General features: G+C 71.1%; 97 protein-coding genes and 3 rRNA genes (2 of these 100 running past the window's edge). 29 read left to right on the forward strand and 71 right to left on the reverse strand.

Features of this window, described 5'->3' with window-relative positions; genetic code table 11:
• From HDA43_RS07520 to HDA43_RS07560, 9 genes are all read right to left on the reverse strand, one after another.
• Nucleotides 1–1307, reverse strand: the 5' portion of a protein-coding gene (locus HDA43_RS07520) for an ABC transporter family substrate-binding protein (protein WP_179819026.1). The gene continues 397 nt to the left of window position 1, outside the view; 1307 of the gene's 1704 nt are visible here — the first part of the coding sequence; it begins with the start codon at nucleotides 1305–1307; its stop codon lies beyond the left edge, outside the window.
• A gap of 22 nt (nucleotides 1308–1329) precedes the next feature.
• On the reverse strand, nucleotides 1330–3390 hold the full coding sequence (locus HDA43_RS07525; protein ID WP_179819027.1) for an ABC transporter ATP-binding protein: 2061 nt from the start codon (nucleotides 3388–3390) through the stop codon (nucleotides 1330–1332).
• Entirely contained in the window at nucleotides 3387–4226 is an 840-nt protein-coding gene (locus HDA43_RS07530; RefSeq protein ID WP_179819028.1) for an ABC transporter permease, read from the reverse strand. Before HDA43_RS07530 ends, HDA43_RS07525 begins: the two co-directional genes overlap by 4 nt.
• Before the next feature lies 1 nt (nucleotide 4227).
• Entirely contained in the window at nucleotides 4228–5202 is a 975-nt protein-coding gene (locus tag HDA43_RS07535; RefSeq protein WP_179819029.1) for an ABC transporter permease, read from the reverse strand.
• 439 nt (nucleotides 5203–5641) lie between these two features.
• Entirely contained in the window at nucleotides 5642–6868 is a 1227-nt protein-coding gene (locus HDA43_RS07540; RefSeq protein WP_179819030.1) for a saccharopine dehydrogenase family protein, read from the reverse strand.
• 283 nt (nucleotides 6869–7151) lie between these two features.
• A complete protein-coding gene (locus tag HDA43_RS07545) occupies nucleotides 7152–8450 on the reverse strand; it encodes an extracellular solute-binding protein (RefSeq protein ID WP_179819031.1) in 1299 nt (432 codons plus the stop codon).
• Nucleotides 8451–8576: 126 nt separating this feature from the next.
• The gene (locus tag HDA43_RS07550) at nucleotides 8577–10082 is read right to left on the reverse strand and encodes a CoA-acylating methylmalonate-semialdehyde dehydrogenase (RefSeq protein ID WP_179819032.1); all 1506 of its coding nucleotides are present in this window, start codon (nucleotides 10080–10082) and stop codon (nucleotides 8577–8579) included.
• Nucleotides 10079–11380, reverse strand: a complete 1302-nt coding sequence (locus HDA43_RS07555) for an aspartate aminotransferase family protein (protein ID WP_179819033.1) — start codon at nucleotides 11378–11380, stop codon at nucleotides 10079–10081. Before HDA43_RS07555 ends, HDA43_RS07550 begins: the two co-directional genes overlap by 4 nt.
• A 187-nt stretch (nucleotides 11381–11567) precedes the next feature.
• Nucleotides 11568–13079 carry an MFS transporter gene (locus tag HDA43_RS07560; protein WP_179819034.1) on the reverse strand — a complete coding sequence of 504 codons (1512 nt, stop codon included), beginning with the start codon at nucleotides 13077–13079 and terminating at the stop codon, nucleotides 11568–11570.
• A gap of 54 nt (nucleotides 13080–13133) precedes the next feature.
• Between HDA43_RS07560 and HDA43_RS35835 the strand changes: the two genes are divergently transcribed.
• Both HDA43_RS35835 and HDA43_RS07570 read left to right on the forward strand, forming a co-directional pair.
• The gene (locus HDA43_RS35835) at nucleotides 13134–13862 is read left to right on the forward strand and encodes a TetR/AcrR family transcriptional regulator C-terminal domain-containing protein (RefSeq protein ID WP_179819035.1); all 729 of its coding nucleotides are present in this window, start codon (nucleotides 13134–13136) and stop codon (nucleotides 13860–13862) included.
• A gap of 308 nt (nucleotides 13863–14170) precedes the next feature.
• A complete protein-coding gene (locus HDA43_RS07570) occupies nucleotides 14171–14755 on the forward strand; it encodes a hemerythrin domain-containing protein (RefSeq protein ID WP_312873082.1) in 585 nt (194 codons plus the stop codon).
• Nucleotides 14756–14833: 78 nt separating this feature from the next.
• Here the strand turns inward: HDA43_RS07570 and HDA43_RS07575 are convergent, their stop codons facing one another.
• Complete coding sequence (locus HDA43_RS07575; protein ID WP_246424211.1) at nucleotides 14834–19369, reverse strand: HAMP domain-containing protein; 4536 nt, start codon at nucleotides 19367–19369, stop codon at nucleotides 14834–14836.
• A 223-nt stretch (nucleotides 19370–19592) separates the two neighbouring features.
• Between HDA43_RS07575 and HDA43_RS07580 the strand changes: the two genes are divergently transcribed.
• Entirely contained in the window at nucleotides 19593–21218 is a 1626-nt protein-coding gene (locus HDA43_RS07580) for a PucR family transcriptional regulator (protein ID WP_179819038.1), read from the forward strand.
• 140 nt (nucleotides 21219–21358) lie between these two features.
• Here HDA43_RS07580 and HDA43_RS07585 read toward each other — a convergent pair whose 3' ends face one another.
• Nucleotides 21359–21508, reverse strand: a complete 150-nt coding sequence (locus HDA43_RS07585) for a hypothetical protein (protein WP_179819039.1) — start codon at nucleotides 21506–21508, stop codon at nucleotides 21359–21361.
• A 304-nt stretch (nucleotides 21509–21812) separates the two neighbouring features.
• Here HDA43_RS07585 and HDA43_RS07590 point away from each other — a divergent pair, with 304 nt between their 5' ends.
• Complete coding sequence (locus tag HDA43_RS07590; RefSeq protein ID WP_179819040.1) at nucleotides 21813–23279, forward strand: phosphodiester glycosidase family protein; 1467 nt, start codon at nucleotides 21813–21815, stop codon at nucleotides 23277–23279.
• Between the two features lie 521 nt (nucleotides 23280–23800).
• Here the strand turns inward: HDA43_RS07590 and rrf are convergent.
• The 3 genes from rrf to HDA43_RS07605 form a co-directional block, all read right to left on the reverse strand.
• Nucleotides 23801–23917: ribosomal RNA gene (gene rrf / locus HDA43_RS07595) — 5S ribosomal RNA — on the reverse strand.
• Between the two features lie 172 nt (nucleotides 23918–24089).
• Nucleotides 24090–27215 (reverse strand): 23S ribosomal RNA (locus HDA43_RS07600).
• Between the two features lie 406 nt (nucleotides 27216–27621).
• A 16S ribosomal RNA gene (locus HDA43_RS07605) occupies nucleotides 27622–29141 on the reverse strand.
• The 16S, 23S and 5S rRNA genes sit together here, the layout of an rRNA operon.
• Nucleotides 29142–29682: 541 nt before the next feature.
• On the opposite strand from HDA43_RS07605, the gene HDA43_RS07610 reads away from it, so the two are divergent.
• Entirely contained in the window at nucleotides 29683–30744 is a 1062-nt protein-coding gene (locus HDA43_RS07610; protein WP_179819041.1) for an AI-2E family transporter, read from the forward strand.
• A gap of 93 nt (nucleotides 30745–30837) precedes the next feature.
• Here HDA43_RS07610 and HDA43_RS07615 read toward each other — a convergent pair whose 3' ends face one another.
• The 5 genes from HDA43_RS07615 to HDA43_RS07635 all read right to left on the reverse strand — a co-directional run bounded on the left by HDA43_RS07615 (nucleotide 30838) and on the right by HDA43_RS07635 (nucleotide 37999).
• The gene (locus HDA43_RS07615) at nucleotides 30838–31698 is read right to left on the reverse strand and encodes a PhzF family protein (protein WP_179819042.1); all 861 of its coding nucleotides are present in this window, start codon (nucleotides 31696–31698) and stop codon (nucleotides 30838–30840) included.
• A 36-nt stretch (nucleotides 31699–31734) separates the two neighbouring features.
• Entirely contained in the window at nucleotides 31735–33123 is a 1389-nt protein-coding gene (locus HDA43_RS07620) for a putative hexosyltransferase (protein ID WP_179819043.1), read from the reverse strand.
• Between the two features lie 224 nt (nucleotides 33124–33347).
• Nucleotides 33348–35018, reverse strand: coding sequence for a carbohydrate binding domain-containing protein (locus HDA43_RS07625; protein WP_179819044.1), 1671 nt, complete (start codon nucleotides 35016–35018; stop codon nucleotides 33348–33350).
• 212 nt (nucleotides 35019–35230) lie between these two features.
• The gene (locus HDA43_RS07630) at nucleotides 35231–36793 is read right to left on the reverse strand and encodes a cellulose binding domain-containing protein (RefSeq protein ID WP_179819045.1); all 1563 of its coding nucleotides are present in this window, start codon (nucleotides 36791–36793) and stop codon (nucleotides 35231–35233) included.
• Between the two features lie 534 nt (nucleotides 36794–37327).
• Entirely contained in the window at nucleotides 37328–37999 is a 672-nt protein-coding gene (locus tag HDA43_RS07635) for a nitroreductase family protein (RefSeq protein WP_312873084.1), read from the reverse strand.
• 127 nt (nucleotides 38000–38126) lie between these two features.
• Here HDA43_RS07635 and HDA43_RS07640 point away from each other — a divergent pair, with 127 nt between their 5' ends.
• Together HDA43_RS07640 and leuE are read left to right on the forward strand one after the other, a co-directional pair.
• On the forward strand, nucleotides 38127–38606 hold the full coding sequence (locus tag HDA43_RS07640) for an Lrp/AsnC family transcriptional regulator (RefSeq protein WP_179819046.1): 480 nt from the start codon (nucleotides 38127–38129) through the stop codon (nucleotides 38604–38606).
• Between the two features lie 209 nt (nucleotides 38607–38815).
• On the forward strand, nucleotides 38816–39484 hold the full coding sequence (gene leuE / locus HDA43_RS07645; RefSeq protein ID WP_179819047.1) for a leucine efflux protein LeuE: 669 nt from the start codon (nucleotides 38816–38818) through the stop codon (nucleotides 39482–39484).
• A gap of 12 nt (nucleotides 39485–39496) precedes the next feature.
• Here the strand turns inward: leuE and HDA43_RS07650 are convergent, their stop codons facing one another.
• On the reverse strand, nucleotides 39497–39850 hold the full coding sequence (locus HDA43_RS07650; RefSeq protein WP_179819048.1) for a luciferase domain-containing protein: 354 nt from the start codon (nucleotides 39848–39850) through the stop codon (nucleotides 39497–39499).
• A gap of 277 nt (nucleotides 39851–40127) precedes the next feature.
• On the opposite strand from HDA43_RS07650, the gene HDA43_RS07655 reads away from it, so the two are divergent.
• Nucleotides 40128–40778 (forward strand): VC0807 family protein, encoded by a 651-nt coding sequence (locus HDA43_RS07655; protein WP_179819049.1) that lies wholly within the window; start codon nucleotides 40128–40130, stop codon nucleotides 40776–40778.
• 20 nt (nucleotides 40779–40798) lie between these two features.
• Here the strand turns inward: HDA43_RS07655 and HDA43_RS07660 are convergent, their stop codons facing one another.
• Together HDA43_RS07660 and HDA43_RS07665 are read right to left on the reverse strand one after the other, a co-directional pair.
• Nucleotides 40799–41467 carry a response regulator gene (locus HDA43_RS07660; RefSeq protein ID WP_179819050.1) on the reverse strand — a complete coding sequence of 223 codons (669 nt, stop codon included), beginning with the start codon at nucleotides 41465–41467 and terminating at the stop codon, nucleotides 40799–40801.
• Nucleotides 41464–42870 carry a sensor histidine kinase gene (locus HDA43_RS07665; RefSeq protein WP_179819051.1) on the reverse strand — a complete coding sequence of 469 codons (1407 nt, stop codon included), beginning with the start codon at nucleotides 42868–42870 and terminating at the stop codon, nucleotides 41464–41466. Before HDA43_RS07665 ends, HDA43_RS07660 begins: the two co-directional genes overlap by 4 nt.
• A gap of 312 nt (nucleotides 42871–43182) precedes the next feature.
• Between HDA43_RS07665 and HDA43_RS07670 the strand changes: the two genes are divergently transcribed.
• The 5 genes from HDA43_RS07670 (at nucleotide 43183) to HDA43_RS07690 (ending at nucleotide 48267) form a co-directional block, all read left to right on the forward strand.
• Nucleotides 43183–43818, forward strand: coding sequence for a DedA family protein (locus HDA43_RS07670; protein WP_179819052.1), 636 nt, complete (start codon nucleotides 43183–43185; stop codon nucleotides 43816–43818).
• Nucleotides 43819–44076: 258 nt separating this feature from the next.
• A complete protein-coding gene (locus HDA43_RS07675; RefSeq protein WP_179819053.1) occupies nucleotides 44077–44904 on the forward strand; it encodes a DMT family transporter in 828 nt (275 codons plus the stop codon).
• A gap of 160 nt (nucleotides 44905–45064) precedes the next feature.
• Nucleotides 45065–46324, forward strand: a complete 1260-nt coding sequence (locus HDA43_RS07680; protein WP_179819054.1) for a glycosyltransferase — start codon at nucleotides 45065–45067, stop codon at nucleotides 46322–46324.
• A 189-nt stretch (nucleotides 46325–46513) separates the two neighbouring features.
• Complete coding sequence (locus HDA43_RS07685) at nucleotides 46514–47248, forward strand: DUF998 domain-containing protein (RefSeq protein ID WP_179819055.1); 735 nt, start codon at nucleotides 46514–46516, stop codon at nucleotides 47246–47248.
• An 86-nt stretch (nucleotides 47249–47334) separates the two neighbouring features.
• A complete protein-coding gene (locus HDA43_RS07690; RefSeq protein WP_179819056.1) occupies nucleotides 47335–48267 on the forward strand; it encodes an acyl-ACP desaturase in 933 nt (310 codons plus the stop codon).
• Nucleotides 48268–48528: 261 nt separating this feature from the next.
• On the opposite strand, the gene HDA43_RS07695 is transcribed toward HDA43_RS07690, so the two are convergent.
• Both HDA43_RS07695 and HDA43_RS07700 read right to left on the reverse strand, forming a co-directional pair.
• Nucleotides 48529–49746 carry an MFS transporter gene (locus tag HDA43_RS07695; RefSeq protein WP_218911644.1) on the reverse strand — a complete coding sequence of 406 codons (1218 nt, stop codon included), beginning with the start codon at nucleotides 49744–49746 and terminating at the stop codon, nucleotides 48529–48531.
• A gap of 157 nt (nucleotides 49747–49903) precedes the next feature.
• Nucleotides 49904–51202: an MFS transporter gene (locus HDA43_RS07700; RefSeq protein WP_179819058.1), complete on the reverse strand. Its 1299-nt coding sequence runs from the start codon at nucleotides 51200–51202 to the stop codon at nucleotides 49904–49906.
• 52 nt (nucleotides 51203–51254) lie between these two features.
• Here HDA43_RS07700 and HDA43_RS07705 point away from each other — a divergent pair, with 52 nt between their 5' ends.
• A complete protein-coding gene (locus tag HDA43_RS07705) occupies nucleotides 51255–52316 on the forward strand; it encodes a LacI family DNA-binding transcriptional regulator (protein WP_218911645.1) in 1062 nt (353 codons plus the stop codon).
• Between the two features lie 155 nt (nucleotides 52317–52471).
• Here HDA43_RS07705 and HDA43_RS07710 read toward each other — a convergent pair whose 3' ends face one another.
• Nucleotides 52472–53746 carry a cation:proton antiporter gene (locus tag HDA43_RS07710; protein ID WP_179819059.1) on the reverse strand — a complete coding sequence of 425 codons (1275 nt, stop codon included), beginning with the start codon at nucleotides 53744–53746 and terminating at the stop codon, nucleotides 52472–52474.
• A 629-nt stretch (nucleotides 53747–54375) separates the two neighbouring features.
• Between HDA43_RS07710 and HDA43_RS07715 the strand changes: the two genes are divergently transcribed.
• Nucleotides 54376–54978 carry a DUF5709 domain-containing protein gene (locus HDA43_RS07715; RefSeq protein ID WP_179819060.1) on the forward strand — a complete coding sequence of 201 codons (603 nt, stop codon included), beginning with the start codon at nucleotides 54376–54378 and terminating at the stop codon, nucleotides 54976–54978.
• Nucleotides 54979–55078: 100 nt separating this feature from the next.
• Here HDA43_RS07715 and HDA43_RS07720 read toward each other — a convergent pair whose 3' ends face one another.
• From HDA43_RS07720 to HDA43_RS07775, 12 genes are all read right to left on the reverse strand, one after another.
• Complete coding sequence (locus tag HDA43_RS07720) at nucleotides 55079–56239, reverse strand: DUF418 domain-containing protein (RefSeq protein WP_312873085.1); 1161 nt, start codon at nucleotides 56237–56239, stop codon at nucleotides 55079–55081.
• 162 nt (nucleotides 56240–56401) lie between these two features.
• Nucleotides 56402–57289, reverse strand: a complete 888-nt coding sequence (locus HDA43_RS07725) for an alpha/beta hydrolase (RefSeq protein WP_179819061.1) — start codon at nucleotides 57287–57289, stop codon at nucleotides 56402–56404.
• Between the two features lie 116 nt (nucleotides 57290–57405).
• Nucleotides 57406–57828: a type II toxin-antitoxin system VapC family toxin gene (locus HDA43_RS07730; protein WP_179819062.1), complete on the reverse strand. Its 423-nt coding sequence runs from the start codon at nucleotides 57826–57828 to the stop codon at nucleotides 57406–57408.
• A complete protein-coding gene (locus HDA43_RS07735; protein ID WP_179819063.1) occupies nucleotides 57825–58052 on the reverse strand; it encodes a hypothetical protein in 228 nt (75 codons plus the stop codon). The genes HDA43_RS07730 and HDA43_RS07735 overlap by 4 nt, the downstream gene beginning before the upstream one ends.
• Before the next feature lie 147 nt (nucleotides 58053–58199).
• The gene (locus tag HDA43_RS07740; RefSeq protein ID WP_179819064.1) at nucleotides 58200–58385 is read right to left on the reverse strand and encodes a hypothetical protein; all 186 of its coding nucleotides are present in this window, start codon (nucleotides 58383–58385) and stop codon (nucleotides 58200–58202) included.
• A 161-nt stretch (nucleotides 58386–58546) separates the two neighbouring features.
• Nucleotides 58547–59077 carry a GNAT family N-acetyltransferase gene (locus HDA43_RS07745; RefSeq protein WP_179819065.1) on the reverse strand — a complete coding sequence of 177 codons (531 nt, stop codon included), beginning with the start codon at nucleotides 59075–59077 and terminating at the stop codon, nucleotides 58547–58549.
• 150 nt (nucleotides 59078–59227) lie between these two features.
• Nucleotides 59228–60622 carry an NAD(P)/FAD-dependent oxidoreductase gene (locus HDA43_RS07750; RefSeq protein WP_179822931.1) on the reverse strand — a complete coding sequence of 465 codons (1395 nt, stop codon included), beginning with the start codon at nucleotides 60620–60622 and terminating at the stop codon, nucleotides 59228–59230.
• 183 nt (nucleotides 60623–60805) lie between these two features.
• Entirely contained in the window at nucleotides 60806–61654 is an 849-nt protein-coding gene (locus HDA43_RS07755) for an ABC transporter permease (protein WP_179819066.1), read from the reverse strand.
• Nucleotides 61651–62502 carry an ABC transporter permease gene (locus HDA43_RS07760; RefSeq protein WP_179819067.1) on the reverse strand — a complete coding sequence of 284 codons (852 nt, stop codon included), beginning with the start codon at nucleotides 62500–62502 and terminating at the stop codon, nucleotides 61651–61653. Before HDA43_RS07760 ends, HDA43_RS07755 begins: the two co-directional genes overlap by 4 nt.
• Nucleotides 62503–62509: 7 nt before the next feature.
• Nucleotides 62510–63757 carry a polyamine ABC transporter substrate-binding protein gene (locus HDA43_RS07765; RefSeq protein ID WP_179822933.1) on the reverse strand — a complete coding sequence of 416 codons (1248 nt, stop codon included), beginning with the start codon at nucleotides 63755–63757 and terminating at the stop codon, nucleotides 62510–62512.
• Between the two features lie 8 nt (nucleotides 63758–63765).
• Nucleotides 63766–64914, reverse strand: a complete 1149-nt coding sequence (locus HDA43_RS07770; protein ID WP_179819068.1) for an ABC transporter ATP-binding protein — start codon at nucleotides 64912–64914, stop codon at nucleotides 63766–63768.
• Nucleotides 64915–64939: 25 nt separating this feature from the next.
• Complete coding sequence (locus HDA43_RS07775) at nucleotides 64940–66373, reverse strand: gamma-aminobutyraldehyde dehydrogenase (RefSeq protein ID WP_179819069.1); 1434 nt, start codon at nucleotides 66371–66373, stop codon at nucleotides 64940–64942.
• Between the two features lie 221 nt (nucleotides 66374–66594).
• On the opposite strand from HDA43_RS07775, the gene HDA43_RS07780 reads away from it, so the two are divergent.
• Complete coding sequence (locus tag HDA43_RS07780; RefSeq protein WP_179819070.1) at nucleotides 66595–67089, forward strand: Lrp/AsnC family transcriptional regulator; 495 nt, start codon at nucleotides 66595–66597, stop codon at nucleotides 67087–67089.
• A gap of 113 nt (nucleotides 67090–67202) precedes the next feature.
• Here HDA43_RS07780 and HDA43_RS07785 read toward each other — a convergent pair whose 3' ends face one another.
• Both HDA43_RS07785 and speB read right to left on the reverse strand, forming a co-directional pair.
• Nucleotides 67203–68783 carry a purine-cytosine permease family protein gene (locus HDA43_RS07785; protein ID WP_179819071.1) on the reverse strand — a complete coding sequence of 527 codons (1581 nt, stop codon included), beginning with the start codon at nucleotides 68781–68783 and terminating at the stop codon, nucleotides 67203–67205.
• A complete protein-coding gene (gene speB / locus HDA43_RS07790) occupies nucleotides 68780–69739 on the reverse strand; it encodes an agmatinase (RefSeq protein ID WP_179819072.1) in 960 nt (319 codons plus the stop codon). The genes HDA43_RS07785 and speB overlap by 4 nt, the downstream gene beginning before the upstream one ends.
• Before the next feature lie 142 nt (nucleotides 69740–69881).
• Between speB and HDA43_RS07795 the strand changes: the two genes are divergently transcribed.
• From HDA43_RS07795 to HDA43_RS07805, 3 genes are all read left to right on the forward strand, one after another.
• Entirely contained in the window at nucleotides 69882–71516 is a 1635-nt protein-coding gene (locus HDA43_RS07795; RefSeq protein WP_312873089.1) for a PucR family transcriptional regulator, read from the forward strand.
• A gap of 166 nt (nucleotides 71517–71682) precedes the next feature.
• Nucleotides 71683–72495: an ABC transporter ATP-binding protein gene (locus HDA43_RS07800; protein ID WP_246423926.1), complete on the forward strand. Its 813-nt coding sequence runs from the start codon at nucleotides 71683–71685 to the stop codon at nucleotides 72493–72495.
• 34 nt (nucleotides 72496–72529) lie between these two features.
• Nucleotides 72530–73201, forward strand: coding sequence for a hypothetical protein (locus HDA43_RS07805; RefSeq protein ID WP_179819073.1), 672 nt, complete (start codon nucleotides 72530–72532; stop codon nucleotides 73199–73201).
• Between the two features lie 160 nt (nucleotides 73202–73361).
• On the opposite strand, the gene rlmN is transcribed toward HDA43_RS07805, so the two are convergent.
• Complete coding sequence (gene rlmN, locus HDA43_RS07810) at nucleotides 73362–74483, reverse strand: dual-specificity RNA methyltransferase RlmN (protein WP_179819074.1); 1122 nt, start codon at nucleotides 74481–74483, stop codon at nucleotides 73362–73364.
• A 64-nt stretch (nucleotides 74484–74547) separates the two neighbouring features.
• On the opposite strand from rlmN, the gene HDA43_RS07815 reads away from it, so the two are divergent.
• Nucleotides 74548–75630 (forward strand): suppressor of fused domain protein, encoded by a 1083-nt coding sequence (locus HDA43_RS07815; protein ID WP_179819075.1) that lies wholly within the window; start codon nucleotides 74548–74550, stop codon nucleotides 75628–75630.
• A gap of 48 nt (nucleotides 75631–75678) precedes the next feature.
• Here HDA43_RS07815 and HDA43_RS07820 read toward each other — a convergent pair whose 3' ends face one another.
• From HDA43_RS07820 to HDA43_RS07845, 6 genes are all read right to left on the reverse strand, one after another.
• Nucleotides 75679–76503: a phosphatidate cytidylyltransferase gene (locus HDA43_RS07820; protein ID WP_218911648.1), complete on the reverse strand. Its 825-nt coding sequence runs from the start codon at nucleotides 76501–76503 to the stop codon at nucleotides 75679–75681.
• A gap of 68 nt (nucleotides 76504–76571) precedes the next feature.
• Nucleotides 76572–77129 (reverse strand): ribosome recycling factor, encoded by a 558-nt coding sequence (gene frr / locus HDA43_RS07825; protein ID WP_312873091.1) that lies wholly within the window; start codon nucleotides 77127–77129, stop codon nucleotides 76572–76574.
• Between the two features lie 182 nt (nucleotides 77130–77311).
• Complete coding sequence (gene pyrH, locus HDA43_RS07830; protein ID WP_218911649.1) at nucleotides 77312–78010, reverse strand: UMP kinase; 699 nt, start codon at nucleotides 78008–78010, stop codon at nucleotides 77312–77314.
• Between the two features lie 123 nt (nucleotides 78011–78133).
• Complete coding sequence (gene tsf / locus HDA43_RS07835; RefSeq protein ID WP_179819078.1) at nucleotides 78134–78967, reverse strand: translation elongation factor Ts; 834 nt, start codon at nucleotides 78965–78967, stop codon at nucleotides 78134–78136.
• 113 nt (nucleotides 78968–79080) lie between these two features.
• Nucleotides 79081–80025: a 30S ribosomal protein S2 gene (gene rpsB / locus HDA43_RS07840; protein ID WP_179819079.1), complete on the reverse strand. Its 945-nt coding sequence runs from the start codon at nucleotides 80023–80025 to the stop codon at nucleotides 79081–79083.
• Nucleotides 80026–80348: 323 nt separating this feature from the next.
• Nucleotides 80349–80978 carry an ArsR/SmtB family transcription factor gene (locus tag HDA43_RS07845; protein WP_179819080.1) on the reverse strand — a complete coding sequence of 210 codons (630 nt, stop codon included), beginning with the start codon at nucleotides 80976–80978 and terminating at the stop codon, nucleotides 80349–80351.
• A gap of 67 nt (nucleotides 80979–81045) precedes the next feature.
• Here HDA43_RS07845 and HDA43_RS07850 point away from each other — a divergent pair, with 67 nt between their 5' ends.
• From HDA43_RS07850 to HDA43_RS07860, 3 genes are all read left to right on the forward strand, one after another.
• A complete protein-coding gene (locus HDA43_RS07850; protein WP_179819081.1) occupies nucleotides 81046–82323 on the forward strand; it encodes an MFS transporter in 1278 nt (425 codons plus the stop codon).
• Between the two features lie 442 nt (nucleotides 82324–82765).
• On the forward strand, nucleotides 82766–83155 hold the full coding sequence (locus HDA43_RS36340; RefSeq protein WP_312873092.1) for a M23 family metallopeptidase: 390 nt from the start codon (nucleotides 82766–82768) through the stop codon (nucleotides 83153–83155).
• Nucleotides 83156–83243: 88 nt separating this feature from the next.
• A complete protein-coding gene (locus tag HDA43_RS07860; RefSeq protein ID WP_179819082.1) occupies nucleotides 83244–83816 on the forward strand; it encodes a Rossmann-fold NAD(P)-binding domain-containing protein in 573 nt (190 codons plus the stop codon).
• Between the two features lie 5 nt (nucleotides 83817–83821).
• Here HDA43_RS07860 and dprA read toward each other — a convergent pair whose 3' ends face one another.
• The 12 genes from dprA to rpsP form a co-directional block, all read right to left on the reverse strand.
• Nucleotides 83822–85123 carry a DNA-processing protein DprA gene (gene dprA, locus HDA43_RS07865; protein WP_312873093.1) on the reverse strand — a complete coding sequence of 434 codons (1302 nt, stop codon included), beginning with the start codon at nucleotides 85121–85123 and terminating at the stop codon, nucleotides 83822–83824.
• Nucleotides 85120–86829 (reverse strand): YifB family Mg chelatase-like AAA ATPase, encoded by a 1710-nt coding sequence (locus tag HDA43_RS34825; protein WP_179819083.1) that lies wholly within the window; start codon nucleotides 86827–86829, stop codon nucleotides 85120–85122. Before HDA43_RS34825 ends, dprA begins: the two co-directional genes overlap by 4 nt.
• 48 nt (nucleotides 86830–86877) lie before the next feature.
• Nucleotides 86878–87231 (reverse strand): YraN family protein, encoded by a 354-nt coding sequence (locus HDA43_RS07875; RefSeq protein ID WP_179819084.1) that lies wholly within the window; start codon nucleotides 87229–87231, stop codon nucleotides 86878–86880.
• 343 nt (nucleotides 87232–87574) lie between these two features.
• Nucleotides 87575–87898 (reverse strand): DUF2469 domain-containing protein, encoded by a 324-nt coding sequence (locus HDA43_RS07880; RefSeq protein WP_179819085.1) that lies wholly within the window; start codon nucleotides 87896–87898, stop codon nucleotides 87575–87577.
• Between the two features lie 39 nt (nucleotides 87899–87937).
• Nucleotides 87938–88624 (reverse strand): ribonuclease HII, encoded by a 687-nt coding sequence (locus tag HDA43_RS07885; protein WP_179819086.1) that lies wholly within the window; start codon nucleotides 88622–88624, stop codon nucleotides 87938–87940.
• Nucleotides 88625–88688: 64 nt separating this feature from the next.
• Nucleotides 88689–89423 carry a signal peptidase I gene (lepB, locus tag HDA43_RS07890; RefSeq protein ID WP_312873094.1) on the reverse strand — a complete coding sequence of 245 codons (735 nt, stop codon included), beginning with the start codon at nucleotides 89421–89423 and terminating at the stop codon, nucleotides 88689–88691.
• Nucleotides 89424–89563: 140 nt separating this feature from the next.
• Nucleotides 89564–90436: a signal peptidase I gene (lepB, locus tag HDA43_RS07895; RefSeq protein WP_179819087.1), complete on the reverse strand. Its 873-nt coding sequence runs from the start codon at nucleotides 90434–90436 to the stop codon at nucleotides 89564–89566.
• A 157-nt stretch (nucleotides 90437–90593) separates the two neighbouring features.
• Complete coding sequence (rplS, locus tag HDA43_RS07900) at nucleotides 90594–90947, reverse strand: 50S ribosomal protein L19 (protein ID WP_179819088.1); 354 nt, start codon at nucleotides 90945–90947, stop codon at nucleotides 90594–90596.
• A 345-nt stretch (nucleotides 90948–91292) separates the two neighbouring features.
• Nucleotides 91293–92060, reverse strand: a complete 768-nt coding sequence (trmD, locus tag HDA43_RS07905; RefSeq protein ID WP_179819089.1) for a tRNA (guanosine(37)-N1)-methyltransferase TrmD — start codon at nucleotides 92058–92060, stop codon at nucleotides 91293–91295.
• Between the two features lie 13 nt (nucleotides 92061–92073).
• Nucleotides 92074–92589: a ribosome maturation factor RimM gene (gene rimM, locus HDA43_RS07910; RefSeq protein ID WP_179819090.1), complete on the reverse strand. Its 516-nt coding sequence runs from the start codon at nucleotides 92587–92589 to the stop codon at nucleotides 92074–92076.
• Between the two features lie 120 nt (nucleotides 92590–92709).
• Nucleotides 92710–92952, reverse strand: a complete 243-nt coding sequence (locus tag HDA43_RS07915) for an RNA-binding protein (protein ID WP_179819091.1) — start codon at nucleotides 92950–92952, stop codon at nucleotides 92710–92712.
• 1 nt (nucleotide 92953) lies between these two features.
• Nucleotides 92954–93421 carry a 30S ribosomal protein S16 gene (gene rpsP / locus HDA43_RS07920; protein WP_179819092.1) on the reverse strand — a complete coding sequence of 156 codons (468 nt, stop codon included), beginning with the start codon at nucleotides 93419–93421 and terminating at the stop codon, nucleotides 92954–92956.
• A 267-nt stretch (nucleotides 93422–93688) separates the two neighbouring features.
• Here rpsP and HDA43_RS07925 point away from each other — a divergent pair, with 267 nt between their 5' ends.
• Nucleotides 93689–94027 carry a hypothetical protein gene (locus tag HDA43_RS07925; protein ID WP_179819093.1) on the forward strand — a complete coding sequence of 113 codons (339 nt, stop codon included), beginning with the start codon at nucleotides 93689–93691 and terminating at the stop codon, nucleotides 94025–94027.
• Nucleotides 94028–94247: 220 nt separating this feature from the next.
• Here HDA43_RS07925 and ffh read toward each other — a convergent pair whose 3' ends face one another.
• From ffh to HDA43_RS07950, 5 genes are all read right to left on the reverse strand, one after another.
• A complete protein-coding gene (gene ffh, locus HDA43_RS07930; RefSeq protein ID WP_179819094.1) occupies nucleotides 94248–95801 on the reverse strand; it encodes a signal recognition particle protein in 1554 nt (517 codons plus the stop codon).
• 83 nt (nucleotides 95802–95884) lie between these two features.
• Nucleotides 95885–96445 (reverse strand): GTP-binding protein, encoded by a 561-nt coding sequence (locus HDA43_RS07935; RefSeq protein WP_179822947.1) that lies wholly within the window; start codon nucleotides 96443–96445, stop codon nucleotides 95885–95887.
• Between the two features lie 10 nt (nucleotides 96446–96455).
• A complete protein-coding gene (locus tag HDA43_RS07940) occupies nucleotides 96456–96983 on the reverse strand; it encodes a DUF742 domain-containing protein (protein WP_376770461.1) in 528 nt (175 codons plus the stop codon).
• 24 nt (nucleotides 96984–97007) lie between these two features.
• Complete coding sequence (locus HDA43_RS07945; protein WP_218912001.1) at nucleotides 97008–97421, reverse strand: roadblock/LC7 domain-containing protein; 414 nt, start codon at nucleotides 97419–97421, stop codon at nucleotides 97008–97010.
• Between the two features lie 43 nt (nucleotides 97422–97464).
• Entirely contained in the window at nucleotides 97465–100557 is a 3093-nt protein-coding gene (locus tag HDA43_RS07950; protein WP_179819096.1) for a sensor histidine kinase, read from the reverse strand.
• A gap of 360 nt (nucleotides 100558–100917) precedes the next feature.
• On the opposite strand from HDA43_RS07950, the gene HDA43_RS07955 reads away from it, so the two are divergent.
• The 4 genes from HDA43_RS07955 to HDA43_RS07970 are packed head-to-tail and all read left to right on the forward strand — an operon-like array spanning nucleotide 100918 to nucleotide 104319.
• Nucleotides 100918–101907 carry an ABC transporter substrate-binding protein gene (locus HDA43_RS07955; RefSeq protein WP_179819097.1) on the forward strand — a complete coding sequence of 330 codons (990 nt, stop codon included), beginning with the start codon at nucleotides 100918–100920 and terminating at the stop codon, nucleotides 101905–101907.
• On the forward strand, nucleotides 101904–102680 hold the full coding sequence (locus tag HDA43_RS07960) for an ABC transporter permease (RefSeq protein ID WP_312873097.1): 777 nt from the start codon (nucleotides 101904–101906) through the stop codon (nucleotides 102678–102680). Before HDA43_RS07955 ends, HDA43_RS07960 begins: the two co-directional genes overlap by 4 nt.
• Entirely contained in the window at nucleotides 102677–103468 is a 792-nt protein-coding gene (locus HDA43_RS07965) for an ABC transporter permease (protein ID WP_179819098.1), read from the forward strand. Before HDA43_RS07960 ends, HDA43_RS07965 begins: the two co-directional genes overlap by 4 nt.
• A gap of 23 nt (nucleotides 103469–103491) precedes the next feature.
• Entirely contained in the window at nucleotides 103492–104319 is an 828-nt protein-coding gene (locus HDA43_RS07970) for an ABC transporter ATP-binding protein (RefSeq protein ID WP_179819099.1), read from the forward strand.
• Between the two features lie 345 nt (nucleotides 104320–104664).
• Here the strand turns inward: HDA43_RS07970 and HDA43_RS07975 are convergent, their stop codons facing one another.
• From HDA43_RS07975 to HDA43_RS08005, 7 genes are all read right to left on the reverse strand, one after another.
• Complete coding sequence (locus HDA43_RS07975) at nucleotides 104665–105921, reverse strand: flavin-dependent oxidoreductase (RefSeq protein WP_179819100.1); 1257 nt, start codon at nucleotides 105919–105921, stop codon at nucleotides 104665–104667.
• A 136-nt stretch (nucleotides 105922–106057) separates the two neighbouring features.
• Entirely contained in the window at nucleotides 106058–106597 is a 540-nt protein-coding gene (locus HDA43_RS07980) for a GTP-binding protein (protein ID WP_179819101.1), read from the reverse strand.
• Nucleotides 106598–106604: 7 nt separating this feature from the next.
• Entirely contained in the window at nucleotides 106605–107006 is a 402-nt protein-coding gene (locus HDA43_RS07985) for a DUF742 domain-containing protein (protein ID WP_179819102.1), read from the reverse strand.
• A gap of 9 nt (nucleotides 107007–107015) precedes the next feature.
• The gene (locus HDA43_RS07990) at nucleotides 107016–107438 is read right to left on the reverse strand and encodes a roadblock/LC7 domain-containing protein (RefSeq protein WP_179819103.1); all 423 of its coding nucleotides are present in this window, start codon (nucleotides 107436–107438) and stop codon (nucleotides 107016–107018) included.
• Nucleotides 107435–110560: a nitrate- and nitrite sensing domain-containing protein gene (locus tag HDA43_RS07995; RefSeq protein ID WP_179819104.1), complete on the reverse strand. Its 3126-nt coding sequence runs from the start codon at nucleotides 110558–110560 to the stop codon at nucleotides 107435–107437. Before HDA43_RS07995 ends, HDA43_RS07990 begins: the two co-directional genes overlap by 4 nt.
• Before the next feature lie 122 nt (nucleotides 110561–110682).
• Nucleotides 110683–112089 carry an aminobutyraldehyde dehydrogenase gene (locus HDA43_RS08000; protein ID WP_179819105.1) on the reverse strand — a complete coding sequence of 469 codons (1407 nt, stop codon included), beginning with the start codon at nucleotides 112087–112089 and terminating at the stop codon, nucleotides 110683–110685.
• Between the two features lie 83 nt (nucleotides 112090–112172).
• A complete protein-coding gene (locus HDA43_RS08005; RefSeq protein WP_179819106.1) occupies nucleotides 112173–113444 on the reverse strand; it encodes a glycosyltransferase in 1272 nt (423 codons plus the stop codon).
• Between the two features lie 127 nt (nucleotides 113445–113571).
• On the opposite strand from HDA43_RS08005, the gene HDA43_RS08010 reads away from it, so the two are divergent.
• Nucleotides 113572–114180: a TetR/AcrR family transcriptional regulator gene (locus HDA43_RS08010; protein WP_179819107.1), complete on the forward strand. Its 609-nt coding sequence runs from the start codon at nucleotides 113572–113574 to the stop codon at nucleotides 114178–114180.
• Here the strand turns inward: HDA43_RS08010 and HDA43_RS36345 are convergent.
• Nucleotides 114174–115343: the 3' portion of a polyamine ABC transporter ATP-binding protein gene (locus HDA43_RS36345; protein ID WP_312873098.1), read on the reverse strand. The gene runs 300 nt beyond the window's last position; the window shows 1170 of its 1470 coding nt (coding positions 301–1470); its start codon lies beyond the right edge, outside the window; its stop codon occupies nucleotides 114174–114176. The two genes, HDA43_RS08010 and HDA43_RS36345, sit on opposite strands and share 7 nt — an antisense overlap.

A 115343-nucleotide genomic window follows, 5' to 3' on the forward strand; every position in this document is an offset into this window, starting at 1 on the left:
ACCTTGACGCCGACCTCCTTCAGCATCGCCTGGGTGAGCTCACCCTCCTGCTTGGACAGCGCCAGGTCGGCCGGGACGATGAAGCGGAGGTTGAGCTCCTTGCCGTCCTTCTTGCGGTACTCGCCCTCCTGCTTCCAGCCGGCGGCGTCCAGCAGCTGCTTGGCCTTCTCCGGGTTGTACTTGCCGAGGTCCCCGGAGTTGTCCACATAACCCTTCTGGGTGTTCATGTAGACGTGGTTGTTGAGGAGCTGGATCGGCCAGTCCATGTCCTTGAGGTCGGACTGGGCGATGGCCTCGCGGTTGATGCCCAGCACGATGGCCTGGCGGACCGACTTGTCCTTCAGCTGCTCCGAGGAGCCGTTGATGGTGAAGTGGCGCCAGTTCGGGGCCGCCGCCTTGCGGATGTCGACGTTCGGCACCTCCTTGGCCCGCTTGAGGTCCGCGGCGTTCGCCGGGATCTCCACCGCGTCGATCTCGCCGTTGGCGAAGGCGCCGATCATGGCGGTCTGGTCGATGGCCCGGAAGATGACCTTGTCGAGCTTGGGCTTCTGGCCCCACCACTTGTCGTCACGGACGAGGGTGGCGGTCTTGGCGGTCTGGTCCATGGACTCGACCTTGAACGGGCCGGCGGTGACCGGGATCTTGTCGATCCAGCCCTTGTTGAAGTGCTCGGGCGTGTCGTTCGTCGAGGCCGGGTAGAGCGGCGAGAACATGCCCTTCCAGTCGGGGAAGTTCTTGGCGAAGGTGACCACCACCTCCTTGTCGGAGGCGCCCTTCTCCACCGACTCGACGCGCTCGTAACCCTCGGTCGAGGAGACCTGGTACTTCTTGTTCTCGCCGTTCAGCGCCTTCCACTGGGCGACGAAGTCCTTGTAGGTGATCGGCGTGCCGTCCGACCAGGTCGCCTTCTCGTTGATCTTGTAGGTGACGACCTGCTTGCCGCTACCGAGGTCCATCTTCCACTCGGTGACGTAGTTCGGGTTGTTGGTGACCTCGGCCTTGTCGTCGGCGATGCCGATCAGCGGCATCAGCGGCTCGATCACGTCGTCGGTGCTGGCGTTGGTGCCGTTCACCTGGTTGTAGTTCCACTGCTCCTGCCACTGGCTGAGGCCGAGCTTCACCACGCCGCCGTCGGCGACCTGCTCGTAGGAGACCGGGTTGATCGTGCTGCCGGGCAGCGCGGCGGCCTGCTCCTGAGCGGCCTGGCTCGACTCGGCCTTCGGCTTGTCGCCGCTGCCGCCGCCGCAGGCGGTGAGGGCCATGGCCAGGAGCGCGGCTCCGGCTGCGGCCTTGTAACCAACCTTCACGTGTTCCTCCATCGGGGATTCTTCAGGAGACCGCGGTCTCGGGTACCTCGGTCACCTCGGGGTAGTGGCAGGCGGCGCCGTGATCGGCGGCGGGCGCGAGCCGGGTGACAATGGGCTCTTCGGTGTCGCACCGGCGCGCGTCCTCGGCGCTCAGCCGGGCGCGCTTGGGGCAGCGGGTGCGGAACCGGCAGGCCGACGGCGGCGATGCCGGGCTGGGCAGGTCGCCCTCCAGCAGGATCCGCTCGCGCGAGCGCTCCAGGTTCGGGTCGGGCAGCGGGATGGCCGACAGCAGCGCCCGCGTGTAGGGGTGGGCGGGCCTGGCGTAGACCTCCTCGACCGCTCCGATCTCGGCGATCTTGCCGAGGTACATCACGGCCACCCGGTCGGCGATGTGCCGGACCACCGACAGGTCGTGGGCGACGAAGAGGTAGGACAGGCCGAGCTTGACCTTCAGGTCCTCCAGCAGGTTGATCACACCCGCCTGGATGGACACGTCCAGTGCCGACACCGGCTCGTCCAGCACGATCAGCTTCGGCTCCAGCGCCAGGGCGCGGGCGATGCCGATGCGCTGGCGCTGGCCGCCGGAGAAGTTCTGCGGGTAGCGCTCGGCGTGGGACGGCTCCAGGCCGACCAGGGTGAGCAGCTCGGCGACCCGGGCCGGCACGTCCTTGCGGCCGTGCGCGCGCAGCGGCTCGGCGAGGATGTCGCCGACCGGCATCCTGGGGTCGAGCGCGGCCATCGGGTCCTGGAAGACGATCTGCAGGTCCCGGCGGAGCGCGGTGCGCTCGCCCCGGCCCAGCTTGGCGCTGTCCTTGCCCAGCACGACGACCGTGCCGTCCTGGGGCGCCTCCAGCTGCATGATCTGCTGCAGGGTGGTGGTCTTGCCGCAGCCCGACTCGCCGACCAGGCCCAGCGTCTCGCCCTCGGCGATGTCGAAGCTGATGCCGTCCACCGCGTGCACGGTGCCGACCCGGCGCTTGAACACCGCGCCCTTCATGAGCGGGTAGTGCCGGATCAGGTCCTCGACCTTGAGCACGGTCTCCCGCTCGGCACGCGGCCGGGAGGCCTCCGTCTCGGCGGGAGGCTCGGGAACGGGGTAGATCGTGGCGCCGTCGAGGTTCTTCAGCTCGATCTCGTGCGCGCGGATGCATGCCGCCCGGCGGCTGCCGGGGCCCACCGGCTCCAGCTCGGGCTCGCCGTCGTCGCAGGCGTCCACCTTCATCGGGCAGCGCGGCGCGAACGGGCAGCCCGGCGGCAGCGCGGCCGGCGAGGGCGGGTTGCCCTCGATCGGGATCAGCCGCGCCGACGGGCGGTCCATCCGCGGGATCGAGGCGAGCAGCCCCATCGTGTACGGCATGCGCGGGCGGTAGTAGATCTCGTCCACGCCGCCCAGCTCGACCGGCCGGCCGGCGTACATGACCAGCACCCGGTCGGCCAGGCCCGCGACGACCCCCAGGTCATGGGTGATCATCACGATGCCCGCGCCGGTCTCCCGCTGCGCGGTCTTGAGCACCTCCAGCACCTGGGCCTGGATGGTGACGTCGAGCGCGGTGGTCGGCTCGTCGCAGATCAGCACGTCGGGGTCGTTGGCGATGGCCATGGCGATCATCGCGCGCTGACGCATGCCGCCGGAGAACTCGTGCGGGAACGCCTTGGCCCGGACGTCCGGGTGCGGGATGCCGACCAGGTCCAGCAGCTCGACGGCCCGCTTGGCGGCCTTGTCCTTGCCGACCTTCTGGTGGATCCGCACCGCCTCGGCGATCTGGGCGCCGATGGTGTAGACGGGGGTGAAGGCCGACAGCGGGTCCTGGAAGATCATGCCGATGGACTTGCCACGGAGCCGGGTGAGCTCCTCCTCCGGCATGCCGATCAGCTCCTGGCCGTGGAGCTTGACCGAGCCGCTGATCTCGGCGCCCTCGGGCAGCAGGCCCATCACGGCCAGCGAGGTCACCGACTTTCCGGAACCCGACTCGCCGACGATGCCGAGCACTTCGCCCCGGGCGAGCTGGTAGCTCACGCCCCGGACGGCCTTGATACCGCCGCGGAAGGTGACGTTGAGGTCGTTCACCTCGAGAATCGTCATGAGTTGCTCCCCGGGTCGAGCGCGTCGCGCAGGCCGTCGCCGATGAGGTTGACGCTGAGCACCAGCAGCACGAGCAGGCCGGACGGGAAGAGGAAGAGCCAGGAGTAACCCGGGACCTTGTCACTTCCCGCCGCGATCAGCGTGCCGAGCGAGACGTCGGGCGGCTGGACGCCGAACCCGAAGAACGACAGCCCGGCCTCGCCGATGATCGCGGCGCTCACGTTCAGCGTGGCGTCGATGATCAGCAGGGAGGAGAGGTTCGGCACGACGTGCCGGATGATGATCTTCCAGCCGGGGATGCCCATGTAGCGGGCGGCCAGGATGTACTCCCGCTCCCGCAGGGAGAGCGTCATGCTCCGCACCACCCGGGAGGTGATCATCCAGGAGAACGCGGCCAGCAGGAGCACGAACCAGAGCCAGGAGCCGCCCCTGAGGTTCGGCGAGACGATCGCGATGATCAGGAAGCTGGGCAGCACGAGCAGCAGGTCCGCGCCCCACATCAGCGCCTTGTCCAGCCAGCCGCCGAAGTAGCCGGCCGAGGCGCCGACGAGCGCGGCGAGACCGGTGGAGATGAGGGCGACGAGGAAGCCGATGACGATCGACTTCTGCATGCCGTGCAGGGCCACCGCGTAGACGTCCTGGCCGATCTGGGTGGTGCCCCACCAGTGGTCGGCCGAGGGCGGCTCCATGAACGCCGCGAAGTCCTTCTCCAGCCAGTCGTGCGGGCCGAAGAACGGGCCGACGTAGGCCAGGAGCAGGAGCACCAGCAACGCGATCAGGCCGTAGCGGGTCTGCCGGTTGCGCAGCATGCGGGCGAAAACGACCTTGGAACGCATCTCAGCTCACCCGCACCCGGGGGTCGAGGGCCGCCACGATGAAGTCCGACAGCAGTCCCGCGAAGAGCACGCACACGGCGGCGAACAGGTTCACCGCGGCGACCGCGTTGGTGTCGTTCTGCTGGATCGAGTCCACCAGCCAGGCGCCCATGCCGTTCCAGCCGAAGATCTTCTCGGTGAAGATCGCGCCGGTCAGCAGCGTGCCGAAGGTGAAGGCGAAGTAGGTCGCGGCCGGCACCAGCGCGGTCCGCAGCGCGTGCTTGAGCAGCGCCGCCTTGCGGCTGAGGCCCTTGGCCCGGGCGGTGCGGACGAAGTCCTGGCCCAGCACGTCCAGCATCATGTTGCGCTGGATGCGGCTGTAGAAGGCGATCTGCCCGAGGCACAGGGAGATGGTCGGCAGGATCAGGTGGTTGAGCCGGCTGAGCGTCTGGTCCCAGCCGCTCAGCCCCGGGGTGTACTCGCCGGTGTACTCCAGCTTGGTGCCCAGCAGCTCGTTCATCCCGACCGCTCCGATGGTGAGCATCTTCGCCATCACGAAGACCGGGACCGCCATGATGACGAAGGCCGCCACACCGATGACCCGGTCGCTGACCCGGTACTGTCTGATCGCCGCGAAGGCCCCGACGGCCACGCCTATCCCCGAGCCGAGGACCGTGCCGATGAGCAGCAGCCGCAGGCTGACGCCGATCCGGCGGCCCATCTCATCGTTGACCGACTTGCCCTGCCAGGTCTTGCCGAGATCGCCGGTGACGACCCCTGAGACCCAGGTGACATAGCGCTCGAAGACGGGCTTCTTGTCGTTGAGGTTGTAGTCGTCCAGCGTCGAGTCGATGACGGCTTCCGCCACCGGTGGCTGACGGCCTTCGTACTTCGCCCTGGGGTTGAGACTGGTCGCGGCGAGGAAGTACGCCATGCTCGCGGCGATCGCCACCAGCAGGACGTTGCTGACCAGCCGCTTCAGCAGGTAGGCGCCCATCGTCCTCCCCTCATATATCGCCCGGGAACGCGAGGGACGGCGGCGGTTCACCGCGCGGTGGACAGCACCTGATCCCACTTAGCGCATGGTTGATCCCGCTATGTCTCTTTTAATGCGGGATGAGCGAAACCATACCTGGGGGTAGTGATTAGAACCGACGGCGGGGGGTAACGATCCGGATTCGAGATGTCCAGATCCTGTGACACTTAGTCGTCACCGCAGGTCAGAGCCTCGCCGTCACCGCCTCCGAGCGCCGCCCGGCCCCGGGCACGCAGAAGAGGCGGCCCCGGAGACCGGGACCGCCTCGGTGCGCGGAAGCCGTACGGCAGAACCATCACGGCTCGGGCGAGCCGTACGGCGGGACCATCGCGGCCCGCACCAGCCGTGCGGCGGAGCCGCCTCCGCCCGCGCGAGCCGTACGGCGGGACCGCCGGATGGCTCAGGCGGGCTGGAGCGCCGCCGCGAGCTGGTCGCGCATGCCCCACGGGGAGCCGTAATCTCCCAGCAGGTCCAGGAACGGCACCGCGTCGAACGCCTCGGGGCCCAGCACCCCGGAGCCGGTCCAGACGCCGGTGGCCAGCAGCTCCAGCGCGACCACCGGGTGCAGGGCGGTCTGCCAGACCACGGCCTGGCAGCCGTACTCCCGCATCGACCACTCGTTGTCGACCACGTGGTACAGGTAGACCTCGCGCGGCTCGCCGTCCTTGCCGACACCCTTCACCCACGTGCCCGCGCAGGTCTTGCCGCGCATCCGGTCGCCGAGGGTGGCCGGGTCGGGGAGGCTGGCGGCGACCACGTCGCGGGGCGAGGTCTCGACGCCGCCGACGCGGATCTTGCCGGCGTTGTCCAGGCCGAGCTTGTGCAGGGTCTTCAGCACCCCGATGAACTCCTCGCCCAGGCCGTACTTGAACGTCACACGCCTGGCGTCGACCCAGCGCGGGACGAGCAGCACCTCCTCGTGCTCGACGTTCACGCACTCCACCGGGCCGATGCCCTCGGGGAAGTCGAACACCTCCGGCTCACTGAACGGCTCGGTGGTGCGCCAGCCGCCGTCCTCCCAGATGACCGGCGGGTTGAGGCACTCCTCGATGGTGGTCCAGATCGAGAAGGTCGGCGCGAAGTCGTAGCCGTCCACCACCAGGTTGGCCCCGTCGCGGATCCCGATCTCGTCGATGCTCTCGAAGAGGTGGTCGGCGGCGTAGCGGGCGAACACGTCGGCCAGGCCCGGCTCGACCCCCATGCCGACCAGGGCCAGCAGGCCCCGGTCGCGCCAGGCGCCGTCCAGCGCGAACTGCTCGTCGCCGAGCTTCACCCCGGGCAGCTCGTACGGCCGCTGGGGGTGGGGGCGCGACAGCGACATGGCCATGTCCAGGTAGTGCGCGCCGGCGTTCAGCGCGGCCCGGAAGAGGGGCATGGTGAAACGGGGATCCACGGCGTTGAAGAGCACGTCGCAGCGGTGCTCGGCCAGGGCCGCCTCCACCGCGGCCTGGTCGGAGGCGTCCAGCGTGATGGCGCTGAACCGCGGATCGGCGACCTTGGCCACCGCGGCGGCGGCCCGGCTCTGTTGGGAGTCGGCCACCACGATGTGTTCGAAGAAATGTCGGCGCGCGGCGATCGGGACGACGGCGGACCCGACGCCGCCGGCTCCCACAAGGAGGATTCTCATGGCCCGATCCTACTCACTGACTGGTCAACCAGCCAATAACGAAGACATAAATTCGCCACTGAATCCATCGTTGATCACGAGCAGAACCACGGAAACCGTGGCGATCCGACTCCATGGCAGACATGCCTGGGGACCCGCCTGATGAGCGCGCCCGGGGACGAGGCGGGCGCTCCGGGGGTCGGGGGAAACGCCCGGAGCGCCCCTGACGGGCCACACCCGGCGGGGGACGGGCGCGCCCGCGGCTCGTCAGGCGCGGGTCACCGGCGGGTCACGGGGAAGCCGGTCATTCCACCAGGTCCTTCCACCGCTTCGTCCAGTCGGTGTAGTCAGTGCATTCCCCGCCCGCGCCGCCGCAATCCTTCGACGGGCGAACGGCAAAGAAGACGCGCTTCAGCCACGCCGCGTCCCCGGCGTGGTGGGCGTCGCAGACGCGCCGCGCCTCGCCGCCGCACGCCTTGGAGTTCGCCGGGGCGAGGCCGGTCCAGGCCGCGGCCGCGCGCTGCGCCTTCGGCGAGGTGATCCAGTCGAGCCACCGATAGGCGCAGTTCGGGCTGGCGGCGCCGGAGGAGAGCATCCAGGAGTCGGCCCACCCGGTCATCGGCGCGTCATCGAGCGCCTTCACCGGGCGGCCCGCCCGCGCGAAGAGGTCGGCGTGGTACGGCAGGGCCCCGCCGAGCCGTACCCGATCCGTCGCGAAGGCCCGGATCACGTCCAGGGAGTCGCGCCAGTAGACCCGGCCGGGTCCGTCGTGCCGGGAGACCAGCTCCACGGCCGCGTCGAGCTGCTCCGGCGTGAGCTGGAACGGATCGTCGATCTTCAGGTCCGGCCGCGTCTCCCTCAGCGCGAGCGCGGCCCCGGCGAGGCTCATCGGGGTGTCCTTGATCGCCACCCGCTCGTCGTCGTAGAGGTCCTGCGGCCCCTTCGGCCGCTCGCCCCGGTAGAGGACCTCGTCGGCGCTCCACAGGTACGGCACGCCGAAGACCTCCTTCCCCCGCCGCGTCGAGGGCAGCTCGCGCAGCCGCTCCGGAACGTCCTTGTAGGAGGTGAGGAGGCCGGTGTCGATCGGCGCGACCTTCCCCTCGGCGACCAGTTGCCCGGCCAGCTCGGGCGGGGGCGAGACGACGTCGTAGGACCCCGGCCGGAACTTCGCCGCCATCTCCTCCGCCGACCGCACCCGGTCCAGCCGGACGACCCGGCAACCGGTGCCGTTCTCGAAGGATGAGACCCAGTCGACCCCGGTCAGGGTCGTGCCGTACTCGACGTGGCCCTGGAAGGTGAGCACCCGCAGGACGCCCTCGCCCTTGCCGATCGAGGCCGAGGGCTTCGGCGACGGGCTCCGGTCGTCCGGGCCGCCGGTCGCCCCGGGGCCCGGGGTGACATCGCGGCCCGGTGTCGCGGTGGACGCCGGGGAGGGCGAGCCGGTGGACGCGGGCGCGGCGTTCCGGGCGGGGGCCGCGCCCGCGGTCCCGGCGGAGGTCATGCTCCCGGCGGAGGTCACGGTGCCCGCCGCCACGCACGCGGCCAGCGCCAGGCCGCCCGCCAGCGCGCCCCGGCGTGTACGGCGCGGCCCGTCACTGCCCACGAATAAGTCCCCTTACCGACGCGTCGACATCTGTGCGGAGCCTACCCGCCCGCGCCCGGCCCGGCGGGGACTCGCGGGCGAGTCCCCGCCGGTGCCCCGGGCCGGGTCTCCGGCCCGGACGGGGTTTCAGGCGTTGGTGGGGAAGCCGAGGTTGACGCCGCCGTGGCTGGGATCGAGCCAGCGGGAGGTGACGACCTTGCCCCGGGTGTAGAAGTGCACGCCCTCGGTGCCGTGGACGTGGGTGTCACCGAACAGGGACGCCTTCCAGCCGCCGAAGCTGTAGAAGGCCATCGGCACCGGGATCGGCACGTTGATGCCGATCATGCCGACCTCGACCTCGTTCTGGAAACGGCGGGCCGCGCCGCCGTCGTTGGTGAAGATCGCGGTGCCGTTGCCGTACTCGCCGTCGTTGATCAGCTTCAGCCCCTCCTCATAGGAGGAGACCCGCACGATCGCCAGGACCGGCCCGAAGATCTCCTCGGTGTGCACCCGCGAGCCGGCCGGCACGTGGTCCAGCAGCGTGGGCCCGAGCCAGAAGCCGGGGGTGTCGGCGGCGGCGCCGCCGCCCAGGATCGGGGTGCGGCGGCCGTCGATGACGAGCTTGGCGCCCTCGGCCACGCCCGTCTCCAGGTAGGAGGCGACCTTGTCGCGGTGCACCTGGGTGACCAGCGGGCCCATCTGCGAGGCGGGGTCGTCGCCGGGGCCGACGGTCAGCTCCGCCACCCGGGAGACGATCTTGTCGACCAGTTCGTCACCGACCGGGTCGACGGCCAGCACGACGGAGATCGCCATGCACCGCTCACCGGCCGAGCCGAAGCCCGCCGACACCGCCGCGTCCGCCACCAGGTCGAGGTCGGCGTCGGGCAGCACCAGCATGTGGTTCTTGGCGCCGCCGAGCGCCTGGACCCGCTTGCCGTGCGCGGTGCCGGCCTCGTAGACGTACCGGGCGATGGGCGTGGAGCCGACGAAGGAGACCGCGCGCACGTCCGGGTGCTCCAGCAGCCGGTCCACCGCCGCCTTGTCGCCCTGCACGACGTTGAAGACGCCGTCGGGCAGGCCCGCCTCCTTCCACAGCCGGGCCATCAGCAGCGACGCCGACGGGTCGCGCTCCGACGGCTTGAGGACGAAGGCGTTGCCGCAGGCGATCGCGATGGGGAACATCCACATCGGCACCATGGCCGGGAAGTTGAACGGGGTGATCCCCGCGACCACGCCCAGCGGCTGGCGGATCGAGTAGGAGTCGACCCGGGTGGAGACGCCCTCGGAGAAGCCGCCCTTGAGCAGGTGCGGGATGCCGCAGGCGAACTCCACGACCTCCAGGCCGCGGGCCACCTCGCCCAGCGCGTCGGAGTGGACCTTGCCGTGCTCGGCGGAGATGAGCCGGGCGAGTTCGTCGCGGTTGGCGTGCATCAGCTCGCGGAAGCGGAACAGCACCCGCGACCGCTTGACCAGCGAGGCGTCCCGCCACGCCGGGTAAACCGCCGCCGCGGCGGCCACGGCGGCGTCGACCTCGGCGACCGACGCCAGGTGGACCCGTCCGCTGACCTCGCCCGTCGCCGGGTCGAAGACGTCGGCGGTACGGCCGCCGCCCTCGACCTCGGCTCCGCCGATCCAGTGGGTGATGTTCTTCACGACGAGACGACCTCTGCGTTGATGACTTCGAGTGCGTTGACGATGATCCCGAGGCCCTCGGCGGCCTCGTCCATGGTCAGGGTGAGCGGCGGGGCCATGCGCAGCACGTTGCCGTGCAGGCCGCCCTTGCCGGCGAGGAGGCCGGCCTTCTTGGTCTCCTCCATGAACCGGGCCGCCAGCGCCGGGGAGGGCTCGCCGGTGGCCGGGTCGACCAGCTCGACGGCGAACATCAGGCCCTTGCCGCGGATGTCGCCGACGACCGGCAGCCGCGGCGCGGCCTCGCGGAGCCCGTCGATGATCAGGGTGCCGGTGCGGGCGGCGTTGGCCTGCAGGTCATGGTCGAGGACGTAGTCGAGGGTCGCGTTGGCGGCGGCCATGGAGATCGGGTTGCCGCCGAAGGTGGCCAGGCCGACCGCGTGCAGGCCGTCCATGAGGTCGCCGCGGGCCACGACGCCGCCGACCGCGAAGCCGTTCCCCAGCCCCTTGGCGAACGTCATCATGTCGGGCGTGACACCGTGGTTGGCGATGCCGAAGAACGCCGATCCGGTACGGCCCCAGCCGGTCTGCACCTCGTCGGAGATGAACAGGATGCCCTCGGCGTCGAGGACCTCCTTGTAGGCGGCGAACAGCCCGTCGGGCGCCATGGTGAAGCCGCCCACGCCCTGGATCGGCTCGGCGATCAGCGCGGCCACGTCGCCGCCGACTGACGTGGCGAGCACGTGGCGCAGGTCCTCGACGCACGCGGCGATGTAGTCGGCGTCCGACATCCCGCGGAACTGGGCCAGGTGCCGGTCGGCGCCGTGCAGGAAGTGGACGTTCAGCGGCGACAGCGAGCTGTTCTTCCAGGAGCGGTTGCTGGTGACGCTGACCGCGCCGAAGGAGCGGCCGTGGTAGCTCTGCCGCATGGCGAGCACCTGGTCCGACCGGCGGGCGTAGGTCGCCAGCAGCAGCGCGGTCTCGTTGGCCTCGGTACCGGAGTTGGTGAAGAAGACCTTGGCGTTCTCGATGCCGGACAGCCGGGCGATCTTCTCGGCGAGCTCGACCTGACCGCGCAGCAGGTACACCGTCGAGGTGTGCACGACGCCGGTCGCGAGCTGGCGTTCCACGGCCTCCCGCACCTCGGCCACGTCGTAGCCGATCATGTTGGTGAGGATGCCCGCGAAGAAGTCGAGGTAGCTCTTGCCCGAGGCGTCGACGACCCGGTTGCCCTTGCCGCCGACGATCTCGATGGGCTCGTTGTAGTAAAGGGACAGCCAGTTGGGCATTACCGCCCGATGGCGCGCGAGAAGGTCCGACATACGTCGAGTATCCCTGTTTCCGAACCCCTCTCCCACGGGCAACCTGTCGGGACATTCCGACCTGACCCGTCACTGTGTAAAACCCGCCACCCCGGGCCCCTCCGTCCCGGCCGCCCACGCCCGCCTCCGGAGGCGGGTGGGGAGGTCCGGGGTGGCCAGGGCGGTCCGGGGTGGGCGGTGTCCGGCGTCAGCCGCCCGCCTCCACGAGGCCGGGCCGCTCGGCCGACGCCGCCGGGATCGCCGGGCGCAGCATCACGAACGCCAGGACGGCGGCGGCGAGGGTGAAGGCGACCCCCACCCAGGAGCCGAAGGTCATCGCCGACACGAAGGACTCCCGGGCGGTCCGCGCCAGCCCGGGGTCACCGAGTCGCAGCGCCACGGCCACGGAGTCGCGGGCCGCGGCGGGCGCCGACTCCGGCATGGACGAGCGGTAGACCCCGGCCAGCACACTGCCGAGCGCGGCCACGCTCAGCGCCATGCCGACCTGCTGGACGGTGTCGTTGAGCGCCGACCCGACGCCGGCGTGCTGGGGCGGAACGGCGCCCATCAGCGTCGCGTAGACGGCGGGCCCGGCGACGCCGGCGCCGACGCCCATGAGCATCAGGCCCGTGATCAGCAGGCCGTATCCGGTGTCGGCGGTCATGAAGGCGAGGACGCCGAACCCGAGGGCCATCACGGCCAGGCCCACCGCCGCCAGCGTGCGGCTGCTGACCTTCTGGCCGAGCCCCGCGCCCAGGATGTTGAAGACCGCGGCGGCCACGGCGTACGGCAGCAGCGCCAGCCCGGCCTTCATCGCCCCGTATCCCAGCACGAACTGGAGGTACTGGGTGAGCATCAGCAGCAGGGCGCCCGTGCCGAACGACATCAGCACGATGGAGAACGACGAGCCGCTGAAGTTCCGGTCGCGGAACAGCTCCAGCGGCAGCATCGGATGAGCGCTGCGGCGCTCCCAGAGCACGAACCCGCCCAGCGCCAGCACGGCCAGGACGGCGGCGGTGAGCACCTCGGGTGAGGTCCAGCCCCTGGACGGCGAGGAGATGACGGCGTAGACCAGCGCGGTCATGCCGGTGGCCGACAGCAGCACGCCGGGAGGGTCGAGCCGGCGGGCGGGGCCGCGCGACTCGGGCATCAGCAGCGCGGCGGCGACGACGGCGAGCACCGCGACCGGCACGTTGATCAGGAAGATCGATCCCCACCAGTAGTGCTCCAGCAGGAAGCCGCCCAGCGTGGGACCGGCGATGACGCCGACCATCGCCACCGCGCTCCAGGCGGCGATGGCCTTGCGGCGCTCGGCGTCGTCGAAGACGGTGATCAGGATCGACAGGGTGCTCGGCATCAGGATCGAGCCCCCGACACCCATCAGCGCGCGGGCCGCGACCAGCTGCCAGGGCTCGGTGACCAGCACCGCCACCAGGGACGCGCCGCCGAACAGCAGCAGGCCGATGATCAGGAAGCGCCTGCGGCCGTAGCGGTCGGACAGGCTGCCCGCGGTGAGCAGCAGCCCGGCGAAGACCAGGACGTAGGCGTCGATGATCCACTGGATGTCGGCGGGGGTGGCCCCCAGGTCTCTCATCAGGGACGGGATGGCGAGGTTCAGCACCGTGTTGTCGACGACGAGGACGAGGAGGCTCAGGCAGAGCACGCCCAGGATCCACCAGCGACGGGGGTGCGGCTCGGCTCGTACGGTGTGCGATTCCACTCGCACACCGTACGACAAAATCGAACGGTGTGCGATTCCTTTTATGCTGGAGGGGTGAACCAGCCCTTCAGCTCCGTCTGGACCCGCGAGCCGCGGCCCGCCAGGAGCGCGACCCTCAGCCGGGCCCAGATCGTCCGGGCGGCCATAGAGCTGCTCGACGCCGAGGGCCTCGACGCGCTCAGCATGCGCCGTCTGGGCGCCAAGCTCGGGTCCGGGGCCACGAGCATCTACTGGCACGTCGCCAACAAGGACGAGCTGCTGGAGCTCGCCGTGGACGAGGTCTACGGCAGGATCACCCTCCCCGGCGAGGACACGGCCTGGCGCGAGGCCGTCTCTGCCTTCGCCCACAGCATGCGCGCCGTCCTCCTGGAACACCCCTGGGCGGCCGTCCTCCTGGGGTCCAGGCCCTCTCTCGGCCCCAACGCCGTCGCGCTGGTGGACGGGCTGATGAAGGTGGGCCGGCGGGCCGGGTTCGCGGGCATGGCGGTGGACCACGCCTGGTCCACGCTGCTGGCCTTCGTGCTCGGCGCCACCACACCCGAGATCGCCTGGCGCGCCGCCCTCGGCTCCACCCGGGTGAGCGACACGGAGCTGATGAAGGCGACGCACAGCGTGGCGGAGGACGCCGTCCGCGACCACCCCGACCTGGCCGCGCACTACGCCCAGTACAAGGACATGGACGTCGAGGCCGGCCGCGCCGCCGCCTTCGACTTCGGCCTGACCTGCGTGCTCGACGGCCTCCAGGCCCGCCTGGACCGCGGGGACGCGCCGCCGTCCGGCTGAGGACCGCCGAAGCATTACCCACGCCGTACCCGGGCCGCAGCGTGGCGCCGTGACACCCGGGAAGAAACCCGACCACGCCCCGGGTGGGTGGCGGCACGGCGATCGATCACGGCGAGGCGGTGACGGCAGGAATGGACGTCGTTGGAGATTCCCCGTCCCCGGCGGTGCGCCGCCGTGACCTCCTCGGTCTGCCCGTCCTGGCGCTCGGAGCCGCGGCCGGTCCGCGAACGGCGGCCCGGGCGGACGGAGCGGACCCGTCCCCCACGCCGGGAGGGCCCTCCGGGGAGGGGGCCGGAAGCCCGAAGGAGGTGCCGGTCACACCGCCGGAGGACCTGATGCGCGAGCACGGCGTCCTCAAGCGCGTCCTGCTGGTCTACCGCGAGGGGATGCGGCGGATCGGCCGCGGCGAACGCGTGCCGTCCCGGGAGCTGCACGAGGGGGCCCGCGTCATCCGCGAGTTCATCGAGCAGTACCACGAGGAGAACGAGGAGAAGCACGTCTTCCCCCGGCTGCGGCAGGCCGGCCGGCTCACCGGCACCGTGGACACGCTCCAGCTCCAGCACCAGCGGGGCCGCGTCCTGACCGGCCGGATCCTGAAGGCCACCGGCCCGTCCGGGGCGCCGGGCGCATGGGCCCGCCGCCGCCTGGTCGCCGACATGGCGGCGTTCGTCCGGATGTACGAACCGCACGAGGCCCGCGAGGACACCGTCGTCTTCCCCGCCTTCCGCGATCTTCTTCCGCCCCGGGAGCTGCTCGAGCTGAGCGAGGTCTTCGAGGAGGACGAGCACCGCCGCTTCGGCCCCAACGGTTTCGCCGACATGGTGAACCGGGTCGCCGGCATCGAGAAGAACCTCGGCATCCACGACCTGGCCCGGTTCACCCCCCGGGTGTGAGCGGCCTGCGGATCCTCCCGTCCCGGCCGTGCGCACGGGCAGCCGTACGGCGGGACGGGGAGTCCGCGGAAGCGGAACCTACAGGCCCATCCACTGCTGGATGCGGAAGATCAGCTCCTGGGCGTCGACCGGCTTGGTGACGTAGTCGCTGGCTCCCGCCGCCAGGGTCTTCTCCCGGTCGCCGTGCATGGCCTTGGCGGTCACCGCGATGATCGGCAGGCCGGCGAAGCGCGGCATCTTCCGGATGGCCGCGGTGGCGGCGTAGCCGTCCATCTCCGGCATCATGATGTCCATCAGGACCAGGTCGACGTCCTCGTTGCGTGAGAGCACCTCGATGCCCCTGCGGCCGTTCTCGGCGTAGAGCACCTGCATGCCGTGCAGCTCCAGGATGTTGGTCAGCGCGAAGACGTTGCGCACGTCGTCGTCGATGACCAGGACCTTGCGGTTCACCAGCATGGCGTCCGCGCCGTCCATCGCCTGGGGGGGCTCCTCCGGGCTGGGCTGCACCAGCGGCAGCACGTCGCCGGGCGCGTGCGCCGACAGGTGCAGGGCGATGCGCTCGCGCAGCTCGTCGAGGCTGGGGATGCGCTCCAGCGGCTGGGTGCTGGAGCGCCCCTTGAGGAGGTTCTCCTGCGGCCTGGTGAGGGTGCGGGTGTGGTGGGCGAGCACCGGCAGCTCCCGCAGGGCCGGGTCCTCGTCGAGCAACCGCAGGAACTCCGCCGCCCCGTCCTGCCGCATGCCCAGGTCGAGCACGATGCAGTGGTGGCCGGCGCCCTTCAGGATGTCGATCGCGGCGGCCGGGTCGCCGGCGGTGGAGACCACGACCGGTCCATGGGTGGCGCTCAGGTCGGCGACGACGCTCTCGGCCAGCTGGGAGAGCAGGCCGTTGGGCCTGGACTCCACCACCAGCAGCCGGCGCCCCTCCGTCCCCTGCGCCGCGCCGGCCACCGGCGCGGAACCGGCCTCGGCCGTCTCCAGGGCGGGCCGGTCGCCGGGTGCGGGAAGGGAGGCGGTCCGGGCGGCCTCGACGGCGGCCGGCCCGGCCGTGCCGGGCGCGACACCGGCGATCGGCAGCAGGAGGCTGAAGGTGCTGCCCTCGCCGAGGGCGCTGACCGCCCGGATCTCACCGTTGAACAGCGCGGCGATCTCCCGGCTGATCGACAAACCCAGCCCGGTGCCGCCGTACTTGCGGCTGGTGGTGCCATCGGCCTGCTGGAAGGCGTCGAAGATCTGCGAGAGATTTTCCTCGGCGATGCCGATGCCGGTGTCGGCGACGTGGAAGGCGAGCACGTCCTGCCCCGGGACCCCCAGGATCTCGGTGTCGGCCAGCCGTTCGATGCGCAGCCCGACCGACCCCGCCTCGGTGAACTTCACCGCGTTGGACAGCAGGTTGCGCAGCACCTGCCGGAGCCTCTGCTCGTCCACCAGCAGCTCCTCCGGCACGTCCGGGGCGACGGTCACGTCGAACCTGAGGCCCTTCTCCGTGGTCAGCGGGCGGAAGGTCGCCTCGACGTAGTCGAGGAGCTGGCGCAGGTCCAGCGGCTCCAGCGTGATGTTCATCTTCCCGGCCTCGATCTTGGACAGGTCGAGGATGTCGTTGATGAGCTGGAGCAGGTCGGTGCCCGCCGAGTGGATGACGTTGGCGTACTCCACCTGCTTGGCGGTCAGGTTGCGGGCCGGGTTCTGGGCCAGGAGCTGCGCGAGGATGAGCAGCGAGTTGAGCGGGGTGCGCAGCTCGTGGCTCATGTTGGCCAGGAACTCGCTCTTGTACTTCGAGGCCAGCGCGAGCTGCTTGGCGCGGTCCTCCAGTTCCTGGCGGGCCTGCTCGATCTCCTTGTTCTTCGTCTCGATGTCGCGGTTCTGCCGGGCCAGCAGCTCGGCCTTCTCCTCCAGCTCGGCGTTGGAGCGCTGCAGCTCCTCCTGGCCGATCCGGAGCTCGATCGCGAGCCGCTGCGACTCGGCCAGCAGGGAGTCGGTCCGGGCGTTGGCGACGATCGTGCTGACGTTGACGCCGATGGTCCCGGCGAGCTGCTCCAGGAAGGCCCGGTGCACCTTCGTGAAGCGGTTGAGGCTCGCCAGCTCTATCACGCCGAGCACCTGGTCCTCGACGACGATCGGCAGCATGATGAGGCCGACCGGGGTGGCCGCGCCGAGGCTGGAGGCGATGGTGAGATACCCCGGCGCGACGTCCTCCACCAGGACGGGCCGCCTGGACAGCGCGGCCTGCCCGACGAGCGAGTCGCCGAAACGGTGCCGGCGATCGGTCTCCCGGTGCCCGTAGCCGCCGACCACCCGCAGCTCGGGGCCGTCGGGCGTCTCCTCGGCCAGCAGGAACGTGCCGTACTGGGCCGAGACCAGCGGGGCCAGCTCGTTCATCACCAGCTCGGCCACGACGGCGAGGTCGCGGTGGCCCTGCATGAGACCGGAGATGCGGGCCAGATTCGACTTCAGCCAGTCCTGCTCTTGGTTGGCCAGGGTGGTCTCCCGCAGGGACTTCACCATGGAGTTGATGTTGTCCTTGAGCTCTGCCACCTCGCCGGAGGCGTCCACGGTGATCGAGCGGGTCAGGTCGCCCGAGGTCACCGCGCTGGTCACCTCGGCGATGGCGCGGACCTGGCGGGTCAGGTTGCCGGCCAGCTCGTTGACGTTCTCGGTCAGCCGCTTCCAGGTGCCGGAGACTCCCTCCACCTCGGCCTGGCCGCCCAGCCGCCCCTCGCTCCCCACCTCACGCGCCACCCGCGTCACCTCGGCCGCGAACGACGACAGCTGGTCCACCATCGTGTTGATCGTCGTCTTCAGCTCCAGGATCTCGCCCCGGGCGTCGACGTCGATCTTCTTGGTCAGGTCGCCCTGGGCGACCGCCGTGGTGACCTGCGCGATGTTGCGGACCTGGTTGGTCAGGTTGTTGGCCATCGAGTTGACGTTGTCGGTGAGGTCCTTCCAGGTGCCGGCCACGTTGGGCACCCGGGCCTGGCCGCCCAGCTGCCCCTCGGTACCCACCTCGCGGGCCACCCGCGTCACCTCGTCGGCGAAGGCGCTCAGCGTGTCGACCATGGTGTTGATGGTCTGCGCGAGCGCGGCGACCTCGCCCTTCGCCTCCACCGTGATCCTCTGCGACAGGTCGCCGCGGGCCACCGCCGTGGCCACCTGGGCGATCGAACGCACCTGGCCGGTGAGGTTGCTCGCCATGACGTTGACGTTGTCGGTGAGGTCCTTCCAGGTGCCGGAGACGCCCCGGACCGTGGCCTGCCCGCCGAGGTTGCCCTCGGTGCCCACCTCGCGGGCCACCCGCGTCACCTCGTCGGCGAAGGCCGAGAGCTGGTCCACCATCGTGTTGATGGTCTCCTTCAGCTCCAGGATCTCGCCCCGGGCGTCCACCCGGATCTTCTGTGACAGGTCGCCGCGGGCCACCGCCGTGGTGACCTCGGCGATCGAGCGGACCTGCGCGGTGAGGTTGTCGGCCATGACGTTGACCGACTCGGTGAGCGCCTTCCAGGTGCCGGAGACGCCCTTGACGTCGGCCTGCCCGCCCAGCCGCCCCTCGGTGCCCACCTCACGGGCCACCCTCGTCACCTCGTCGGCGAACGACGACAGCTGATCCACCATCGTGTTGATGGTGCTCTTCAGCTCCAGGATCTCGCCGCGCGCCGAGACCGTGATCTTCTGTGACAGGTCGCCGCGGGCGACCGCCGTGGCCACCTGCGAGATGTTGCGGACCTGGTCGGTGAGGTTGCCCGCCATGTAGTTCACCGAGTCGGTGAGGTCGCGCCAGGTGCCGGAGACGCCCTTGACGTCGGCCTGCCCGCCCAGCCGCCCCTCGGTGCCCACCTCACGGGCCACCCTCGTCACCTCGTCGGCGAACGACGACAGCTGATCCACCATCGTGTTGATGGTGCTCTTCAGCTCCAGGATCTCGCCGCGGGCGTCCACGGTGATCTTCTGAGACAGGTCTCCTCGCGCCACCGCGGTGGTGACCTGGGCGATCGAGCGGACCTGGTCGGTGAGGTTGCCCGCCATGAAGTTCACCGAGTCGGTGAGGTCGCGCCAGGTGCCCGCGACGCCCTTGACGTCGGCCTGCCCGCCCAGCCGCCCCTCGGTGCCCACCTCGCGCGCCACCCTCGTCACCTCGTCGGCGAACGACGACAGCTGGTCCACCATCGTGTTGAGGGTGTTCTTCAGCTCCAGGATCTCGCCCCGGACGTCCACGGTGATCTTCTGCGACAGGTCGCCGTTGGCCACGGCGGTCGCGACCTGGGCAATGTCGCGGACCTGGTCGGTGAGGTTGCCCGCCATGGCGTTGACCGAGTCGGTGAGGTCCTTCCAGGTGCCGGAGACGCCCGGCACCTCGGCCTGGCCGCCCAGCTGACCCTCGGTGCCCACCTCGCGGGCCACCCGCGTCACCTCCGAGGTGAACAGGGAGAGCTGGTCCACCATGCCGTTGAACACGGTGGCGATCTCCTTGAGCAGCCCGTCGCCGTCGTCCGGCAGCCGCGTCCCGAAGTCGCCGTCACGCACCGCCGTGAGACCGGCGAGCAGCTGGCGGAGGTCCGGATCCTCCACGCCGGAGGCGCCCCGGGCCGCTCCGCGGCCGTCGGCGCCGGGGGTCTCAACCATGTTCACCATCGCCTCTTCTGCCAGTTCCGCCGGGGGGTCGAGCGACCTCAGGCCCTATGGGTACCACACCGCCGTATCCCGGATACGGGTACGGTCTCGCCTGCCCGAAGACCCAGGTGAGATACGGTCGATGCCAGGAAAGCGGTTAACCTCACAATGTCGCGAAACATCCTGTAAAGCACCGGCAATCCGTATTTACACGCTGATCGGATACCCTCGGTGAGTGCTCCCTACGATCGCCGACGTGCTCGCCCTCGACACCGTCCGTCGGGGCAACCCCCGTGTCGTCGCGGGAGCCGACCGACTGGACACCCGCGTGCGATGGGTGCACGTGGGGGAGGTCACCGACATCGCCCAGCTGCTGCGCGGCGGGGAACTGGTGCTCACCACCGGCATCGCGCTCCCCGACGACCCCGACCGGCTCGCCGACTACATCGCCGAGCTCGCCGCCGTCGGCGCCTCCGGGCTGATCGTGGAGCTGGGCCGCAAGTTCGTCAGGGAACTGCCCAGGAGCGTGGTCAACGCCGCCGAGAAGCACGGCCTGCCGCTGATCACGCTCGGCCGCGAGACACCGTTCGTGCAGATCACCGAGTCGGTGCACGCCCGGATCATCGACATCCAGTTGGAGGAGCTGCGCGCCTCCGAGCAGCTCCACGAGGTGTTCACCGAGCTCTCGGTCGAGGGCGCCTCCCCCGCCGAGGTCCTCCGCCAGGTCGCGCGGCTGTCCGGGCGGCCCGTCCTCCTGGAGAACCTCGCCCACCAGGTCCTCGCCTGCGACACCGCCGGACGTGACACCGGGACGCTGCTGGCGAACTGGGAGACGCGGTCCCGGGCGGTCGCCCCCGGCCAGCGCACCGCCTACGACGACGCCGCCGGCTGGCTCGTCACGATGGTCGGGGCGCGGGGCCAGGACTGGGGACGGCTGATCATGCTGTGCGACGCCGAGCCCAACCCCCGCGACATCGTGCTCGCCGAACGCGCCGCCACCACCCTCGCCCTGGGCCGCCTGCTGGAACGCCACCAGGAGTCGCTGGAGCGCCAGGCGCACGGCACGATCATCGCCGGGATCCTCTCCCACGCCTACGCCGACCCCGACGAGGCGGCGGCCCGCGCCCGGGCGGTCGGGGTGCCGCTGACCGGCCGCAAACTGGTCAGCGTGGTCCTGCGGCTGGCCGAGGCGTCGGAGAAACCCCTCGACGGCCAGGAGCAGCTCGCCAGGCTCGGCGATCTCGCGGAGGCCGCCGCGGCCGCCTGCCGCGAGGCCCGGCTGCCCGCCCTGGTCGGCGCCCTCGACCAGAACCGCGTCGGAGTCCTGCTCCCCCTGCCGCCCCGCACCCCGGTCGAGTCGGCGCTGGCCACGCTCGCCGACCGCCTGCGCACGATGTTCGCCACGCCGTTCGTCCTCGCCGCCGGCTCGGCCGTCGAATCCCTCCGCGACGTACGGCGAAGCTTCCTGGAGGCCGAGCAGGTCGCCGACGTCGCCTTCCGCCAGCCCGACGGCCGCCCCTTCTACCGCCTCCCCGACCTGCGGCTGCGCGGCCTGCTGCACCTGCTCAGAGACGACGCCCGGCTGCAGACCTTCGCCGAGCGCGAGCTCGGCCCCCTGCTGGCCCACGACGCCCAGCGCGGCGGCGACCTGACCGGAATCCTGCGGATCTACCTCGACTCCGGCCGCAACAAGGCCGTCGCCGCCCAGAAGGCCCATCTGTCCCGACCCGCCTTCTACGACCGGCTCCACCGCCTGGAACGCATCCTCGACACCGACCTGGACGACGTCGAGTCCTGCCTCTCCCTCCACGTCGCCCTGCTGGCGCTGGAGTCCTTCCGGAGGGACAACCCCCGCGGCTGAAACGCCCACGACCGGAAGCGCGGGGCACGTCCGGGACCGCGGGGGATGTCCGGGACCGCGGGCATCGTGCCCTTCCGGTCGCCGCCTCGGAGGACGGCGCGAACCGTACGGGACCCGGACTCCGCGCGGCTCGCACCCGCCTATGACGGCCCGTCGGACCCGGTGTCGGCGTGAACGGTGTCGTCGGCGCAGACGTACAGATCCCAGCGCCGCGGCCGCGCCATGACGACGCCGAGGATGAAACCAAGGACCATGCTCGCGATGATCACAGTGAGAATGTTCAGCCCCATGACGGCTGCCTCTCGCAACTTGTGCCGCCCGGTCTTGAGGGAATGCGGCTACTGCACCGTAACGCCACGCCCCCGCCCTCGCAGCGAAACCGCGGGGACTAACCCCTATTGACCAGCACGGCCGGTTCCTCCGGCGGGGTCATACCGGATCCCCGGCCGTTCCCCGCGACGGCGCGGCGGATATCCCAATGCTTTCTCGGACTTTCTCGTGGCTTTTTGTGCGTTTCGCTCCCCCGACGGTGTGGATCTTCGGCACGATGGTGCACCGAAGACCGATCATCAACGGGGAGAGAGAAACACGCACATGTCGCGACGTATCACCGTCGGGCTTTCCGCCATCGCACTGGCCGCCACGGCGGTTCCGGCTCACGCGGACCAGACGAACCTGACGCTCCCCACGTCGGCCTTCCCCCTGGGACAGGAACAGAGCCGCCCCCTGGTCAAGAACCAGCGAGAGGTGACCCGGGGCGTCCGGCTCTTCGACCTGGCGCACGGCAGGTCCACGCAGGGCTGGACCGTGTCGCTGCTGATGCCCAACGGGCACGACGACGGAACTTTGCAGGCCGCGCAGCTCAAGGCCGACGAAGCCTCCGCCGCGGGGTTCACTCCCGCCGTGGTACGGATCGTCCAGCCGGCCGCAGCCGACGCCCCGGCGGTGGAACGGTACATGGTCCGCATCGGGCAGTGGACGCTCAAGCAGCGCGCCGAAGCCGACAAGATGGTCAAGGACCTCAAGGAAGCCGGCATCAAGGCCAAGGCCGACTACCTCGCCGACGACGGAGCCGAGACCACCGGCCCATGGAAGATGCACGTGCTGATGGTCGACCCCAGGCTCTTCAGGGGGTCCTTCAAGACCAGCGTCGGCGTGAGCGTCGCCAAGCGTGAGACGACCAGCTCGATGGCCAAGCATCTCGGCGCCATCGCCGGGGTCAACGGCGGCTTCTTCAACATCCACACACCGAAGCAGCTCCAGGGTGACCCCGTGGGCGTCTCCGTGGTGGGCGGCAGACTGCTCAGCGAGGCCGTCGCCGGCCGGAGCGGGCTGGTGCTCAACGGGCGCAGGGCCCGGATCACCGAGCTGAAGTCGGTGACCACGGCCGCCTCCTCGGACGGCTCCAGAGTCGAGATCAAGGGCATCAACCGGGCCGCCGGCCCCGACGATCTGGTCCTCTACACCCCGGAGTTCGGCGCCAAGACCGCGGCCGACGGCGGTGCCGAAGTCGTGATCGACGCCCAGGGCAGGGTCGTCACCCGCGAGGCCGGCGGCGCCGTCCCCCGCGAATCCTCCGTCCTCCACGGAACCGGGAGCATGGCGGAGTGGCTGCTGTCGCACGCCCTCGACGGCTCCACGATGAGGATCGACAACAAGGTCATCGACCTGCGGACCGGGAAGGGCGTCCCCCTCACCCCCGAGACCTACATCATGGGCGGAGGTGTCGGCCTCGTCAGGAACGGCCGGGTGCAGATCACCGCCAAGGCCGACGGGCAGGCATCGGTCAACATGATGCTCCGCCGCCATCCGCGCACGCTGGTGGGCGTCGGCAGATCCGGAGGGCTGATCGTGGCGACGGTCGACGGCCGCGATCCCGGCGTGAGCGTCGGCGCCTCGATGGTGGAGGCGGCCCAGCTGATGCGCTGGCTGGGCGCCAAGCAGGCCCTCAACCTCGACGGCGGCGGCTCGTCCGCGATGGTCGTCGGCCGCAAGGTCGTCAACCGCCCGTCCGACGGCGCGGAACGCACCGTGGGCGACGCCCTCTTCATCACGCCGTGATTCGTACGGGGCCCGTCTTCTGATGGCCTTCCAGGCTTGGTTCGTCCGGGGGCTGGGTCCCGGGGCTTGACCGCCCAGGAGCCGGCCCACGGCCCGATGAGGGCCCCAGGCCCGGAGCCGGGCCCCCACCGGGCTCCCGGGATCCGGTAGGGATTCGCAGGCGAGGCTGAGGCCCCGCTCCCCGAGAGGGGGCGGGGCCTTCCGCGCGTATGGGGGCCGGCTCCGGTGCTGAGGGCAGGCACGAAAAAAGCGGGGTTTCCGGCTTGCGCCGAAGACCCCGCCGGAAAACACAGAAGCCAGAAAACCCGGAAACCGGAAACCACGGAGGCCCGGAAGGCCCGGAAGGCCGGGAACCACGGAGGCCCGGAAGGCCCGGAAGGCCGGGAACCACGGAGGCCCGGAAGGCCCGGAAGGCCGGGAACCGCGGAGACCGGGAGGCCCGGGAGGCCGGGAAAAGTCTGGGAAATGCGGAAAGGGCCGCTCCCCCGGTGAAACCAGGGGGCGGCCCTCTCCAAAAGATTGTCCGGCGGCGACCTACTCTCCCACACCGTCCCCGGTGCAGTACCATCGGCGCTGAAGAGCTTAACTTCCGGGTTCGGAATGTAACCGGGTGTTTCCCCTTCGCCATAACCGCCGTAACACTATGAAACACACAAACACACGCACCCAACCCGGAACCGACATCCCGGGGGTGCAGACGGTGCCTGCTGCCTCAGAATCACACAGTGGACGCGAGCAAAACCAGTGATCACGCGCTGCTCCGGACCCGGCGAAGAGTACAGAGCGCTGCAGAAACCACACGAATGCTTTATGGTCAAGTCCTCGGCCTATTAGTACCGGTCAGCTCCACACATTACTGCGCTTCCACCTCCGGCCTATCAACCCAATCGTCTATTGGGAGCCTTACCCCCTCACGGGGTGGGAGACCTCATCTCAAGGCAAGCTTCCCGCTTAGATGCTTTCAGCGGTTATCCCTCCCGAACGTAGCCAACCAGCCGTGCTCCTGGCGGAACAACTGGCACACCAGAGGTTCGTCCGTCCCGGTCCTCTCGTACTAGGGACAGCCCCTTTCAAGTCTCCTGCGCGCGCAGCGGATAGGGACCGAACTGTCTCGCGACGTTCTAAACCCAGCTCGCGTACCGCTTTAATGGGCGAACAGCCCAACCCTTGGGACCTACTCCAGCCCCAGGATGCGACGAGCCGACATCGAGGTGCCAAACCATCCCGTCGATATGGACTCTTGGGGAAGATCAGCCTGTTATCCCCGGGGTACCTTTTAGCCGTTGAGCGACGGCGCTTCCACATGCCACCGCCGGATCACTAGTCCCAGCTTTCGCTCCTGCTCGACCCGCCGGTCTCACAGTCAAGCTCCCTTGTGCACTTACACTCGACACCTGATTGCCAACCAGGCTGAGGGAACCTTTGGGCGCCTCCGTTACCCTTTAGGAGGCAACCGCCCCAGTTAAACTACCCACCAGACACTGTCCCTGATCCGGATCACGGACCCAAGTTAGACGTCCAAAACGACCAGAGTGGTATTTCACCAATGACTCCACCGGAACTAGCGTCCCAGCTTCACCGTCTCCCACCTATCCTACACAAACCGTTCCAAACGCCAATGTCAAGCTGTAGTGAAGGTCCCGGGGTCTTTCCGTCCTGCTGCGCGTAACGAGCATCTTTACTCGTAGTGCAATTTCGCCGGGTCTGCGGTTGAGACAGCGGGGAAGTCGTTACGCCATTCGTGCAGGTCGGAACTTACCCGACAAGGAATTTCGCTACCTTAGGATGGTTATAGTTACCACCGCCGTTTACTGGCGCTTAAGTTCTCACCTTCGCCGCGTTGCCGCGGCTAAGCGGTCCCCTTAACGTTCCAGCACCGGGCAGGCGTCAGTCCGTATACATCGTCTTACGACTTCGCACGGACCTGTGTTTTTAGTAAACAGTCGCTTCCCCCTGGCCTCTGCGGCCCCCACCAGCTCCGAGTGCAAGACTCATCACCAGCGAAGGCCCCCCTTCTCCCGAAGTTACGGGGGCAATTTGCCGAGTTCCTTAACCGCAGTTCACCCGATCGCCTTGGTATTCTCTACCTGACCACCTGAGTCGGTTTCGGGTACGGGCCGCCATGACACTCACTAGAGGCTTTTCTCGGCAGCATAGGATCACCCACTTCGCCACAATCGGCTCGGCATCACGTCTCAGGATATACAGACCGCGGATTTACCTACGGTCCTCCCTACACGCTTACCCCAGGAACAACCATCGCCTGGGATGGGCTACCTTCCTGCGTCACCCCATCGCTTACCTACTACCAGATCAGGCCAGGCGTTCACCCTGACGCCCGCTCCGAAGAGCAGACCGGGTTAAGGACCCTTAGTATCACTGGGTTCAGTATGGGCGCATCACAGCGGGTACGGGAATATCAACCCGTTGTCCATCGACTACGCCTGTCGGCCTCGCCTTAGGTCCCGACTTACCCTGGGCGGATTAGCCTGGCCCAGGAACCCTTGGTCATCCGGCGCAGAAGTTTCTCACTTCTGATTCGCTACTCATGCCTGCATTCTCACTCGCACGGCCTCCACAACTGGATCACTCCGCTGCTTCGCCGGCCGCACGACGCTCCCCTACCCATCCACACCCCTCGACAAAAGCCAGGGTTAATGCGTGAATGCCACGACTTCGGCGGTGTACTTGAGCCCCGCTACATTGTCGGCGCAGAATCACTTGACCAGTGAGCTATTACGCACTCTTTCAAGGGTGGCTGCTTCTAAGCCAACCTCCTGGTTGTCACTGCGACTCCACATCCTTTCCCACTTAGCACACGCTTAGGGGCCTTAGTCGGTGGTCTGGGCTGTTTCCCTCTCGACTACGGAGCTTATCCCCCGCAGTCTCACTGCCACGCTCTCACTTACCGGCATTCGGAGTTTGGCTGACGTCAGTAACCTTGTCGGGCCCATCGGCCATCCAGTGCTCTACCTCCGGCAAGAAACACGCGACGCTGCACCTAAATGCATTTCGGGGAGAACCAGCTATCACGGAGTTTGATTGGCCTTTCACCCCTAAACACAGGTCATCCCCCAGGTTTTCAACCCTGGTGGGTTCGGTCCTCCACGCGGTCTTACCCGCGCTTCAACCTGCCCATGCCTAGATCACTCCGCTTCGGGTCTGCAGCATGCGACTCAAACGCCCTATTCAGACTCGCTTTCGCTACGGCTACCCCACACGGGTTAACCTCGCCACACACCGCAACTCGCAGGCTCATTCTTCAAAAGGCACGCAGTCACATCACGAGCAGGGCGAACCCCGCTCACGCTCCTACGGCTTGTAGGCACACGGTTTCAGGTACTCTTTCACGACCCCTCACCGGGGCACTTTTCACCTTTCCCTCACGGTACTAGTGCACTATCGGTCATCAGGGAGTATTTAGGCTTACCAGGTGGTCCTGGCAGATTCACACAGGATTTCTCGGGCCCCGTGCTACTTGGGATCCCCTCCAGCAGTCGACAGGATTTCGCCTACCCGGCTCTCACGGTCTCCGGCGCCCCTTCCCAGAAGCTTCGGCTACCCCATCGATTTCTCACTGCTTGTGGCTCCGGCAGAAACCACAAGAGGGTCCCACAACCCCGAACACGCAACGCCCGCCGGCTTTAACACGCGCCCGGTTTAGCCTCTTCCGCTTTCGCTCACCACTACTCACGGAATCACTATTTGTTTTCTCTTCCTACGGGTACTGAGATGTTTCACTTCCCCGCGTTACCACCAACCGCCCTATACATTCAGGCGGAGGCAACACCACATGACTGGTGCTAGGTTTCCCCATTCGGACATCCCCGGATCAACGTCTGGTTGGCGACTCCCCGGGGCTTAACGCAGCCTCCCACGTCCTTCATCGGCTCCTGATGCCAAGGCATCCACCGTGTGCCCTAAAAAAACTTGGCCACAAAGATGCTCGCGTCCACTATGCAAATCTCAAACAACACGCAGCGACCACCACGACCCCACCACCAGACACCCACCCCCACAAGAGATGAGCCGGTATGACAGGCGGACGGTCCCGCAGAGGGAAAACCAAACCAGCGAGCCCGCCCGAACAGCGGGCCCGCCTGGTCCGTTTCCTCAGGACCCAACAGTGTGTCCGGACCAGCGAAACCCCTCGCAACCGCCGTTCCCACTCCCCCAGAGCGAACCCCGGAGGCGGTACTAGCCGGCCAGCGACTCCGCTGAACCGAATAGCCAGTGCTCCACTAATGAGCGCACCGTGCGCGAGACGTTCGCTCGCGGCCACGGCATGGACCGATCAGCCCCCACCCCAGCGGGTGGCGTGCTGCCGGCCGGTGCTCCTTAGAAAGGAGGTGATCCAGCCGCACCTTCCGGTACGGCTACCTTGTTACGACTTCGTCCCAATCGCCAGCCCCACCTTCGACCGCTCCCCCCCCAAAGGGTTGGGCCACGGGCTTCGGGTGTTGCCGACTTTCGTGACGTGACGGGCGGTGTGTACAAGGCCCGGGAACGTATTCACCGCAGCGTTGCTGATCTGCGATTACTAGCGACTCCGACTTCATGGGGTCGAGTTGCAGACCCCAATCCGAACTGAGACCGGCTTTTAGGGATTCGCTCCACCTTGCGGTATCGCAACCCTCTGTACCGGCCATTGTAGCATGTTTGCAGCCCAAGACATAAGGGGCATGATGACTTGACGTCATCCCCACCTTCCTCCGAGTTGACCCCGGCAGTCCCCCATGAGTCCCCACCACCCCGAAGGGCGTGCTGGCAACATGGAGCAAGGGTTGCGCTCGTTGCGGGACTTAACCCAACATCTCACGACACGAGCTGACGACAGCCATGCACCACCTGTCACCCAGTCCGAAGAGGGCTCTGTCTCCAGAGCTTTCCGGGCGATGTCAAGCCTTGGTAAGGTTCTTCGCGTTGCGTCGAATTAAGCAACATGCTCCGCCGCTTGTGCGGGCCCCCGTCAATTCCTTTGAGTTTTAGCCTTGCGGCCGTACTCCCCAGGCGGGGCGCTTAATGCGTTAGCTACGGCGCGGAAACCGTGGAAGGTCCCCACACCTAGCGCCCAACGTTTACGGCGTGGACTACCAGGGTATCTAATCCTGTTCGCTCCCCACGCTTTCGCTCCTCAGCGTCAGGTAAGGCCCAGAGAACCGCCTTCGCCACCGGTGTTCCTCCTGATATCTGCGCATTTCACCGCTACACCAGGAATTCCGTTCTCCCCTGCCTACCTCTAGCCAGCCCGTATCGAATGCAGACCTGGAGTTAAGCCCCAAGCTTTCACATCCGACGCGACAAGCCACCTACGAGCTCTTTACGCCCAATAATTCCGGACAACGCTTGCGCCCTACGTATTACCGCGGCTGCTGGCACGTAGTTAGCCGGCGCTTCTTCTGCAGGTACACGTCAACTTCGTCCCTGCTGAAAGAGGTTTACAACCCGAAGGCCGTCATCCCCCACGCGGCGTCGCTGCGTCAGGCTTCCGCCCATTGCGCAATATTCCCCACTGCTGCCTCCCGTAGGAGTCTGGGCCGTGTCTCAGTCCCAGTGTGGCCGGTCGCCCTCTCAGGCCGGCTACCCGTCGTCGCCTTGGTAGGCCGTTACCCCACCAACAAGCTGATAGGCCGCGAGTCCATCCCCAACCGAAAAGACTTTCCACACGCATCCCATGCGGAAGCGTGTCGTATCCGGTATTAGACCCAGTTTCCCGGGCTTATCCCAGAGTCAGGGGCAGGTTACTCACGTGTTACTCACCCGTTCGCCGCTCGAGTACCCCGAAGGGCCTTTCCGCTCGACTTGCATGTGTTAAGCACGCCGCCAGCGTTCGTCCTGAGCCAGGATCAAACTCTCCAAACAATGTCTACAGAGTTTCTCCCGGCTGAAAGCATCCCCATCCCCAGCGAAGGAGACGAGGTGCATCAACCAAAGGAATCCGTCCTCCCACCGAGGCGGGTGGGACGGGGTTGTGCATCATGCACTGGCTTTTAACACACTGTTGAGTTCTCAAGAAACGGACGCGTTCACCGTCGGTCCGGATCGTCGATCCGCCCTCCGGGGCATTCGTTTCGCGTCTCAATCCTAGCAGTTCCGCCTGGTTTGTGTCAAACTGTCGCTTTCGCGTCAGCCGACCCGCACCCGCCGGATCCACAGCGGATCTCGACCGCCCCGTCTCCAGGGCAACCCCTCTAACTTACTCCAGCATCCGGTCTTCGTCAAACCGAATCCCACCAGGACACAAAGATCCCAGCAGGAGGATGGTCATCAGGGGAGGTCCCGAGCTCCCGGTGATCTCCACCGGCGCTCTCGGGCTTGTGAACTCTATGTAGGGCCGCCCCTTCCGTCAAATCGACGCCCTCCCCCGAGGAAACCTTTCTCTTCTGCGGGTAGTGGTGGCGGTATGACGGACCAAAGGCTCCTCCCCAGGGCGCTCATCATGCTGCTCTGCGCCGCAAGCGCCGTGATCACACTGGCCGGTGTACGGGAGGTCGGCTCGATCGTCGGACCGGTGCTCCTCGCCCTGGTTCTCGTCCTCGCGGTCTCCCCGGTCCGCGGCATGCTCCAGAGGCGCGGCGCGCCCGGATGGACGCTGGTGGCGGTCCCGCTGGCCCTGGTGCTGCTCCTGCTGCTCGGCATGGTCGCGATCCTGACGCTCTCGGTCGCGCAGCTGGCCACCCTCGCCACCACCTACAGCGGCCAGTTCGAACAGCTCGTCGTGGACGCCCAGCAACTGGCTGCGCGGCTCGGCATCGGCACCGACCAGGTGAACCAGGCGATCCGGTCGCTCGATCCCGGGAAGATCTTCCAGCTGCTCCAGGGATTCGCCGCCGGTCTTCTCAGCGTCTTCTCGGGCCTGGTCCTCATCGTCGTGCTCTTGCTGGCCATGTGTCTCGACGCCCCGGGCTTCTCCCGGTTGCTCCGGAAGGGAGCCGCGCGGCGCCCCCTGCTCATCAGCGCCCTCACCGGCTTCGCCCGCAAGACCCGCCGTTACCTCGTCGTCTCCACGGTGTTCGGGCTGATCTGCTCGGCGCTGGACGCGACCGCGCTCTGGCTGCTCGGCGTGCCGCTTCCGCTGCTGTGGGGCGTGCTGGCGCTGATCACGAACTACATTCCCAACATCGGGTTCGTCATCGGCCTGATACCGCCGGCGCTGCTCGGCCTCCTCGTGGGCGGACCCAAGACCCTGCTCCTGGTGGTCCTCTCCTACATCCTGATCAACTTCGTCGTGCAGTCGCTGATCCAGCCCAAGTTCCTCGGCGACGCCGTCGGCCTGTCCACGACCATGACGCTCCTGTCCCTGCTGCTGTGGGCGTTCGTACTGGGTCCGCTGGGCGCGCTGCTGGCCATCCCGCTCAGCCTGCTGGTCCGGGCACTGCTGATCGACAGCGACCCCGAAGGCGAGTGGGCGGCGGCCCTGGTCTCCGGGCACGACCCCGGCGAGGACCGGCCCGCGACGCCGTGAGGCCGCACGGGAAACGGCGCCGTAAGCACCGCGAATGAGCGTACGACCGCCGTTCCCGCGGAACCGGAGCACGTCGTGGGGACGCGCCGGAGGTCAGGCCGGGGACGGCGCGGGCAGTTCCACGGCTCCCCCGCTCACCCGGCTGCGGCCGTCCGGGGAGGCGATCGACACCCTCAGGATGCTCGGTCGTCCCATGTCCACCCCCTGGAGGATGGTGAACTCGTCGGACCCGGTGCCCAGCACCCGGAGGTAGCCGCCGAACGCGGCCGCCGCGGCCCCCGTCGCGGCATCCTCCACGACCCCGCCCACCGGGAAGGGGTCACGCGCGTGGAACCGCAGGTCGCTCTCACGCCAGAAGAGGTGCACCGTCGTCCAGCCGTTGCGGGTCATGACCGACCGCAGCGCGTCGAAGTCGTAGTCGAGGTCCGCCAGGCGCTCACGGGTCGCGGCGGCGAGCATGAGGTGGTCGTTCCCGCCGAAGGCGACGTGCGGCGGGAAGGCCGGGTCGAGGTCGTCGCGGGACCAGCGGAGCGCGGTGAGGGTCGCGTCGAGCGTCTCCTCCTCCACGGGCCGGGATCGGGTGGGGACGCTGGTGAGCGTGGCGCGGAGTACGCCGTCCTCGATCCCGGTGTCCACGGCGATCTCACCGGCCGGGGTGTGGAAGACCAGCGGACCGGCGCCGAGCCGTTGGGCCATCACCACCGCGGTGGCGATCGTGACGTGCCCGCAGAAGGCGACCTCCGCGGAGGGGGCGAAGTAGCGGAGCTGAAAGGTGCGGCTCTCGGCGTCGCCGCCGGTCACGAAGGCCGTCTCGGAGTAGCCGACCTCGGCGGCGATGGCGAGCATCTCGGCGTCGGAGAGGTCGCCGGCGTCCAGGACGATTCCGGCGGGGTTGCCCCCTTCGGGGTCGTGCGTGAAGGCGGTGTAGCGCAGAATCTCCAGATCTTCTCTCATGCCCACCGGAGCCTATCCTCCGCCCTTCCGGAGAGATCAGATGGCCGCCGGGGCGGTCTTCTGCGGCGCCGTACGCGGTGCGGGGACCTGCGCCTCGGAGACGCGGCGGCTCCAGGGCATCGCCGCGATGAGGACCGGCAGGAGCATGATGGAGCACTGCGCCCAGACCGAGTGCAGCGCGCCCCACTCCAGGCCGCGGTACTGCGTCATGTAGAGGTAGCCGTACGCCGCCCAGAAGGAGACGCCGAGGATCGCGGGCCACGCGAAGCGGGTGGGACGGGCGACCAGGAACGGCATGAACCACAGCAGGTACTGCGCGCCGAGCCGGGGGGTGGCGACCATGAAGGCGAGCAGCAGGGCCGTGGTGACGTCCACCGGGTCGGCGCGGCGCCACAGGATGGCGACCACCACGAGCGTGAAGTAGATCAGCCACGTGCCGAACGTGGCGATCCCCTGGTGGAGCGTCCAGTCGCCGCCGACCAGGAGGGCGCTGTAGCTCCACTCTCCGACGATGGGGCGGATGCTCTTCATCACCTTGAGGACCTCGGGGATCTGGCTCAGGGAGGTCCCGGCGAAGATCGGCAGGGTCACGATGAAGAACACCGGCGCGATGCCGGTGGCCACGAAGGCGACGACGCGGGCGCGGACGGTCGGCAGGAACAGGAGCATGCCGGGGATCAGCCAGATGGGCCAGCTCTTGGCGCACAGGGCGAGGCCCATCAGCAGGCCGGCGAACAGGGCGCGACGCAGGCCGGCCCGGTCGCCGGGACCGGGACGCAGTGCCAGGCGCACCGTCTCCGGCGCCGCCGCCAGTGCCTGCCGTACGGCGCCGCGGAACCCGAGGGCGGAAATGCTCTGCCGGGTCATGGCGATGGGGTCGTTGACGAGGCCGGGGCGCTCGGCCGGGCCCGGACCGCGGGCCACCACGAACGCGGCGACGCCGAAGGCCAGCGCGACCGGCTCGACCTGGCCGTGGACGCACGCGACGAGGAGGGCCAGGGGGTTGCAGGCGTACTGGAAGGCGCGCAGCGAGGCGTCGCGCCCCCCGGCGAGTTTGCCGACCAGGGGGATCAGCGCGATGTCGGCCACCACGGTGACGAGCCGGCCGGCGATCTCCCACGGGATGCCCAGCCAGAGCAGCAGGCCGTACACGTACGGGATGGTCGGCAGGAAGTGCCAGCCGCCGTTGCTGCCGAGGACGGGGTCCTGGTGGTTCAGGACCGCCACGCCCGCGGGCTTGAAGCTGTTCACGAAGTCGACCGGCTGCCATCGGCTGTCCGCCGCGGCGGCCATGATCAGCAGACGGAACACGATTCCGACCGCGATCGCCATGGTCAGCGACGGACGCCAGTGCCGCCACTGGGCGACCAGCGCGAGCACGACACCTGCGGCGAGGACGAACCCCGTTTGGATTGCGTAGTCCATGACGCCTACCAGAGTGCCGGAAGTCAGGGGGAAGGGACCACTCGGGCCGCGAAACGAGTCCATTCTTCCAGGTTTCTTCGCGGAGAGCGGTCGAATCGTCGCTTTCGGTCACCAAGGGAAGGCGGTCACGGGCATGACCTCGCCGCCGGGAGTCCGTCTCTCCCGGCGGCGAGGGGCTTTCGCGAGTCATGCCCGATCCCGGACGGGATCCGGGCCCCCGGCCGTCAGCCGGTGAACCCCTTGAAGATGCCGGTGAACTCCCAGGACGACTGGGCGACCCCGCTGCAGGTGGGCAACACCTGGCCGTTGGGGCAGCCGCCGTTGTCGCGTCCGGCGGACCAGAAGCCGATGAAGCCGACGTGGTTGGTGTTGGCCCAGGAGAGCAGCTTGCGGGCGTTCGCCTGGGTGGTGGTCATACCGGTGTCGTTCTTGCCGATCATCGGGGTCAGGCCGAGCATCTTTTTGAGCTGGGCGTCGGTCTTCGCCGGCCAGACCGTCTTCATCTGCGCGAGCGTCGCCTCGGCGGCTTTGATCATCGCGTCGCCCCAGTCGCCGGTGTAGCCGAAGTTCATCAGCATCGGGTTGACGATCACGTTGAGCCCCTTGGCCGCCGCGTCCTGCAGGATCGACAGCGAGAACGGGTCCACGCCGTAGTCCTGGCCCTGGACCCGGAGGGTGTAGCTCACCACGGTGCCGCGTTCGGCCTGGAGCTGCTTGAGCGCGGTGTTGACCTTGGCCGCGTCGATCGACGCCTCGACGTCGACGTCGAGGTGGTTCGTGCCGACCGCGTCGAGGACCTTCTTGTACGCGGTGAGCAGCGCGGCGGAGCTGGCGCAGGTGTGCTCCAGGTACGGGCCCTGGGCGCCTCCGGTGGCCACGATCACCTGCCCGCCCTGGGCCTGGAGCGCCCGGACGTCGCCGATGATCCGCGGGTCGTTGATCGGGATGGTGCCGCCCCAGGCCGGGTTGCAGCCGGTGCTGTCGCCGAGGGCGAAGGCGAGGGTGTAGTTCTTCACCCCGGTCGCGGTGGCGGCGCCCGCCAGCGAGGGCGTGGGCATGGTGATGTCGATGTAGGGGGCGTAGCGGATCTCCCCGCCGGGCTGCGGGTTGGTGTCGCCGGTGGTCGTCCCGCTCGCCTGCGGGCCGTAGGCCGAGCAGTTGCCCGAGGGGTCGCAGGCCCGGACCCGGAAGGAGTAGGCGGTGCTGGGCGACAGGCCGGTGGCCGTGTGGGAGGTGGCGGAGCCCACGGCGACCGGCGCGCCGCCGTCGCGGGAGACCTCGTAGCGGGCCACGGTGCCGGAGTCGTCGGTGGAGGCCGACCAGGAGAGGGCCAGCGAGGTGGCGGTGGCACCGCCCACGGTGAGGTTCGCCGGGACGGTGGGCGGGACGGTGTCGCCCGGGAGGCCCTCGCCGGGCGGTCCGTCGAGGACGAGGTCGTCGGCCTGGTAGGCGCCCTGGCCGTACCAGGAGTTGACGTACACGGTCACCGAGGTGGTGGAAGGGCCGGTGGTGAACGACGTGGTCAGCCGCGTGTAGGCCGACGGCGAGGAGGTCCACGTGCTGGGGTCGGTGGTGCCGGTGCCGGTCGCGCCCAGGAAGACGTAGCCGCCGCGCACCCAGGCCGACAGCGAGTACGAGGAGGACGGCTTGACGGCGACCTTCTGGCCGCAGCGGGCGGTGTCGGCTCCCTGGGCGGTGGCCTGCAGCGCCCTGGCGCCGCCGTGCACCGGGGACGACACCGTCGTCGCGGCCGAGGAGGCCGAGCAGGTCCACCCGGTCAGGCCGTCCTCGAACCCGGAGTTGGTCATGATGTCGGCGGCGTGCGCGGGCGGCGCGGCGAGCGTCGCCGCGCCCAGGGCCAGTACGGCGGCCGCCGCGAGTTTCCTGAGGTTCATCTCTTGCCCCGCAAGGGTCGTGGAGGGATGAGCTGGGGTGGTCTTCCGGGGCGCGGCCCCGCGCCCTGTGGGGCGGGGGCCGCGCCGGGGAGAGGGGCCGGCGCGCCGTGGGAAGGAAGCCGGGGTGGCGGTCCGGCCCCCGGCGGGCGGCCGTACGGTTCTCCGATGAGCGGGCCGTACGGCCTCCCCGCGGGCGGGCCTGGCGGGTGGGGTCAGAAGCCCGCGGTGATCCGGGTGAACTCCCAGTCGGCCTGGGCGATCCCGCTGCAGTTCTCCTGGACGCCGCCGCCGGGGCAGGGGCGGTCGCGGTTGACCGACCAGAACGCGAGGCGGGTCAGGCCCTTGGAGTTCGCCCAGTCGCGGATCTGGGTCCACTGCGCCGGGGAGGTCTGCTCCTGCTGGTCGGACAGGCCGTTCATGCCGGAGATGCCCATGTGGGCGTAGGCCTGGGCATCGGTCCAGCCGTTGGCGGACTTCAGCGCGTTCTTCAGGCCCTCGGCGGCGTTGATCGTGCTCTGGTACATGTTGGCGCCGCCGCCGAAGTCGAACGGCATGATCGTGTAGTTGTCGATCGGCACGCCCAGCGCCTTGGCCTGGTTGATCAGGCGGATGCCGGGGGCGGTCGGACCGGTGGTGGCGGTGCCGAAGGTCACGACCACCTTGACGCCGGGGTTGGCCGCCTTGACGATCTTCAGACCGTTGAGGATGCGGTCCTGGACGGTGTAGTTCTCGAACTCGTCGGTGTTCTCGATGTCGAAGTCGACCACCGCGGGACCGACGGCGTCGATGACCTTCTGCACGGCTCCGGCGAACGCCTGGGGGGTCGAGCAGTTGGGGCCGAGCTTGTTGCCCTGCCAGCCGCCGAAGGAGACCTGGACGCTACCGCCGGCGGCCTTGATCTGGTTGATGGCGGCCTGGTCGGCGCCACCGGTCAGCGGGCGCTGGCCGTCCCAGGCGGGGTTGCAGCCGTTCTGGGCGAGGATGAAGGCCATGGTGAAGGACTTGATGCCGGTGGCGCCCATGACCGTGGCCGGGCTGGGCGGGTTGCCCCAGCCCGTGTAGAGGTAGGGGGCTCCGGGCATCTTGCCGCCGGGGTCCGGGTTGGTGCAGCCCGTGGTGGTGGCGCTGGCGGTGCTGCCGGCCGACTCGCCGGTGCCGTTGTACGCCTTGACGGTGTAGCTGTGCGACTCACAGGTTCCGAGGCCGGAGATGGTGGCGGTGGTGCCGGTGACGGTGGTCTTGAGCGCCGAGCCCTCGTAGACGCGGTAGCCGGTGACCGTGCCGCTGGAGGCGCCCCAGGACAGGGTGATCGAGGTGTTGGTCGAGGTCGTGGTCACCGTTCCGGGCGTGCCCGGGGCGCCGGGGTTGCCGGTGCCCCCGCCGCAGGGGTTGCCGTTGAGCGTGCAGTTGGACGGGGTGGCGCCGCCGGGGCTGCCGTTGAAGCCGAAGCTCGCGGACGCGCCGGGGGCCAGGGTGCCGTTCCAGCCGACGTTGGTGAAGGTGAAGCGCTGCCCGCTGCGGGTCATGGCGGCGTCCCAGAAGGAGCCGACGGAGGCGCCGGAGGGCAGGTCGAAGGCCACCGACCAGCCGTTGATGGGGGTGGTGCCGCCGTTGGTGATCGTGTACTTGCCCTCGAAGCCGGTGCCCCAGTCGGAGACCTTGGTGAAGGCGGCCGTGGGGGACGCCGCCGCCCCGGCGGGCGCCGCGACCGCGGCCGCGCCGAGCGCGGTCAGGAGTGCGGCCAGGGCCGCGGCTGCTGTTCGACGAAGTCTCATTCGCTGTTCCTTCTGTCGGGGGGTGTCACGTCCCGCCGGCGGCGGGACCGCGAGGGCGGGGCGGTTGGCTCTTCCGGCGCGGTCAGGGTTTCCGCATGGTCGGGTTTTCCGGCGCGGTCAGGGTTTCCGCGTGGACGGGCTTTCCAGCGCGGTCGGGTTTTCAGGCGCGGTCAAGACGAACGGGTTCACCGTCGCGCCGCGCGGGTGGCCGCCCGGGACGGTCATCGGTACGGTGCCGCGCCGGGTGGTGCGGGGGCGCGGACGCCGCCGCCGGAGTCGGCGGCGTCCGCGCTGATCAGAAGGCGTCCTGGGTTGGTGAACGGGTCATCGGCGTCCCCATTCGACTCATCTTTTAGGAAAGTTTCCTAAGAGTTGTCGTGATCGTAGCCTTGACAACCGTTCTTCACAAGACCCAAAACAAGGCCGAAACGAGACGGGGTGACGCGCCCGGCGCGTCACCCCGTCAACTCCCTCTCGGCTCTCTTCAGACCCCTTCAGACCTCTTCAGGCCCCTCCAGGCTCCTCCGGGCCCCTTCAGGCCATGACCTCCGGCAGCGGCTTACGGGCCAGGTCGGGAACCTCCGCGTCGTGGGCGGCGTAGCCCACCGGGAAGAGGATGTAGGGCCGCTCGTTGGCCGGCCGCCCGCAGATGTCGCTCAGGAACGCCATCGGGTTGGGGGTGTGGGTGAGGGTGGACAGCCCCATCGCGTGCAGGGCCGCGATGAAGAAGCCGCAGGCGATGCCGACGCTCTCGTTGACGTAGTAGTGCTTGACCCGCGTGCCGTCGGGGCGCACGCCGTACTTCTCCGCGAAGCAGACCACCAGCCAGGGCACGGTCTCCAGGTAGTCCTTCTCCGGGCCGGTCTCCAGGGGGGCCAGGGCGGCGCGCCACTCAGGCGTCAGCCGACCCTCCTCGTAGTTCTTGCGCTCCTCGACCTCGGCCGCCTCCCTGATCCGCCGCCTGGTCTCGGCGTCGCCGATCAGGATGAACTTCCACGGCTGCTGGTGGGCCCCGGAGGGGGCGGTGTTGGCGGCCCGGATCGCCAGCTCGACGCACTCGCGGGGCACCGGCTCGTCGCTGAAGAACCGCACGCTCCGCCGCCGGTCCATGTGCTCGTAGAACTCCCGCCCCCGGGCCACCATCTCGTCCTCGAGGTAGCGGGTGGGCCGGTAGGGGATGAACGGGTAGCTGTGCTCGCGCGGCACGATGCCTCCTTTTTCGCCATATGTGCGCGCGTAGTCTGAATGGCGGTGAAAAATAGGGCAACACCCCGCCCGGAACACTGCCAGATCGTCAGTTTCCGTCGTCGCGGGGTCCGCGGAGGTGGGCAGATTGGCAGCCAGAAGGACCGGCCGGAACGGCCTGGACGAACTCGACCGCAGGGTGCTCCGCCTGGTCAGGGAACGGCCGCGCACCGGACTGCTGGAGATCTCCCGCATCCTGGGGGTCGCCCGGGGAACGGTCCAGGCCCGGCTGGACCGGATGGTCGCCGACGGGGTGATCGTCGACTTCGGGCCCAACCTCTCCCCGCGCGCCCTCGGCTACCCGGTGCAGGCGTTCACCACGCTGGAGGTCGAGCAGGTCTCCCGGCCCGACATCTCCGCCGCGCTGGAGGTGATCCCCGAGGTCATGGAGGCGCACATCGTCACCGGCCCCGGCGACGTCTGGTGCCGGATCGCCGGCCGCGACCACGAGCACATCCAGCGGGTCATCGACCGGATGCTGGCCATCCCCGGCATACGGCGCAGCAGCACGGTGATCACCCTCTCCACCGTGGTGGCCCACCGGGTCCAACCCCTGGCCGGCGACTGAACCCGCCCACGCCGCGATCCCGCCCGTCTCCGTGCCCGACAGTCCTTGAGGAGGTTGCGGAGGACGGGCGCCGGGAAGCGACTGAAATCCGCGCATGAAATGTCACGCGGAGTGCGTACGGCTTCGCTTGGGTGATCGGGAGAGGTGATTAGGGCTTGTTCGATGGGAGTACTTTGGGTTCGTCTGTTTTCGCCCCCTGGAGCGCTCCCATGTTCTTCGGCATCACCGACATCTGGACCTACGTCATCGGTGCCTTCTTCATCGTCCTGCTGCCCGGCCCGAACTCCCTCTACGTGCTCAGCACCGCCGCGCAGCACGGGGTACGCCAGGGCTACCGGGGGGCCATGGGGGTGTTCCTCGGTGACACCGTCCTGATGGTCCTCGCGGCGGCCGGGGCCGCCTCGGCGCTGCGGGCCGAGCCGATGCTGTTCAACGTCGTCAAGTACGCCGGGGGCGCCTACCTGGCGTGGATCGGCGTGCAGATGCTGCGCGGGGCGTGGCGCTCGTGGCGGAACCACGGGAACGCCGAGGCTCCCGGGGCCGCGCCGGCGGAGGAGCGGGCGGGGCGCCCGGCCAGGGACCCGTTCCGCAAGGCGCTGACGATCAGCCTGATGAACCCGAAGGCGATCCTGTTCTTCATCTCCTTCTTCATCCAGTTCGTGGACCCCTCCTACGGCAGCCCGGCGCTGTCGTTCCTGATCCTGGGGGCGATCTGCCAGCTCTTCAGCGTGCTGTACCTGTCGACGCTGATCTTCGCCGGGAGCTTCCTGGCCTCCCAGTTCCGGTCGCGCCGCAGGCTGTCGGCCGGGCTCACCTCGGGTGTGGGCGCGCTGTTCATCGGCTTCGGGGCGCGGCTGGCCACGGCCACCCTGGGCTGACGCCGTACGGCGTCAGGCCGGGTCGGCGTCGCCCTGGTTGGCCTTGATCGCCACGCTGACCAGCGAGAGGAAGAGCTCGGCGTCGGCCCTGCCGTCGATGGCCATGGACACCCAGCCGTCCCCGCTGCCCGGGACGACGCGCCGGCAGTCGGTGAGGACCCTGGCCCAGCGGTCGATGACGCCGGTGGTGAGCAGCAGTTCCGCGGTGTGGTCCCCGCGCATCCTGACGATCTCCCGGCCTCCGGACCTGAAGCCGATGCCCCTGCGGGTGCGTTTCAGCGCGAGGGCGGGCCAGTGGGAGAGCTGGGTCGCGACGTGCGCGACACCTTCTGTCGGCCGGCTGGACGTGCGCGCGTGCACTGCCATACGCGAATCGTCGCGAACCGTACGGGTTCGGGAAAGTCACGTTTCCGAACCGTTACCGCTTGGACACACTCCGAGCATCGGCCGATCCGCCGCGACCCATGCGGCATCGGTCGGTTAAAGCGAAGGCATGCTCCGGGGTCGGGTACGGTAAACCGCCCCCCGATACCGGGTGATTCCCGGTACCCCGGAACGACGAGCCCATCATGTCTGTTCACCGGCTGTCCGGGTAGGCGTCAAGCCTCACCGCCGGTCATTCCACCTTCCCGTGGAGCGCGCCATGAGCCACACGTCCGTCACCCTGCCCCGCCTCACCGTCCTCGCCCGCCAGGCCGCGCCGAAGCTGCTGGAGGGAGTGGTCGCCCCGCTGGCCGTCTTCTACGCCGCGCTGGCCGTCCTCGGCGAGCGCGGAGCGCTCATCGCCGCGTTGAGCTGGGTCTATATCGGGGTGGGATGGAGGTTGCTGCGGCGCGTCCCGGTGCCCGCCACGATGATCCTCGCCACCGTGGCGATCACCGTGCGGACGCTGCTGGGGCTGTGGACGGGCAGCATGGTGTTCTACTTCCTCCAGCCCGAGCTGGGCACGATCTGCATCAGCGTGGTCTTCCTGGCCTCGGTGCGGCTGAACCGCCCGATGGCGCAGAAGCTGACGCTCGACTACATCCACCTGCCCTCCGCGGTGCTCAGGCACGAGAGGGTCCGCCGGTTCTTCGCCCGGATCACCCTGCTGTGGGGGTTCGTGCTGCTGGCGAACTCGACGGTGAGCATCTGGCTCCTGCTGCACCAGTCGATCGGCGCCTACCTCCTGGTGCGCACCTCGGTCGTGGCCCTGATCAGCGGCGCGGCGATCGCCTTCTCCGTCTGGGCCTTCCGCCGCGTCCTGCACCGCCTCCACGCCGCCTCCACCCCCGCGCTCTCCGCCGCGCCCTGACGGCCGCGCGGTCCCGGTCCTCAGCCGCCCGGCTCGGCCCCGGCCGTCAGGCCGGCCTCGTGGGCGATGATCGCCGCCTGGACCCGGTTCTCCGCCCCCAGCCGGTTGAGGATCGAGCTCACGTGGGCCTTGACGGTCCCCTCCACCAGGTGCAGGCGGCGGGCGATCCGCGCGTTGGACAGCCCCGCCGCGAGCAGGGCGAGCACGTCGCGCTCGCGGGGGGTGAGCGCCGTGACCCGTTCGCGGGCGGACGCCTCGCGGGTCATCCTGCCGTCCGCGAGCGCGGACACGACCCGCCTCGCCACGCGCGGCGACAGGCAGGCGGCGCCCTCGGCGACGGCGTGGATGCCGGCCAGCAGCTCGCGCGGGTCCCCCGACTTCAGGAGGAACCCGTCCGCGCCCTCCCCGAGCGCCCGGGCGATGTAGTCGTCCTCGCCGAAGGTGGTGAGCATCACCACGGCCGTGCCGGGGGCGACCCGGCGCAGCTCGGCGACGGCCGCCAGCCCGTCCATCCGGGGCATCCGGATGTCGAGGAGGACGACGTCGGGGCGGTGGGCGAGGGCGAGCCGGATCGCCTCCCGGCCGTCGGCGGCCTCGGCGACCACCTCTATCTCCGGGTCGACGGCCAGTACGGCGCGCACCCCGGCCCGGATCATGGTCTCGTCGTCGGCCAGCAGCACCTTGATCATCGCGTTCCGTCCGCCACGTCCATGTTCACGCCCATATCCACGCCCATTTCCTCTCCGGTCTCTGCGGCCTCTCCGAGGGAGCGGAGACTTCCCTCCCGGGTGACTTCCGCGCCGGACCGTTCAGCGCGGGGCCACTCCACATCGGGCCGTTCAGTGCCGGACCGCTCCACATCGGGCCGCTCCGCGCCGGACCACTCCGCATCGAGTCGTTCAGTGCCGGGCCGTTCCGCGCGGGGAAGGCGGGCCGTGACCCGGAAGCCGCCGTTCCGCGGGCCCGCCTCGAACACCCCGCCCGCCAGCCGTACCCGCTCGCGCAGCCCGGCCAGGCCCATCCCGCCGGACGGACCGGACGGGCCGCCGCGCGCGCGGCCCATCGTCGCCCGGGACGCCGGATTGGTCACCTCGACCGTGACCCCGGCGGGCCCGCCGAGCACCTCCACGGTCACGGACGCGCCGGGGGCGTGTTTGGCGGCGTTGGTCAGGGACTCCTGGACGACCCTGCGGGCGGTGGGGTCGCGCAGCGATCCGTCGCCGCGCAGCTCCACCCGCAGCCCCGAGGCGGCGGCCCGTTCGACCACGTCGGAGACGCTCTCCTCCGGCGGGGTCAGCGGCGCCGGGTCGTCCTCGCGGAGCACGCCGATGATCCGGTGGAGGCGTTCGGTGGTGTCGGCCGCGGCCTCGCGGAGCTCCCCGGCGGCCTGGCGGTGCCGTACGGGCAGGTCGGGCGCCATCTCCAGGGCCGCGGCGCGCAGCGCGATGAGCGCGAGGTCGTGGCCGATGGAGTCGTGCATGTCCTGGGTGATGCGGTTGCGCTCGCGCAGCCTGGCCTGGCCGGCGGCCAGCCGCCGCTCGCGCAGGCGCTGCTCGGCCCGCTGCCGGAACAGCAGACCGACGCTCCAGGGCAGCAGGCCGGACAGCAGGACGCCCGACAGGGCGGGCAGCCAGAAGGCGGTGACGGCCGGGGCGGGCCGCGGGCCGCCGAAGAGGGAGAGAGCGAGGACCGCGGCGGCGCCCGTGCCCAGGAGGGCGGCGAACGCCCTGAGCGCGGGCCGGGGGTCCGGCGCGCGGCGGCCGGCCCGGTGGCTCAGCACGATGGCGGCGAGGGTGAGGCCGTTCAGCGGCAGCACCTTGAACGAAGGCAGGTCCAGGCCCCAGAACTGGAAGCTGGCCGCCCCCTCGCTGACGTTCCATGTCCCCGCGACCAGGACGGCCAGCATGGGGAGCACCGGCGCGCGGCGGCTCGCGAGCACGGCGGCGCAGATCACGGTCACCTCGGCGGCCGTGGTCCACAGCCGCGCCCAGGCGGTGGCCGGTTCCCACCAGGCCGGGAGGGCGGGGGCCAGCACCGCCGGCAGGCAGAGCAGCAGGATCGTCACAAGCTCCCGCCGGTCCGGCTGGCCCATCCTTTTCATCACCTTCGTGACGTTACAAGGCGCGGACGCCGGGCGACTCCTCCCCGGGAGCGGGCACGACCCCCGCCGAAAGTAGGGGGTGGCACGGGCTGAACGTCCGATGTGCCGGCCGCGGCCCGGCGCCTAGCGTCGGTGGCGCACGAGTTCCGGCGGTGTCCCCGGGAGATCTCAGGGACGCCACCCCGAGGCCCGGGGTCCCTCCCTGATGCCCGGAGCCCGGCGGTCCTTCAGCGTGCTGGGGAGATCCCCCGGACCCGGCAGGAGCCGTCCGGACACCCGACCCCCACCGACAGGAGCGCGGCCGTGACGCAGGCCATTCTCGACGCCGTACAGCAGGCGATGACCTCCCCCTGGATCTATCTGGCGCTGTTCGCGCTGGCGCTGCTCGACGGGTTCTTCCCCGTGGTGCCCGCCGAGACGTCCGTCATCACGGCGGGCGTGTTCGCCGCCTCCACCGGCGCGCCCGACGTCGCGGCCGTGATCGCGGTGGCGGCGCTGGGCGCCTTCGTCGGTGACCACATCTCCTACGCCATCGGGTGTTCGGCGAACGGCAGACTGCGAAGGGGCGGACGCGGCGACCGGGCGTTCACCTGGGCGCGGCGCGCGCTGGCCGAACGCGGCGGGCTCGTCCTGGTGGCGGCCCGCTACATCCCCGGGGGCCGTACGGCCTGCACCCTCACCATGGGCGCGGTCGCCTACCCCCGGCGCTCGTTCGCCCTCTTCGACGCGGTCGCGGCCGCCTCATGGGCGGTCTACTCGGTGCTGATCGGCTACGTGGGCGGCGCGGCGTTCGAGCACGACCCGCTCAGGGGGCTGCTGCTCGGCCTCGGCATCGCCCTGTCGGTCACCGCGGTGGCCGAGACGGTCCGGCACGTACGGCGACGCCGGGCCGCCGGGGCTCCGGGGCGGGAGCCGGCCCTCGCCGTCTCGGACGACTGACCGCCCTGCCCCGACCCGCCCCCCGGGGGAAATCCGCGCCGAAGTCAGGGACAACCCCGATGGATCGGGGCACCGCGAGCGCGGGAGGCTGCCAGAGGTTGGCCGGAGGACGTCCCTCCGGACGCCTCACTGAGACGTCCCGGCCATCTCGCCGTGTCGTGATCGGAGGAGGGAACCCGGATCGGGAGAGCCCGGGATCGGGAGAGGGCCGTGTCCCGCCGGACGGCGGGGGCGGGTGAGCGTGACGAGGGAGGGCTCATGAGCGTGGCGGCCGTCGGCCTGGCGTTGCTGGGGTCCCTGTTCTTCGCGCTCGGCGCCGCGCTGCAGCAGTCCGAGACGGGGCCGGACCGGGTCGCGCTGCGCCACCTGGCCAGGCGTCCGCGCTGGCTGCTCGGCGGCCTCGCCGTCGGGGCCGGCACCGCGCTGCATGTCCTCGCGCTGAGGTACGGGCCCCTCACTCTGGTCCAGCCGCTGGGGGCGGCGAGCCTGCTGTTCGCGCTGCCCTGCGCGGCGGCCCTGCGGCGCCACAGGCCGCGGCCGCGCGAACTGGCCGCCGCGGCCGCGGTCGCCGCCGGGCTGGCCGGGCTGGTGCTGACCGTGCCGGAGCACACCGGCGATCCCCGTCTCGGCCCCTGGGGGGCGGTGGCCCTGCTCGCGGGGGCGGCCACCGTCGCCCTGGGGCTGCTGGCCGTCTCCCGGCGCGTCTCCCCCACCGCCCGGGGCGGACTGCTGGCGATGGCGGCGGGCGTGCTGTACGGCGCGACCGCCACGCTGACCCGGGTGCTGGTCGACGGCGCCTGGGAGCCGTGGCTGCTGCTCGCCGCGCCGCTGCCCGCCCTGGCCGCGCTGGGCCTGCTGCAGCGCGCCTACGCCTGCGGTCACTTCGGTGTCGCCTTCGCCTCCCTGCAGGTGGCCGACCCGCTGACCGCAGTCGTCTTCGGAGCCGTCCTGCTGGGCGAGCCGCTGCCGACCGGGGCGACGGCCACGCTGGCCGCGCTGGCCGCCGCGCTGCTGGCCGCCTGCGGCACCGTCGCGCTGGCCCGCACCGGCCCGCCGCCCGCCGCGCACGTCCCCCAGGCCCGCTGAGCCCCGCTGAGCCCCGCTGAGCCCGTCCCGCGGCCTCGCGGGCGCCACGCCCCGACCGCCCCGTCCGTCCCCGGCCCCGCCGCGAACCTCATCCGGCCGTCCCCGGCTCCCCGCCTCCGCGAGCCGCCCCCGCCCTTCCCCGCTGAACGGAGTACCACCGATGATCACCGCTCTCGCGCCCGCCCCCGCCCCCGCCGCGCCGGCCACCGTACCGGCCCGTGCGCTTCCGTCCGTCCGGCCGCGGCGGGTGCTGATCGCCACCGACACCTACCCGCCGGACGTGAACGGCGCCGCCTCCTTCACCCACCGGCTGGCCTGCGGGCTGGCCGCCCGGGGCAACGAGGTCCACGTGGCCTGCGCCTCCGACGAGGGGCCGGCCAGGACCGAGCACGTGGACGGGGTGACGGTGCACCGGCTGCGGTCGGTGCCCGTGCTGGTGCACCCGACGATGCGGATCTCGGTGCCGGCCCGGCTGGACGATCTGGTGGCGGCCGTCTCGCCGGACGTGGTCCACGTGCAGGGGCACTTCGTGGTGGGCCGGGCCGCGATCTCGGCGGCCCGGCGCGCGGACGTCCCGGTGGTGGCCACCAACCACTTCATGCCCGACAACCTCTTCCAGTTCGCCCACGTCCCGGGCGCGCTGCGCGACCGGGTGGGCGAACTGGCGTGGCGGGACTTCCGGCGCGTCTTCTCCCAGGCCGACCGGGTGACCACGCCGACCCGGATCGCCGCCGAGCTGCTGGCGGGCAAGGGCTTCGCCCATCAGGTGGAGCCGGTCTCGTGCGGCATCGACCTGCGCCGGTTCCAGCCGCGCGGCGGTCTCAGGTCGCCGGCGCGCCAGGCGCTCGGCCTGCCGGACCGCCACACGGTGCTGTTCGTCGGGCGGCTGGACGAGGAGAAGCGGCTGGACGAGCTCATCCGGGCGCTGCCGTACGTGCTCAACGACCACGACGCGCAGATCGCGCTGGCCGGCACGGGCGGGCAGCGTGAGCCGCTCGCCCGGCTGGCGCACCGGATCGGGGTCGGCGACCGGGTCGTCTTCCTCGGCTTCGTCCCGGACGAGACGCTCCCGGACGCCTACGCCGCCGCCGACGTCTTCGCCATGCCGGGTGTCGCGGAGCTGCAGAGCATCGCGACGCTGGAGGCCATGGCGTCCGGGCTGCCGGTCGTCGCCGCCGACGCGATGGCCCTGCCCCACCTGGTACGGCCCGGCGGGAACGGCCACCTGTACCGGCCCGGGGACGTGAGGGAACTGGCGCGCCGTCTGGGCGACGTGCTGGGCGCGCCCGAGCGGCGGGCCGCCATGGGCGCGGCGAGCCGGATGATCGCGCTCACCCACGACCACCAGGTGTCCCTCGCCCGGTTCGAGGCGATCTACCGGGATGTCGCCCGGCGAGGTCACCGGGGGATCGCGTGGTGAGGCCACCGGGAGGCCACCGGGAAGTCACGCGGTGGGACGGCCGGTGGATCGTGCGGCGCGGCCGGCGGAGGGCCGCGCGGTGAGGAAGGGCCCCGTCCGGGAAGGTCCGGACCGGGAGGCGCACGTCCGGGGGCGACCCGGCGGAGGAAGCGCCGCGGCGGGAAGAGCGCCGCGGGAAGGAGCGGCGCGATGAGGGAGGACCCGGTGAGAGCGGACGGCGCGGACGGAGAGGACGGAGAGGGCACGCTGTGGCGGCGGCCCGCGATGGCCTGCGTGGGCGTCGCGGCGGCGGCGATGGCCTACGCCCATCTGGCGGCGATCGGTTCGGTGGATCCGATGACCGAGCTGACCAGCCGTTACGCCCTGTTCGGCCCGAGCGGCTGGGCCATGGCCGTCGCCGCGATCGCGCTGGCGGTGAGCTGCGTGTGGACGGCCTACGGCCTGACCCGGGTGGACCCGGCGCGCAGCGCCGCGGCGCGCGTACTGCTCGTCGCGGCGGCGCTGGGCCTGCTGCTCACCGCGGTGTTCCCCACCGACGCGCCGCCCGGGGTCACCTCCGGCGGCGGGGAGGTCCACCGCTGGGCGGCGGCCGTGGTCCTCACCGCGCTGCCCTGCGCGGGCCGGCTGCTCGGGCGCCGGTTCGGCGAGCCGGCGCTGTCGCTGGCGGCCGGCCTGTCGGTGGCGGCGCTGGTGGCGTTCCTCGCGGCTCGCCCGGGATCGCCGGTCGCGGAGATCGTCGGCGGCTCGGGCTACCACGGCCTGCTGGAGCGGCTGGCGCTGCTGGCCGACACGGCCGTGGTCTTCCTGGCGGCCCGGTGCGCGGACGGACGGGGCGCTCCGGCTCGCGCCGCCCGGCCGCTGGGCGCTTCCTTCGAAGCGGGACCGGTGCTTCTTGAGCGCGAAATGAAACCTACCGGACAGTAACAAAAGAGACATATCCCCACTGCGGCACCCGCCCTTACCTACGCTAACGTAGGTTACGGAACCGTAGAGAGTAAGGAAGAGGTCCTATGCGGGAGTTCAGCCAGACCGAGCTGCTGCTCGAACTCGAGCCCGTCGTCGCCGGAGAACTGGACCGGCACCACAAAATGGCCAAGGAGTGGTTCCCGCACGAATACGTGCCGTGGTCCGAGGGTCGCGACTACGACGGGATCTTCGGCGGCGAGGCCTGGTCCGAGACCGACTCCACGATTCCCGAGGCGGCGCGGATCTCCCTCGTCGTCAACCTGCTGACCGAGGACAACCTCCCCAGCTACCACTACGAGATCGCCACGACCTTCGGCCGCGACGCCGCCTGGGGCACCTGGGTGCACCGCTGGACCGCCGAGGAGGCCCGCCACGGCACCGCCCTCCGCGACTACCTGACGGTCACCCGGGCGGTCGACCCGGTCGCCCTGGAGCGGGCCCGGATGTCGCACATGGAGGAGGGGTTCACCAACTCCTACGAGGGCGTGCTGCACTCGCTGGCCTACGTCTCCTTCCAGGAGCTGGCCACCCGCATCGCCCACCGCAACACCGGCAAGGTCTCGGGAGACCCGAACTGCGAGCGGCTGCTCGCCAGGATCGCCGCCGACGAGAACCTGCACATGCTCTTCTACCGCAACCTGCTCGGCGCGGCCTTCGAGCTGAACCCGGCCCAGACCATGCGCGCCGTCACCGACGTGGTGACCACCTTCCAGATGCCCGGCACCGGCATCCAGGGCTTCAGTCGCAAGGCGATGGCCATCGCCCACGCCGGGATCTACGACCTGCGCCTGCACCTCGACGACGTCATCATGCCGGTCCTGCGGCAGTGGTCGGTGTTCGAGCGGGGGAGCCTGGGCGACGAGGGCGACAAGGCCCGCGAGGAGCTGGCGGAGTTCCTCGACCGCCTTGAGGTGACCGCCTCCCGCTTCGTCGAGCGCCGCGAGGCCCGCCGCGCCCGCGAGGCCGCCGACGCCTGACGCCTTCCGCCCGTGGCCGCCCCGAACCGCGGGACGGCCACGGAGCCGCGCGTTCCGAGTGGCATGACCGGCTCAGACGTACCTCAATGATGCCGCTGTCCGACCGGCCGGAAGGGCGGTTCGTGTCCGATCAGCCGCATGATCCGTGTCCGATCAGCCGTGCCGCCCATGTCCGATCAGCCGGTGCTCCGGAGTTCCCGGACGGTCACCCGTGCCGGCCGTTCGCGGGCACCCGGCCGGTACGGATCGCCGCACGGAGGCTCAGGCGGTCAGGGCCGGCTCGCGAGGAAGGGCGGGGTCGGGGGCGGGCCGCAGCCGGCGCAGGGAGAGCAGCACCAGCAGGGCGGCCAGGCCCGTCGTGACCGGCGGGACGAGGAAGGCCAGGGACGCGCCGAAGCGGTCCACGAGCTGGCCCGCCACGGCGGCGCCGGTGGCGATGCCCAGGCCGGTCCCGCCGTTGAGCCAGGTGAACGCCTCGGTCCGCACCTCGGCCGGGACGAGGCCCTCGGCGAGGGTGTAGCCGGTGATGACGGCCGGGGCGATGAGGAGGCCGGCCGCGGCGGCTCCGCCGTACAGCATGGGGACGGATCCGGCGAAGCACAGCGCGACGGTGGCCGCCGAGAGCAGGCTCAGGGCGGCGGCCAGCCTGGCCGGGGCGCCGACCCGCCAGCGGACGACGCCGTAGAGGAGCCCGCCGACGAGGCTGGCGGCGGAGAAGGTCGCGTAGACCGGCCCGGTCGCGGCGGACTGACCGAGCGCGGCCGTCGAGGAGGTGATGCCGACCTGGAGGCTGCCGAAGACGCTGCCGAGCGCGACGAAGGCGACGGCCAGCAGGGCCACGCCCCGCAGCCGCAGCACCCCGCCCCGGGAGCGCGCGTGGACCGGTACCGGCTTGGGGGCGCCCTCGCGGACTCCGGCGAACACGAGCGTGCCGACCACCACCATGACCAGGGCCGCGAGCAGCGCCCAGACGGGCGAGAAGCCGGTGGACAGGGCGACCAGGAGCATGGGCGCGAGGGTGAAGGTCAGCTCGTCGGTCATGGACTCCAGCGCGAAGGCCGTGTTCAGCCTGCCGGAGCCGCCCAGCATGTGCGCCCAGCGGGCCCGTACCATCGAGCCGACCTGCGGCATCGACCCGCCGGCCAGCGCCGACACGGCGGTGAGCGTGACGGGCGAGGCGTGCGAGGCGGCCAGCGCCAGCAGCGCGCCCAGCGCGGCGGCGTGCAGGACGGCCTGCGGGACGAGCACCCTGGGCTGGCCGTGACGGTCGGCCAGCCGTCCGGTCTGCGGGCCGACGAGCGCCTGGGCGACGGCGGCGGCGGCCGAGGCGATCCCCGCCGCGCCGTACGAGCCGGTGGACCACTGCACCAGGAGCAGGATGCCGATCTGCAGCATGGCGTACGGCAGGCGGGCGACGAACGCGGGGGCGAGGAAGCGCCAGGCTCCCGGCAGGCCGAGAACGGCGAGGTAGGACTTCAACGGGTCTCCGTCCAGGGTCCAGACGGAGGACATCGCCCGGCCGGGGCGAGCCGCACCGTCGTGGTGGGCTTCGACCGGGGTAGATACCGCGGGGTCGCGGCCGCCGTGCGGTCATTACGGGCGCGCCCCTTCGGGCACGCCAAGCAGACAATTTACCCTAAAAGGTGCATCCCTTATTTTCCGCCGGCCCGCGGACCGCCCGCAGGACCGGCCAGGCCGCGAGCGCGAGGGCGAGCGACAGCGCCGCCACGGCCCCCATGGCCCCCGGCAGGCCGGTCGCGTCGGCCCACCATCCGACGTAGACGGGCCCGGCGAGGAAGCCCAGGTAGGCGAAGCCCGTCACCACGGACGTCGCCCGGCCGCGCACGGCGTGGCCGACACCGTCGTTCGCCGCGGCCAGCAACGTGGGGAACAGCACCGCGGTCCCCGCCGCGGCCAGGACGAGCCCGGCCAGCGCCACGGGCGCGGAGGGAGCGGCGGCCACCGCCGCGCTCCCGGCGGCGGCGGTCACGGCGCCGCAGACGAGCACGGTCGCGGCGCGCCAGGACGCCAACCGGCCGGCGGAGAAGCGGGTGACGGCGACGACGGCCGCGAAGACCGCCGGAGCGGCCGCGGCGAGCACCGGCCCGGCGCCGAGCACGTCGGCCAGGTAGACCGCCCCCCAGCTCTGGTGGGCGTTCTCGGCGGCGAAGGCCAGCGCGCCCAGCCCGCCGAACAGCAGGAGCGGCGCGAGACGTACGGCGGGCCGCCCCGAGCGTCCTTCCGGAGCCCCCTCCCCCGTCGGCCGCGCCCGCGCGGGACCGCCGTCCCCGTCCGCCCGCTCCCCCGGCGCGCCCGTACCACGCCGTGCCGCGCGATCGGCCGCACCGGCCCGCCCGCCCGCCGCCACCACCGGGACCAGTCCCGCGGCGATCAGGGTGACCAGCAGGAACGGCAGGAAGACCGGCGCTCCCGCGTCGGCCAGCAGCCCGGTGGAGAGGCTCGCGAGCACGACGGACGCGGAGAAGAACCCGTGCGCGCGGGTGATGACGGGCCGCCCCGCGGCCTGCTCCGCCGCCCCGGCGGCCGCGTTGATCGCCACGTCCGCCGCCCCGGCGGCCGCGTTGATCGCCACGTCCGCCGCCCCGGAGGCCGCGCCGAGCAGGGCGAGGCCCGCCGACAGGCTCCACAGGTCGCGCGCCGTGAGCGCCACCGCCGTTCCCACCGCGCCGAGCAGCACGAGCAGCAGGGCGGCCGGCCGTCGCCCCCAGCGGTCGACGGCCAGGCCCGCGGCGGGCATGGCGGGCAGCGCCCCGGCGCCGACGAACAGCAGGGCGAGGCCCAGCCGGCCGTCGTCCAGACCCGCCTGGTCACGGATGGCGGGCACCGACGCCCCCCAGGCTCCCCAGAACGCGCCGAAGACCACGAAGCCCGCGTAGGCGGCCCGCTGCCCGGAGACGATTTCGGAACCCGACATGTGTGTAACGATACACAAGGACTGTGTATCGTTACACAAGTATCCTTCCCCCATGACGGGAACGGCGGGCGGACGGCGGGCGACCATGGCCGAGGTCGCCCGCGAGGCGGGGGTGTCGGTGATGACCGTCTCCTATGCCTACGGCCGCCCCGACCGGGTCTCGGCCGACACACGGGCCAGGGTCCGCGAGGCCGCCGAACGTCTCGGCTATCCGGGCCCGCACCCCGGGGCGCGGTCGCTGCGCCGCGGTCGCACCGGCAATCTGGGCGTCGTCCTCGGCGAGCACCTCACCTACGCCTTCGACGACCCGCAGGCCGCCCGCTTCCTCGCGGGAGTCGCCCAGGTCTGCGCCGACCACGGCATGGGACTGACCCTCGTCCCGGTGACCGGAGGACCGGGGGACGCGAACCGCGTCGCCGAAGCGGCCGTCGACGGCTTCGTCGTCTGGACCACCGCGGACGACGACCCCGTCATCGACGCCATCGTCGCCCTGGGACTGCCGGCGGTGGTGCACGGCGGCCCGCTCCGGGACGACCTCCCCTTCGTGGCCGCGGACGACCGGGCCGCCGCCGAGACGGCGGGGCGCGAGGCGTTCTCCGGCGTCCACCGGCCCGCGGTGCTCGGCTTCCCGCTCGACCGCACCAGGGCCACCGGCGTCTTCCCCGGCATCGACCCCGCCGCCGCGACCTTCCGCGTCACGAGGCAGCGCCTGCACGGCTTCCGGGACGCCTGGACCGCCACCGGGAAGCCGTGGGAGCAGGTCAGGGTGGCCGTCTGCTCCACCAACAACGCCCGCGAGGCGGACGCGCTCGCGACCGGGTTGCTGACCGGCCCGGACCCCTGCGACGCGATCGCGGCGATGAGCGACGAACTGGCCCTGGGCGTCCTCCGCGCCGCGGCACGCCTGGGGGTGGACGTCCCCGGCGACCTCGCGGTCACCGGGTGGGACGACACCGAGGCGGCCGCCGCCGCGGAGCTGACCACCATCGCCCAGTCCCTGCGCGACCAGGGTGCGCGTTGCGCACGGGTGGCTCTCGGCGCGCCCCCCGCGGCCGGAGACGCCGGGCCTCCTCACTGGCGGCTGGTCCGGCGCGGCTCGACCCGCCGCCCCTGACCGCGCCCGGCCCGCCGCCCCACCCCGTCGCCCCCAGCCACACCGGTCGCCCGGTCGTGCCGGTCGTGCCGGTCGTGCGGGGAGGCGGAGCGGCTGAGGGCGGGGACGCGATCCCTGCTCGCGCCCCCGCCGGGACGGTCGCCGGGCGCTGAGGGTCAGGCCGGGTCCCGTGCCTCCCTCTCCCCCGGGTCCTCTCCATCCGCCGGGCCGTCCGCCCGCTTCTCCCCTTCCGAGGGGTCGTCCGCCCGGCCCTTCCCGGAACGCCTGGAACCCCGGGAGACGAGGCTGACGATCGCCTCCGACCGGCTGGCGATCAGCGGTCCGAGCAGCGCGAGGATGAGCACGTACCCGGCGATGAACGGCGCGAGCCTGGTGTCCAGTCCGGCGGCGAGCGCCATCGTCGCCAGGACCAGGGCGAACTCGCCGCGCGAGAGCACGGTGAGCGAGATGTTCACCGCCTCCCTCCGGCCGAACGAGTTCAGCTTCGCGGCGGCCGTCCCGGCCGCCACGTTGAGCAGCAGGGTGATCGCCACCGCGGCCGCGATCGGCCAGGCCACCGAGAGCATGTCGCCCGGCTCGATGGACAGGCCGAACGCGAAGAAGAACAGCGCCGCGAACGCGTCCCTGAGCGGGTGGACGAACTGCCGGATGCGCGGCGCCGCCTTGGTCGAGCTCAGAATGAGGCCGATCATGAAGGCCCCGATGGCGTCGGACACGCCGAACTCCTCGGCGACGCCGGCGGTGAAGATCGCCAGGCCGGTGAACATCACCACGAGCAGTTCGTCGTCCCTGGTGCTGACGAGCCGGTTGACCAGCCGGGCGCCCCAGCGCGCCACCGCGGTGAGCGCGACCAGGAAGGCGAACGCCCTGCCGAAGGAGGCCGCCGCGGCGGCGACGGAGTCCGCCCCGCTGAGCACCGGCTGCAGCACGGCGAGGTAGAGCGCGAGGAACACGTCCTCGACCACGATGACGCCCAGGATGAGGCGGCTCTCCGGGTTGCCGAGGCGGCCGAGGTCGATCAGCAGTTTGGTCACGATGGCCGAGGAGGAGATGCCGATGACCCCGGCCAGGACCATCGCCTCGCGGAAGCCCCAGCCGACGGCGAACCCGAAGGCCAGACCTCCCCCGACGTTGAGCAGGATGTAGACGGCCCCGGCCAGGACCATTCGCCTGCCTCCCTCGACGAGGTCGTCGAGGGAGAACTCCAGGCCGAGGTAGAACAGCAGGAAGATCAGGCCGAGCGCGGCGATGAGCCCCAGGTCCGCCGGGTTCTCGACCAGCGCGAGACCGGGGGTGTGCGGGCCGAACACGATGCCCGCGAGCATGAACAGCGGAATCGTCGGCAGCCCTACGCGGGTGCCGATTCTGGCGATGACCCCGGCGGCCAGGAAGGAGCCGCCCAGGGCGATGAGAGCGTCACCCAGTGCCATGCGGCCCGCCGTCCGGATGGAGTGCGGGCATGGTGAACACCCGTTCCGGGTGGAGTGCGGGCATGGTGAACACACGTTCGTCGAACATTGGAAACCTCCTGTGGAGTGATCTCGGTGTCGGTGCGTCGGAGATCACCCTGCGGAGGCGCCCGCGGGTCGGAGACGTCGCGTACGGCGGGCACGGCGAGGCGCACCCGTGACGGCGGGCACGGAAGACGGGTCCCCGGCCCCGGTCCGGGGATCTGCCCGGCCTCCGGGGCCGCGGGAGCGGGGCCGGTCTGGTGTGGAGCGGCCGGAGGCAGTACGGCGCCGCCCGCCAGCATGACGGCGACCCCGGACTCGTGGTGACGGTGACCGGGCGTCGCGAGAGGGGCGTGGACGACGGCGAACAGGGCCAGCAGGATCGCGGCGACCGTACCGACGATCCTCCGCGGCAAACCGGACCCTAACTCTCGGGGGAATTGTCTGTCATTTTACCATCTGTCACGAAACGACGCCGAGGACCGCCCTCAGGTCGGCGAGCAAAGGGAGCGGGCGGATACATACGTCTCGTTATGTCCGCGATGGGGTGGGCACGGGTGACAGGAGGAACACCGCAAGGACGGCGAGATGATCGGAGGGGGATCGCTGTGGACAGGCGGCGCACGCCGGACGACCCGTATTCGCGGTTCGAGGACGAGGGGATCCCGGACCTGCAGGAGGGGACGCCGGAACAGCAGTGGGCGGTGGATCCGCAGGAGGAGCCCCTGCCCGCAGACCAACCGGGCGCGCTGGACGACTACGGGACCACGGCCGAGGAGTGGAGCGCCGGGGAACCCCTCGACGGCCGCCTCAGCCGCGAGGAGCCCGAGCTCCAGCCGGTGTTCGGCGTGGAGGAGGGAGAGGGGACCGGCCGCGGCGAGGACGAGGCGGCCACCGGCGAGGACGGTCTCGACCCGGACATCCCGGACAACCTCGACGAGCAGGTGACCGAGACCAGCGGCCTCGGCGTGGGGGCGGACCTCAACACCGACTACCAGCGCGACGAGGACATCGACGTCGGCTACCAGTCGCAGCCGTCGGGGCCGGTCGGCGGGTACGGCGGCGACGAGCCGCACCAGGCGGGCCGGCTGGTCGAGCCCGACCAGGGCGCCGCGTCCGACACCGAGCCCGACATGATCGCCGAGGACGTCGGCCCGGACTTCGGCGGCTACACCGCCGAGGAGGCCGCCATGCACGTGGAACCGGAGTGACTTCAGGGCGGAGGTGACGGCGGAGCGTCCGGCGTCCGGGGTCTCCCCGACGCCGCGTCTCCGTTCCCGGTGAAGGCGAGTGGCCCGGAGCCGTCCGCCGTCACCGCCCGGATGAGTCGGCCGCCGCGAGGCGGCGCCGGGGCGCGGTGTAGGCCCAGTGCCAGACCAGCTCCAGCGGTCCCCGCCGGAAACGGCGCAGCCAGAGCGCCGACAGCGTGGCCAGCAGCAGGCAGATGCCCGCCCAGGCGGCCACCGTCCACCATGGCCGCAGGTCCGCGAGCTTCGCTGCCAAGCCGAGACCCCAGCCGTAGCAGAGGACCGACGCGATCAGGTTCTGCGCCACGTAGCAGCTCAGCGCGGTACGGCCGGCCGCGGTCAGGCCGCGCCGCGCGAAACCGGGGACCCCGCCGGACAGGCGGCTCATCCGGTGCGCGACGCCGGTGATGAGGGCGAGCAGGCCGAGGGCCACCAGCGGCGGCAGCAGGTAGCGGTCGACCAGGACCCAGTCGTCCCCGGCGAAGGAGGTCAGCAGGTTCAGCGGCACGCCCACGCCGAGCCCGGCGGCCATGAGCCGTCCGCGGAGCGCGGCGCCGCGGGCGGAGTCCTCCAGCGCCCCGGCGCGCATCAGCCGGGCGCCGAGCAGGAACAGCGTGATCCCGAGCGGGATGATGAACACGGCCTCCAGCCGGTAGAAGCCGGCCAGCTCGATCCGGGCCGCCACCTGGTCGGCGTAGGAGCCGTCGGTGAACAGCGTGCCGGGCCGGGACGGCGACGCGGGGGTGTCGTCGGATATCAGGGCGAGAGTGACCAGGCCGACCATCGACGCGAACACCACCCCCGCGCCCGCCGTCCACGCCGTGACCACCCGGTCGCTCCGGCCTATCAGGTAGGCCACCACGACCGAGGTCACCGCGTATCCCATGAGGACGTCGAACTCGAAGACCAGCAGGTAGTGCAGGAGCCCCTCGGCGAACAGCAGCCCCGCGCGCCAGAGGTACCGGCCGGGCCACGACGCGCCGCGGCGCGCGGCCGAACGGTACTGCAGCTCCAGCCCGATCCCGAAGAGCAGGGTGAGCAGGGCGAGGAACTTGCCGTTGCTCAGGAAGCGCAGGACGGTCTCCACCGCACCGGTCCCGCCCAGCGCGTCCAGCACCCCGGCCGGGCCCGCCGGGCTGGTGAAGATCCAGATGTTGGTACCCAGCGTTCCCATGATGGCGACGCCCCGGAGCAGGTCCAGCACGTCGATGCGTTTCGCCGTCACGCTTCAACGATCTCGGACCCGGCCCGGCCGGACATCCTCCCTCGGACCCGTCCGCGGCGTACATCGAAGGATGGACACCCGCCCTCCGGCCGGTCGATCCCCCGCCTCCGGGATGTACGCCTCACCGGCCTCCGGTTCCGCCCGGATGCCCGAAGCCCGGGGTCAGAGGTGCTCGGCGAGGAAGGCGGTGACAGCCTCCACGGCCCGGCTCACGTGCGGTTCGGCGTCGTACAGGTCGGTGTGGAGCCGGGCGTCCAGCCAGACGAGCCGCTTGGGCTCGTCCATCCGCTTGTAGACCTCCTCCGCGCCCTCCGGGGAGCAGAGGCGGTCCACGACGCCGTGCACCACCAGGCCGGGCTTGGGCGACAGGAAGTCGGCGCCGGTCATGTTGTCCATGGTGACCAGCTCGCGGACGGAGGCCCGGGTGACCTGGTTGCGCCAGTGCGGGGACGCGCCGCGCCCGGTGCCGTAGTAGGCGTACGGCTCGTCGCCCGGCATGGCCGCCTCCCCCTCCGTCGCCACGGCGGGGACGTACTCGACCTCGCCGCCGAGGTCCTGGCGCTCCAGGACCTCGGTGAAGGAGGCCAGCGCCTCCTCGTACCCGGCCGGTGACATCCGGGCGCGCGCGGTGTAGGGGTCGTTGTAGGCGCCGGCGATCCCGGCGAAGACCCGCACCCGGGGGTCGAAGGCGGCGAACTTCAGCGCGTAGCCGGCGCCCAGGCAGATCCCGACCGCGCCGATCCTGGCGCCGTCGGCCTCGGGCCGCGAGCGCAGCAGCGAGACCGCCGCCCGCAGGTCGTGCAGCTTGCCCTGCGGGTCCTCGTGCAGGCGCGGCGTCCCGCCGGACTCTCCCCAGTTGCGGTGGTCGAAGGCCAGCGTCACGTATCCGGCGGCGGTCAGCCGTTCGGCGTACAGCCCGGTCACCTGGTCGCGGGTGCCGGTGAACGGCCCGGTGAGGACCAGCGCCGGGTGCGGGCCGGGGTCGTCCGGCGCCCGCAGGTCGCCGACGAGCGTGATCCCGTCGGCCTCGAACTCAACCCTCTCGGTCATGCGTCCCAGTCTGGACGACTCCCGCCCCTACCCGCGGGCGACCCTTGATCGGAAACTTCGGTTCCATGCATGACCTACAACCTCACCACTGTGGCACCACAAACGCGGCGAAGAGATCAGCTGGACATCACAGTGAACGCGGGAACATGCGCGGGCCGGATCACGGAGAAATCTCTGGTGTCCAGGGTGAGCACTTCGGCGACGTGTAAACGCTCGGCGACTGCGACGACTGACGCGTCTGCCGACCCCAATGGAAGATCCGAATAACGCTCCACCAGATCAGCGATACGGCCGAGATCAGTCTCTGTGAGATCGATCAGATGGAAGGCTCCGGATCTCAGTGACCGCAGGAAGCCGGCCTCGACCTTAGCTCCGCCGATCTTGCCGAGCAGGTAGGAGACTTCACCAGCAACGAAAGCCGGCCCGAGAAGTTCACGCCACTCCGCACGCAACCGCTCGAACGCCTTGATACAGACATCATGTTTGCGGTCGTTTCGAATGGCAGCGGCGACGATGGGCCCGGTGTCAACAACGATCACACTTCGTGACCATAGCCCTCGCGCAAGATCTCTTCAGTGCGTTCGGCGATGTCATCCCGATCGGTGGTCACGGACCCGAACCAGGCAGGCGGCCACTCCTCCGACCCGCTCTCATCGGAGTGGACGAGGCGCAGAGTGTGCACGCGCACCTCGTGAAGCTGGTCCGGCGTCAACCGGTCGATCAGCCGGTGCATGTCCTCGTACTCTTCGGGAGCAGCGGTCATGGCCCGATTCTATGCCAGGCGCTTCAAGAGACACCGAGCTACCGTTCATCCGCGCCGGAGCGGCACGAGGGAGCATCACCTCCGGAAGGAGAGGAGCCGTACGACCCGTCGGCACCGCGCCCGCCGGAGTCCCGCCCCAGGGCGGCGTCACTCCCTCTCGTCCAGGAGCGCGCGCAGCGCGGGGCGCAGCAGGCGGTCGATCTCCTCCCGGGGCGCGTCGCGCAGCCGGGCGTCGTCGCTGGGCAGTTCGGCGCCGACCCGATCGACCTGCCCGCCGAGCGCGGCCCGGACGGCGTCGGCGGCCTCGGGGTGGGTGAGCATGGAGCGCAGCATGGCCAGCGAGGCTGGCGGAATGCCCGGCGGGCCGGACCCGGCCCGATAGAACAGCCGGCCCGGCGACGCGGGCCCTTCCGGTGACTCGGGACGAGCCGGGAAAGGGCTGGGAACGATCCGGGGCGGCCCCGGCGGAACGCCCCTGGCCCGGCCGGGAGGGGTCAGCCCCGGTTGAAGGGATCGGCGTAGGCGAACGCGCCGCGGAGGCCCGGGTCGCCCGGGTCGTACGCCGACAGGGCGCGGACCTGGAGGAACACCCCCCACTCCGGCACCGGGGGCACGACGCCGTACTCCGCGGCGGGCCGGAAGCCGAAGCGCGAGTAGTAGACGGGCGAGCCGACCAGCACCGCCATCGGCTCGCCCATGGCGTCCGCGGCGCCGAGGAGGGTGTGCACCAGGGCGAGGCCGACGCCGCGCCGCTGGTGGGCGGGGTGGACGCTCACCGGGCCGACGGCGACGACGGGAGCGCCCTCGACGTGGCCGCGGCTGCCCAGCACGTGCCCGACGACCTGCCCGTCCGGGCCGGTCGCGACGAGGGACAGCGCGGGCATCCATCCGTCGCAGCCGCGCAGCTCGCGCAGCAGGGTGTCCTCGAAGGGGGTCTCGCCGGGCCGGTCGGGCTTGGCGAAGGCGGCGGCCGTCACCCGGTGGACGGCGTCGATGTCGGCGGGGGTCTCACGGCGGACGATCATCCGCCCACCTTGTACCGGGCCGGTCGGGCGCCGCAATCGGATTACCGGCCGGCGGCGCCCGGCCGAGGAGCCGCTCGGGGCTGCGCGTCCCGCGGGGACGAGGCCGGGATCGGCCGCGTCCCCGCGGGACGGGACGCCTCAGAGGGCGCCTCAGGAGTCGAAGCCGAGGCCCATCCGGTCCAGAGTGCGCAGCCACAGGTTGCGGCGGCCCTCGTGGAGGTCGGCCCGGGCGAGCGACCAGCGTGTCATCTGGATCCCCGCCGAGCGGACCGGCTCCGGCGGGAAGGGGATCGGCTTCTCCCGGACCATCCGCAGCTCGGTCCGCTCCGTCGGCTCCCCGGCGAGCAGGTCGAGCATGACGTTGGCCCCGAAGCGGGTGGCGGCGACCCCCAGGCCGGTGTAGCCGACGGCGTAGGCGAGCCGCCCGCCGTGGGCGTGGCCGTAGAAGGCGCTGAACCTGCTGCAGGTGTCGATGACGCCGCCCCACCGGTGGGTGAAGCGCACCCCGTCGAGCTGCGGGAAGGTGGTGAAGAAGTGCTCCGCCAGCTTGGCGAAGGTCTCGTCGCGCTGCTCGTACTCCGGCTTGATGCGGCCGCCGTTGTAGTAGACCGCGTCGTAGCCGCCCCACAGGATGCGGTTGTCGGCGGTCAGCCGGTAGTAGTGGAACTGGTTGGCCGAGTCGCCCACGCCCTGGCGGTTGCGCCAGCCGACGGAGGCGAGCTGCTCCTCCGACAGCGGCTCGGTCATCAGGGCGTAGTCGTAGACCGGCACCAGGAAGTGCTTCAGCCTGCGCAGCAGCGGCTGGAACACGCCGGTGCCGAGCGCGACCTTCGCGGCCCTGACGGTGCCGCGCGGGGTGACCAGGTCCATGGTGGCCCGGCTGTCCCTGATGTGGCGGACCGGCGTGTTCTCGTAGACGCGCACGCCCAGCTCCAGGCAGGCTCGCCGGAGCCCCCAGGCCAGCCGGGCGGGGTCGATCATGGCGCAGCCGTCGCGTTCCCAGTAGCCGCCGACGTAGGTGGGCGAGTTCACCTCCGCCCGGACCTCGTCGCGGTCGAGGACGTCGTAGTCCAGGCCCAGCTCCCGCGCCGCCTGGACGCTCTCGCGCATTTCGTCGAGCTGCCAGGGCTCGGTGGCCACGTGCAGCTCGCCGGTGCGCTCGTAGGCGCAGTCGATGCCGTAGCGCCCGACGGCCTCGCCGATCTCGTCGAGGTTCGCCCGGCCCAGCCGCTCCAGGGTGGTGATCTCCTCGGGCCAGCGTTCCAGCCCGTTGGCGAGGCCGTGGGTGAGCGACGCCACCGCGAACCCGCCGTTGCGGCCGGAGGCCGCCCAGCCGATCCCGCGTCCTTCCAGCAGGACCACGTCGAGGGACGGGTCGCGTTCCTTGGCCATCAGGGCGGCCCACAGCCCTGAGAAGCCTCCGCCGACCACCGCGAGATCGGCGGTCGTGTCCTTGAGGAGCCGCGGCAGCGGCTCGGGTTTCGCCGGACTGTCGAGCCAGTACGGCTTGCGCTCCGCATCAGCAAGAGCCTTCAGCGGATCCACAAATCTCACTTCCCTACGGTGAGTCAAAAAATTCGTTGTCTAGGTATTGCGTGACCTCGGTGGTCACACGCGGGTTCCCCCCGCCTGAATCCGATCTCGCCTCCCTGTTCTGTGCCGGAGATCTCTTTCGGGTACGCCGAAGCCCCGTGCCGCCCACCGCGGGCGGAACGGGGCCTGACGGCGCTAGGTCCGGCGGCGGGCGGTCACCATGTTCACCACGGCGATCACCACGCCTACCGCGAATATAAGGGTTCCCAGAATGTTGACCTGCGGCGGCACCCCGATCCGGGTGGCGCCCCAGATCCACAGCGGGAACGTCTGGAGGGCGCCGCTGGTGAACTGGGTGATCACGAAGTCGTCGATGGACAGCGCGAACGCCAGCAGCGCGCCCGAGATGACGCCGGGCAGGATCATGGGGAACGTGACGCGCCAGAACGTCACCCAGGTGGACGCCCCGAGGTCGCGCGCCGCCTCCTCGATCGAGGGGTCGAGGCCGACGACCCGGGCCCGTACGGTGATCGCCACGAACGACAGCGAGAACAGCACGTGCGCGATGACCACGGTCACGAAGCCGGGCTGCACCCCGGCGCTGACGAACAGCGACAGCAGCGAGGAGCCCATGACCAGCTCGGGTGAGGCGATGGCGGCGAAGAGCACCAGGTTGACGGTGCCCAGCCCGCGGAACCTGTAGCGGCCCATCGCCAGGCCCATGAGGGTGCCGATCACCGTGGTGATCACCGTGGCGAGCACGGCGATCTCCAGGGAGTTGACGACCGCCTCGATCAGCTTGGGGTCCTGGTCGAGCATGCCCCACCACTTGAAGGTGAAGCCCTGCCAGGTCACGTTCGACTTGCTCTTGGTGTCGTTGAAGCCGAAGATGATCATGACCGCGATCGGCAGGAACAGCCAGGCGAGGATCAGCCAGACATAGACCTTGAGCAGCCGGTCGAGAAGGCGGCGGCGGGGCCGGGCGGGCGCCGGGGCGCCGGCGGACGGCGCCGTGACGGGCGCGGATGTGGTGGCAGTGCTCATCGGGCCGCCGCCTCCAGCACGTTCTCGGTGCCCAGCGCCCTGGCGTAGGCGAAGATGCCGATCAGCATCGCCGCCATCAGCGCGAACGACAGCGCCGCGGCCGACGGGTAGTCGTTGTTGACCAGGAACCTGGACTGGATGATGTTGCCGATCATCGTGTTCGCCGGGCCGCCGAGGATCTCGGCGTTGACGTAGTCGGCGGTCATCGGGACGAACGTCATCAGCACCCCGGCGAACACGCCGGGCAGCGACAGCGGCAGCACGACCTTGGTGAAGGCCTGCCGCCGGGCCGCGTACAGGTCCTGCGCGGCCTCCACGACGCGGGGGTCCACCCGCTCCAGGGCCACGTAGATCGGCAGGATCATGAACGGCAGGTAGTTGTAGACCAGGCCGCCGATCACCGCCACGGTCGTCTGCAGCACGTGGAAGTCGTCGGGCACCAGGCCCAGGGACTTCAGCGGCGACAGCAGCAGCCCGTTGTCGGCCAGCAGGAACTTCCACGACACGGTGCGCAGCACGAACGACACGAAGAACGGCAGCAGCACCAGCAGCAGGTAGGTCGACTTGCGGGAACCGCCCCTGAAGGCGATCCAGTAGGCCATCGGGTAGGCCAGCACGATGGAGACGACCGTGGCGACCAGGCCGTACCCGGCCGAGCGCAGGAACTGCGTGCCGTACTGCGACAGGACGTCGCCGTAGATCGACAGGTTGAACGTCTGGACGAAGCCGTTGACCACGTCGCCCTCCTGGGTGGACACCGAGGCCATGAAGACCATCGGCACCACCAGGAAGATCGCCAGCCACAGCCCGCCGGGGAGGATCAGCAGGTAGGGGGCGAAGCGCTTCATCGCTCGCCTATCCCTGGGTGATGGGCTGGAAGACGGACTCGAAGACCTTCTCCTCGGCGATGGTGAGGGCCCGGAAGGACCGGAGCCTGGCCATGTCGGCCTCGGCGGGGTAGATCATCGGGCTGTTCGCGAGCTGCTCCAGCGACTTCTTGTCGTCGCCGCTCGCCTTGGCGGCGTCGGCCAGGACGAGGTCCTTGGTGGACGGCACCGGGGTGATGTAGTTGATGGCCTCCACCAGCATCGTGGCGATCTTCGGCTGGTAGACGTAGTCCATGTAGGTGAGCGCGTCGAGGGGGTTCTGCGCGGTCTTGGGGATGCACAGGTTGTCGGTCCAGATCGTGCCACCCTCCTGGGGGATCACGAACTTGATGTCCTTGCCCTCGGCGACCTGCTGGAAGATGTCTCCGGACCAGGCCATGGTGATCCAGATGTCGCCCCGGGCCAGCGCGTCGACGTAGTCGTTCTCGTAGTACTTGCGCACCAGGCCGTCGTCGCGCTGCTTCTGCAGCCGGGCGGCGGCCTTGCGCCAGTCGGCCTCGGTGGACTTGTCCGGGTCGATGCCCTCGGCGAACATCCCGAAGTTCGCGACCTCCTGCGGGTCGAGCATCATGCCGACCTTGCCCTTGTACTTGGGGTTCCACAGGTCGTTGACGCTGGTGACCTCGTCCACGTACTTGGGGTTGTAGGCGATGCCGGTCAGGCCCGCCGTCCAGGGGACCGTGTAGGTGTTGTTCGGGTCCCAGGTGGGGTTCTTGACCTTCTCCGCCGCGTTGGCCGCGAAGTTGGGCAGCTTGGAGTGGTCCAGCGGCACCAGGTAGCCCAGCGCGATGGCCTTGCTGAGGTGGATGCCGTTGGTGATGACCATCACGTCGTAGCCGATGTCGGTGCCGGAGGCGAGCAGCGGCTGGATCTTGCCGAAGAAGGAGGGGGTGTCCTGGATGGCCTCGGTGTAGGTCACCTTGATGCCGGTGTCGGCGGTGAACTTCTCCAGGGAGGGAGAGCGGCCGTCCTCCTTGTCGATGTACAGCGTCCAGTTGGCGAACCGCAGCGTGCCGTTCTTCTTCTTGGACGCCCAGTAGTCGGCGACCGCGTCCTTCTGGGGCGGGGCGGCCTTCTTGCCCTGCACTCCGCAGGCGGTCAGGGCGAGCCCGGCGGCCGACAGGCCGGCGAGACGGAAGGCGTCGCGGCGGGTCACCGAGCGGGGCCGGGTCATGCCGCGCAGCAGGGCGGCGTCGAGGGAGGAGTCCTGGTGCATGGGGTGGCTCAACTTCCGATCACGTAAGAATGCTGCGGCCGCCACGACAGCCAGACCGCGTCGCCGCGCTCGGCCGTGCTCGTGCTGTCGAGCGCGTTCTGCTGGAAGACGGTGACCTCGGTGCCGCCGGGCAGGCGCACCGCGTAGCTGTTGTACAGGCCCAGGTAGACGACCTCGGCGACGGTGCCGCGCACGGCGCTGAGGCCCGCCGCGGGCTCGTCGGTGGAGATCATGACCTTCTCCGGGCGTACGGTGACCGCGATCGTGTCCCCGGCCCGGTGCGCGCCCTCCTCGGTGAGGACCCGGCCGTCGTCCCCGAGCCGCAGTACGGCGCAGCCGTCCTCGACCCGGTCCACCGTCCCGCTGATCAGGTTGGAGGTGCCGATGAACCCGGCGACGAACGCGGTGGCGGGGCGCTCGTAGATCTCGCGGGGGGAGGCGAGCTGCTCGACCAGGCCGTCGTTCATGACGGCGATGCGGTCGCTCATGGTGAGCGCCTCGCTCTGGTCGTGGGTGACGTAGACGAACGTGATGCCGACCTCGCGCTGGATGCGCTTGAGCTCGATCTGCATGGCCTGGCGAAGCTTGAGGTCGAGGGCGCCCAGCGGCTCGTCCAGCAGGAGGGCGCGGGGCCGGTTGACCAGGGCCCGGGCCAGGGCCACCCGCTGCTGCTGGCCGCCGGACATCTCGCGGGGGCGGCGCTTCTCGCGCCCGCCGAGGTCCACGATCTCCAGCATCTCGCCGACGCGGCGTTTGATCTCTGCGTCGGGCACCTTCTTGCGCCGCAGACCGAAGGCGACGTTCTCCCAGACGTTCATGTGGGGGAAGAGCGCGTACGACTGGAACACCATGTTCACGTCGCGTTTGTTGGGGGGGACGTCGGTCACGTCCTGGCCGTGCAGCCGCACCGTGCCGCGCGACGGGTCCTCGAACCCGGCGATCATGCGCATGGTGGTGGTCTTGCCACACCCCGAGGGGCCGAGGAGCGAGAAGAACTCGCCCTCGGCGATGGTCAGGGTGACGCCCTTGACCGCCTGGACGACCTCACCGTGGGCGAGGTACTCCTTGACGACTCCGTCGAGCTCGATGGCGGGCACCGGAGGCGGGCCGGAGGCGGCGGGGGCCACCGCCTCCACATCCGCCTGGGTTTCGGTCATACCAGGCTATCCCTCTGTTTCGCGGCTATTCGCCGATGTAGTGCATGACGTGCTTGACGCGGAGGTAGTCGTGGAGCCCGAAGACCGACAGGTCCTTGCCGTAACCGGAGTGCTTGAAGCCTCCGTGCGGCATCTCGGACACGAAGGGGATGTGGGTGTTGACCCACACGACACCGAAGTCGAGTCGCCTCGACACCCGCATCGCCCGACCGTGGTCGGAGGTCCACACCGAGCTGGCGAGGCCGTACCGGACGCCGTTGGCCTTGGCCACGGCGTCGGCCTCGTCGGAGAAGGTCTGGACGGTGATGACGGGCCCGAAGACCTCGTTCTGCACCATCTCGTCGTCCTGCTGGAGGCCGTCGACGACGGTCGGGGCGAAGAAGTACCCCGTGTCGCCGACCCGCTGCCCGCCGGTCAGGACCTTGGCGTGGCCGGGCACCCGCTCGATGAAGCCGGTCACCCGCGCCAGCTGGTCCGCGTTGTTGAGCGGACCGTAGAGGGCGTCCTCGTTGGACAGGTCGCCGGTCACGGTGGCGGTGGCCGCCTCGACGAGGGCCGCCACGAACTCGTCGTGGGCGTCCTCGTGGACCAGTACCCGGCAGGCCGCGGTGCAGTCCTGGCCGGCGTTGTAGAAGCCGCCCGCGGCGATCGCCTCGGCCGCGGCCTTCACGTCCTTGACGTCGTCGAAGACGATGACGGGAGCCTTGCCGCCGAGCTCCAGGTGGACCCGCTTGACGTCCTCGGCGGCGGTCTTGGCCACGGCCATGCCGGCGCCGACCGAGCCGGTGATGGCGACCATCTGGGCGGTCGGGTGGCCCACCACGAGCGCGCCGGTCTCGCGGTCGCCGGTGATGACGTTGAAGACGCCCTTCGGCAGGACCTCACCGATGATCTCGGCCATCTTGAGGGTGGAGACCGGGGTGGTGTCGGACGGCTTGAGCACGACGGTGTTGCCCGCGGCGAGCGCGGGGGCGATCTTCCAGACCGCCATCATCATCGGGTAGTTCCAGGGGGTGACCTGGCCGACGACGCCGATCGGCTCGTGCCGGATCACGGAGGTGTGGTCGGCGAGGAACTCACCCGACGTCGGCCCCTCCAGGGTGCGGGCGGCGCCGGCGAAGAACCGGAAGTGGTCGGCCGCGACCGGGGTCTCGTCCTCGGCCATCCGGGCGCGGGGCTTGCCGGTGTTGAGGCACTCGGCCTCGTTGATCTCGTCGGCGCGCGCGTCGATGGCGTCCGCGACCTTGAGCAGCAGATTGGCCCGCTCGCCGGGGGTCAGCAGACTCCACGACTCGAACGCGGCGGCCGCGGCGGCGTAGGCGGCGTCGACGTCCTCCGCGCCGGAGATCGGCGCCTGCAGGTAGGCCTCTCCGGTGCAGGGGTCGATGACGTCGGAGAACCGGCCGCTCTTGGCGTCCACGAACTCACCGTTGACATAGTTCTGCAGACGGGTGGTCACCGTTGACCTCCTGTGAGGTGGCTTGGTTATGGGGACTCTTACAGAGGAGAGCCTACGCGACAAGGGATTTCGTTGTTAAGATACCAAATCGCGACGAAATCGCTTGACAGAGCGGTAAAAACTGACAGCATGTCGCAGCGAGCCGCAACATGTCGGCAGGACGTGAGAGGCCCGCGACGCCCCCGTAACAGATCCCGTAACACCGACGCCAGGGAGCGCGGATGACGACGCCGCCCAAGGTACGCCGCGACAACGACGCGAAGCACGGGACGGTCGTCCTCGACGAGATCTCCAAACAGATCATCGAACAGCTGCAGGCGGACGGCCGCAAGCCCTACGCCGCCATCGGCAAGGCGGTGGGGTTGTCCGAGGCCGCCGTCCGCCAGCGGGTCCAGCGCCTGCTCGACGCCGGGGTCATGCAGATCGTCGGGGTCACCGACCCGCTCACCCTCGGATTCTCCCGCCAGGCGATGATCGGCATCAAGTGCGAGGGCGACCTGGAGATGGTGGCCGACGAGCTGTCGGCCATCAAGGAGATCGACTACGTCGTGCTGACCGCCGGCTCGGTGGACGTCATGGTCGAGGTGGTCTGCGAGAGCGACGCGCACCTGCTGGACATCCTCGGCAAGATCCGGGCCATCCCCACGGTCCGCGCCACCGAGACGTTCGTCTACCTCAAGCTGCACAAGCAGACCTACTCCTGGGGCACCCGCTGACGCCCTCCGGGATCAGCCCCCGGTACGCCCCCGCGGTCACCCGCCGGCGCTCGCCCGCCGTACGGCCGGTCCGGGCCGTACGGCGGGCGGACGCCTGACCACGCCCGGACGGATCACACCCGGGCGGTCGTCGCCGCGGCGGGCGCGGCGGTGGCGTCCGGTCCCTCGATGGGCGGGACCGGGACGTCGCGGGAGCGGACCAGACGCGGCCCCTCCGGGCCGAAGACGCCGCGCGGCTCGGGGAAGGCCGCCAGCATGGCCAGGTAGAGCACGGCCGCGGTGGCCAGGCCCAGCGGCAGCGAGATGTCCGTGCCCCCGGCGAGGCCGCCGAGCGGCCCGACGAACTGGCCGGGGATGTTGACGAACAGGATCGCCGTCATCGCGGCCAGCAGCCAGGCGGTCATCCCGCGCCAGTTCCAGCCGTGGGTGAACCAGTAGCGGCCGCCGCGCTGGCGGCGGTTGAAGACCTGCAGCGCCTCGGCGTCGTACCAGCCGCGCCGGGTCACGTAGCCGAGCATCATGATCACCATCCAGGGGGCGGTGCAGGTGACGATCAGCGTGGCGAACGTGGAGATGCTCTGCGTCAGGTTCAGGGTGAAGCGGCCGAGGAAGATGAAGCCGATCGACAGCACGCCGATGAACACCGTCGCCTGGACCCGGTTGAAGCGCGGGAAGACGCTGGAGAAGTCCAGGCCGGTGCCGTAGAGGGCGGTCGTGCCGGTGGACATGCCGCCGATCAGCGCGATCAGGCAGACCGGCAGGAAGTACCACGCCGGGGAGACCGCGAGCAGCCCGCCGACGTAGTTGGGTGCGGCCGGGTCGACGTACTCCGACGCCTTGGCGGCGATGATCGACGCGGTGGTCAGGCCGAACAGGAACGGCAGGATCGTGGCGAGCTGGGCCAGGAAGGCCGCGCCCATCACCCGGACGCGCGGGGTTTCCGCCGGGATGTAGCGGGACCAGTCGCCGAGGAAGGCGCCGAAGGAGATCGGGTTGGACAGCACGATCAGGGCGGCGCCGATGAACGACGGCCAGAACCCCGGCGCGGCCGTGGAGGCGAACGCCCCGGCGTAGGAGGGGTCGAAGTCCCCGGCGAAGGCGAACGCGCCCAGCACGAACAGCAGCGAGGCCGCGGCCACCGCGATCTTGTTGACCAGCAGCATGAAGCGGAAGCCGTAGACGCAGACCACCAGGACCAGCACGGCGAACAGCGCGTAGGCCACGCTGTACGACAGGTTCGACTCCGGCAGCCCGGCCAGCCGGTGGGCGCCGCCGACCAGCGCGTCGCCGGAGGACCACACCGAGATCGAGAAGAACGCGATCGCGGTGAGCAGGGACAGGAACGAGCCGACGACCCGGCCGTGCACGCCCAGGTGCGCCGAGGAGGAGACGGCGTTGTTCGTGCCGTTCACCGGGCCGAAGACGGCCAGCGGCGCCAGGATCAGCGCGCCGACCATCAGGCCGAGCCCCGTCGCGGCGAGCCCCTGCCAGAAGGAGAGCCCGAACAGGATGGGGAACGAGCCCAGCACGCACGTGGCGAAGGTGTTCGCGCCGCCGAAGGCCAGCCGGAACAGGTCCAGCGGGCGGGCGGTGCGGTCGGCGTCCGGGATGCGCTCGACGCCGTGCTGCTCGACCTCGATGACGGACGGCGCGCGGTCGGAGACGCCCGCCGCGGCGTGGTCCGCCCGGCTCACCGGGCCTCCTGCGCGGGACCGGACAGCGCCAGCAGACTGACCAGGTCGTAGGCGACGTGGGAGGCGGCCACCGCGGTGATCTCCGCGTGGTCGTAGGCGGGGGCCACCTCGACCACGTCGGCGCCGACCAGGTTGCATCCGGCCAGGCCGCGCAGGATCTCCAGCAGCTCGCGGCTGGTGAGGCCGCCCGCCTCGGGGGTGCCGGTGCCGGGGGCGTGCGCGGGGTCGAGCACGTCGATGTCGATCGACAGGTAGAGCGGCCGGTCGCCGATCCGCTGGCGGAGGGCGTCGACGATCTCGTCCACGCCGCGGCGCATCACGTCGGCCGAGGTCATGATGCCGAAGCCGAGGCGCCGGTCGTCGTCGAGGTCCTGCTTGCCGTACAGCGGGCCGCGCGTGCCGACGTGGCCGACCGCCTCGGTGTCGAGGATGCCCTCCTCCACGGCCCGGCGGAACGGCGTGCCGTGGGTGTACTCGGCGCCGAAGTAGGTGTCCCAGGTGTCGAGGTGGGCGTCGAAGTGCAGCATGGCCACCGGGCCGTGCCGCTTGGCCAGGGAGCGCAGCAGCGGCAGCGCGATCGTGTGGTCGCCGCCGATGGTGACCAGGCGGGCGCCGTCCTCCTGGAGCCGGGTCGCGGCGTCCTCGATCGTCTCGACGGCCTCGCCGATGTTGAACGGGTTGCAGGCGATGTCGCCGGCGTCGGCCACCTGCACCGCGGCGAACGGCGAGACGTCCAGGCCGGGGTGGTACGGCCGGAGCAGGCGGCTGGCCTCGCGGACCGCCGAGGGGCCGAAACGGGCGCCGGGGCGGTAGGAGACGCCGCTGTCGAACGGCACCCCCACCACGGCCACGTCGCAGCGCCCGACCTCGTCCAGGCGTGGCAGCCGTGCGAACGTCGCCGGACCCGCGAATCGGGGGACGCGGGAGGAGTCGACGGGACCCCGGGGTTCGGTCATGCCGCACCGTCCTTTCGAGAGGCGTGGGGTGGTGGGAGGTCCGGGCGTGGAGAACCCGGCTCAGAGCAGGCTATCCGTACAGTTTGGGAGCTTTGTGACAGTTTGGGTACTGTGGGAGGAACGAACTACGACGGGGTTTCCTGTGGCCGACCACAATCACACCCCCGGCTCCCCCGCCGGGCCCACCGATGAAGCCGCCCTCGGGTCCACCTCCGGGTCCGACGGCATGCCCGCCTCCGGGTCCGACGGCATGCCCGCCTCCGGGTCCATCGCCGAGTCCGACGGCATGCCCGCTGACGGGCCCGCCGACCGGACCGCCGCCGGTTCCGCCGACCGGCTCACCGTCGAGGAGCTGATCCGCTTCCCGGCCCTGCAGCTGCGCGTCCTCGCCGGGCACGCCGGACTCGGCCGCTCGGTGTCCTGGGCGCACGTCAGCGAGCTGGACGACCCCACGCCCTGGCTGCTGGGCGCCGAGCTGATCATGACGACCGGCATCGCGATCCCCCGCTCCGCCGCCCGCCAGCGGGCCTACCTGGAACGGCTCGACGACGCCGGGGTGTCCGCGCTGGCCCTGTCGGCCCAGCTCCACGTGCCGCCGCTGCACCGGGCGTTCCTCGCCGCCGCCGAGGAGCGCGGCATGCCGGTCCTGGAGGTGCCGCTGGCCGTGCCGTTCATCGCCGTCGCCCAGGAGGTCGCCGCGGCCGTGCAGGAGGACGCCCGCCAGCGGCTCGGCGCGCAGCTCCAGGTCTTCGGCGCGCTGCGCTGGATGGCCTCCGAGGACCTCGGCACCGCGACGCTGTTCCGCCGCCTGGAACGGCTCAGCGGCTACACGGTGTACCTGTGCACGCCGCAGGGCCGCCCGCTGCTGCCCGGCGTCCCCGTGCCCGACCCGGGTCTGCTGCCCAGGACGGCGGAGGCGCCCCCGACGATCCCCGGCGGGTTCGTCCTCCCGGTGCCCGCCCCGGGCGGCCCGGCCGGCTTCCTCGTCGCCCTGGAGCGGGAGGGCGCCCGCCCGGCCGGGCTGGCGGTGGCCCAGCACATCGCCACCGTCGCCGCGCTCCAGGTCGCCATGGCCCGCCACGAGCGCGAGACCCTGCGCCGCGAGGGCGCGGAGATCCTGGCCGAGCTGCTGCAGGACGTGCTCGACCCGGCCACGGCCCGGCGGCGGCTGATCCGGCTGGGCCTGCCCGACGACGAACTGGTCCTGCTGGCCGTCCGCGGCGTGTCCGACGACGGCCTGCTGCGCGCTCTGGACGACCGCCCGTTCCTCATGCTCGGCAGGGGCGACGACCGCTACGTCCTCGGCACCGCCGAGGCGGCCGCCGCCGTCGCCGGGGTACCGGGCGTCGCGGCCGGGGTGAGCAGGCCGTTCGCCGCCGGGACGTCGCTGCGGGTGGCCCGCAGGGAGGCGGTGTGGGCCGTCTCCCGGGCGGCCGAGTCGGGCCAGGCGCTCGTACGCTACGGCGACGACACCGCCGGGCGGTGGCTGCCGGAGGACCCCGCGGTGCTCTCGGCGCTGGTCGAGCACGTGCTCGGCGAGGTGATCCGGTACGACGCCGCCCACGACTCCCACCTGCTGGCCTCGGTCCGCACCTGGATGGAGCGGGACCGCCGCACCGAGGACGCGGCGGCGGCGCTGCACGTCCACCCCAACACGCTGGCCTACCGGCTGCGCCGGTTCACCGCGCTCACCGGCCGGGACCTTTCGTCCACGGGCGCGTTCACCGAGGTGTGGCTGGCCGTCCGGGCCGCCGGGCAACTCGGCCTCACCGGCTGACCGGGCTCCCCAGGTAACCCGGTCCCACCGGACGACCCCGGGCGGCGCGGCCCCGCCGGCCCGTGATCTCAACGGACGGCCGGGCGGCTCGGTCTCACCGGCCCGTGACCGGGGCGGATTCCGGCGGCAGGGACGTGGCGAGCATGATCCCGGTAGGGTGCGGTGCATGCGGCTCTCCCAGGTGTCCTTCCGGTACTCCCGCCGCGGCCCCTGGATCCTTGAGGACGTCGAGCTCACGCTCCGCCCGGGGTCCGTCGTCGAGGTCACCGGCCGCAACGGCGCCGGCAAGTCCACGCTGCTGCGGCTGCTCGCCGGGTTCGTCCCGCCGACCCGCGGCTCGGTCTCCGGCCGGCCCCGCGTCGTCGGCTACGCCCCCGACGTCTTCCCCACCGGCCAGCCCTTCACCGTCTCCGCCTACCTGGCCCACATGACCCGCCTCCGGGGCGCCTCCCCCGCCGCGGCCGGCGACCTCGCGCGGCGGCTGAACGCCGTCCACCTGCTCGATCTGCCGCTCGGCGACCTGTCCAAGGGCAGCGCGCAGAAGGTGGGGCTGATCCAGTCGCTGCTCGGCCCGCCGGACCTGCTGATCCTGGACGAGCCGTTCGCCGGGCTGGACGAGCGGACCCGCGCCGAACTCCCCGCCGTCATCGGCGAGATCGCCGCCCACGGCGGCACGGTCGTGGTCAGCGACCACCAGAACCAGCTCCGGGAGTTCCCCGGCGCCGACCACTGTCTCGTCGCCGACCGCGCGGTCACCGTCCACTCCGCCGGCCGACCGGCCGAACCGGACCCCGGCCTCGGTTCGGGCTCGGATTCCGGCTCCGGCTCCGGCTCCGAACAGGACGCCGGGCGGGCTGCCGGGCAGGGGCCCGCCACGGACCGCCGGGCGGTCATCGAGGTGCTGGTGGACCCCGGCGAGGCCGACGAGGTCGAGCAGAAACTCCGCGCCGACGGCTACACCGTCCGGCGGACCTCGTGACCCCCGAGAGCATGCCGTACGGCGGGAGGCACCGTTGACGCGTCTGACCCGGTTCAAGCTGAGCGCCTACGCCCGCTCCCACCGGCTGTTCCCGCCGGCGATCGGGCTGCTCCTGATGCTGGGCATCTTCTACTCGACGCTGACGCCGCCCGGCAAGGAGCTGTCCGCCTACGCCGACTCGGCCGGCCTGCTGATCGTCGTCTTCGCTTGGGCCTCGCGCAGTCTGCTCGACACCGAACCGGCGGCGCAGCGGCTGGTCTCGATGACGGCGGCCGGCGGTCCGGGCAGGGAGATCGGCGCGGGGCTGCTGGCCGCGTTCACGGTCAACCTCATGTTCGCGGCGATCGCGGTCGTCACGCCGCTGCTGCACGGCTTCGCCGCCACCCCCGCGCCCGGCGACGTGGCGCGCGGCGCCGTCCTGCACCTGCTGGGCCTGAGCGCGGGCACGGCGCTGGGCGCGCTGACCACCCATCCGATCATGCCGTCCCCGGCCGCCTCGATGCTGACGCTGCTCGGCGGCTACGTGGCCCTGCTGCTGGTCAGCCTGACCCCGGTGGGCCGGTTCACGGTGCCGGTCATGCCGTGGATGCGGGCGGCCAACGACGGCGCCCTCGACGCGGTCCTGCTCCCCATCGCCGCCGCGGCGCTCTTCTGGTCCGCCGCGGGCCTGGCCGCCTACGTACGGCTCCGCCGTACCAGGCCGTAGACCCGTACCGGGCCGTAGACCCGTGCCGGCGGATCATCGCCGAGGCGCCGCCATCTCCCGAAGAGCACTCACCGGCGCAGCCCGCACGCGCTCCTCGGATGCCCACTCGTGGCTTCCGCTGCGCTCCTCGGGTGCCCGCTCGTGGCTGCCGCCTGGCGGGCTACTCGGCGGCGGCGAGCTGGCCGCAGGCGCCGTCGATCTCGCGACCCCGGGTGTCGCGGACGGTCACCGGGACACCGTGGAACTGCAGCCGGCGGACGAAGGCCCGCTCGTCCTCCGGGCGCGAGGCCGTCCACTTCGACCCCGGGGTGGGGTTGAGCGGGATCAGGTTGACGTGCACGAGCTTGTTCCGGACGAGCTTGCCGAGCAGGTCGGCCCGCCACTCCTGGTCGTTGACGTCCTTGATCAGGGCGTACTCGATGGAGACGCGGCGCTTGGTCCGGGCGGCGTAGTCCCAGGCCGCGTCGAGGACCTCCGCGACCTTCCATCGGGTGTTGATCGGCACCAGGGTGTCGCGGAGCTCGTCGTCGGGGGCGTGCAGGGACAGCGCCAGCGTCACCGGCAGGCCCTCGTCGGCGAGCTTGCCGATCGCGGGGACCAGCCCGACGGTGGAGACGGTGACGCCGCGGGCGGAGATGCCCAGGCCGCCCGGGGCGGGCTCGACCAGCCGGCGCACCGCGCCGACCACGGCCCGGTAGTTGGCCAGCGGCTCGCCCATCCCCATGAAGACCACGTTGCTGACCCGGCCGGGGCCGCCCGGGACCTCGCCGGCGGCCAGGGTCCGCGCCCCGGCGACGACCTGCTCGACGATCTCGGCGGTGCTCATGTTGCGGGTCAGGCCGGCCTGGCCGGTGGCGCAGAACGGGCAGTTCATGCCGCAGCCGGCCTGGGAGGAGACGCACATGGTGGCGCGGTCGGGGTAGCGCATGAGGACCGACTCGACCAGCGCGCCGTCGAACAGCCGCCACAGCGTCTTGCGGGTGGTGCCGCCGTCGGTGGTCAGCTCCCGGACGGGGGTGAGCAGCGTGGGGAACAGTGCGGCGAACCTGTCGCGCGCCGCGGCCGGCAGGTCGGTCATCAGGCTGGGGTCGGCGGTGAGCCGCTCGAAGTAGTGCCGGGAGAGCTGGTCGGCCCGGAACGGCTTCTCGCCGAGCTCGGCGACGGCCGCACGGCGCTCGGCCATGGTCAGATCGGCCAGGTGGCGCGCGGGCTTGGCCCTGCGGGGCGCCACGAAGGTGAGCTGTCCGGGTGCGGGGGTCCCGGGCTGGCTGGCAGTCGACACGTCCAACGCCTTCTCTCAACGGTTACTCGAAGCGACACTCGACTCTGATCTAAAGTCCGGAGATATGGCGACAATCCGGTCCGCGGGTGAGCGGGGAGACGGCATCGAGGTCCTGCTCAGCGACGCCAGCCCCTACGGAAGCCGCACCCTGGTGGTCGAACGCGACGAGACTTCCTCGGTAGCTTACCTGTGCGGGCCGAAGGGCGAGGTCCACGGAGCGGTGTGGCTGGCCAACCACGTTCCGGCCCCGGAGACGACCGACCTGGACCGGCTGAACTCCGAACTCCCGCCGGTGGCCGTCCGGGTGAACACCCGGCACCCCGGCGGCAGGCGACCACTGGGCACCCTGCGGTCACTGTGGTTCGAGGAGGGCGACGGCGTCGCCCTGTACGAGAACGACGAGCTGCTGGCGGTCATTCCTGGCTGGGCCGACGTGAGCCGCGGCATGCCGGGATACTCCCGCGACGCGGTGGGCGAGTCGCCGTTCGCCTGGTCCCTGGAGGACGCGATGGAGGCCCTGGCCCCGCGGCTGGCCAAAGCCCGCTCCTACTGGGAGTGGCGCGGGAGTGAGGGCTCCTGGGCCACCTTCCAGCAGTTCGTGATGGGTCACCTGGACCGGGCGGTCGGCACCGCGGGGAGATTCTGGGACGCCGGCGGTGGACGGCTGCCCACGGTCGGCATCACCGAGCGGCCCCCGGAGGGGGACCGGGAGCACACGATCCTGTCCACGGTGGGGATGAGCTGCCAGCGGATGCCCACCGTGGAGCAGTACATCGACCGGCCCGAGGCGTACGCCCGGGTGGAGCTCGCCGTCGCGACCCGGGGCGACGCCCGGGAGGCGGCCCGGCTGTTCCTGTGGCTGGCGCAGTACCCCTGGCACTCGGTCACCTGGCTGGGTCACGGGCACACGGCGAAGTGGTATCACCGGCCGGAGACGTTCCCGCTCGGCTCCACCTACAACGGCGTCATCATGCTCGCCGGGCCGTCCGGCCTGCCGGACCTGTCGGGCTTCACCTTCGGCGGCGACGCCGTACGGTGGCTCTGGCTGGTGCCGCTCACCGACGACGAGCTGCGCCTGTCCGCCGCGAGCGGCTACCGCGCGCTGCTGCCCCGGCTGCCGGCCGACCGGGCCACCCGGGCGGGCTGACCCGGCGACGCGCCCCGGACGCCCCGGCCCGCCCGGGGCGCCGGGCGGTCAGATCAGCAGGGTGAGCAGCACCCAGACCGGGATGAGCGCGGCGAGGAGGGAGTCGAGCCGGTCCATCAGGCCGCCGTGGCCCGGCAGCACGCTACCCATGTCCTTGACGCCGAGGTCCCGCTTGATCACCGACTCGACGAGGTCGCCGAGCGTGGCGAACACCACGACCACCGCGCCGAGCAGGACGCCCTTCCAGATCTCGGCCTCCAGCAGCCAGGAGACCAGCCAGCCGCCCACGGCCATGCAGGCGATCGCCGAGCCGGCGAAGCCCTCCCAGGTCTTCTTCGGGCTGATCAGCGGGGACATCTTGTGCCTGCCGAAGAGGACTCCCGCGGCGTATCCGCCGATGTCGCTCGCGACCGTCGTGGCGATGAAGGTGATCACCCGATCCGGGCCGTCGACCGGGTGGCTGAGCAACAGCGCCACGAACCCGACGAGGAACGACGGATAGACCGTGACCAGGACGGTGGCGGAGATGTCGCGGACGTACCCCTCGGTGCCCTGGAACATCCGCCAGACCATCAGCACCAGGACCGTCGCCGCGAAGATCCCGAGCATCCAGGCGGGCCCGCCGTAGTAGGCGCCGACGAGTATGGCGGCCATCCCGGCGAGCGACGGGATCAGCGGAACCCGGATGTCCCTCTGCGCGAACGACCTGACCAGCTCCGTCACACCGACGCCCACCGCCGCGATCACCACGGCGAGGAAGAGCACCTTGACGAAGTAGAGGGAGCCGATGACGGCCGCTCCCAGGCCGACGCCCACCGCGATGGCGGCGGGGAGATTCCGGCCGGTACGGCTACCGCCCGCCGCAGCTTCCAAGGGGTCCCACTTCCGTACACAAAATCCTTGCCCCGTACCGGAGACCCGGACGGGACAAGGACCACGAATCAGACTTCGAGCAGCTCGGCTTCCTTCTGCCGGAGCAGCTCATCGATCTTAGCGACGTGCTTCTGGGTGAGGTCGTCGAGCTCCTTCTCCGCGCGACGCACCTCATCCTCACCCGCCTCGCCCTCCTTGATCAGCTTGTCGAGCGTCTCCTTGGCGTGGCGGCGGATGTTGCGGACGGAGACCCTGGACTGCTCCGCCTTGGTCCGGGCGACCTTCACGTACTCCTTGCGGCGCTCCTCCGACAGCTCGGGGAAGGCCACACGGATGACCTGACCGTCGTTACCGGGGTTGACACCGAGGTCGGAGTTGCGAATCGCCTTCTCGATCGCGGCCATCGAGCCCTTGTCGAAGGGCTGGATGATGACCATGCGAGCCTCGGGGACATGGAACGAGGCCAGCTGCTGAATGGGAGTGGGCGTCCCGTAGTACTCAGCGGTGATCTTGTTGAACATCGACGGGGTGACGCGGCCCGTACGGATGCCGGCGAGGTCGTCCCTCGCCACCGACACGGCCTTGTCCATCTTTTCCTCGGCTTCGAGGAGGGTATCGTCGATCACAGCGACTCCTTCTTCTCGGTCGCTCACCATCCTCACTCACTTCGCGGGACACTCCTACGTCGCGCACCGCTCCGCTCGCTCGTCAGGCTCGCTCCCCGCTCATGGGTCGCTCACCATCCTCACTCACTTCGCGGGACACTCCTACGTCGCGCACCGCTCCGCTCGCTCGTCAGGCTCGCTCCCTATTTCCCTGCCGGACTCACCAGCGTGCCGATCTTCTCACCACGCACCGCCCGCAGGATGTTGCCCTCACCCATGAGGTCGAAGACCACGATGGGCAGGCCATTGTCCATGCAGAGGCTGATGGCCGTGGCGTCCATCACACCGAGGCCACGGGTCAGGACCTCACCATATTCGAGGTGGTCGAACCGTACGGCGTCGGGGTTCTTCCGGGGATCGTCGTCGTAGACGCCGTCCACCTGGGTGCCCTTGAGCAGCGCCTCGGCACCGATCTCCAGCGCGCGCTGCGCGGCGCAGGTGTCGGTGGAGAAGAACGGCGAGCCGAGCCCGGCCCCGAAGATGACCACGCGCCCCTTCTCCAGGTGACGGATGGCGCGACGGGGCAGGAAGGGCTCGGCGACCTGCTGCATGGTGATCGCCGTCTGGACGCGGGTGTCGATGCCCCGCTTCTCCAGGAAGTCCTGGAGGGCCAGGCAGTTGATCACCGTGCCGAGCATGCCCATGTAGTCGGCCCGGGCGCGGTCCATGCCGCGCTCGGACAGGGCCGCGCCGCGGAACATGTTGCCGCCGCCGACCACCACCGCGACCTGCACGCCCTTGCGGACGGCCTCGGCGATCGAGTCGGCCAGGTGGCCGACGACCCCGGGATCGATGCCCAGCGGCTCTCCGCCGGCGAACGCCTCGCCCGACAGCTTCAACATGACCCGCTTCCAGCGGAGCGGACCCGAATACGAAGAAACCGCCGACGTAGCGGATTCTGAGTTCTCCTGCACGACGGCGGCCTCCTCGTTGTAGTGCTGTGGCTGAGAGAAGCTGGGTTAAGACTAAGCCTGACCGACCTTGAAGCGGACGAAGGCCTCGACCTTGACACCGTTCTCGTCGGCGTACTTGCCGATGGACTTCTTGTTGTCCTTGACGAACGCCTGCTGCAGCAGGGTGAAGTCACGGAACCAGCCGTTGATGCGGCCGTCGACGATCTTGCCGATGGCGGCCTCGGGCTTGCCCTCCTCGCGGGTCATCTCCTCGAAGAGCGCGCGCTCCTTCTCGATGACGTCCGCGGGAACGGCGTCCGGGTTGAGGTACTTCGGAGCCATCGCGGCGGCGTGCTGGGCGATGTCCTTGGCGACCTCGGCGTTCGGGGCGTCGAGCTGCACGAGCACGCCGACCGCCGGCGGGAGCTGCGGGTCGGTCTTGTGCATGTAGGCGCCGATGTAGCCGCCCTCAAGGACCGCGAAGCGACGGATCTCGATCTTCTCACCCAGCGCGGCGTTGGCCTCGTCGAGGTGGGTCTTGACGGTCTTGCCGTCGAACTCCGACTCCAGCAGGGCCGGGACGTCGGCCGGACGGGTCGCCAGGATGTGCTCGACGACCTGGGCGGCCAGCTCCTGGAAGCGCTCGCCCTTGGCCACGAAGTCGGTCTCGCAGTTGAGCTCCAGCAGCGCGGCGGCCGAGTCGCCGTCCTGCTTCAGGGCGATCAGGCCGTTGGAGGCGGTGCGGGCCTCGCGCTTGCCGACGTCCTTGGCGCCCTTGAGCCGCAGGATCTCGATGGCGCGGTCGAAGTCGCCCTCGGACTCCTCCAGGGCCTTCTTGCAGTCCATCATGCCGGCGGCGGTCAGCTCGCGAAGCCGCTTGACGTCGGCCATGTTCACGGAAGCCATTGTCTTTTCCTCGTCGGAATCGTCGTGGACCGGGTGGGTACGCCCCTTCAAGAGGCGTACCCACCCGAAAAAGAGCCTTGCGGGTTCGTACGGCGAGCCGTACGAGATGAGGACTAGGCCTGCTGGTCGTCGCCCTCGGCGGCCGGGGCCTCGGCCGGAGCGGCGTCGGCGGCCGGGGCGGCCTCAGCCTCGGCGGCCGGAGCCTCAGCCGGAGCGGCCTCGGCCTCGGCGGCCGGAGCCTCAGCCGGGGCGGCCTCGGCCTTGGCCTCGTTCTCGGCACCGGCGAGCAGCTCCTGCTCCCACTCGGCGAGCGGCTCGGCGCCACCGGCGACGGCCGGCTTGTCGTCACCGCGGTTGGCGCCGGCGCGGGCCATGAGACCGGCGGCGACGGCGTCGGCCACGACGCGGGTCAGCAGGTCGACGGCGCGGATGGCGTCGTCGTTACCCGGGATCGGGTAGTCGACCTCGTCCGGGTCGCAGTTGGTGTCGAGGATCGCGACGACCGGGATGTTGAGCTTGCGGGCCTCGCTGATCCCGATGTGCTCCTTCTTGGTGTCGACGACCCACACCGCGCTCGGAACACGGGCCATGTCGCGGATACCGCCGAGGGTGCGCTCCAGCTTCTCCTTCTCGCGGCGGCGCATGAGGAGCTCCTTCTTGGTGAGCCCCGAGCCGGCGACGTTGTCGAAGTCGAGCTCCTCAAGCTCCTTCAGACGCTGGAGCCTCTTGTGCACGGTGGAGAAGTTGGTGAGCATGCCGCCCAGCCAGCGCTGGTTGACGTACGGCATGCCGACGCGGGACGCCTGCTCGGCGATGGCCTCCTGCGCCTGCTTCTTCGTGCCGATGAACATGATCGTGCCGCCGTGGGCGACGGTCTCCTTGACGAAGTCGTAGGCCCGGTCGATGTAGGACAGCGACTTCTGGAGGTCGATGATGTAGATGCCGTTGCGCTCGGTGAAGATGAAGCGCTTCATCTTCGGGTTCCAGCGACGAGTCTGGTGGCCGAAGTGAACGCCGCTCTCGAGCAGCTGTCGCATGGTGACGACGGGGGTGGACATGTGATTGTCCTCCAGGTCGGGGCGCCCATCGCTGGGCGCTGTTCTCAGTTGACGCGGCGGCCCTCGGCCACCGCCCTGATGCCCCGAACCGGCTCCAGCCGGGCTCTCGCCCGGACCGAGGGAGATGGTTCTCAGTGGGACATGCGAAGTCGGCCCGCGCGTTGCAGGCCATCGAAAAGTGTACCCTCAGCCGGACCTTCGCCCGACCCCGGCGCGTCAGCCATCCTGACCGCATGCGGGGAAACCGTCCCCGGGCCGGCAGGGGGAACCGCCCTCCGCCCGCGGGGGGAACGGCGCCTCGCCGACGGGGGAGGCGGAAGGGCCTACCCGTCGAGGGGGCCGGGGTGCGTGCCCTCCTGTGGGAGCCCGTGCGGGCGTCGCTCGGCGCGGGGGAAGAGGTTCACCTGCGCCTCCGCGACCCGGGCGCCGGGCGGGACCCGCGCCGGATCGCGCCGGTTGATCGAGTACGGGTCCAGCAACTCGTCGATCCGCCGCTGCAGCTCCCTGAGCTCCTCGGCGCTCACCATCAGGGCGGCCCGGTAGAAGATCGACGCCTCCTGCCACTCGGCGGGCTCGCGGTCGAAGTTCGCCAGTGCGCGCGTCGCCTCGTCGGCGGCGTGATCGCGCACGGCCTTGATGAGCAGATCCTTGGCGGCCCGCACCTCCGGCAGGTCACCGGCCTCGGTGCTGATGACCATCCCGCGGGAGCTGTGCCGCCACATGCGCTCCCGGGCGTCGCCGCGCGCGGGCGCGTCCTCCACGAAGCCGTACTTGGCGAGCATCCGCAGGTGGTAACTGGCGGCGCTGGGCGTGATGCCGACGATCTCGGCCACCTCGGTCGCGGTGGCCGGCCCCTCGGCCTGCAGCCGGTTCAGGATCGCCAGCCGCGCGGGGTGGGCGAGCGCCCGCATCGCCACGGGATCGGTGAGCTGCCTGCGCGCCTCCTCTGTCATGGGGAAACCGTACCCGCTCAGGTCTGAAGGATTGCCTTCAGATCTGTGAAGGGTTACTTTCATAGATGTGAAGCATTCCCTTCAGACCGACGACGCCGTCTCCGAGCCCCGCCCCGTCCCCCTCCGCCGGCAGCGCGACTACCGGCTGCTGCTGTCGGCGCGCGCCGTCTCCGAGACCGGCGCCGAGGTCTCCCGGCTGGCCGTGCCGCTGACCGCCGCCACCCTCCTCGGCGCCTCCCCCGCGCAGATGGGCCTCCTCGCCGCCGCCGGCTCCCTCCCCTACCTGATCGCCGGGCTCCAGGCGGGCGCGCTGGCCGACCGGATGCGGCGGCACCGGCCCGTCATGGTCGGCTGCGAGCTGACGGCGGCGGCGGCGACCGCCACGGTTCCGGTGGCCTGGCTCGCCGGATGGCTGTCCGTGCCGTGGCTGGTCGCCGTGACGTTCACCGTCGGCCTCTGCTCGGTGCTCTTCCGGGCCTGTGGTTTTCCGCACGTCGCCACCGTGGTCGACGAGAGCCAGCGGCCCCAGGCCCTGGCCGGCTTCCAGTCGGCGACCTCACTGGCGATCATCGGCGGGCCGAGCCTGTCCGGTCTGCTCGTCCAGATCTTCACCGCGCCGTTCGCCCTGCTCGCCGACGCGCTGTCCTTCCTCGCCTCGGCATTCCTGATCCGCGGCATCCGGGCCCCGGAGAAGCACGTGCCCGCGGCTCCGCGCGGCATGTGGACCGAGATCCGCGAGGGACTGCGCGCCGTGGTGGCGGCCCCGGCGCTCCGCGCGCTCTGCGGCTCCGGGATGGCGATCAACTTCTTCGGCGGCGCGTACATGGCGATCTTCATCCTCTACGCCGTCACCGTCCTCGAACTGCCCGCCGGGATGGTCGGCGCGGTCAGCGCGTGCTTCGGCGTGGGCGGCCTGCTCGGCGCCCTGGCCACGACACGCCTCATCGGGCGGGTGGGCGAGAACCGCATGCTCCGCTACGCGGTACTGCTGTTCCCGCTCGACTACGTGGTGACGGCGCTCGCCTCCGGCCCGGTCTGGGCCCGCTTCGCCGTCATGGCGGCCAGCGGGCTCGTCAGCGGCGCGGCGATCGTCGCCTTCGCCACCTCCATGGGAGCCATCACCCTCAGGGAGGCCCCCGCCGAACTGCGGGGCCGGGTCAACGCCACGATGACCTTCGGGATCCACGGCGTCGTCGCCGCGGGCGGCCTGGCGGGCGGCCTGGCCGGCGAGCTGCTCGGCCTGCGCCCGGTGCTGTGGTGCGGCGCGGCGGGCATCGCGCTCCTCGCCATCCCGATGGTCTGGCTCTCCCCGCTGCGCCACTCCCCCGCCCCGCTTCCCCGGTGACGCGCGCCGTCCCTGACGCCGCGCCGCTTCCCCGGAGACGCGTGCCGTCCCTGACATCGCGCCGCTTCCCCGGCGACGCGTGCCGTTCGTGACATCGGGCCGGCCGTCCACAGAACCGCGTTCGGTCCGCCCCGGCCCGCACCGCGATCCCCATGCTGGGCGGATGAGCTCCTTCCGCGCCCTCGGGACGCATCTCCTGCTGCCGGCACTGCTGATGACCGCACCGGGAGCCGCAGGCGCCCCGGACCAGGATCGGGAAGACCGGACGGGCCGCCCGGAAGCCGTCGTCCCCCGGCCCGGATCGCTCCATCCCGGCCCCCGCCGGCCCCTCCCACACCCGGAAGCCGCGCCCTCACCGCACTCCGAGGCGGAGCTCCCGCCTCGCCGCCGGGCCGGCGGACCCTCCCCCCGATGGGACCCGCCGCTCACCGGACGACTCCGTGTGCTCCGTGGGTTCGCGCCCCCGGCGCGGCCCTGGCTGGCCGGGCACCGGGGAGCCGACCTCGCCGCACCGCCCGGCACGGAGGTCCGCGCCGCCGGCGCCGGCACGGTCGGCTACGCCGGGCCGCTCGCCGGGCGAGGCGTGGTCACCGTTCTCCATGACGACGGCCTGCGGACGACCTACCTTCCCGTCGCCCCCTCGGTACGGCGCGGCCAGGCCGTGGAGCGGAACCAGGTGATCGGCGCCCTCCAGGACGTCCCCGGCCACTGCCCCGCCGGCTGCCTGCACTGGGGGCTGCTCCGCGGCCGGCTGTACCTCGACCCGTTGCTCCTGCTGGGCCGGGGGCAGGTGCGGCTGCTGCCGTCCCGGCCGGTGCGCCGGGACCGATGACCCCGCCGCGGCGTACGCCGAGGTCGGCGAGGCCGTCGCCGCCGCGATCGCCGGGAACCGGATTCCCCGTACCGTCCTGCAGAGCAGCGTGGGCGCCGAGCTCCGCAAGGGCGCCGGTGAGATCGACGGGCTGGCCCGTGTCGAGGAGGCGCTGGACCGGATCGTCGCCGACGACATCGGCCTCGCCGTCACCCACCTGCGATGCGGCTGTTTCTTCAGCAACCTGCTGTTCGAGCTGGACGCCATCCGCTCGGGCACCGTGACCGTGCTCCTGCCCACCGATGAGCCGTTCGCCTGGGTCGCTCCGGCCGGCATCGCCATGGTGGCCGCGTCCCTGCTGCTGCGCACCGGCTGGTCGGGACGCCGGGTGCAGGCCGTGCACGGACCGGAGGACCTGTCCTGGGACGACGCGCTGGCGGTGGTCGGCGATGTCCTGGGCCGTACGGTCACCGCCCACCGCGTCGGCGACGACGACATGCGCGCCACGCTGGCCGACGCCGGCATGTCCCGGGCGCGGGCCGAGGCCATCATCGGCATGTCGGCCGGGCTCCGCGAGGGGTTCGTTCCCGAACAGCCGCGAACCCCCGTGACCACGACCGACACGACGCTCGGAGCGTGGGCCTGGGCCGAGCTCCGGCCCGCTCTCAAGTCGGCCGGGTGACGGAGTCACCGCCCGGAGGGGCTCCGCGGTCCCTCCGGACGCAGGCGCCAGCCTCGGGAGACCCGCTCGATGTAACCGGCGGCGGCCAGACCGCCGAGGCAGGCCAGCGCGGTGTCCATGCCGACGCCCGCCGCCACCGCTATCGCCGCCGGCCCCGCCCCGCCCCTGGCCGGCACGGTCTCCAGCACCCGGCGGGTCTCGGGTTCCAGCTCGTCACGCGGCAGCACCGGGCCGTGCGACTCACGGGCGAGATCGGCCCCCAGTGCGCCGGTGAGCTCGATCGCCTCCTCGGGGGTGGTGACGCAGACGGCCGCCCCCTGGCGGATCAGCCGGTGGCATCCGGCCGACGTCTCCGACGTCACCGGCCCGGGCACCGCCCCGAGGACGCGGTTCAGTGACAGCGCGTGCCTCGCGGTGCTGAGCGCCCCGCTGCGCACGGCCGCCTCCACGACCACCGTGCCCCTGGACAGCGCGGCGATGAGCCGGTTGCGGATCAGGAAACGCGGCCGGGTCGGATAGGAGCCCGTGGGGCACTCGCTCACCAGCACGCCGTGAGCGCGCACGGCGGTGAAGAGCTGGTGGTGCGCGCTGGGGTACGCGACGTCGACACCGCAGGCGAGCACCGCGACGGTCGGCGCGCCCCCGGCGAGGGCCCCCCGATGGGCCGCGCCGTCGACGCCGTAGGCGCCTCCCGAGACGACGGTCCAGCCGCGCCCGCTCAGCCCGGCGCCGAACTCCGCCGCCACGTGCGCGCCGTACGGCGTGGCGGCCCGTGAGCCCACGAGCGCGACGGAGCGCAGGCAGGAGAACCGCAGGTCGGCGTCACCGTGGAGCCAGAGGGCGTAGGGGCGGGCCCGCCCCAGGTCGTCGAGCTGGGTGGGCCACTCCGGGTCTCCGGGGATCACCAGCCGGGCTCCGTTCCGCTCTCCCTCCGCCAGGTCCCGCCGGGGATCGGCCGGCTCCAGCCGGGCCGACCAGGAGGCGAACGCGCGCCGGAGCCGGCCCGCGATCCGCTCCTCCCGTGACCCGCCCGCACCGCCTCCACCGGCGTCGTGACCACCCCCGCCGGCCCCGCGGCCGGCACGGTCGTTCTCGTCGGCGCCGCCGTCCCCGACGGAACCGCCGGCGCCGCCGCCGTCATCGCCGGCGCTCCCGGTCAGCAGACGGACGAGCGCCGGGTCGGGACGGCCGGCGCGCACCCGCTCCACCACGGCCTGCGCGCCGAGGGAGGCCACCAGCCCGCCCATCAACGCGTCGCCGGGCTCCGCCAGCCGCATCAGCGCGATCCGCGCGAGCCGGTCGTTCACCGCTCCTCCCCCAGCCACAGGCCGAGAGCGGCGTTGGTCTCCGCGACCTCGGGACCGGCCTTCCCGGCGAGATCGGCGAGCGTCCAGGCCAGCCGGAGCACCCGATCCAGCCCCCGCGCGCTCAACGCGCCGATGTCCAGGCAGGTGAGCAGCGGGGCCATCGCCCGTGACGGCGGACGGTAGACGGTGTGCAGCGCCCGGGCGGGGATCTCCGCGTTGCACCGCCAGGGCGTGCCCGCCAGCCGCCTGGCCGCGCGCTCGCGGGCGAGCAGCACCCTCTCGGCCACCACCCGGCTCGGCTCGATGAACCGCCGGTCGGCGAGCAGCTCCCGCCGCGTCGAGGGGTAAAGGGTGACCTTGACGTCGACGCGGTCCAGCAGCGGGCCCGAGAGCCTGGCGAGGTAGCGGCGGCGGGCCGCCGGGGAGCAACGGCACGGGTCGTCCGGCCGGGACGGCCGCGCGCACGGGCAGCGGTTGGCGGCCAGTACGAGCACGAACCGGGCCGGGAACGTGACCGTGCCCTGCGCCCTGGAGACCGTCACCCGGCCCGATTCGAGAGGCTGCCTGAGCGAGTCGAGAACGCTCGCGGGATATTCGGGGGCCTCGTCGAGGAACAGGACGCCGCGGTGGGCGAGCGAGACGGCGCCCGGGCGGACCGCCCCGCTTCCCCCGCCCACGATGGCCGCGACGGTCGCGGTGTGGTGGGGCGCGACGAAGGGCGGGCGGGTCAGCAGGGGGCGGTCCGGAGGCAGGACGCCCGCCACGGAGTGGATGGCGGTCACCTCCAGCGCCTGGTCGCGCTCCAGCGGCGGCAGCAGGGTGGGCAGCCGCTCGGCGAGCATCGTCTTGCCGGTGCCCGGTGGGCCGAGCATCCAGAAGTTGTGCCCTCCGGCCGCGCAGATCTCCAGGGCGCGGCGGGCGAAGGGCTGACCGGCCACGTCGGCCAGGTCGGGGACGGCGCCTCCCGCCCAGCCGGCCGTGGTGCCCGCATCGCCCGTGTCGCCCGCGGCGTCCTCGATGCCCTCCGCCCCGCCCGCCCCATCGCCTGCGGCGTCTCCCGATCCGGCCGCCGCGTCACCCTCGATGGCTCCCGCTCCGGCCGCGGACGAGCCGGACGAACCTGGCGAGCCGTACGGAACGGCTGGACCGATCAGATCGGGCAGGCCGGGCGGGCCGCCGGGAGTCAGCGGCCCGTCGTGGCGAAGCCGGCTCACCAGGTCGGACAGGGTGGCGGCCGGGACCACCGTCACGTCCGGCACGAGGGACGCCTCGGCGAGGTTGCGTGCGGGGACGACGACGGTGCGGGCCCCGGCGGTGACCGCCGCCAGCACGGCGGGCAGCACGCCCCGCACCGGCCGCACCGAGCCGTCAAGGCCGAGCTCACCGAGGAAGAACGGCTCGGCCACCTTGGCGGCCGGCACCACTCCCGCCGCCGCGAGCAGCGCGACCGCTATCGCGAGATCGAACAGGCTCCCGCGCTTGGGCAGGCTGGCGGGGAACAGGCTGACGGTGATCCGCGTGTCGGGCCAGGGATGCCGACTGTTGACCACGGCGGAGCGGACGCGGTCGCGCGCCTCGCTCAGCGCGGTGTCCAGCATGCCGATCAGGTGCAGCCCCGCCACACCGGCTCCGACGTCGGCCTCGACGTCGACGGGATGACCGCTCACCCCGATCAGGGCGACGCAGCGGGTGCGCGCGACGGCCACTCACACCACCCCCCGGCGGCGGACGGCGCGCGACGGCGTGGCGCGCATCTAGCACACCCCCCGCTCGTGCCGGATGGCGAAGTCCCCGGCGAACCGCTCCAGGGCCACGACGTCGACGCGGATCGTCTCGAACCGCCGGTGCCGGGCCCCCAGCCATCTGACCGCCAGCAGGCGCAGACGGGCCAGCTTGGCCTCGGTCACCGCCTCGAAGGCGGTGCCGTGGCTCTGGCCGGAACGGGTCTTCACCTCCACCACGACGAGCGTCCGCCCCTCCCGGGCGACCACGTCGATCTCCCCGTCCGGGCACCGCCAGTTGCGATCCAGGATCTGCATGCCCTGAGCCAGCAGATAGTCGACGGCGACCTGCTCGCCGTACCGGCCCAGCTCGTGTTTCGCGGCCATGGAACCACCTCCGGTCCCAGACCTTCGCCCAAACCGGCCCCGTCCCGGAGAGCCGAACGCGGTTCTGTGGACAGACGGCGAGCGCCGAGTACGCCTGTGGACGAGCCCCAGAGCCGAAGGCGCGTCCACGGGACGGACCGCGGACCCGGATCACGACCGCGGGCGACCACGAAACCGGATCACGACCGCGGGACGGACCCCGGTGGACGGCACACCGCCCACGGGTTGACGGCACGCCGCCCGCGGACCGGACGGCGGAGCACCGGGAAGCGGCCGGAAACCAGCCGAGGATCACCGGGAAGCGGCCGGAAACCAGCCGGGGATCAGCCGGGACGGCCGGGGGTCAGCCGGAGAAACCCTCCTTGGGCATCTCCAGGTCCGCCTTGGCGAGCTCCTCGACGTTGACGTCCTTGAAGGTGACCACGCGGACGTTCTTGACGAACCTCGCCGGGCGGTACATGTCCCACACCCAGGCGTCCTGCATCTTCACGTCGAAGAACACGTCGCCGTTCTCGGCGGTGCGGACATCCAGGTCGACGGAGTTGGTGAGATAGAAGCGCCGTTCGGTCTCGACGACGTACGTGAACAGCCCGACGACGTCGCGGTACTCGCGGTAAAGCTGCAGCTCCATCTCGGCCTCGTATTTCTCGAGATCCTCTGCGCTCATACCGGTCCTCCTGTTAAAGGCCTTGCCCGGCCCGCCCGATCAGGCGACACCGGCCCCCATTTCATTCTCACCCATCACCGGCCCCGGCCCCGCCCTCGCCACCGTGGCGAAGGAGAACCGGTGCTCGGGGCACGGACCGTGCCTCTCCAGCGCCCTGCGATGGCTCACGGTCCCATACCCCTTGTGCGCGGCGAAACCGTAATCCGGGTGACGTTCGTGCAGAGCGATCATCATCCTGTCACGCGTCACCTTCGCCACGATCGAGGCCGCCGCGACGCAGGCCGCCACCTGGTCGCCCTTCCACACGGCCAGGGACGGCGCGGGCAGGCCGGGTACGGCGAAGCCGTCGACGAGCACGTAACCGGGCGCGCACGGCAGCCGCGCGACGGCGCGGCGCATGCCGTCGATGTTGGAGCGGTGAAGGCCGCGCGCGTCGATCTCGGCCGGCGGGATCACCACCACGCTGAGCGCCCTCGCGGTCGCCGTGATGCGCTCGTAGAGGAACTCCCGGCGGGCGGCGGTCAGCAGCTTGGAGTCGCCCAGGCCCTCGATCCGGCGGCCGAGCACCACGGCGGCGACCACCAGAGGCCCCGCGCAGGCGCCCCGGCCCGCCTCGTCGGCCCCGGCCACCGGCCCCAGCCCGCGGCGCGTCAGGGCCCGCTCGTAGCCGTACAGCCCCGAGTCGCGCCGGACCACGCAGGGCGTGGGACGGAACGTGCCCGTCACGGCACCGCGGCAGACATAGCGACCATGGGCAGAGGTTACGCCCTGTGCGGCCCGTTCGGTACCGCTATCGCGTGTTGGTGAAGGTCCGGGCGAGGGTGTCGGGGGTCGACAGCACGGTGGCCCTGGAGAACGGCCAGTAGATCGCGAAAGCCCGGCCGATGACCTGGTCCTCGGAGATCGTGCCCTCACCCTCCTGCTTCTCGTGGGCGCGGGAGTCGGCCGAGGCGGAGCGGTGGTCGCCCATCACCCACAGACGCCCCTTCGGCACGACCTTCTCGAACTTGTCCCCCGAGGGGAAGTCGTCGGGGTGCAGGTAGGGCTTCTCGTCGAGCGGGACGCCGTTGACGGTGATCCGCCCCTGGGCGTCGCAGCACCTGACGGTGTCCCCGCCGACCGCGATGACCCGCTTGATCGTGTACTCGTCCCGCCAGCCGGTGAAGACGACGACGTCGCCGCGCTCGGTCTCGCCGTGCAGCTTGTTGACGACCACCCTGTCACCGCGCTGCAGGGTGTTCTCCATCGACTCCGACGGGATCTCGAAGGACGCGATGACGAACATGTGCAGCAGCAGCGCCACCACCACGCCGGACACGACCAGGAGGACCGACTCGCGCAGGCCGCCGCCCTTGCCGGAGGACTTCTTCGCGCCCTTCGCGCCGCCCCCGGCCGCATCGCCTCCGGCCGTGCTCTCCCCGGCCGCACCGTCCCCGGCCGCACCGTCCCCGACCGGGCCGTCCCCGGCCGTGTCTTCCCCGGGTGCGCCTTTGCCGGGCTCCGCCGCTTTACTGTCAGGTTCCACAATCATGAGGGTAAGCCCACCGGCGCCCGGCGCGGCGCGGCTTCCCGGCCCGGAAAGGCCGTCGCCTCCGGACCGCCGGTGTCCGGGCCCCGTACGGCCTCCGTACGGTCCCCACGCCCGGAAAGGCCGTCAGTCCCGGGTCAGCCCCGGGAGCGCCTGCGCCGGCGCCAGAGCACCAGCGGCGTGGCCAGCGCGAACCCGCCCAGGAGCGGAGCGGCCCCGACGGCCGCCGCGGCGACGGGCTGAAGGCCCTTCTGGCCGAAGGTGTCCGGAATAGAGATGATCTTCGCCCTGGAGAACGGCCAGACGATGACGAACGCGCGGCCGATCACCTTGTCCACCGGGATCGTCCCGCCGCCGGGATCGCCCATGTGGGAACGGGAGTCGAGGGAGACCGAGCGGTGGTCGCCCATCACCCACAGCCGCCCCTCGGGAACCTTGATCTTGAAGGGCTCCCGCGAGGGCACGTCACCGGGGTAGAGGTAGGACGTCTCGTCCAGCGGGACGCCGTTGACCGTCACCCGGCCCTTGACGTCGCAGCACTCGACCGTGTCGCCGCCGACGCCGATGACGCGCTTGATGTAGTCCTTCTCGTTCGGCACCATGCCGAACACGCCGCCGACCCAGTGGAAGAACCCGGAGACGGGGTTGGACGGCTCGGGGATCTCGACCTCGCCGTCCCAGGAGTCGACGCCCGAGAACACCACCACGTCGCCCCGCTCGATGTCGCGGATCCGGTAGACCGGCTTGTTCACCAGGACGCGGTCGTTGACCAGGAGGGTGTTCTCCATCGACTCCGAGGGGATGTAGAACGCCTGGACCACGAAGGTCTTGATCACCAGTGCGAGGACCAGCGCGACGACGACCAGGATGGGCAACTCCTTCCAGAAGGAGCCCTTCTTCTTGCCCTCGTCACCCTTGGCGGTCTTCTGAGTGTCTTCGGCGACCACGTGCACCTCGTCCTCGACAGGTCGACGCGAGGCTGCGCCGGACTCCCGGTCTTCGCTACTCATCGGTGATGAGCCTAAATGATGGAGGGGACCGGACGTTCGCCAGTCCGGTTACCTCATGCCATGCGTTTCCTCAAAGGCGGTCAAGCCTGTACGGACGCGAACGGCCCGCCTCCCCGGGAGGGGACGCGGGCCGGATACGCCGGGACGCGGAAAGGCGTCAGCGGCTCTCGCGCTTCTCGCGGATGCGGGCGGCCTTGCCGCGCAGGTCGCGCATGTAGTACAGCTTGGCGCGACGGACGTCACCGCGGGTCACCACGGTGATCTTCTCGATGACGGGGCTGTGCACCGGGAAGGTGCGCTCGACGCCGACGCCGTAGCTGACCTTGCGGACGGTGAAGGTCTCACGGGCGCCGCCGCCCTGGCGGCGCAGGACGAAGCCCTTGAAGACCTGGACACGGGAGCGGTTGCCCTCGATCACGCGGACGTGAACCTCAAGTGTGTCACCGGGGCGGAAGGCCGGGACGTCGGAACGGAGCGTGGACTTCTCAAGCTCGCTGATCAGCGTGTGCATGACAGTGGTACCTCATCTGAGCGAGCACGCGGAGGTTCACCCGGCCACGGTGAGGCGGCGTCGCGGTGGACACGCGTACTGGAATGGATGCGTCTGTGCCCGCCTCCGCGCCTGTTTCCGCGGAGCCGGACCCGTCTGCCCGACAGCGCGCCGGCCTGCAGGCAGTCGGCGGCAACGCTTCAGTCTGCCATATCCCGGCGACCGACCGGAAATCAACCACCCTGACCACGCGGAACGGGCCGAACGGGCGGACCGGACGGAGCCGACCACGGGAGCCGGCACGCGGAACCGCCCGCCGCGCGGGCGGACCACACGGACCACGTCCGGGGAACCGGCCGAGGCCCCTCAGGGCAGCAGGCCGAGCTCCGTCAGGAGCCGCCGGTCGTGCTTGTCAAGGGTCGCCGGGTCGAGCGCCGCCAGCAGTTCGGCCCGGTTCCGCGCGGTACGGCGCAGCGCCTCGTCCCGCCGCCACCGGGCGATCTTCCCGTGGTGCCCGGAGAGCAGGATCTCCGGGACCTCGTGCCCCCGCCACTCCGGCGGCTTGGTGTAGACGGGACCTTCGAGGAGGTTCTCCATCTCCCCGGGCGCGAAGGAGTCGTCCACGGCCGAGCGCGCGTTGCCCAGCACGCCGGGCAGCAGCCGCCCGACGGCCTCGACCATCACCAGCACCGCCGCCTCGCCGCCGGCCAGCACGTAGTCGCCGATGCTGACCTCGTCCACGCACAGGCGGGAGCCGTACTCGGCCATGACGCGGGAGTCGATGCCCTCGTAGCGGGCCGGGGTGAACAGCAGCCAGGGCTCGGCGACGTACTCCATCGCCAGGCGCTGGGTGAACGGCACCCCGCTGGGGGTCGGCACGATGATCCTGGGCCGCGCGTCCTGGTCGGCGGCGAGGACGGCGTCGATGGCCTCCCCCCACGGCTCGGGCTTCATGACCATGCCGGGGCCGCCGCCGTACGGCGTGTCGTCGACGGTGCGGTGCACGTCGTGGGCCCAGTCGCGGAGCTGGTGGAGGTGGACGTCGAGGATGCCGCGCTCGCGCGCCTTGCCGATGAGGGAGACGTCGAGCGGGGCGAAGTACTCGGGGAAGATCGAGATGATGTCGATGCGCATGTTCGGATGGCCGTCAGACGGCCGCGTCGGGGTCGAGCAGGCCCTCGGGGGCGTCCACGACCAGGAAGCCCTCGTCCAGGTCGACCACCGGGACGAGCGCCTTGACGAACGGGACGTAGACCTCGCCGAAGTCGCGCCGCACCACCAGGAGGTCCTGGCCGTGGTGCAGCACGTCGGTCACCTCGCCGACCCGCTCCCGGTCGGGGGTGACCACCGCGAGGCCGATGAGCTGGTGGTCGTAGAACTCGTCGGGGTCCTCGGGCGGCGGGATCTCCTCCGAGTCGATGACGAGCATGGTGCCGCGGAGCTCCTCGGCCCGGTCGCGGTCGGCCACGCCCAGGAACTTCACCAGCAGGATCCCCGAATGCCGGCGCCGGGACTCCACGACGAGCGGACCGGCGGACGCCGGGTCGGTGGAAAGAGCGGATCCCGGGGCGAAGCGGCTCTCCGGGTCGTCGGTGCGCACCTCCACGGACACCTCGCCGCGGAGCCCGTGCGGGCGGCCGATCCGGCCTACGACAAGCTGCACGCCCGCCTCCCAAGTGGTTCCAAGTGATTGATGACAAGCGAACGGGCCACCCACGCTGGGCGGGTGGCCCGTTCGCTCGATGTGCCTTCGCCGCGAGGGCCCGCTCGGCGGGAGCGGACCCTAACGGGCCTCGTTGAGGTCGAGGAGGTCGACCCGGACGTACTTGCCGTCGCCCAGCGCGTTCATGACCGTGCGCAGCGCCTTGGCCGTGCGGCCACCGCGACCGATGACCTTGCCGAGGTCGTCGGGGTGGACCCGGACCTCAAGCACACGGCCGCTGCGGATGCGGCGGGCGTGAACCTGGACGTCGTCGGAATGTTCGACGATGCCCTTCACCAGGTGCTCGAGGGCCTCCTCAAGCACCTCAGGCCTCGCCTTCCGGCTTCTCCGCCGCAGCCGCCGGCTCAGCCGGGGTCTCAGCGACGGCCTCGTCGGCCTTGGCGGCCTTGGCGGCCTTCTTCTTCGGCGTGGTGGCGGCCGCGGCGTCGAGCGACAGCGCCTCCTTGGCCGCGGCCTCGTAGGCGGCGTGGCGGTCGGCCTTGGGCTCGGCGACCTTGAGCGGAGCCGGAGCCGGCTCGCCCTTGAACTTCTGCCAGTCACCGGTGAGCTTGAGGAGCTTCAGCACCGGCTCGGTCGGCTGCGCGCCGACACCCAGCCAGTAGGCCGCCCGCTCGGCATCGATCTCGATGCGCGAGGGGTTCTCCTTCGGGTGGTACAGGCCGATCTCCTCGATCGCACGGCCGTCACGCTTGGTGCGGCTGTCGGCGACGACGATGCGGTACTGCGGGTTGCGGATCATGCCGAGCCGCTTGAGCTTGATCTTGACTGCCACTGCTGTGGTCTCTCCTGCTTCGAAAGCGTGGGTGAGCGGTATCTCATCGAGTGGGGCACGAGGAGAAGACCGTTCAAGGGACAGTCGTGCCGCGCGGGGGTGAGAGGGCACCCACGGGGTCACGTGTTCCAACATGCCATTGTGCCAGACCCGCGGGGGTGCCCGGTTCCAAAGGGCCATCCCGTGCGGCGAGCCCGGGGCAAGAGTCGGTAATCCGCGTGTGTCCGCCGTGCCGGGCGGGGCCCGCTGCTGCGCTAAATGGCCGCCGTGGCAACCACCCTGAGATCTCTGACGCTCACCGCCATCGGGTCGATCGCGGTGCTGGGCGCCGTGCTCACGATGCGGGCCGCCTCCTCCCCGGGCGAGACGTCCCCCGCCGGAGGGGGCCGGGAGGATCACACGGTCGCCCGGGCGGCGGCCCCCGGGGCCTGGGAGGAGGGTGGCCGCGCCGCCGTGGGCTTCCACGCCGGCGGGGACTGCCCCACCCCGGCTCCGGGCGCCGCCCCGGTACGGCCCGCCGCGCCGGCCGACGACGTGCCGGCGGCGCTGTGGGCGCTGCTGACGCTGGCGGTCACGCCGTACGGTTGCCCGCCCGCCGGTTCCTGAGCGCGGAAACCGCCGTACGGCCGCCCGCCGGACCCCGGGCGCCGGGGCGGGACGGAGAAGGGGGCGGCGGGTCTCCCCGCCGCCCCCTTCTCACCGGTGGCCCGCTATCTGGGGCCGAGGCCGAGGAGTTCCAGCGTCGCCATCGCGATGAAGCCGAGTATGACGACCACCCAGATCCACCGGGCGCGCCCGTGGAAGCCGCCGCCGTTCCGGCCTTCGCTCACTTCTGGCCCGGGAACTTGAACTTGGAGGGGTCGAAGCCCGGCGGCAGTTCCAGGCCGGGCGGGAGCTGGCCGGGGAGACCGGCGCCCAGGTTGCCGAGGGCGCCGCCGGGAACCTTGTCGTCGGCCCCGGCGGGGGCCTTCTTGCCGAGGGCCGCCTTGCGCGGGTCACCGCTGACCCGGCGCCCCTTGCCCGACTTCTTCTGCGCGGCCTTGCCCTTGCGCCCGCCGGGCATGCCGGGGATGCCCATCCCGCCGGCCATCCGCTTCATCATCTTCTGGGCGTCGAAGAAGCGGGTGACCAGGCCGCTGACCTCGGTCACCGTCACGCCGGAGCCCTTGGCGATGCGGGCCCGCCGGGAGCCGTCGATCATCTTCGGGTTCTGGCGCTCGGCCGGGGTCATCGAGCGGATGATCGCGGCGACACGGTCGAGGTCTCGCTCGTCGAACTGGTTGAGCTGGTCGCGCATCTGCCCCATGCCGGGCATCATGCCGAGGAGGTTCTTGATGGGGCCCATCTTGCGGACCATCATCATCTGCTCGAGGAAGTCCTCCAGCGTGAAGCCCTCGCCCGAGGTGAGCTTGCCCGCCATCTTGACGGCCTCGGCCTCGTCGAAGGTCTTCTGGGCCTGCTCGATGAGGGTGAGGATGTCACCCATGTCGAGGATGCGGGAGGCCATCCGGTCCGGGTGGAAGGCGTCGAAGTCCTCCAGCTTCTCACCGGTGGAGGCGAACATGATCGGCTTGCCGGTGATGTGGCGGACCGACAGGGCGGCGCCGCCCCGGGCGTCGCCGTCGAGCTTGGTGAGCACGACGCCGTCGAAGCCGACGCCCTCCATGAACGCCTGGGCCGTGGAGACGGCGTCCTGGCCGATCATGGCGTCCACGACGAACAGGACCTCGTCGGGCGAGACCGCGTCGCGGATGTCGGCGGCCTGCTTCATCAGCTCCTGGTCGATGCCCAGGCGCCCGGCGGTGTCGATGATGACGATGTCGTGCTGCTGCCGCCTGGCGTGGTCGATCGACTGGCGGGCCACCTCGATCGGGTCGCCGACGCCGTTGCCGGGCTCGGGGGCGTAGACCGCCACGCCGGCGCGCTCGGCCATGACGGCGAGCTGCTGGACCGCGTTGGGACGCTGGAGGTCGGCGGCGACCAGCAGCGGCACGTGGTTCTGGTCGCGCAGCCAGCGGGCCAGCTTGCCGGCCAGGGTGGTCTTTCCGGCGCCCTGCAGGCCCGCGAGCATGATGACGGTCGGCGGGTTCTTGGCGTAGCGGAGACGCCGCGTCTCACCGCCGAGGACCTCGATCAGCTCGTCGTTGACGATCTTGACGACCTGCTGGGCCGGGTTGAGGGCCTGCGAGACCTCGGCGCCGCGGGCGCGCTCCTTGACCTGGGCCACGAACGTCTTGACGACGGGCAGGGCGACGTCGGCCTCGAGCAGCGCGATACGGATCTCGCGGCACGTGGCGTCGATGTCGGCCTCGGACAGCCGACCCTTGGAACGAAGGGAGGAGAAGACCGATGTGAGCCGGTCGGAAAGCGTCTCGAACACGTGTTTGGCCAGCCTCTGCGCTACGGGTCTGCGACTCGACCTCCCAGCCTATCCGCTGGGAGGCACGACTGACGCCCCGGAGATCAGCGTCCCCAGCCGGGAACGGCCATCCGCGTGGTGAGCGCGTGCTCGACCAGCGTGATGAGCGTGGCCTTCACCGCGTCGCGCGAGCGCGCGTCGGTCCGCGAGATGGGGATGTGCGGGGCCAGTGTCAGCGCCTCGCGCACCTCCTCCTCCGCGTGCAGGTAGGCCCCGTCCCAGCCGTTGATCGCCACGACGAAGGGCAGCCCGGCCTCCTCGAAGTAGTCGATCGCCGGGAAGCAGTCGGCCAGCCTCCGGGTGTCGACCAGCACGACCGCGCCGATGGCGCCCTTGACGAGGTCGTCCCACATGAACCAGAACCGGTGCTGACCCGGCGTGCCGAACAGGTACAGGATCAGGTCCTGGTCCAGCGACACCCGGCCGAAGTCCATCGCCACCGTGGTGGTGGTCTTGTTCGGGGTCAGCCCCAGATCGTCGATGCCGGCGCTGGCGTCGGTCATCACCGCTTCCGTGGTCAGCGGGAGGATCTCCGAGACCGACCCCACGAACGTGGTCTTGCCAACACCGAACCCACCGGCGACGACGATCTTCGTCGAGGTCAGGCCGCCGGAGTTAGAGCCTGCGAAGTCCACTGAGCACCCTTTCCAGCAGGTTGAGATCCGGCTTGCCCGCGTCGAGCTGCGGCTGGTGCAGCTGCACCAGACCTTCGGCCGCCATGTCGGCGACGAGGATCCGGGTGACGCCGAGGGAGATGCGGAGCATCGCGGAGATCTCGGCGACCGAACGCACCTGCCGGCACAGCGCGCTGATCGCCTGATACTCCGGGGTGCGATTGGACAGATCATGATGTGCGGACGTCGCCGAGGAGACCAGGGCCTCCATGGCGAGCTGGATGCGGGGGGCGGTCCGCCCCCCGGTCATCGCGTACGGCCGCACCAGGGAGCTCTGCTCCCCCGGCGGAGGCTGCACGACGTGCGAGGGCGGCATCCCGTGCGACCGCTGGGAGTCGTCCACCGGCCACCCGTGCGGCCGCTGGGGGTCCTCCACGGACCACCCGTGCGACCGCTGGGGGTCGTCCATCGACCAGGAGGGCGGCCCGCTCAGCGGGCCCCCGTCACCCGGCCAGTCCCGGTTTGCCACGGCATCCTCCTGGGGTCGTCGTCATCACCGTGGTTGGGCGGCTTGGAGTTCGGCGCGCACGGCGGGCGTCAGCACCTGCCCGGCGCGCTCGACCAGCAGGGTCATCTGGTAGGCCACCAGGCCCATGTCGCAGTCGGCGGCGGCCAGCACCGCCAGACAGGAGCCGTCGCTGATCGACATGATGAGGAGCAGCCCGCGCTGCATCTCCACCACCGTCTGGGTGACCGCGCCGCCCTCGAAGACCCGGGAGGCTCCCTGCGTCAGGCTGATGAGACCGGCCGCGACCGCCGCCAGCTGGTCGGCCCGGTCCCGGGGGAAGCCGTCGGAGTACGCCAGCGGCAGTCCGTCGGACGAGACGACGACCGTGTGCGCCACGCCCGGGACGTTGGTCACGAAGTCGGTGATCAGCCAATTGACCCCCCGGGCGGCCTGGCTCATTTCACGCACGTGTCATCCTCCTCGACGACCTTGATGAGCTCGCTCACCGGTCCTCCTTGTTAGCTTCAACGTCCCGGCCGAAGTCCGGATACGGCCTGTCCTCGCCGGCCTCGCCCCTGGCGGCCGCGCGGCCCTGCCGTACGCCCTTCTGGAAGCTCGCGAGCCTGTTGCGCACCGCCTCGGGGGAGACGTTGGGCCTGAGCGCGGGGGCGGGGGCGGACGCTCCGAGGTCGGGCGAGACCGTGCCGGGCACGAGGTTGGCCTTGGGCACCCGCTTGGGCAGCCCGGACCCGGTGAGGCCGCCGAGCGTCGGCTCGGCCACCGCCCTGGCCGCCTGCCAGCCCGCGTCCGCGGGCGAGGACCAGGCGTCCGCCGTCGCGGCGGTCTCGGGTTCGCGGGCCGGCTCATGGGCGGGCTCGTGGGTGGACGCGGGGGCCTGCGCGACGGGCTCGGCCTTCTTGAACCAGTCGGACTCGACCGCGGCGAAGATCGGCAGGAACTCCTCCTTCGCCTCCTCCATGGGCGAGTGCTCCTGTACGGCCGGCAGCGGGCCGGTGTTCTCGGCCTCCTCCGGGCCGCGGTGGCCGAGCGGCCCGGACGCGCCGGCCGGCGGCCATCCGCCGGAGTCGCCGGACCTGGCGGGCGGGACGGACCAGGCGCCCGAGTCGCCGCCGCGCACGGAGGTGTCGGACCAGATCGAGTCGCCGCCGCGCGCCGAGGTGTCGGGCCACACGGAGTCGCCGCGCGCCGGGGCGTCCGGCCAGGCCGGCGCGCCGCCGCGTGCGGAGGCGTCGGGCCACACGGGCGCGTCGGCCCGGGAGGTCGTCGACCACTCGGAGGCGGACCCCGGCGGCGGCACGTGGCCGGGCCAGGGGGTGTCCAGCGGCGCCCGGCCCGGGTCGCCGCCCGGCGCGGGCCGCGGCGCCTCCGCCGAGCCGAACTGCCAGGAGGCGTCGAACGAGCCGAAGGGCTGCTGCCGCCGCTGGGTGGCGTCGAAGGAGGAGAACGAGGAGAACGACGAGGGCGGCGCCGCCGAGTCGAACGCGGTCGGGCTGGCCATCACCGCCGGCCGCTCCAGGGAGGCCGAGGACGCGGCCCAGTCCACCGGGGCCGCCGGCTTGGCCGGGGCGCCCGACATGGAGACCAGCGAGTCGGGCAGCAGGATCATCGCGGTCAGGCCGCCGCTGTCCTGCTGGCGCAGCTGCACCCTGATGCCGTGCCGCAGGGCCAGCCGGCCGACCACGAACAGGCCCATCCGCCGGGAGACGGAGACGTCCACCACCGGCGGGTTGGCCAGCCGCCAGTTGGCCTCGGCGAGCTCCTCCGGGGTCATGCCGATGCCGATGTCGGTGACGGAGACCATCAGGCCGCCGCCGTCGATGCGGTTGCTGGAGACGACGACCTTGGTCTCCCGGGGGGAGAAGGAGATCGCGTTCTCCACGAGCTCGGCGATCAGGTGGACGACGTCGTTGACGGCCGTGCCCGCGACGGACACGCCGCCGGAGACCCGCAGGTCGACCCGCTCGTAGTTCTCGACCTCCGACAGGGAGGCGCGGACCACGTCGATCAGCGGGACCGGCTGGCTCCACCGGCGGGCGGGCTCCTGCCCGGCGAGGACCAGGAGGTTCTCGCTGTTGCGGCGCATGCGGGTGGCCAGGTGGTCGAGCCGGAACAGGCTGCCCAGCCGGCCCTCGTCCTGCTCGCCCTGCTCCAGGCTCTCGATGAGGGCGAGCTGGCGCTCGACGAGCGTCTGGCTGCGCCGCGAGAGGTTGACGAACATCGCGTTGACGTTGCTCCGCAGCGTGGCCTCCTGGCCCGCCAGCCGTACGGCCTCGCGGTGGACCTCGTCGAACGCCCGGGCGACCTCACCGATCTCGTCGGCCGACGCCACGCCGATCGGGGTGACCTCGGCCGCGGCCGCCTCGCCGCGCTCGCGCAGGCTCTGGACGGTCTCCGGGAGCTTGCGGCCGGCGATGTCCAGGGCCTCGCTGCGCAGCCTGCGCAGCGGCTTGACCAGCGACCGGGCCATCAGGACGGTGATCAGCAGGACGACCGCGAGGAGGGCGGCGACCGCGCCGGCGACGATCAGACCGCTGCGGCGCTCGGCGTCCCGCAGCTCGGCGCTGCGCGTGATGACGGCGTCGGAGATGTCCTTCTCCACCGCGCGCATCTTCTCCACCCGGTCGGTGGCCTGGTCGAACCACCGGCTGGCCTCGGTGCCGCGGCCCGCGGAGATGCGCCGGAGCTGCGCCCCCTCCGCGCCGAGCACGAGCGCCCGGGCCCGGGTGAACTCGGCGCTGTCGATCTTCCGGCCGGTGACGGTGTCGTCGTAGTGCTGGCGCAGGTCCAGGGACGCCTCGGAGCGGAACGCCTCCAGTTCGGTGTCGCGCTGCGCGCGGGCCGCGGTCATCGCGTCGAGGCCGGTCGTGTCGAAGCGGCCGGCCTGCAGGGCGACGGCGAGTGTGGCGCGCTCCTTGGACGCCTCGTCCTTGGCGCGGGCCAGGGCGCCCAGGGCGGCGGCGTTCTTGATCAGGGCGGTGTCGGACTCACCCTGGGTGACGTTGTCGTGCAGCGACAGCAGGTCGACGATCGCGCGGGAGTAGGTCTGGATCGCCGCGTGGGGCTCCAGCTGCGTCTTGACGACGGCGTTGCGCAGTGAGGAGATCTCCCTGATCCGGTTGCCGACGCGCTGGAACTCCTCGGCGGAGATCTGGTCGAGAGCGCCCCGGCTCAGCTCCAGGTTCGTCGTGACCTGTGTGGCGGCGTCGTCCACGACCTGCTGCTGCCTGCGCAGCTGGGAGAGCATGTCGCCGTTGCGGCCGGCCGCGATGAACCTGGCGGACATGTCGCGTTCGCGGGCGAGCTCGTGGGCCAGAGCGGAGAGGCGGCTGACCAGGGTCGCCGCCTCGTTGAGCTGCCGGTAGTGGTCGGCGCGCTGGAGAGAGGACACCACGCTCTGCGCACCGAGGGCGATGCCGACGAGGGTGGGGATGAGGACCAGCGCGACGAGACGCGTGCGGACGCGCCAGTTCTTCAACGCCAGTCGGCGGCCTGTCTTGGACGGCTCGCCTTGGTCGCCGGGACTCGCGGCCATGGTGCTTGGTTCGCGGTCGTCCGGGGCTGATTCAGTGGTCACCGGCCTGGGTTACCTCTCACCGGACTATGGGGGGCATGCACGTGTGTAACGCGAGACGCCGAATGAGGCGTCTGGCAAGCGTGACCTATTTGAGCATAGCCATACCGATGTGGCGAATAAGACAAAACTTGTCAGAAGAGTCCATGAAAAATAGGACAAAGAGGAATAATCCCCATGAATAGGGTCGAGATGCCTCTAAGGTGTAAGAGCCGATATACCCATATATAGCTGTCCTCCCTGGGCGTGACGATCTCCATCCGCTAAGCTGGCGCGCCGTTGCGCCGCAGCCCCCTCTGACATGGGCTCTAATGACCCTCATACGAGCGGAGCGCGGATTCCCCCCTCAGCTAAGGAGACTCCATGAGGACCGGACGTGCCGTCCGTAACGCCCTCATCGGCCTTGTGGCGGCTCTCGCCCTGGCCGCCTGCGGCAGTTCGGGCACCGACGAGGCCAAGCCCGCCGCGGGTGGCGCCGGCCTGGAGAAGACCAAGCTCAACATCGGCGTCGTCCCGGTGCCCTCCTCGGCCCCCCTCTTCATCGCCAAGGAGAAGGGCTTCTTCAAGGCCGAGGGTCTGGAGATCTCGACGGAGACCATCCAGGCTCCCCAGCCGGTGATGCCGAAGATCCTCAACGGCGGCATCGACGCCTTCCTGACCAGCTACGTCTCGCTGATCACCATCACCGACTCCGGCATGGCCAAGCTCAAGATGCTCGCCGAGTCGCAGCAGGGCGCCCCCGGGGTCAACGGCGTCGTGGTCACCAAGGACTCCCCCATCAAGGAGCCGAAGGACCTCAAGGGCAAGAAGATCGCGGTCAACACGGTCAAGGCCCTCGGCGAGGTCACCGTCAGCGCCCAGCTGAAGATCCACGGCCTGGCCCCGAGCGACGTCACCTTCGTGCCGGTGCCCTTCGCCGACCAGCTCACCCAGCTCAAGGCCGGCACCGTCGACGCCGCCTGGCTCACCGAGCCCTACATCTCCGCCGCGCAGAAGGACCTCGGCGCCCGCCTTCTGATCGACACCCTGTCCGGCCCGACCGAGAACCTCCCGCTGGACGGCTGGGCGACCACCGCCGACTGGATCACGAAGTACCCGAAGACCGCCGCCGCCTTCCAGCGCGCGATCGGCAAGGCGCAGCAGATCGCCGCGACCGACCGGCAGGAGCTCAACAAGGTCATCCCGACCTTCACCCAGATCCCGGCCGAGGCCGCCTCGACCATGGCGATCGGCACCTTCTCCACCTCGCTCAACGCGACCCGCATCCAGCGCGTGGCCGACCTGCTGAACGAGTTCCAGATCACCAAGAACAAGATCGACGCCACGACCCTCGTGGCGGCGCCCTCACAGTGACGAACGCAAGAAGGACACTCCGCGGCGTCCTCGGCGTCGCGGGGTTCCTCCTCGTCATGGAGGCGCTCGGCCGGACCGGGATCATCGATCCCTACCTGATCCCCCTCGCCTCCACCATCCTGACCGGCGCCGCCCGGCTCCTCGCGAACGGCGAGTTCCTCTCCCAGGTCGGCGTCACCCTCTCGTCCTGCGCGATCGGCCTGCTGCTCGCCGCCGCGGTGGCCGTGCCGCTCGGCACGGCGATGGGCACCGTGCCCGCCGTCGAGCGCTCGCTGAGGCCGCTGGTGGAGTTCCTGCGGCCGATCCCCTCGCTGGCCCTGCTGCCGCTGGCGATGTTCCTGTTCCTGTCCGGCGAGCAGGGCAAGATCGCGCTCATCGTCTACACGTCCTGCTGGCCGCTGCTCATCAACACCCTGTACGGCCTGCGCGACGTCGACCCCCTCGCCAAGGAGACCCTGCGCTCCTTCGGTTTCGGCTCCTACGACGTCGTGCGGCTGGTGTCGCTTCCCAGCGCGGCGCCGTTCATCACCACGGGCGTGCGGATCGCGGCCTCGGTGGCCCTCATCGTCGCGGTGAGCGTGGAGCTGGTGGCCGGCGGGGACGGCATCGGGGTCTTCGTGACCCAGGCCGCGTCGGGCAACCGCCGCGATGTGGTGCTCGCCGCCACGCTGTGGACGGGGATCATCGGCCTGCTGGTCAACTCGCTGCTGGCCAAGGCCGAGAGCCGGCTGTTCCGCTGGCACCGGGCCCGGGCCGGGGAGGAGGCGCTGTGAAAACGATCGTGTCGCGGATCGCCTGGCTGTGGATCCTGCCGGTCGTCCTCGTCGCCTGGGAGGTGTCCACCCGCGCCGCCCAGGCCGTCTACTTCCCTCCCCCCTCGGTCATCCTGGCGCGCCTGCACGAGCTGTGGTTCTCCGGGCCGGCCGCCCACGTCTTCCTCACCGACGAGGCGGCCCACCACCTGCTGCCCAGTCTGGGCCGGCTGGTGGTCGGCTGGGCCGGCGCCTGCCTGGTCGCCATCGCGGCGGGCGTCGCGCTGGGCCGTTCGGCGGTGCTGTGCGACGTCTTCAGCCCGCTGATCCACTTCTTCCGCTCGGTGCCTCCGCCCCTGCTGATCCCGATCTTCATGACCATGACCGGGATCGGCACCCCGCTCCAGCTCACCGCCATCGTCTTCGGCGTCTCCTGGCCGGTCCTGCTCAACTCGCTGGACGGCGCCCGTTACGTGGACCGGCAGTACCTGGAGACGTGCGAGGTCTTCGGGATCTCCAGGTTCCGGAGGCTGACCAGGGTCATCCTCCCCGCGGCGTCACCCAAGATCTTCGCGGGGCTGCGGATCAGCGTCGCGCTGGCGCTGATCATGATGATCCTCTCGGAGTTCATCGGCAGCACCGAGGGGATCGGCTACCGCATGCTGGTCGCCCAGAGCGAACTCGACGTCCCCACGATGTGGACCGCCATCGTCCTTCTGGGGATCCTGGGTTTCGTGCTCAACGCCGCGTTCCTGCGCTTCGAACGGCACGTGCTCACCTGGCACCGCGGCGCCCGCAAGACCGACTGACACCAAGAAGAGGTAATCCGGACATGCTGGAGATCAGCGACCTCACCCATTCCTACGGGGCGTACCAGGCCCTCGGCGGGGTGAACCTCACCGTCGCGGAGGGCGAGCTGGTCTGCGTCGTCGGGCCCTCCGGATGCGGGAAGTCGACGCTGCTGCGGTCGATCGGGGGGCTGCTGCGCCCCACCGGCGGCCGGGTCCTCGTGCAGGGGCGCCCGGTGGAGAAGGTCCCCGACGACCTGGCCATCGTCTTCCAGGACTACAGCCGCTCGCTGTTCCCCTGGATGACCGTGGCCGACAACGTCTCGCTCCCGCTGCGCCGCAGGGGAGGCGACCGCAGGTCGCGCGCCGCCGCCGCGGTGGAGGCGCTGGAGCAGGTCGGCCTGCCCGCGGCGGCCGGGAAGTACCCGTGGGAGCTGTCGGGCGGCATGCAGCAGCGGGTGGCCATCGCCCGCGCCCTGGCCTACAAGCCCGCCCTGATGCTGATGGACGAGCCCTTCGGGTCGGTGGACGCGCAGACCAGGGAGGACCTGGAAGACCTGGTGCTTCAGGTCCGCCGCTCCTCCGGGATGACGATCGTGCTGATCACCCACGACATCGACGAGAGCGTGTACGTGGGCGACCGGGTCGTGGTCCTGTCGAAGTCCCCGGCGACGGTGGTCGGCGACCTGCGGGTCGAGCTCCCCGAGCCGCGCGACCAGATCGCCACCCGGGAGCACCCCGACTTCGTGCACCTGCGCGCCGAGGTCGGCCGCCTGGTCCGCGGCATGCGGAGCGGCGAGCCGGCCGCCGCCCCCGAGGCGGAGGCCGCCTCTCCCGAGCAGGAGCCGGCCCCCGCCGCCCCGAAGGCCTGACGGACCGGCCGGTGAGGACGCGCGCCCGGACGGGCACGCGCCGCATCACGCCTTTTGAATGATCATTTAAAAAGCGAGAACTCTTTCCCCGGGACGGAAGTGCTGGTCCCGGGGTTTTTCATATCCCGTTCCACTATCGGCGTTGAATTAACCCGTCCGGCCGGTACCTGATTCCGGATCGTGACGAATCCGATGTCCGGCGGTCATCCGGAAAACACGGTGAACCGGCTGCCGGCGAATGTCCACGGCACGCGACGGAATCGACGGCCGGCAGCCGACGGCCGTCGCCGGACGCGGAACCGGCGGTCGGAAATCCGGCACAGGCCCGCGGGAATTCCCCGGACGTCAGGTCACCGGATTCCCGACGCTCCACGAGGGCCGCTCGTTGAGGAACGCGACGTCCATGTCCGTCATGCGCCGCTGCCCCTCCGCCATCTCGGCCAGCTCGGCGGGGGTGAGCACCTCGGAGACGTCGCCGAAGCCGTACGGCGCCCGCTCGGCGACCGTCGCGATGGTCCGCTCCATCGGCATCTCGCGGTTGGCCAGCACCAGGGGCGTGGTGGCGGGCCGCCGCTCCTCCTCGTAGGCGGCCAGGCCCGCGGCGGGCCCCAGGACCGCCAGGTGGCGGGCCAGGATCCGGGCGTCGAGGACCGCCTGGGACCCGCCGTTGGAGCCGACGGGGTACATCGGGTGGGCGGCGTCGCCCAGCAGGGTCGCCCGGCCCCGGCCCCAGGAGGGCAGCGGCTCCCGGTCGACCATGGGGTACTCCAGGATCCGGCCGGCCCCCGACAGTAGGCCGGGCACGTCGAACCAGGGCAGCTTCCAGTCCGCGAAGTGCGCGAGCACGTCCTCCGGCCGGCCCTGCCGGGTCCAGTCGGCCACGGGTGCCGCCTCGCCTCCCTCGGCGACCTTCACCTCGGCCACCCAGTTGATCCGGGTCCGGTCGGATGAGACGGGATAGGCGACGAACTTGCACGAGCGGTTGGAGCCGGCGATCAGCATCGTGGCGCCGTCCAGGAACGGGCGGCTCCGGGTGATCCCCCGCCACATCCGGATGCCGCTCCACAGCAGCGGCCCGCCGGACGGGTGCAGCCTGGCCCGCACGGCCGAGTGCAGGCCGTCGGCGCCGACGAGCGCGTCAGCGGTGATCCGTACCGGCTCGCCGGTGCGGGCGTCCCGCAGCGAGGCGGTGACCCCGTCCGGCCCCTCGGCGAGGTCCTCGAAGACCAGGCCGGTCATGACCGCCCGCTCGCCGAGCCGCTCGCGGACCGCGGCGAGCAGCGACATCTGCAGCTCGCCGCGGTGCACGGAGTACTGCGGCCAGCGATAGCCGGCGGCCCTGCCCCGGGGCAGCGACAGGATCACGTTGCCGAAGCGGTCGGCGTAGACCTGGCGGGCGGTCGGGACGCCGATGGCCGCCAGCTCGCCGCCCAGCCCTAGCTCGGTGAGCTCCCTGACCGCGTGCGGCTGGAGGTTGATCCCGACGCCGAGCGGCCTCGGCTCCGGAACCGACTCGGCGACCACGCAGCCGATCCCCGCGGCGTGCAGACTGAGGGCCGCGGTGAGACCGCCGATACCTCCGCCGATGACCAGTACGCGCATGGCTCTCCCCGTTCGCGCCGGTTTTCCGGAACCCCTTCGTCATCGGGGCCGCGTGCCGCGGGGTTACGGCACGGACCCCGCCCCGGACCGCGGGGCCGTACGGCCTGGCGATCCGGGACGGGGCCCGTGCCTCGTGTCACACCCTCAGCGTGAGGACGTGCTCCACCAAAGTGATCAGGGTCGCCTTCACCGCGTCCCGGGACCGGGCGTCGGTCCGGACGACGGGGATGTGCGGGGAGATCGTCAGGGCCTCCCGCACCTCCTCCTCGGCGTGGATGTGCGCGCCGTTGAAGCCGTTGAGGGCGACGACGAAGGGCAGCCCGGCCTCCTCGAAGTAGTCGATCGCCGGGAAGCTGTCGGCCAGCCTCCGGGTGTCGACCAGCACGATCGCGCCGATGGCGCCCTTGACGAGGTCGTCCCACATGAACCAGAACCGGTGCTGACCCGGCGTACCGAACAGGTACAGGATCAGGTCACGGTCCAGCGAGACCCGGCCGAAGTCCATGGCCACCGTGGTGGTCCGCTTCGTCGGTATGTGCGAGAGGTCGTCTACCTCCGCGCTGGCCTCGGTCATCACCGCTTCCGTGGTCAGCGGCATGATCTCGGAGACCGCGCCGACGAAGGTCGTCTTGCCGACGCCGAATCCTCCGGCCACGACGATCTTCGTTGACGTCATTCCGGCGTCAGAGCCTGCGAAGCCCACTGAGCACCCTTTCAAGCAAGTTGAGATCCGGCTTTCCGGCATCCAGCGACGGCTGGTGGATCTGCACCAGGCCCTCGGCCGCCATGTCCGCGATCAGTACTCGGGTGACGCCCAGCGGCATGCGCAGCAGAGCAGAAAGCTCCGCGACCGAGCGCACCTGCTGGGACAACGAGATGATCGCCTGATACTCCGTGGAGAGCGTAGCCGAATCCACGCTCACGAATGTCGCCGAGGAGACCAGTGCCTCGAGCGCGAGCTGCATCCGGGGCGCGGTTCTTCCACCGGTCACAGCGTACGGGCGAATCAGCCGGTTCCGCCCGCTCTTGGCCTGGGGCGGGGCGGGAGATTCGTCTCCCTGGCCGCGCCAACCTGGTGCGTCCATATCACCTCCCTATCGCTGGGCCGACTGCAGCTCGGCCCGCAACGCGGGCGTGAGCGCCTGTCCGGCACGCTCAGCCAGCAACGTCATCTGGTAGGCCACCAGGCCCATGTCACAGTCCGGCGAGGCCAGCACGGCCAGCGCGGACCCGTCGCTGATCGACATCGTCAGCAGGAGGCCCCGCTGCATCTCGATCACGGTCTGGACGACCGGGCCGCCCTCGAAGACCCTGGAGGCTCCCTGCGTCAGGCTGATGAGGCCGGCGGTGATCGCGGCGAGCTGGTCGGCGCGGTCCTTGGGGAATCCCTGGGAGTAGGCCAGTGGGAGGCCGTCCGCCGAGACGATCACGGCGTGGGCGACCCCGGGCATCTCCTTGACGAACTCGGTGATCAGCCAATTGAAGCCCCGAGCGGCCTGACTGAGTTGGTGGTTCACTGCTTCTCTCTTTCGGCGGCGTTCAGCCGCTCGTTCATCTCAGCACGGCCCTGGCGGATGCCCTGCTGGAAACTGGAAAGACGGCTGCGCACCCGCTCCGCGGAGAGCGGGGGGATCGGCGGGGGCGAAGCCTGGGCGGGAGCGGCGGATCCGGGGACGAGGTTGGCCTTCGGCACCCGCTTGGGCAGGCCCGAGCCGGTGACCCCGCCCAGCGACGGCTTGTCCACCGCCTTGGCGGCGGCCCAGCCCTCGTCGGCGGGGCTGCTCCACGGGGTCCTGTCGACGGACCTGGGCTTCCGGACGGGCAGCGGTTCCTCGACGGAGGGTTCTGGCCGGTCGTCCGCCGTCTTCTCCGGTTCCGGGTCGGTCTCGCCGAGGTCGGGCGGGGACTCCTGCTCGACGAAGGCGCTGCTGCGGAACCAGTCGGAGCCCACCGCCGCGAAGATCGGCAGGAACTCCTCCGGCTCCGGCTCCGTGGCCGACACCTCGACCGCGGGCAGGAACTGGGTGTTCTCCGCGGGCTCCCTGAGCGGCGGGGACCAGGGGTCGGCGGGCGGCATCTCCGGCCAGGACGGCGAGGGAGCCGAGGGCGTCCGGGGCGGCTGCCCCGCCCCGGGCCGTCCCGGCCCGGAGGGCTGTCCCGGAGCCTGGGTGGGCCGCGCCGACGGGAAGGCCGGCGGTACGGACGTCAGCGGCGACGACCACAGGTCCTCCACCGCGGAGGCCGGGACCACGGGCGCCGACCACAGGTCGGCCGTCGGGGAGGCGGCGGGCGGCTGCGCGGCCGGCGGCCGCTCCGGGGTGGAGGGCTGCGCGGGCGTGGCGGGCTTGCGGGGGGAGTCTCCCCAGCCGGCCCCGAACGGGTCGGGGCCGGCGTCCCCGGGTGTGCCGAAGATCGAGGAGGTGTCGCTGAACGAGCCGCCTGCGGATCCGCCACCGAACGGATCGGCGGAGGGCGCGCCGCCGAACGGGTCGGCGACGGACGTTCCGCCGAACGAGTCCTGGGCGACCGAGGTGCCGCCGAACGAGTCCGGGGCGACCGAGGTGCCGCCGAACGAGGTCCCGCCGAAGGCGTCGGAGAAGGAGGTGCCGCCGAACGACGACTGGGAGGCGCCCGGGCCCATCAGGGCCAGCTCCGGCATCGAGGACTGGGCCACCACCTGCGGGGGCAGCATGACGACGGCGCTCAGGCCACCGCTCTCCGGGCGGCGGAGCTGGACGCGGATGCCGTGGCGCATGGCCAGACGGCCGACCACGAACAGGCCCATCCGGCGGGACACCGACAGGTCAACGGCGGGAGGCTCGGCCAGCCTGCGGTTGGCCTCGCTGAGCTCCTCGTCGCTCATGCCGATGCCGGCGTCACTGACGGCCAGGATGACGGCGCCCGTCTCGTTGGTGTTGCTGCTCACCGTGATCTTGGTGTCCTGCGGCGAGAAGAAGATGGCGTTCTCGACCAGCTCGGCGATCAGGTGGACGATGTCGTTGACGGCCGAGCCGATGAGCGAGACGCCGCCCTCGACCCGCAGCGCCACCCGCTCGTAGTTCTCGACCTCCGACAGGGAGGCGCGGACGACGTCGCTCAGCGGGACCGGCTCGCTCCACCGGCGGCTCTGCTCCTGGCCCGCGAGGACCAGCAGGTTCTCGGAGTTGCGGCGCATGCGGGTGGCCAGGTGGTCGAGCTTGAACAGGTTGGCGAGCCGGCCCTCGTCCTGCTCACCCTGCTCCAGGTCGTCGATGAGGTCGATCTGCCGTTCCACGAGCGACTGGGTGCGCCGGGAGAGGTTGACGAACATCGCGTTGACGTTGCTCCGCAGCCGGGCCTCGTCGCCCGCCAGCCGGATCGCCTCGCGGTGGACCTCGTCGAACGCGCGGGCCACTTCCCCGATCTCGTCGCGGGAGGCCACCCCGATGGAGGGCACCTCGACGTCCGGGGCGTGGTCGCCGGACTCGCGCAGCGCGCGGACCGTCTCGGGCAGCCGGGTGTCGGCCACCTCCAGCGCCTCGCTGCGCAGCCTGCGCAGCGGCCGCACCAGCGTTCCGGCCACCCAGATGGTGATCAGCAGGATCAGGACCAGCAGGACGGCGATCGCGGCGCCGAAGATGATGGCGCTGCGCCGCTCGGCGGCCTCCAGCTCCTGGCTGCGGGCGACGACGGCGGAGGACATGCCGCGCTCGACCGAGCGCATGCCGTCCACCAGCGCCGAGGAGTTGTCGAACCAGTCGTTGATGCCCAGCGTCCGCGGCAGACCGCGGTTCTCCCGCAGCCGGGACAGGGCCAGGGTCTCCCGCATCCGGGACATGACCAGGGCGCGCGCGGCGTCGGCCTGGGCGGCCTTGGGGGTGTCGGTGGCGTTGTCGAAACGCTTGACGTCGGCGGGCGAGGCGGCGGCGCGGAAGGCTGCGACCTGGTTCAGCTGGTTCTGCCAGGCGCCCAGGAACTGCGCCGGGTCGTCGAAGTCGAAGCGCCCCTCGATGCGGCCGACGAGCAGGATGCCGCGCAGCCGGGACGCCTGCTCCCTGGCCTGGGTCAGCGCGCCCAGCGCGAGCGCGTCACCGATCAGGCGCTCGTCGCCGCCGCTCCGGCCGAGGTCGTCGTTGAGGGTGGTCAGGTCGTCGATCATGCGCGAGTACATGTCGAAGGACGCGCGCGGCAGGATGCCGCCCTCGGTGAGCGGCTTACGCAGGCCGGGCAGGCCGCGCAGCCAGTTGCGCATCTGCGTCGTCTCGGCGCGGACGCGGGCCGGCTGGTCGGGGCTGAGCGCGTCGATCGTGGCGAGCACGTCGGCGCGGGTACGGTCCACCTCCGCGCGCTGCTCCCGGACCTTGGCGAGCCTGCGGCCGCTGCGGCGGTCGGCGATGTACCAGGCGGTGAGGTCGCGCTCCTCGGCCAGCTCGTAGGACAGGGTGCCGAGCTTGTCGACGAGCGTGGCGACCTCGGTCATCCTGCGGTACGCGGTCGCGCCGGACAGCGAGCCGGTGAGCTGGAGCCCGCCCAGCAGCACGGCGGCGGCCGTGGGGAGCATGATCAGAGCGACCAGTCGCGGGCGTACTCGCCAGTTCGACGGCAGCAGTCTGCTCCCGGCGGTCGACGCGCGGCGGCTCCGGCGGTCTTGTGTCTTCACTGGCCTACGTAACCCCTCGCCGGATTCGGATGCGGCGCAGACAATTTGAACACATCCTTTATTTCACTTCGAATGGCGTAAATGCTGCTATATCGCCATAAAAAGGACAAAACACCGGGCTGTCACGCGGGCCGAAAAGAGGCCCTGGCCTCGGGGTCCTGGTGCTTGATCATAAGGTGCCGCGTGACCGAATACTCCTGTACGGCCTCTTGGCTCATGTCCTTGCCGAAGCCGCTCTGCTTGACCCCGCCGTGCGGCGCCTCCGAGGCGATCGGCAGGTGGTCGTTGACCCACGTCACGCCCACGTCGAGCCGGTGCGACACGCGCAGCGCCCGCGCCACGTCCCGCGACCAGACCGACGACGCCAGGCCGTAGGGGGTGTCGTTGGCCAGGCGGACCGCCTCGTCCTCGCCGTCGAAGGGCAGCACCACCAGCACCGGACCGAAAAGCTCGCCCCGCACGATCTCGCTGTCCTGGCGGGCGCCGGCGATCAGCGTCGGCGGGTAGTAGGAGCCGGGACCGTCGAGGGGAGCGCCGCCGCAGAGCACCGAGGCGCCCTCGGCCGCCGCCCGCTCGACGAACCCGTGCACCCGGGCCCGGTGCCCGGCGGAGACCAGCGGGCCGATGTCGGTGGCGTCGTCCCAGGGGTCGCCCACCCTGACCTGCGCGAGCGTCTCGCGGAGTGCCTCGACGGCCTCGCCGTACACCTCGCGGGAGACGTAGACACGGGTCGCGGCCGTGCAGTCCTGCCCGCTGTTGTAGGTGGCGCCCATGGCCACCCCGCGCGCCATGTCGGCCAGGTTCGCGTCGCCGAAGACCAGCGCCGGGGCCTTGCCGCCGAGCTCCAGGTGGACCCGCTTGAGCGAGCCGGCCGCCCCGCGCATGACGGCCCGGCCGGTCTCGGTGGAGCCGGTGACGCTCACCATGTCCACATCCGGGTCGCCGACCAGCGCCTCGCCCACCTCGGCGTCGCCGAGGACGACCTGGAGCAGCCCCTCGGGCGCCCCGGCCCGGGCGAACAGCTCGGCCAGCCGCAGCGTGGTGCCCGGCGTCTGCGGCGCGGGCTTGATCACCACGCCGTTGCCCGCGGCCAGGGCCGGGCCGACCTTCCACACCGCCATCACGAGGGGGAAGTTCCACGGGGAGATCGAGGCGACCACGCCGATCGGGCGGCGGACCAGCACGGAGGTGTAGCCGGAGCTGAACACCCCCGCCCCGGTGCCGTCCAGCGAGCGGGCCGCGCCGGCGAAGAAGCGGAGGTTGTCGGCCGCGAACGGCAGCTCGCCGTCGCGGAACACCGCCGCGGGCTTGCCGGTCTCGGCGACCTCCAGCCGGGTGAGCTCCTCGGCGTCGGCCTCGACGAGATCGGCCAGGCGCAGCAGCACCTTCGCCCGCTCCGCCGGGGTGGCCTCGCTCCACTCCGCGTACGCTGCCCGCGCCCGCCGTACGGCGGCGGCCACCTCCGTGACGGGGGTGTCGGCGACCTCCCGCAGAAGCTCGCCGGTCGCCGGATTGATCAACTTGCCCATGGTCGTTTCCTCGTGGTGGTGTGCGGGGTTTCCTGGCCGTCCCGCCCGGCCCCTCGGGTGGAGGGGCCCGGCGGGGGCGGACGTCAGGCTCCGGCCCGCTCGATCAGGTCGGCGGCCCTGCGCAGGCCGTCGCGGCGGCGGATCTCCTCGCCGGCCGCGGCCAGGCGCTCGCGGAGCGCGGTGTCGCCGAGCAGCCGCTCCAGCGCGCCGGTCAGCTCCTCGTCGGTGAAGGTGTAGGTGCCGAGCCGCACGCCGTAGCCGAGCTCGTGGACGCGCTGCGCGTTGTCGTACTGGTCCCAGAACAGGGGCAGCAGGATCATCGGCTTGCCGAAGTGCAGCGCCTCGGTGGTGGTGTTGTTGCCGCCGTGGGTGATGACCAGGTCCACCATCGGCAGGATCGTGGTCTGCGGGACGGTCTCGGCGCCCCACATGTTGTCGGCGAGCTTGATCTCCTCGTGCAGCGGGCCCATGGAGACGATGAAGCGGTACGGGGTGGTGGCCAGCACGTCGATGACGCGCTGCATCAGCTCGACGTCGGCCGAGCCGAGCGAGCCCAGCGAGAAGTAGACCAGCGCGCCGTCCCGGGAGGCCAGCGACTCGGGCAGCTCGAACTCGGCGTCGGTCTCGCGGACCGAGGAGTCCAGGCGGTGCCAGCGCTCGTCCAGCGGCCGGGCGTCGGTGTAGTCGGCGATCTCCGGGTAGACGTAGAGGTTCAGGTCGCCCTCGTGGATGAAGTCCAGGTCGGGCAGCGGCTCGGTGCCCTGCTCGACGCACCACTCGTTGAAGGCGCTCCACAGCTCCCGGTGGGTGCGGTCGTACTCGGCGCGGAAGGCGTCCCACTCCGAACGGTCACCGGAGGGCAGGCCGGAGAAGACCGGCGGGATGTTCTCGCCGCGGGCCTCAAGCGGGTTGCACGAGACGATGCGGACGAACGGCTTGCCCGCGGTCAGCAGCGCCGGAAAAGTGATCACATTGTCCTCGACGATCACATCCGGCCTGACCCGCTCGATAATCTCCTTCAGCTGCGGCTCGCAGTACTTCACACCGTCGATCAGGGCTTCCCAGATCGGCTTGGTCACCGTCTCCAGCTGTTCGGCGGTCGTCTTGCGGTATTCCGGCGCGGTGTCGCGGATGAAATCCTTCCAGAACTGCCCGGCGTCCTGCTCCTCTTCGGCCGGCGGCGCGAGGTCGACCAGGTCCTCCTCGAATCCGAGCGCTTCCAATTTGCCCTTCCAGGACGCCTCAGCTGCGAAGACGACCCGGTGACCGCGCTTGCGGAGAATGTCACCGATGCCGATGCAGTTGTTCGTCGGCCCGTAAGCGCTCTCCGGCATGAACAGGATCGTGAGCGACATCACGCCTCCGTATGTTGTGGTGTTCGGGGCTTTGAAGAGTGATTCAATTCTGTGTCTGGCTAAATCGCCAGAAAGGGGTCACCATGGACCCCGGGCTCACAGCTTTCTTTTCAACGAGCGGGGTATCATGACGCGCAAGAACCGGGCGGATCGGCGGCTCGATCTCATAGCGGCCGCGCACCGGGCGATAATCCGGCACGGCACCGACGGAGTCCACCTCAACCACGTCGCCGAGGAGGCCGGGCTGACCTCCGGGGCGGTGCTTTACCACTACCCCCAGCTCGGGGACCTGCTGGTCGACGCCCACCACGCGGGGATGGAGCGCTTCTACGAGCAGCGGCTGAAGCGGATCGCCGGCATGCGCGACCCCGTCGAGAAGCTCGTCGTCACCATCCGCTCCGGCCTGCCGCACGGGCCGGACGACCCCGACGTGCGGCTCCTCAACGAGCTGGGCGGGGCGGCGCCGCGCAACCGGATGTACGCCCTGCTGCTCACCACGCTCTACGACCGCCAGGTCTCGCTGTACCAGAGCATCCTGGAGACCGGGGCCGCCCTGGGAACCTTCACGCTCGCCGACGACTCCCTGGTCATCGCGCGCAACCTGGTCGCGCTGGAGGACGCGTACGGTTACCGCATAACGGCCCGCCACCCGGTGATCGGCCCGGAGGAGGCGGCGGAGCTCATCCTGGCCTACGCCCGGACCGCGACGAACAACCCGCTCAAGACGTCTCATTGAGGCACCAGAACCCCGTCGTCCGCCGCCCAGTGGAGGGCCACCGCCGATCCCGTCCGGACCCTGGTGGCCCCCTGGGCGGCGACCAGGACCGGCGCCGGGCGTCCCGGCACGACGACGGAGATGTGCGAGACGCCTCCGTAGAAGCTGACGTCGGCCACCTTCCCCCGCAGCACTCCCCCGCCCTCCGGGGCGCCGGAGTCCTTGGAGCGGTCCGGCGCCTCGCCGGGGTCGTCCCCGGACCCGCCCTCGGAACCTTCCGCGGCGTCCCCGGAGCCCTCTGAGGGTCCGGCGGCATCCTCCGGTTCCGCGCTCTCCGCCGTCTCCGGCTCCTCCGTGCTTTCCGGCTCCTCCGCGCTTTCCGGCTTCTCCGAGACCGGCTCCTCCGAGACCGCCTCTTCCACGCTTTCCGCCGTCTCCGGCTCCTCCGTGCTTTCCGGCTCCTCCGCGCTTTCCGGCTTCTCCGAGACCGGCTCCTCCGAGACCGCCTCTTCCACACTTTCCGCCGTCTCCGGCTCCTCCACGCTCTCCGGCTTCTCCGAGACCGGCTCCTCCCGCGGAGACTCCGCCGCGGGCTCCGGGGACTCCGCCGGTTCCTCCGGGGACTCCTCGTCGGGCACGCCGAAGTCCTCCAGCCGGATCCGTTCCGGCCGTACGGACAGCAGCGCGGGAGTCCCCTCGGGCAGGTCCCCCGTGCCGGGCAGGACGCCGAGCGCGCCGCCGTCCAGGCCACCGTCGTGGACCGCGCCCTCGAAGAGGTTGCTGGCCCCCACGAAACCGGCGACGAACGGCGTGCGGGGCCGCTCGTACAGCGCCACCGGCTCGTCCACCTGCTCGACCCGGCCCGCGCTGAAGACCGCGATCCGGTCGGCCAGCGACATGGCCTCCTCCTGGTCGTGGGTGACCACGACGAAGGTGATGCCGACCTCGTGCTGGAGCCGCTTCAGCTCCAGCTGCATCTCCGCGCGGACCTTCTTGTCCAGCGCGGACAGCGGCTCGTCGAGCAGCAGCAGCCGGGGCCGCTTCACGATCGCGCGGGCCAGCGCGACCCGCTGCCGCTGGCCACCGGAGAGCTGCTGCGGCCGGCGCCCGGCCATCTCGGCCAGGCCGACCTTCGCGAGGACCTCCTCGACGCGCTCGCGGATCTCGGCCCGGGGTAGCCGCTC

The sequence above is a fragment of the Streptosporangium sandarakinum genome (assembly GCF_013409935.1).
Classification (GTDB): Bacteria; Actinomycetota; Actinomycetes; order Streptosporangiales; family Streptosporangiaceae; genus Streptosporangium; species Streptosporangium nondiastaticum.

Coding starts and splice junctions, on each gene's coding strand:
- HDA43_RS07755 (WP_179819066.1), bottom strand. CDS start 61,654: ATGAGCACTGCCACCACATCCGCGCCCGTCACGGCGCCGTCCGCCGGC.
- HDA43_RS07665 (WP_179819051.1), bottom strand. CDS start 42,870: ATGGGCCAGCCGGACCGGCGGGAGCTTGTGACGATCCTGCTGCTCTGC.
- leuE (WP_179819047.1), top strand. CDS start 38,816: ATGTTCTTCGGCATCACCGACATCTGGACCTACGTCATCGGTGCCTTC.
- HDA43_RS07625 (WP_179819044.1), bottom strand. CDS start 35,018: ATGAACCTCAGGAAACTCGCGGCGGCCGCCGTACTGGCCCTGGGCGCG.
- HDA43_RS07970 (WP_179819099.1), top strand. CDS start 103,492: ATGCTGGAGATCAGCGACCTCACCCATTCCTACGGGGCGTACCAGGCC.
- HDA43_RS08010 (WP_179819107.1), top strand. CDS start 113,572: ATGACGCGCAAGAACCGGGCGGATCGGCGGCTCGATCTCATAGCGGCC.
- HDA43_RS07590 (WP_179819040.1), top strand. CDS start 21,813: ATGTCGCGACGTATCACCGTCGGGCTTTCCGCCATCGCACTGGCCGCC.
- HDA43_RS07585 (WP_179819039.1), bottom strand. CDS start 21,508: ATGGGGCTGAACATTCTCACTGTGATCATCGCGAGCATGGTCCTTGGT.
- HDA43_RS07535 (WP_179819029.1), bottom strand. CDS start 5,202: ATGGGCGCCTACCTGCTGAAGCGGCTGGTCAGCAACGTCCTGCTGGTG.
- HDA43_RS07660 (WP_179819050.1), bottom strand. CDS start 41,467: ATGATCAAGGTGCTGCTGGCCGACGACGAGACCATGATCCGGGCCGGG.
- HDA43_RS07945 (WP_218912001.1), bottom strand. CDS start 97,421: ATGAGCCAGGCCGCCCGGGGGGTCAATTGGCTGATCACCGACTTCGTG.
- HDA43_RS07980 (WP_179819101.1), bottom strand. CDS start 106,597: ATGACGTCAACGAAGATCGTCGTGGCCGGAGGATTCGGCGTCGGCAAG.
- HDA43_RS07675 (WP_179819053.1), top strand. CDS start 44,077: ATGAGCGTGGCGGCCGTCGGCCTGGCGTTGCTGGGGTCCCTGTTCTTC.
- HDA43_RS07530 (WP_179819028.1), bottom strand. CDS start 4,226: ATGCGTTCCAAGGTCGTTTTCGCCCGCATGCTGCGCAACCGGCAGACC.
- HDA43_RS07710 (WP_179819059.1), bottom strand. CDS start 53,746: ATGGCACTGGGTGACGCTCTCATCGCCCTGGGCGGCTCCTTCCTGGCC.
- HDA43_RS07760 (WP_179819067.1), bottom strand. CDS start 62,502: ATGAAGCGCTTCGCCCCCTACCTGCTGATCCTCCCCGGCGGGCTGTGG.
- HDA43_RS07630 (WP_179819045.1), bottom strand. CDS start 36,793: ATGAGACTTCGTCGAACAGCAGCCGCGGCCCTGGCCGCACTCCTGACC.
- HDA43_RS07815 (WP_179819075.1), top strand. CDS start 74,548: ATGGCGACAATCCGGTCCGCGGGTGAGCGGGGAGACGGCATCGAGGTC.
- HDA43_RS07685 (WP_179819055.1), top strand. CDS start 46,514: ATGAGGGAGGACCCGGTGAGAGCGGACGGCGCGGACGGAGAGGACGGA.
- HDA43_RS07770 (WP_179819068.1), bottom strand. CDS start 64,914: ATGACCGAAACCCAGGCGGATGTGGAGGCGGTGGCCCCCGCCGCCTCC.
- HDA43_RS07525 (WP_179819027.1), bottom strand. CDS start 3,390: ATGACGATTCTCGAGGTGAACGACCTCAACGTCACCTTCCGCGGCGGT.
- HDA43_RS08005 (WP_179819106.1), bottom strand. CDS start 113,444: ATGTCGCTCACGATCCTGTTCATGCCGGAGAGCGCTTACGGGCCGACG.
- HDA43_RS08000 (WP_179819105.1), bottom strand. CDS start 112,089: ATGGGCAAGTTGATCAATCCGGCGACCGGCGAGCTTCTGCGGGAGGTC.
- HDA43_RS07575 (WP_246424211.1), bottom strand. CDS start 19,369: ATGGTTGAGACCCCCGGCGCCGACGGCCGCGGAGCGGCCCGGGGCGCC.
- HDA43_RS07700 (WP_179819058.1), bottom strand. CDS start 51,202: ATGTCGGGTTCCGAAATCGTCTCCGGGCAGCGGGCCGCCTACGCGGGC.
- HDA43_RS07650 (WP_179819048.1), bottom strand. CDS start 39,850: ATGGCAGTGCACGCGCGCACGTCCAGCCGGCCGACAGAAGGTGTCGCG.
- HDA43_RS07655 (WP_179819049.1), top strand. CDS start 40,128: ATGAGCCACACGTCCGTCACCCTGCCCCGCCTCACCGTCCTCGCCCGC.
- HDA43_RS07555 (WP_179819033.1), bottom strand. CDS start 11,380: ATGTCGGACCTTCTCGCGCGCCATCGGGCGGTAATGCCCAACTGGCTG.
- pyrH (WP_218911649.1), bottom strand. CDS start 78,010: ATGTTGAAGCTGTCGGGCGAGGCGTTCGCCGGCGGAGAGCCGCTGGGC.
- HDA43_RS07610 (WP_179819041.1), top strand. CDS start 29,683: ATGACGGACCAAAGGCTCCTCCCCAGGGCGCTCATCATGCTGCTCTGC.
- HDA43_RS07690 (WP_179819056.1), top strand. CDS start 47,335: ATGCGGGAGTTCAGCCAGACCGAGCTGCTGCTCGAACTCGAGCCCGTC.
- HDA43_RS07985 (WP_179819102.1), bottom strand. CDS start 107,006: ATGGACGCACCAGGTTGGCGCGGCCAGGGAGACGAATCTCCCGCCCCG.
- HDA43_RS07765 (WP_179822933.1), bottom strand. CDS start 63,757: ATGCACCAGGACTCCTCCCTCGACGCCGCCCTGCTGCGCGGCATGACC.
- HDA43_RS07845 (WP_179819080.1), bottom strand. CDS start 80,978: ATGACAGAGGAGGCGCGCAGGCAGCTCACCGATCCCGTGGCGATGCGG.
- rpsB (WP_179819079.1), bottom strand. CDS start 80,025: ATGTCCACCCCCGTCGTCACCATGCGACAGCTGCTCGAGAGCGGCGTT.
- speB (WP_179819072.1), bottom strand. CDS start 69,739: ATGACCGAACCCCGGGGTCCCGTCGACTCCTCCCGCGTCCCCCGATTC.
- HDA43_RS07880 (WP_179819085.1), bottom strand. CDS start 87,898: ATGAGCGCAGAGGATCTCGAGAAATACGAGGCCGAGATGGAGCTGCAG.
- HDA43_RS07740 (WP_179819064.1), bottom strand. CDS start 58,385: ATGCTGCGCTCCATGCTCACCCACCCCGAGGCCGCCGACGCCGTCCGG.
- HDA43_RS07780 (WP_179819070.1), top strand. CDS start 66,595: ATGACGACGCCGCCCAAGGTACGCCGCGACAACGACGCGAAGCACGGG.
- HDA43_RS07615 (WP_179819042.1), bottom strand. CDS start 31,698: ATGAGAGAAGATCTGGAGATTCTGCGCTACACCGCCTTCACGCACGAC.
- HDA43_RS07800 (WP_246423926.1), top strand. CDS start 71,683: ATGCGGCTCTCCCAGGTGTCCTTCCGGTACTCCCGCCGCGGCCCCTGG.
- HDA43_RS07735 (WP_179819063.1), bottom strand. CDS start 58,052: ATGACCGCTGCTCCCGAAGAGTACGAGGACATGCACCGGCTGATCGAC.
- HDA43_RS07705 (WP_218911645.1), top strand. CDS start 51,255: ATGACGGGAACGGCGGGCGGACGGCGGGCGACCATGGCCGAGGTCGCC.
- HDA43_RS07680 (WP_179819054.1), top strand. CDS start 45,065: ATGATCACCGCTCTCGCGCCCGCCCCCGCCCCCGCCGCGCCGGCCACC.
- tsf (WP_179819078.1), bottom strand. CDS start 78,967: ATGGCTTCCGTGAACATGGCCGACGTCAAGCGGCTTCGCGAGCTGACC.
- lepB (WP_179819087.1), bottom strand. CDS start 90,436: ATGAGTAGCGAAGACCGGGAGTCCGGCGCAGCCTCGCGTCGACCTGTC.
- HDA43_RS07875 (WP_179819084.1), bottom strand. CDS start 87,231: ATGGCCGCGAAACACGAGCTGGGCCGGTACGGCGAGCAGGTCGCCGTC.
- HDA43_RS07725 (WP_179819061.1), bottom strand. CDS start 57,289: ATGACCGAGAGGGTTGAGTTCGAGGCCGACGGGATCACGCTCGTCGGC.
- HDA43_RS07540 (WP_179819030.1), bottom strand. CDS start 6,868: ATGAGAATCCTCCTTGTGGGAGCCGGCGGCGTCGGGTCCGCCGTCGTC.
- HDA43_RS07975 (WP_179819100.1), bottom strand. CDS start 105,921: ATGCGCGTACTGGTCATCGGCGGAGGTATCGGCGGTCTCACCGCGGCC.
- trmD (WP_179819089.1), bottom strand. CDS start 92,060: ATGCGCATCGACATCATCTCGATCTTCCCCGAGTACTTCGCCCCGCTC.
- HDA43_RS07745 (WP_179819065.1), bottom strand. CDS start 59,077: ATGATCGTCCGCCGTGAGACCCCCGCCGACATCGACGCCGTCCACCGG.
- HDA43_RS07620 (WP_179819043.1), bottom strand. CDS start 33,123: ATGGACTACGCAATCCAAACGGGGTTCGTCCTCGCCGCAGGTGTCGTG.
- HDA43_RS07955 (WP_179819097.1), top strand. CDS start 100,918: ATGAGGACCGGACGTGCCGTCCGTAACGCCCTCATCGGCCTTGTGGCG.
- rplS (WP_179819088.1), bottom strand. CDS start 90,947: ATGCACACGCTGATCAGCGAGCTTGAGAAGTCCACGCTCCGTTCCGAC.